Annotated in this window: 80 protein-coding genes, 1 pseudogene and 1 riboswitch (1 of these 82 cut by a window edge); of the genes and pseudogenes, 34 read left to right on the top strand and 47 right to left on the bottom strand. The window is 63.6% G+C overall.

Features of this window, described 5'->3' with window-relative positions; translation table 11 throughout:
* Positions 1-599: the 3' portion of a hypothetical protein gene (locus tag MHX66_RS04545; RefSeq protein WP_239200569.1), read on the top strand. Its footprint begins 22 nt before the window's first position; the window shows 599 of its 621 coding nt (coding positions 23-621); its start codon lies off the left edge, out of view; it ends in the stop codon at positions 597-599.
* Between the two features lie 7 nt (positions 600-606).
* Here MHX66_RS04545 and MHX66_RS04550 read toward each other — a convergent pair whose 3' ends face one another.
* From MHX66_RS04550 to MHX66_RS04560, 3 genes are all read right to left on the bottom strand, one after another.
* Positions 607-1,785: a glutamate--cysteine ligase gene (locus tag MHX66_RS04550; protein ID WP_239200571.1), complete on the bottom strand. Its 1,179-nt coding sequence runs from the start codon at positions 1,783-1,785 to the stop codon at positions 607-609.
* A gap of 50 nt (positions 1,786-1,835) precedes the next feature.
* A complete protein-coding gene (locus tag MHX66_RS04555; RefSeq protein WP_239200572.1) occupies positions 1,836-2,552 on the bottom strand; it encodes a LytR C-terminal domain-containing protein in 717 nt (238 codons plus the stop codon).
* A gap of 129 nt (positions 2,553-2,681) precedes the next feature.
* Positions 2,682-2,894, bottom strand: a complete 213-nt coding sequence (locus tag MHX66_RS04560) for a DUF3263 domain-containing protein (RefSeq protein WP_034987284.1) — start codon at positions 2,892-2,894, stop codon at positions 2,682-2,684.
* 25 nt (positions 2,895-2,919) lie between these two features.
* Here MHX66_RS04560 and MHX66_RS04565 point away from each other — a divergent pair, with 25 nt between their 5' ends.
* The 5 genes from MHX66_RS04565 to MHX66_RS04585 all read left to right on the top strand — a co-directional run bounded on the left by MHX66_RS04565 (position 2,920) and on the right by MHX66_RS04585 (position 7,595).
* A complete protein-coding gene (locus MHX66_RS04565) occupies positions 2,920-3,501 on the top strand; it encodes a peptide deformylase (RefSeq protein ID WP_035004751.1) in 582 nt (193 codons plus the stop codon).
* Positions 3,494-4,582: a GNAT family N-acetyltransferase gene (locus MHX66_RS04570; RefSeq protein WP_239200582.1), complete on the top strand. Its 1,089-nt coding sequence runs from the start codon at positions 3,494-3,496 to the stop codon at positions 4,580-4,582. The genes MHX66_RS04565 and MHX66_RS04570 overlap by 8 nt, the downstream gene beginning before the upstream one ends.
* Before the next feature lie 11 nt (positions 4,583-4,593).
* A complete protein-coding gene (locus MHX66_RS04575; RefSeq protein ID WP_239200585.1) occupies positions 4,594-5,394 on the top strand; it encodes an exodeoxyribonuclease III in 801 nt (266 codons plus the stop codon).
* 3 nt (positions 5,395-5,397) lie between these two features.
* Entirely contained in the window at positions 5,398-6,909 is a 1,512-nt protein-coding gene (gene cls, locus MHX66_RS04580; RefSeq protein ID WP_239200594.1) for a cardiolipin synthase, read from the top strand.
* Positions 6,910-7,052: 143 nt separating this feature from the next.
* Positions 7,053-7,595: a MarR family winged helix-turn-helix transcriptional regulator gene (locus tag MHX66_RS04585; protein ID WP_239200596.1), complete on the top strand. Its 543-nt coding sequence runs from the start codon at positions 7,053-7,055 to the stop codon at positions 7,593-7,595.
* Positions 7,596-7,688: 93 nt separating this feature from the next.
* Here the strand turns inward: MHX66_RS04585 and MHX66_RS04590 are convergent, their stop codons facing one another.
* Together MHX66_RS04590 and MHX66_RS04595 are read right to left on the bottom strand one after the other, a co-directional pair.
* Entirely contained in the window at positions 7,689-8,501 is an 813-nt protein-coding gene (locus MHX66_RS04590; protein ID WP_239200598.1) for an ABC transporter permease subunit, read from the bottom strand.
* Positions 8,501-9,661 (bottom strand): ATP-binding cassette domain-containing protein, encoded by a 1,161-nt coding sequence (locus MHX66_RS04595; RefSeq protein WP_239200600.1) that lies wholly within the window; start codon positions 9,659-9,661, stop codon positions 8,501-8,503. The genes MHX66_RS04590 and MHX66_RS04595 overlap by 1 nt, the downstream gene beginning before the upstream one ends.
* Positions 9,662-9,737: 76 nt before the next feature.
* On the opposite strand from MHX66_RS04595, the gene MHX66_RS04600 reads away from it, so the two are divergent.
* The 3 genes from MHX66_RS04600 to MHX66_RS04610 are packed head-to-tail and all read left to right on the top strand — an operon-like array spanning position 9,738 to position 14,840.
* A complete protein-coding gene (locus MHX66_RS04600; RefSeq protein WP_239200602.1) occupies positions 9,738-11,183 on the top strand; it encodes a hypothetical protein in 1,446 nt (481 codons plus the stop codon).
* Positions 11,183-12,268 carry a transporter substrate-binding domain-containing protein gene (locus MHX66_RS04605; protein ID WP_239200604.1) on the top strand — a complete coding sequence of 362 codons (1,086 nt, stop codon included), beginning with the start codon at positions 11,183-11,185 and terminating at the stop codon, positions 12,266-12,268. Before MHX66_RS04600 ends, MHX66_RS04605 begins: the two co-directional genes overlap by 1 nt.
* Complete coding sequence (locus MHX66_RS04610) at positions 12,258-14,840, top strand: serine/threonine protein kinase (protein WP_239200606.1); 2,583 nt, start codon at positions 12,258-12,260, stop codon at positions 14,838-14,840. The genes MHX66_RS04605 and MHX66_RS04610 overlap by 11 nt, the downstream gene beginning before the upstream one ends.
* A 370-nt stretch (positions 14,841-15,210) precedes the next feature.
* Here the strand turns inward: MHX66_RS04610 and MHX66_RS04615 are convergent, their stop codons facing one another.
* The 9 genes from MHX66_RS04615 to MHX66_RS04655 all read right to left on the bottom strand — a co-directional run bounded on the left by MHX66_RS04615 (position 15,211) and on the right by MHX66_RS04655 (position 25,188).
* A complete protein-coding gene (locus MHX66_RS04615) occupies positions 15,211-16,422 on the bottom strand; it encodes an acetate kinase (protein WP_239200608.1) in 1,212 nt (403 codons plus the stop codon).
* 124 nt (positions 16,423-16,546) lie between these two features.
* Positions 16,547-18,091, bottom strand: coding sequence for a phosphate acetyltransferase (pta, locus tag MHX66_RS04620; protein WP_370646272.1), 1,545 nt, complete (start codon positions 18,089-18,091; stop codon positions 16,547-16,549).
* Positions 18,092-18,193: 102 nt separating this feature from the next.
* Positions 18,194-19,207, bottom strand: coding sequence for a sulfite exporter TauE/SafE family protein (locus MHX66_RS04625; RefSeq protein ID WP_239200612.1), 1,014 nt, complete (start codon positions 19,205-19,207; stop codon positions 18,194-18,196).
* A 50-nt stretch (positions 19,208-19,257) separates the two neighbouring features.
* Positions 19,258-20,040: a sirohydrochlorin chelatase gene (locus tag MHX66_RS04630; protein ID WP_239200614.1), complete on the bottom strand. Its 783-nt coding sequence runs from the start codon at positions 20,038-20,040 to the stop codon at positions 19,258-19,260.
* A 1-nt stretch (position 20,041) separates the two neighbouring features.
* On the bottom strand, positions 20,042-21,301 hold the full coding sequence (locus MHX66_RS04635) for a sulfate adenylyltransferase subunit 1 (protein ID WP_239200616.1): 1,260 nt from the start codon (positions 21,299-21,301) through the stop codon (positions 20,042-20,044).
* Positions 21,301-22,215, bottom strand: a complete 915-nt coding sequence (cysD, locus tag MHX66_RS04640; protein ID WP_239200618.1) for a sulfate adenylyltransferase subunit CysD — start codon at positions 22,213-22,215, stop codon at positions 21,301-21,303. The genes MHX66_RS04635 and cysD overlap by 1 nt, the downstream gene beginning before the upstream one ends.
* Positions 22,212-23,012, bottom strand: coding sequence for a phosphoadenylyl-sulfate reductase (locus MHX66_RS04645; RefSeq protein ID WP_239200620.1), 801 nt, complete (start codon positions 23,010-23,012; stop codon positions 22,212-22,214). Before MHX66_RS04645 ends, cysD begins: the two co-directional genes overlap by 4 nt.
* Before the next feature lie 247 nt (positions 23,013-23,259).
* On the bottom strand, positions 23,260-23,469 hold the full coding sequence (locus MHX66_RS04650) for a hypothetical protein (protein ID WP_239200622.1): 210 nt from the start codon (positions 23,467-23,469) through the stop codon (positions 23,260-23,262).
* A gap of 3 nt (positions 23,470-23,472) precedes the next feature.
* Positions 23,473-25,188 (bottom strand): nitrite/sulfite reductase, encoded by a 1,716-nt coding sequence (locus MHX66_RS04655; protein ID WP_239200624.1) that lies wholly within the window; start codon positions 25,186-25,188, stop codon positions 23,473-23,475.
* A gap of 315 nt (positions 25,189-25,503) precedes the next feature.
* Between MHX66_RS04655 and MHX66_RS04660 the strand changes: the two genes are divergently transcribed.
* Both MHX66_RS04660 and MHX66_RS04665 read left to right on the top strand, forming a co-directional pair.
* Positions 25,504-26,925 (top strand): FAD-dependent oxidoreductase, encoded by a 1,422-nt coding sequence (locus MHX66_RS04660; protein WP_239200626.1) that lies wholly within the window; start codon positions 25,504-25,506, stop codon positions 26,923-26,925.
* Between the two features lie 44 nt (positions 26,926-26,969).
* Positions 26,970-27,542 (top strand): GNAT family N-acetyltransferase, encoded by a 573-nt coding sequence (locus MHX66_RS04665; protein WP_239200628.1) that lies wholly within the window; start codon positions 26,970-26,972, stop codon positions 27,540-27,542.
* On the opposite strand, the gene MHX66_RS04670 is transcribed toward MHX66_RS04665, so the two are convergent.
* Together MHX66_RS04670 and purT are read right to left on the bottom strand one after the other, a co-directional pair.
* A complete protein-coding gene (locus MHX66_RS04670; RefSeq protein WP_239200630.1) occupies positions 27,539-28,468 on the bottom strand; it encodes a rhodanese-related sulfurtransferase in 930 nt (309 codons plus the stop codon). The two genes, MHX66_RS04665 and MHX66_RS04670, sit on opposite strands and share 4 nt — an antisense overlap.
* Before the next feature lie 16 nt (positions 28,469-28,484).
* On the bottom strand, positions 28,485-29,720 hold the full coding sequence (gene purT, locus MHX66_RS04675; RefSeq protein WP_239200632.1) for a formate-dependent phosphoribosylglycinamide formyltransferase: 1,236 nt from the start codon (positions 29,718-29,720) through the stop codon (positions 28,485-28,487).
* Positions 29,721-29,846: 126 nt separating this feature from the next.
* On the opposite strand from purT, the gene MHX66_RS04680 reads away from it, so the two are divergent.
* Entirely contained in the window at positions 29,847-30,281 is a 435-nt protein-coding gene (locus MHX66_RS04680; RefSeq protein WP_239200634.1) for a Rieske (2Fe-2S) protein, read from the top strand.
* A 19-nt stretch (positions 30,282-30,300) separates the two neighbouring features.
* On the opposite strand, the gene MHX66_RS04685 is transcribed toward MHX66_RS04680, so the two are convergent.
* From MHX66_RS04685 to MHX66_RS04695, 3 genes are all read right to left on the bottom strand, one after another.
* Positions 30,301-31,515, bottom strand: coding sequence for an ATP-binding cassette domain-containing protein (locus MHX66_RS04685; RefSeq protein WP_239200636.1), 1,215 nt, complete (start codon positions 31,513-31,515; stop codon positions 30,301-30,303).
* A gap of 63 nt (positions 31,516-31,578) precedes the next feature.
* The gene (locus tag MHX66_RS04690) at positions 31,579-32,259 is read right to left on the bottom strand and encodes an energy-coupling factor transporter transmembrane protein EcfT (RefSeq protein ID WP_239200638.1); all 681 of its coding nucleotides are present in this window, start codon (positions 32,257-32,259) and stop codon (positions 31,579-31,581) included.
* Positions 32,256-33,062, bottom strand: a complete 807-nt coding sequence (locus MHX66_RS04695) for an ECF transporter S component (RefSeq protein WP_239200648.1) — start codon at positions 33,060-33,062, stop codon at positions 32,256-32,258. Before MHX66_RS04695 ends, MHX66_RS04690 begins: the two co-directional genes overlap by 4 nt.
* 448 nt (positions 33,063-33,510) lie before the next feature.
* On the opposite strand from MHX66_RS04695, the gene metE reads away from it, so the two are divergent.
* On the top strand, positions 33,511-35,829 hold the full coding sequence (gene metE, locus MHX66_RS04700; RefSeq protein ID WP_239200650.1) for a 5-methyltetrahydropteroyltriglutamate--homocysteine S-methyltransferase: 2,319 nt from the start codon (positions 33,511-33,513) through the stop codon (positions 35,827-35,829).
* 114 nt (positions 35,830-35,943) lie between these two features.
* Here metE and MHX66_RS04705 read toward each other — a convergent pair whose 3' ends face one another.
* Positions 35,944-37,104: a nucleoside hydrolase gene (locus tag MHX66_RS04705; protein ID WP_370646271.1), complete on the bottom strand. Its 1,161-nt coding sequence runs from the start codon at positions 37,102-37,104 to the stop codon at positions 35,944-35,946.
* Between the two features lie 43 nt (positions 37,105-37,147).
* On the opposite strand from MHX66_RS04705, the gene MHX66_RS04710 reads away from it, so the two are divergent.
* Entirely contained in the window at positions 37,148-37,858 is a 711-nt protein-coding gene (locus MHX66_RS04710; protein WP_255717188.1) for a TetR/AcrR family transcriptional regulator, read from the top strand.
* A 34-nt stretch (positions 37,859-37,892) separates the two neighbouring features.
* Here the strand turns inward: MHX66_RS04710 and MHX66_RS04715 are convergent, their stop codons facing one another.
* Complete coding sequence (locus MHX66_RS04715; RefSeq protein ID WP_239200659.1) at positions 37,893-38,702, bottom strand: histidine phosphatase family protein; 810 nt, start codon at positions 38,700-38,702, stop codon at positions 37,893-37,895.
* Between the two features lie 179 nt (positions 38,703-38,881).
* Here MHX66_RS04715 and MHX66_RS04720 point away from each other — a divergent pair, with 179 nt between their 5' ends.
* From MHX66_RS04720 to MHX66_RS04730, 3 genes are read left to right on the top strand one after another with little or no spacing between them, the layout of a single operon-like run.
* Positions 38,882-39,733: an SDR family oxidoreductase gene (locus MHX66_RS04720; protein ID WP_239200661.1), complete on the top strand. Its 852-nt coding sequence runs from the start codon at positions 38,882-38,884 to the stop codon at positions 39,731-39,733.
* Positions 39,734-39,774: 41 nt separating this feature from the next.
* The gene (locus MHX66_RS04725; protein ID WP_239200663.1) at positions 39,775-41,028 is read left to right on the top strand and encodes an acyl-CoA dehydrogenase family protein; all 1,254 of its coding nucleotides are present in this window, start codon (positions 39,775-39,777) and stop codon (positions 41,026-41,028) included.
* Positions 41,018-42,112, top strand: coding sequence for a phosphotransferase family protein (locus tag MHX66_RS04730; protein WP_239200665.1), 1,095 nt, complete (start codon positions 41,018-41,020; stop codon positions 42,110-42,112). Before MHX66_RS04725 ends, MHX66_RS04730 begins: the two co-directional genes overlap by 11 nt.
* A 13-nt stretch (positions 42,113-42,125) precedes the next feature.
* Here MHX66_RS04730 and MHX66_RS04735 read toward each other — a convergent pair whose 3' ends face one another.
* Positions 42,126-42,557: a pyridoxamine 5'-phosphate oxidase family protein gene (locus MHX66_RS04735; protein WP_005296999.1), complete on the bottom strand. Its 432-nt coding sequence runs from the start codon at positions 42,555-42,557 to the stop codon at positions 42,126-42,128.
* A 212-nt stretch (positions 42,558-42,769) separates the two neighbouring features.
* On the opposite strand from MHX66_RS04735, the gene nrdI reads away from it, so the two are divergent.
* Both nrdI and nrdF read left to right on the top strand, forming a co-directional pair.
* A complete protein-coding gene (gene nrdI / locus MHX66_RS04740; protein ID WP_239200667.1) occupies positions 42,770-43,213 on the top strand; it encodes a class Ib ribonucleoside-diphosphate reductase assembly flavoprotein NrdI in 444 nt (147 codons plus the stop codon).
* A 58-nt stretch (positions 43,214-43,271) separates the two neighbouring features.
* A complete protein-coding gene (nrdF, locus tag MHX66_RS04745) occupies positions 43,272-44,288 on the top strand; it encodes a class 1b ribonucleoside-diphosphate reductase subunit beta (RefSeq protein WP_239200676.1) in 1,017 nt (338 codons plus the stop codon).
* Positions 44,289-44,293: 5 nt separating this feature from the next.
* On the opposite strand, the gene MHX66_RS04750 is transcribed toward nrdF, so the two are convergent.
* A complete protein-coding gene (locus MHX66_RS04750) occupies positions 44,294-45,916 on the bottom strand; it encodes an AMP-binding protein (protein ID WP_239200678.1) in 1,623 nt (540 codons plus the stop codon).
* 154 nt (positions 45,917-46,070) lie between these two features.
* Between MHX66_RS04750 and MHX66_RS04755 the strand changes: the two genes are divergently transcribed.
* Entirely contained in the window at positions 46,071-47,873 is a 1,803-nt protein-coding gene (locus MHX66_RS04755) for a choline/carnitine O-acyltransferase (protein ID WP_239200680.1), read from the top strand.
* Here MHX66_RS04755 and MHX66_RS04760 read toward each other — a convergent pair.
* Positions 47,851-49,140 carry an adenylosuccinate synthase gene (locus tag MHX66_RS04760; protein ID WP_239200690.1) on the bottom strand — a complete coding sequence of 430 codons (1,290 nt, stop codon included), beginning with the start codon at positions 49,138-49,140 and terminating at the stop codon, positions 47,851-47,853. The two genes, MHX66_RS04755 and MHX66_RS04760, sit on opposite strands and share 23 nt — an antisense overlap.
* Before the next feature lie 198 nt (positions 49,141-49,338).
* Here MHX66_RS04760 and MHX66_RS04765 point away from each other — a divergent pair, with 198 nt between their 5' ends.
* Positions 49,339-50,223, top strand: a complete 885-nt coding sequence (locus MHX66_RS04765; RefSeq protein ID WP_239200709.1) for a hypothetical protein — start codon at positions 49,339-49,341, stop codon at positions 50,221-50,223.
* 39 nt (positions 50,224-50,262) lie between these two features.
* On the opposite strand, the gene MHX66_RS04770 is transcribed toward MHX66_RS04765, so the two are convergent.
* From MHX66_RS04770 to MHX66_RS04820, 11 genes are all read right to left on the bottom strand, one after another.
* Positions 50,263-51,843, bottom strand: coding sequence for a Rib/alpha-like domain-containing protein (locus tag MHX66_RS04770; protein WP_239200711.1), 1,581 nt, complete (start codon positions 51,841-51,843; stop codon positions 50,263-50,265).
* Between the two features lie 836 nt (positions 51,844-52,679).
* The gene (locus tag MHX66_RS04775) at positions 52,680-53,918 is read right to left on the bottom strand and encodes an aromatic acid exporter family protein (protein ID WP_239200712.1); all 1,239 of its coding nucleotides are present in this window, start codon (positions 53,916-53,918) and stop codon (positions 52,680-52,682) included.
* 10 nt (positions 53,919-53,928) lie between these two features.
* Positions 53,929-54,873: an endonuclease/exonuclease/phosphatase family protein gene (locus MHX66_RS04780; protein WP_239200714.1), complete on the bottom strand. Its 945-nt coding sequence runs from the start codon at positions 54,871-54,873 to the stop codon at positions 53,929-53,931.
* 17 nt (positions 54,874-54,890) lie between these two features.
* Positions 54,891-55,442, bottom strand: a complete 552-nt coding sequence (locus MHX66_RS04785) for a DUF3151 domain-containing protein (RefSeq protein ID WP_239200716.1) — start codon at positions 55,440-55,442, stop codon at positions 54,891-54,893.
* Positions 55,443-55,456: 14 nt separating this feature from the next.
* Positions 55,457-56,491 (bottom strand): class II fructose-bisphosphate aldolase, encoded by a 1,035-nt coding sequence (fbaA, locus tag MHX66_RS04790; protein WP_239200718.1) that lies wholly within the window; start codon positions 56,489-56,491, stop codon positions 55,457-55,459.
* Positions 56,492-56,656: 165 nt separating this feature from the next.
* Positions 56,657-58,006: a glycoside hydrolase family 76 protein gene (locus MHX66_RS04795; RefSeq protein ID WP_239200720.1), complete on the bottom strand. Its 1,350-nt coding sequence runs from the start codon at positions 58,004-58,006 to the stop codon at positions 56,657-56,659.
* A gap of 314 nt (positions 58,007-58,320) precedes the next feature.
* Positions 58,321-59,004: an RNA methyltransferase gene (locus MHX66_RS04800; protein ID WP_035009072.1), complete on the bottom strand. Its 684-nt coding sequence runs from the start codon at positions 59,002-59,004 to the stop codon at positions 58,321-58,323.
* A gap of 9 nt (positions 59,005-59,013) precedes the next feature.
* Positions 59,014-59,580, bottom strand: coding sequence for an orotate phosphoribosyltransferase (gene pyrE / locus MHX66_RS04805; RefSeq protein WP_239200722.1), 567 nt, complete (start codon positions 59,578-59,580; stop codon positions 59,014-59,016).
* A gap of 17 nt (positions 59,581-59,597) precedes the next feature.
* A complete protein-coding gene (locus MHX66_RS04810) occupies positions 59,598-61,331 on the bottom strand; it encodes a hypothetical protein (RefSeq protein WP_239200724.1) in 1,734 nt (577 codons plus the stop codon).
* A gap of 23 nt (positions 61,332-61,354) precedes the next feature.
* On the bottom strand, positions 61,355-61,738 hold the full coding sequence (gene gcvH, locus MHX66_RS04815) for a glycine cleavage system protein GcvH (RefSeq protein ID WP_239200726.1): 384 nt from the start codon (positions 61,736-61,738) through the stop codon (positions 61,355-61,357).
* A gap of 176 nt (positions 61,739-61,914) precedes the next feature.
* Positions 61,915-62,826, bottom strand: a complete 912-nt coding sequence (locus MHX66_RS04820) for a hypothetical protein (protein WP_239200728.1) — start codon at positions 62,824-62,826, stop codon at positions 61,915-61,917.
* A 241-nt stretch (positions 62,827-63,067) separates the two neighbouring features.
* Between MHX66_RS04820 and MHX66_RS04825 the strand changes: the two genes are divergently transcribed.
* On the top strand, positions 63,068-63,478 hold the full coding sequence (locus MHX66_RS04825; RefSeq protein ID WP_239200730.1) for a helix-turn-helix domain-containing protein: 411 nt from the start codon (positions 63,068-63,070) through the stop codon (positions 63,476-63,478).
* 122 nt (positions 63,479-63,600) lie between these two features.
* Here MHX66_RS04825 and gcvT read toward each other — a convergent pair whose 3' ends face one another.
* A complete protein-coding gene (gene gcvT, locus MHX66_RS04830) occupies positions 63,601-64,770 on the bottom strand; it encodes a glycine cleavage system aminomethyltransferase GcvT (protein WP_239200732.1) in 1,170 nt (389 codons plus the stop codon).
* Positions 64,771-64,818: 48 nt separating this feature from the next.
* Entirely contained in the window at positions 64,819-67,770 is a 2,952-nt protein-coding gene (gene gcvP / locus MHX66_RS04835; protein ID WP_239200734.1) for an aminomethyl-transferring glycine dehydrogenase, read from the bottom strand.
* A 49-nt stretch (positions 67,771-67,819) separates the two neighbouring features.
* Positions 67,820-67,929, bottom strand: a riboswitch (glycine riboswitch).
* A gap of 250 nt (positions 67,930-68,179) precedes the next feature.
* On the opposite strand from gcvP, the gene MHX66_RS04840 reads away from it, so the two are divergent.
* Positions 68,180-69,094, top strand: a complete 915-nt coding sequence (locus MHX66_RS04840) for an SDR family oxidoreductase (RefSeq protein WP_239200736.1) — start codon at positions 68,180-68,182, stop codon at positions 69,092-69,094.
* Between the two features lie 40 nt (positions 69,095-69,134).
* Here MHX66_RS04840 and MHX66_RS04845 read toward each other — a convergent pair whose 3' ends face one another.
* The 4 genes and pseudogenes from MHX66_RS04845 to MHX66_RS04860 all read right to left on the bottom strand — a co-directional run bounded on the left by MHX66_RS04845 (position 69,135) and on the right by MHX66_RS04860 (position 72,519).
* The gene (locus MHX66_RS04845) at positions 69,135-69,593 is read right to left on the bottom strand and encodes a hypothetical protein (RefSeq protein WP_239200738.1); all 459 of its coding nucleotides are present in this window, start codon (positions 69,591-69,593) and stop codon (positions 69,135-69,137) included.
* A gap of 16 nt (positions 69,594-69,609) precedes the next feature.
* A complete protein-coding gene (locus MHX66_RS04850; protein ID WP_239200740.1) occupies positions 69,610-70,209 on the bottom strand; it encodes a PTS glucose transporter subunit IIA in 600 nt (199 codons plus the stop codon).
* Positions 70,210-70,220: 11 nt separating this feature from the next.
* Positions 70,221-71,108: a sulfurtransferase gene (locus MHX66_RS04855; RefSeq protein WP_239200742.1), complete on the bottom strand. Its 888-nt coding sequence runs from the start codon at positions 71,106-71,108 to the stop codon at positions 70,221-70,223.
* A gap of 63 nt (positions 71,109-71,171) precedes the next feature.
* Positions 71,172-72,519 (bottom strand): annotated as a pseudogene (locus tag MHX66_RS04860) (sodium/glutamate symporter).
* Between the two features lie 282 nt (positions 72,520-72,801).
* On the opposite strand from MHX66_RS04860, the gene MHX66_RS04865 reads away from it, so the two are divergent.
* Positions 72,802-73,152, top strand: coding sequence for a DUF4333 domain-containing protein (locus MHX66_RS04865; protein ID WP_239200744.1), 351 nt, complete (start codon positions 72,802-72,804; stop codon positions 73,150-73,152).
* Between the two features lie 78 nt (positions 73,153-73,230).
* Here the strand turns inward: MHX66_RS04865 and MHX66_RS04870 are convergent, their stop codons facing one another.
* Positions 73,231-74,751, bottom strand: a complete 1,521-nt coding sequence (locus MHX66_RS04870) for an aldehyde dehydrogenase family protein (RefSeq protein WP_239200746.1) — start codon at positions 74,749-74,751, stop codon at positions 73,231-73,233.
* Between the two features lie 238 nt (positions 74,752-74,989).
* Positions 74,990-77,611 (bottom strand): ATP-dependent chaperone ClpB, encoded by a 2,622-nt coding sequence (gene clpB, locus MHX66_RS04875; protein WP_239200748.1) that lies wholly within the window; start codon positions 77,609-77,611, stop codon positions 74,990-74,992.
* Positions 77,612-77,885: 274 nt separating this feature from the next.
* Here clpB and dctP point away from each other — a divergent pair, with 274 nt between their 5' ends.
* The 5 genes from dctP to MHX66_RS04900 all read left to right on the top strand — a co-directional run bounded on the left by dctP (position 77,886) and on the right by MHX66_RS04900 (position 82,429).
* On the top strand, positions 77,886-79,091 hold the full coding sequence (dctP, locus tag MHX66_RS04880) for a TRAP transporter substrate-binding protein DctP (protein ID WP_239200750.1): 1,206 nt from the start codon (positions 77,886-77,888) through the stop codon (positions 79,089-79,091).
* Complete coding sequence (locus tag MHX66_RS04885; RefSeq protein WP_239200752.1) at positions 79,088-79,321, top strand: hypothetical protein; 234 nt, start codon at positions 79,088-79,090, stop codon at positions 79,319-79,321. The genes dctP and MHX66_RS04885 overlap by 4 nt, the downstream gene beginning before the upstream one ends.
* A gap of 9 nt (positions 79,322-79,330) precedes the next feature.
* Positions 79,331-79,705, top strand: coding sequence for a TRAP transporter small permease (locus tag MHX66_RS04890; RefSeq protein ID WP_255717206.1), 375 nt, complete (start codon positions 79,331-79,333; stop codon positions 79,703-79,705).
* A gap of 3 nt (positions 79,706-79,708) precedes the next feature.
* Positions 79,709-80,995 carry a TRAP transporter large permease gene (locus MHX66_RS04895; RefSeq protein WP_239200754.1) on the top strand — a complete coding sequence of 429 codons (1,287 nt, stop codon included), beginning with the start codon at positions 79,709-79,711 and terminating at the stop codon, positions 80,993-80,995.
* Positions 80,996-81,769: 774 nt separating this feature from the next.
* A complete protein-coding gene (locus MHX66_RS04900; RefSeq protein WP_239200756.1) occupies positions 81,770-82,429 on the top strand; it encodes a hypothetical protein in 660 nt (219 codons plus the stop codon).
* Between the two features lie 4 nt (positions 82,430-82,433).
* Here MHX66_RS04900 and MHX66_RS04905 read toward each other — a convergent pair whose 3' ends face one another.
* Positions 82,434-83,207: an IclR family transcriptional regulator gene (locus tag MHX66_RS04905; RefSeq protein WP_239200758.1), complete on the bottom strand. Its 774-nt coding sequence runs from the start codon at positions 83,205-83,207 to the stop codon at positions 82,434-82,436.
* A 153-nt stretch (positions 83,208-83,360) separates the two neighbouring features.
* Between MHX66_RS04905 and MHX66_RS04910 the strand changes: the two genes are divergently transcribed.
* From MHX66_RS04910 to MHX66_RS04920, 3 genes are all read left to right on the top strand, one after another.
* Entirely contained in the window at positions 83,361-84,527 is a 1,167-nt protein-coding gene (locus tag MHX66_RS04910; RefSeq protein WP_239200760.1) for an acyl-CoA dehydrogenase family protein, read from the top strand.
* A gap of 66 nt (positions 84,528-84,593) precedes the next feature.
* Positions 84,594-85,697 (top strand): CaiB/BaiF CoA-transferase family protein, encoded by a 1,104-nt coding sequence (locus MHX66_RS04915; protein ID WP_239200770.1) that lies wholly within the window; start codon positions 84,594-84,596, stop codon positions 85,695-85,697.
* 105 nt (positions 85,698-85,802) lie between these two features.
* Positions 85,803-86,975, top strand: coding sequence for an FAD-binding oxidoreductase (locus tag MHX66_RS04920; protein ID WP_239200772.1), 1,173 nt, complete (start codon positions 85,803-85,805; stop codon positions 86,973-86,975).
* Positions 86,976-86,994: 19 nt separating this feature from the next.
* Here the strand turns inward: MHX66_RS04920 and MHX66_RS04925 are convergent, their stop codons facing one another.
* Positions 86,995-87,921, bottom strand: coding sequence for a carbon-nitrogen hydrolase family protein (locus MHX66_RS04925; protein ID WP_239200774.1), 927 nt, complete (start codon positions 87,919-87,921; stop codon positions 86,995-86,997).
* A gap of 176 nt (positions 87,922-88,097) precedes the next feature.
* Here MHX66_RS04925 and MHX66_RS04930 point away from each other — a divergent pair, with 176 nt between their 5' ends.
* Both MHX66_RS04930 and MHX66_RS04935 read left to right on the top strand, forming a co-directional pair.
* A complete protein-coding gene (locus MHX66_RS04930; RefSeq protein WP_239200776.1) occupies positions 88,098-88,424 on the top strand; it encodes a hypothetical protein in 327 nt (108 codons plus the stop codon).
* On the top strand, positions 88,421-89,764 hold the full coding sequence (locus tag MHX66_RS04935) for an alpha/beta hydrolase (RefSeq protein WP_239200778.1): 1,344 nt from the start codon (positions 88,421-88,423) through the stop codon (positions 89,762-89,764). The genes MHX66_RS04930 and MHX66_RS04935 overlap by 4 nt, the downstream gene beginning before the upstream one ends.
* Positions 89,765-89,799: 35 nt before the next feature.
* On the opposite strand, the gene MHX66_RS04940 is transcribed toward MHX66_RS04935, so the two are convergent.
* Together MHX66_RS04940 and MHX66_RS04945 are read right to left on the bottom strand one after the other, a co-directional pair.
* A complete protein-coding gene (locus MHX66_RS04940) occupies positions 89,800-90,357 on the bottom strand; it encodes a methylated-DNA--[protein]-cysteine S-methyltransferase (RefSeq protein ID WP_239200780.1) in 558 nt (185 codons plus the stop codon).
* Entirely contained in the window at positions 90,357-91,775 is a 1,419-nt protein-coding gene (locus MHX66_RS04945) for a SulP family inorganic anion transporter (RefSeq protein WP_347934402.1), read from the bottom strand. Before MHX66_RS04945 ends, MHX66_RS04940 begins: the two co-directional genes overlap by 1 nt.
* Positions 91,776-91,980: the final 205 nt, after the last annotated feature.

The following is a 91,980-nucleotide window of genomic DNA, read 5'->3' on the forward strand; positions in this document are numbered from 1 at the left end:
CCACGACCTTGATCCGCTTCGCCAGCTCGGACCAGGACCTGGATCTAGACGCGCCTGTGTACACCCCGCTACCCAGCGGTCGCCGCTCCACCGCGAAGACTTACAGCGAGCCGGTGCACACCCGCATCGAGAAGCGCCGCAAGCGCACCCGCACCTTCGCGGAGGATCCATTCCGCGCCCGTTTCGGCCAGCGCCTGCCTGTGGGCATGCGCCAGGAAGCGCGTGGCATGGAGTGGAAGAAGTTCATCCGCACCTACGCGCCCGGCGCGATCCGCGTGGACTACCTGAAGGCCACCCGCCTCTCGCTGGGCCGCCACGACTTCGACATGCAGGTCAGCGGCCTGCGCGCCGATGGGCAGTCCACCCGCGTGGAAATCACCGCAATGGGCGCATCCTCGGCAATGTCGGAGACCCTGGCCGACCACGGCTTCCCCGTGGAGGTCGCAGAGTTCCACCAGTACGACATCTTCGAGGCCACCGTGACCTTCACCTACGCGGTGCACAAGTCCAAGCGCGTGTGGGCAGTCGGCTTCGGTGCGGACCGCGATACCTCCATCGCCAGCGCCCTGTGCAACGCGGCTGCCCGCCTGCACATCTAGCGCGAAGCTACAGCGACTTCCGCAGGGAATCGACCGTCAGGTCCACCGCGGCGATCCACGCCTCCGGCTGCGTGAAGCCGCCCTCTACCCCATCGTCCCCACGGGTGCGGGTGCCGGGCTCCGGCGCGGCACCGTGCTCACGGGCCGCGGCGCGCTGCAGCGCATAGTCTCCGCCACGGGCGATCAGCTTGCGCACATCCTGCAGCTCCGCTGCGCATCCCAGCTCCTCGGATAGCGGGGCGAGCCTATCCACCCAGGCGTCCAGCTCGTCGGTGACCAGTGCCTCGTTGGTCTCCCGGTCGGTAATGATCAGCGCGTCCAGGCCATAGCGGGCCGCGCGCCACTTGTTCTCCGCGACATGCCAGGGCTGCAGGGTCGGCAGCTCGTGGCCGGCGTCCAGGCGGCGCTCGAAGTACACCACCAGACAGTGGGTGTAGGCGGCGATGGCGGCGAGCTCCCACAGCTCCATCGTGGCGTCCGCAAAACGGGTTTCCACCGTGCCGTACTTGGTGGGGCGCACGTCGAAGTGCATGGAGCCGGTGTGGTTAATCACTCCCGATAAATCCTGGTCCCGGTTGAACTCTTCCCACTGCTCCCAGTTTTCAAACTGGTAAGGCATGCCCGCAGTCGGCAGCTGCTGGTACAGCAGGGTGCGGTTGGAGGAATAGCCAGTATCCAACCCCTCCCAGGCGGGCGAGCTGGCGGACATGGCCAGGATGTGCGGGTACTGCGTCATCAGCGCATTGATGATGGGCCACACCTTTTCCTTGGAGCCCACGCCCACGTGCACGTGAATTCCCCAGATCAGCATCTGGCGGCCCCAATACTGGGTGCGCTCGATGATCTCCTGGTAGCTCCCCTTTTCGCTGAGCTGCTGATCCCCCCAGTGCGCGAACGGGTGCGTGCCCGCGGAAAACAGGTTCACGCCGATGTCGTCCGCGCATTCCAGCAGCTGCTTCGCCTGCACGTGCAGGTCCTCGACTGCCTCCGGGATCGTGTCGTGCACGCTGGAGACCATTTCCACGGTGTTGGCCAGGAACTCGCGGACGACCTTGTGGCCAGGGTACACCTCGTCCATCCGCGCAATCAGTTCGGCGGCGCGCGGAACCAGGTCGCGGGTTTCGGGGTCGACGAGGGCGACTTCCCACTCAATACCGACGGAAGGTGCGGAACCCGGGAAGTCCATTGCGGCCCCTTAGAAGATATGTAGACAGAAGTTAAAAGAACGCTTTTACTCTAGCGGGGCATGTCATTTGTTGTCACAACCACGACACCCGCGGGGCGCTCCCCCTCCAGCATCTCTACGCCTTCGATGGCCCGGTCGGTAGCCTCGTCACGCTCACGCGCCTGGATCCCCAGGTCCTTGGCGAGCTGCTCGGCCAGCTGACGCTCGGCGTCATTACCCTTCGGGTAGAGCACCACAGACGTCGGGAAGACACCCGACTCGTCCGGCAGGTTGCCCACGCCGGTCTTGTTCCACTGCTGGTCGCGCATCTTGTTGACGACGTCGCCGGCGAGGCCGTTGATGGGACTGTTATTGATTACGGCTACGTAGGTATCTTCTTTATTGACGCCACCTTCCGCCGCTGCCGCATCACCATCGCGACGCTCGTCAGCGCGATCACCCTCCCGGTTTTCGCGCTCGTCTTCCGGCTTCGGCTTCTCGGAGTCCTCCGCGTCCGGGCGCTTGGGATCCTCAGCCTCAGAGGCGGAGGGCTTCTCACCCTGCTTAGCTTGCTCGCCCTGCTGGCCCTGCTGACCCTGCGTCTGCTGGGTCTGGCTGGCCTGCTCGGATTCATCGGAATCATTGCCGGACAGGGAGAATACGCCCCAGCCAATCAGCAGAACGGCTACGGCAATCAGGATCATGGCCAGGCCGCGCAGCGGGAGGCCGAGGTTCTCATTATCCGCGTCGTCGTCGAGTGCATGGCGTGGTCGATTCGGTTCAGTCACGTCACAAATTTTAACTTCTGCAACATTAGTAACAAGTCTGACACGCGCTGTGCTTCATTCTTCGTCACCGCGCTTCATTAGAGCTCTTTGCCATTAACCTTCATCCCCGCACTAAGTCAGCGCGCTGTATCAGAGATCTTCATCACGGCGGCGCAGTAGCATCCGCACCAGGACGGGGTCGAAGTCCAGGGCCTCCGGGCGCTCAATCAGACGGTTGAGCTGCTGGAAGTAGCGGACCGGATCCACCCCAAACTCGCCGCGGATGTGCTCATTCTTCGCGCTGGCATCCAGCCACCAGCGGCGCTCGAACTCCAAAATGGCGATCTCTCGGTCTGACAACATGGAACTAGATTCTAGACTGTCTGTTATGACCATCATGCCTATCGTCATCTGTGGCGACCCTGTACTGCACAACCCCACCACCAAGGTGGACCCCAGCGAGATCGCTGACCTCGCCCCGCTGATCGCGGATATGTACGAAACGCTCTCCGCTGCCAACGGCGTGGGCCTGGCCGCCAACCAGGTGGGCGTAAACAAGCGATTCTTCGTCTACGACTGCCCCGATACCGAGCGTGGCGAGATGCGCCGCGGCTGCGTGATCAACCCCGTCCTGGAGACCAGTGAAATCCCAGAGACCATGCCGGACGAGGAGGAAGACGAGGAAGGCTGCCTGTCCGTCCCCGGCTACTCCTTCCCCACCGGCCGCGCAGACTGGGCGCGGGTAACCGGCCTGGACGAAAACGGTGAAGAGGTCACCGTCGAGGGCACCGGCTTCTTCGCCCGCTGCCTGCAGCACGAGGTCGGCCACCTGGATGGCTTCCTGTACACCGACACCCTGATCGGCCGATGGAAGCGCAAGTCCAAGAAGGCCATCAAGGCCGAGGGCTGGGACCACGCAGGCAACACCTGGACCCCGGGCGTAGACGAGGACCCGTTCGGGCATGAATAAAGACACGACGTTCTCCGCCGCCCACGCAGGTGCGCGGCGCGTGGAGGGCTTCGGGTTCCCCATCAGCCGCCGCACCGACCCCGTGAGCATCCGCCCGGGAACGCGGGTGGTCGTGCGCTACCGCGTGTCGGGCGATGCTGCTTCCGGCCTCGGGGCGGGCAGCACCGTCACCGACGCGATCGGCGTGCTGCGCAGCATAAGTCCATTGCAGGTGGACGACCTGGTGATCGCCGACGAGGACGTTGTGGTGCTGAAGACCCTCAGTGCCAAGCCGGTGCGCAATAGCGACATCCGCGCCCTCGAGGCCGCCAAGGCCGCGGCCTTCCCCGGCATCGAAAACCAGATGATCGGCGGGTGGCTGGCGCGCGCGGGCGATGGAATCACCGAGCGCAGTAACTCCGCGGTGCCCATCGGCCCGAGCGCCGGACTGCAGGAGGTTCCGCTGGCGCAACTGGAGGAGTTCTACCGCTCCCACAACCTGCCCTGCCAGCTGATGATCCCCGACCGGATCGGCCGACCCGCCGAACACCTACCGGGCGAACGCGGCCCGGAGATCCTGGTGATGAGCAAGGAGCTCGGCGACTCGGCACAGCTCTCGGGGCAAGACTCGCCGCAGGCTTCGGCTCCGACTTTGGACGCGCCTCTGGACGACACGCTGGATCCGTCCCTGGCCGACACGCAGATCGAGCTGGCCGTCGACGAAACTCCGGATGCCGACTGGTTCTCCATGTACAAGTTCCGCGGCCAGCCCCTGCCGAAGAAGGCGCTGGATCTGCTGTGCCACCGCATCGGCGGCCAGCTGGGCTTCGCCCGCCTCACCGTCGACGGCCAACTCGCGGCCATCACCCGCGCCACCATCACCGACGGCTGGCTGGGATACTCCGCTGTGGCGGTGGCACCGGACTTTCGCCGCCGCGGCCTGGGCACCCTCCTGTGCCAGCACCTGCTCAGCTGGGGCGCGGACAACGGTGCCGAGCGCGCCTACCTGGACGTTATCGATTCCAACACCGCCGGCAAGGCGCTGTACCACAAGCTGGGATTCAGCGAACACCACCGCAGCCGCAGTCTGCGCACGCGCTAGAATGCTTAACCATGCGCATCGCCACCTGGAACATCAACTCCGTACGCACCCGCGAGGAGCGGGTGCGCGAGTTTCTGCAGCGCAGCGACGTGGACGTGCTGTGCCTGCAGGAGACCAAGTGCACGGACAAGCAGTTCCCCGACTTCACTGACACGGGCTACGAGCAGGCCCACTTCGGGCTGCACAGCTTCAACGGCGTGGCCATCCTGTCGCGCGTGGGCCTTGCGGACGTGCAAACCGACTTCGGCCAGCCTGGCTTCAACAAGGACCTGGATGCCGAACAGGCCTTGGAGGCGCGCGCAATAGGCGCAACCTGCGGCGGCGTGGAGGTATGGAGCCTGTACGTTCCGAACGGTCGCGAGATCGCGGACCCGCACTACTCCTACAAGCTGCGGTGGCTCGACGCCCTCGCGGCGTATGCGGCGGGTTCGGGCGTGGGGGCGTCCCAAAGAAAGAGCAGCGAGAAGCTGTGCCTGGTCGGCGACTACAACATCGCCCCGCGCGACGAGGACGTGTGGGATCGCAGCTTCTTCAACGGCCACACGCACGTGACTCCCAACGAACGCGCCCGGCTGCGCGCCCTGGAGGACGCGGGGATGACCGCCGCGACGGACCTGATCGCCGACGAATACACCTACTGGGACTACCAGGCCATACGCTTCCAGAAGGGCGAAGGCATGCGCATCGACCTGCAGTATGTCCGCGGAATCACACCCACCGCCGCGCGTGTGGACCGCGATGAGCGCAAGGGCAAGGGCGCCTCCGACCACGCGCCGGTGATCGTGGACTACACCATCGACGGTGAGGCCTAAAACATGCCCTTCCCCGACCTCCTCGGCCTGTTTAGCGAGTTCACGGACGATCTGCAGTGGTGGCAGGTCACGCTGGTCGTTCTGGACTACGCGCTGAAGATCTTTGCGCTGGGCTGGGTTCCTAAGGAACGACGCCCAACGTCCGCCATGGCCTGGCTACTCGCCATCTTCCTGATCCCCTTCATTGGCATCTTCCTATTCCTGCTGATGGGATCGCCAGCGATCAACCGGCGGCGCCACCGCATCCAGAACCAGGCGAACGAACTGATCCGCACGATGAGCGCCGACGAGCCTGACGTTCCCGAGGGCAGCGAGCTCAGCGACGAGCTACGTTCGCTGGTGCGACTCAACCGGGAGCTCACCGCACTGCCCGCCGTGAACGGCACCATGCAGGCCCTGCATTCGGACTACGAGGAATCGATCGCCGCGATGACCCGCGCGATCGACTCGGCCAAAGATTACGTGAACGTCGAAATTTACATCATGGCCTGGGACGATACGACCGAGCCCTTCTTCGAAGCACTCGGCCGGGCCGCGCAACGCGGAGTGACCGTGCGCGTGCTGTGGGACCACATCGGCGCGCACAAGTACAAGGGCAACAAGAAGCTGGGTAAGAGGCTGCAGGCCATGGGCGTGGACTGGCAGGTCATGCTGCCCCTGCAGCCGTTCAAGTGGCGCTTCCGCCGCCCCGATCTGCGCAACCACCGCAAGCTGGTGGTCGTGGACGGCCGGGTGGCCTTCATGGGCTCGCAGAACATGATCGAGGCCCCCTACCAGAAGCCGAAGAACCACAAGATCGGCCGCGAATGGGTGGACGTAATGGCGGAGCTCACCGGCCCGATCGTCAGCACCATCAACTCGGTGTTCGCCGTGGACTGGTTCACCGAAACCAACGAGGAACTGGACCTCATCAACCCCACCGATGCCAAGCAGTGGCTGGATACGCACGACCAAGATACCGGCGCGGACATCATGCAGATCGTGCCCTCCGGCCCCGGCTTCACCACGGAGCCGAACCTGCGTCTGTTTACCTCCATAGCGCACCACGCCAAGCACACGCTCAAGCTGATTAGCCCGTACTTCATCCCCGATGAGTCCCTCATGGAAGCCGTGACCACCGCCTGCTACCGCGGAGTTCGGGTGGAGCTGTACGTCTCCGAAAAGTCAGACCAGCCGATGGTGGGCCACGCGCAGGCCTCGTACTACTCGGAGCTGCTGAAAGCCGGGGTGCACATGTACCTGTACCCCTACCCGAAGGTCCTGCACTCTAAGTTCGCCATCGCCGACGGCGAAATAGCCGTGATGGGCAGCTCCAACATGGATATGCGCAGCTTCGGCCTGAACTACGAGATCTCGCTGATGGTCGGCAAGGGCGAGCTGCTGGATGCGCTGCGAGCCCTCACGGAGGAGTACCGGGAGCGCTCCGCCCTACTGACCGCCGAGCAGTGGAGCACCCGCCCGCTGTACAAGCAGTACGTGGATAACGTCGCCCGCCTGACGAGCGCGCTGCAGTAGTACTGCACTAACGCTGCAGTAAAGCGCCGTGTTGGCGAATTGATTGTTTTCATTATCGCCGATTAGTGCAATAGCACTTTTGCCGTCATATAGGGTGAATCACAAGTTACTTACATACGCACACCAAAAGAAAGTTTCGCCCGATGACCCCGTCACCCCAGAAGTCGCCGCAGACGCCTTCCCACCCCCCGGTACGCGGCCGCAAGGCACCCGAGATTCTGCCGGAGATCGACGTCGCAGAGATCGCCACGGCAGTATATGACTTTCTTTCCGCCACCCGCCGCCTGATGGAGCGGCCCAACCAGTCGCTGGAAATCTCCCAGTCGGAGATCGAGGTACTGCAATTTATCTCCCAGCACCCGGGCTGTGGTGTGTCGGATGTCGCCCGCCTGCGCTTCCTCCGCGCCTCTAACGTCTCGGCGACCGTGCGCCGCCTCATCAACGCGGGATTGATCCGCCGCCAGGCCAACCCAGAGGATAAGCGGGCCCAGGATCTTTATCTCACGGACGAGGGCGTGGACATGATGAACTCCATTACCGACGAGTGGGCGCTCATTATCACTAAGGCCACCGACCGGATGGACGCGCGCGACATCGCGAAACTGCGCCGCGGCGTGCCCGCCCTGCGGAACCTCTCCCTAGCTGCGGAGTCCCTCGTCGACGACCTGCAGCGCAACCCGGACTAGCCCCGGAAAACGCAAGCCATCCCCAAAGCTAAAAAGGCCCCACCTGGCATCTCAATGCCGGTGGGGCGAAGGGGCGTCACTAAGAAAAAGCGCTTAAGCGTCTCGCTTCTTCAGCATCACTACGCCGACGACAAAAAGCACCACACACCAGGCGGCGAAGTACAGAATCGAGCCGGTCTGACCCCACGGCGCCCCGTCGAGATCCCGCATGCCGGTGTAGGCCTCAGCGTTGGTGAACGGCATGTACGGTGGCAGCCAGTCGCGGACCTTCGGCACCAGCTGCACCAGTGTGCCCTCGATCACCAGGTTCCACAGCAGCATGATTGCGATGCCGCCGGCGGTGTTGCGCACCAGGTAACCCACGCCGATGGCGGCGGCGATGGTTAGCAGCAGGTACAGCTCAATGCGCCCGATCTGCTCCCACAGGCCATCGGCGCCGAGACCCACCTTGCCCAGCAGCTCTTCCTCCTCCAGCTTCCAGCCGAGCGACCAGCTGGCGAGAATCGTTCCTAGAACGTTGGAGATCAATGCGAGGATCGAGGCGATCACGCCGTAGACCAGAAACTTTGCGATAGGAACTTGCCAGCGCGTCGGAGTCGCCAGAAGAGTGGTCTTGCTGGTGTTCGCGCCGTATTCGGTGGTCACCAGCATCACGGCCTGGATCATCACGATCATCATACCGAAGGAAAGGAAGCCGCTAAGCCCCATGTCGGAACCGATGCCCGCCGCGACGGACATGTACAGCTCTGGGTCCTTTTTCGCTTCATCACTGGTCAGCAGCGAGCCGGTCATGGCGCCGTTTAGCAGCGCGAAGCCGAGCGAGAAGAACAGAATCAGCCCGGAGGTCCACCACAGGGCTTTGGTGCTGCGGATCTTAATAAGCTCCGATTTGATCAGGTTCACCATTACTTGTCCCCTTCCTTCTGCACGCGCACGGCGTTGCCGGTTGCCTCGCTGTTTTCCTTAGCGCTCTTTTCTTTATGACGCCCACCTGCGGACTCCGCCGCTTCCGGCACCACCTTGGGAGCGGCCTTTTCCGCGGCCTCGGGCTTGCCGGGCTTGGTCTCAGCCTCGGTCTTGCCGGGCTTGGCTGCCGCCTCGGTCTTGCCAGGCTTGGCCTCAGCCTTACCGGCCTCGAGCTTGTCGGACTCGACACTGGCGTGGTACTCCACGTGCTCCTGAGTCATGCGCAGGTATGCGTCCTCCAGGCTCGGGCGCTTCTCCGACAGCTCGCGCAGGCGCAGCCCGTAGCTATAAGCCAGGGCACCGATCCAGTCGCTTTCCTGTTGCGGGATGGTGAGCGTCGGGCGGCCGTCCAGATCCTTCCCCTCCTGGAACGCCACCGACTCCTCCGTCAGCGCGGCCTTCATCTCCGCGATGTGGTCGGTGCGCACGACGGTAGATACCTCGGAGGTGGACTTGATGAACTCGTGGGTGCTCTGGTTTGCCACCAGGCGCCCCTTACCGATGACGATCAGGTGGTCGGCGGTCTGTGCCATCTCGCTGAGCAGGTGCGAACTGATCAGCACGGTGCGCCCCTCTCGCGCCAGGGCCCGAACGAAATCGCGCACCCAGCGGATGCCCTCCGGGTCCAGGCCGTTGACGGGCTCGTCCAGGATCAGCACCTCCGGGTCGCCCAGCAACGCACAGGCCAGGCCCAGACGCTGCCCCATGCCCAGCGAGAACTTGCCGGCCTTGCGGCCCGCCACATCGCTCAGACCCACGATGCCCAGGACTTCATCCACGCGCTTTTTAGAGAATCCGTTGGCAGCGGCGACCCAGCGCAGGTGTGCCGCGGCGCTGCGGTTGGGGTGGACCCACTTGGCGTCCAGCAGCGTGCCGACCTTCTCCAGCGGGCGCTTGTACTCGGCATACGCCTTTCCATCGATACGGGCAGTTCCCTTGGTCGGCTCATCCAACCCCACGATCATTCGCATCGTGGTGGACTTGCCGGCACCGTTGGGTCCCAAGAACCCGGTGACGATTCCGGGTGAGACCTCAAAATTTAAATCGTTGACTACCGTGTTGCCTTTATAGGCTTTGGTTAGGGAACTGACCGTAATCATGCGTTCTAGTCTGCCACAATAAGGGGAGTTTAAGCAGACTTTGTGGGCACACAATTACTTAGGCTGTATATACTTTATGGCTATGCCCCCAGTGACTGCGTTCGAGGCAGACCGGTGGATGGACAGCGATGAGCACCCCACCGGTCGAGGCAGCTCGTTCAAGGGGTTTGTGAACCCGGCGCTCGAAGCCCCGCGCCGGTTCCTGAAGTTCGCCTCCACCTCCCCCGGCCTTCTCACCATCGTCTCGACAATCCTGGTTTTGGCCATTCTCGCCGCGGGCGGGGCAATGGTCTACAGCTCGCAGAACCGCCAAGCACAGCTGAATACATTGGTCAACCAAACGGAGCCGCTGTCGGATGCGGCGCAGGAACTCTTCAACTCCCTTTCCGTGGCTGACTCGGTGGCCACCACCAGCTTCCTGCGCAAATCCACCACCGACGCCGCCACACGGGACTACGACGCCGCAATGTCCAGCGCCTCGACGTCCATCATCCGCGCCACCAGCGGCATCGACGATATCGAGTCCCGGGAAATGGAACTGGTGCTGCAGATCCAGAACTCCATGCCGGACTACCTGAAGCTGATGTCCAACGCGCAGACGCACGACCGTATGCGCAACCCCGTCGGCGCCTCCTACCTGGCCCAGGCCTCCACGCTAATGCAGGAGACTATGCTGCCGGCCGCCCAGGAGCTCTACTCCCGCACCTCGGAGGAGGTCTCCACTCAGCAGGCGAAGCTCTCCGCTCCCCTGTGGTTCCCACTGTCCGGCATCGTGGCGGCGATCATCATGCTGGTGATAGCCCAGTTCTGGCTCGCGGCATTGACCAATAGGCGCCTCAACCTGGGATATGTGGCGGCTACTGGGCTTATGCTGTTCGCCCTCGTATGGGCGTCAATAAGCGCTGCCCTGACGTGGCACGCGGGTAACCAAGACGTGCAGGGCACCGTGCGACCGCTCGAGCAGCTCACGGCAGTGCGCATCTCGGTGCAGCAGTCGCGCACCCAGGAGGCGCTGGGGCTGATTCAGCGCGACTACGGCGAGGATCGCCAGCAGGAATTCTCGGATGCCATGGCGGACATCGACAGCAAGCTCGAAGGACTCCGCAGCCAGGTGAGCCAACCCGAGCGCATCGATACGGCCCGGGAAGCGCTGCGCTCGTGGGATGAATCGCACGCGAAGATGGTCTCCGAGCTGCAGAACGGCCGTTACACCGAGGCTCTGGCCGCGGCTTTGGATACGAAGGTCCCCGAAGAAAACAAGGACGGCAAAGACAAGACCGACATAGACGGCAGAGACGGCAAGGATGACCTGCTCGCCACCGGTGAGGATACGTCCGACTACACCGTCGTGGACAACGAAATGCAGGAGCTCATCAGCAGCACCCGCGAAGAACTGCGCGACATTCTGGTGGAGGGGCGCACCGCCGCCGGCCGCGTAACCAACCTCGTACTGGCCCTGACGGTTCTATCCGCACTGTGCGTGTTCTTCGGCACTAGGCCCCGACTGCAGGAGTTCCTCTAATGAGAAAACAAGCGTTCAAACCTGTAGTCGCCGCCCTATCCACCGCGGCAATCACCCTCACTTCGGGCTGTTCCACGGATAGTCCCCGTCTACCAGAATGGCCCTCCGTACAGCACAATGCCAGCGACGATCTACCCTACGGCGCGACGTATGTGCAACCTCACGAGGTCCCCAGCGACGGTGACGCCGCAGCGGATACCAACACAGACATCGACAACACCGGCGACGAAGAACCCTTTGGCTCCATTAAGCCAGACACCCGCGAGCCGAAGGAGCGCGTGCCGCAAATCATGCGCCGGGGTCGTCTGGTGGTGGGCGTGGCCCAGTCTCTGAACCGACTGGGTTTCCGCGACCCGGTCTCTGGCGACGTCGCGGGCTTCGAAGTGGACCTCGCACGGGAGATCGCACGAGACATTTTCGGTGACCCGAACAGAATCGAATTCCGCTACGTCGAAAGCCGCGAGCGCGCCGAGGCGCTGAAGAGCGGCGACGTGGACATTGTGGTGCGCACAATGTCGCCGACTCTTTCCCGCCAATCAAAGCTAGAGTTTTCCATCCCCTATCTGCAGGTTCACTCGCGCCTGCTGGTATTGAGCGACTCTCAGATCGAGAGCTTCGACGACCTGCACAACAAAACCGTGTGTGTGACTCGCGACTCGACCTCCGCGGTGCGCGTCAAGCAATACGACGTAGGGCGGCTGCTGCTGACGCAGGCGTGGACGGATTGCCTGATGGCCATGCAGCGCTTCCAGGCAGACGCGATCTACACGGATGACGCGATCCTCACCGGCCTGCGGGCCCAGGATCCCTACACGACCCTGGTGGCCGACGCGCCGGAGACCAGCTACTACTCGGTGGCTATCTCCCCGCCGAGATTCCCAAAGCATACGACCGGGCTGGTGATGCAAGTGAACTCCACCATGGAGAGGATCCAACGCGACGGAACATGGAGGAACCTCTACGGGACGTGGCTGGCGGACTACTTAGGGCCGGCGTCATCACTACCGATTAAGTACCGCACCGAGGAAGAAACGAAGGAACTCAACAAGATCCGGCGAAGGGTGGCGAACGGCGATGCAGAGTAACGACCGCGAGCTCAGCGCCAGCAGAGACAGCAGCGTTGACAGCGAACCGGAAGATCGCACCGAAGCCGTAAAGTTCGATCCCTTCGCCGACAGCGAACCGGAAGAGCACACCGAGGCCGTAGAATTCGACCCCTTCTCCGACAGCGAACCAGAAGAACGCACCGAAGCCGTAGAATTCGACCCCTTCGCCGACGACGAAGACACAGACGCGACGGTGCAGCACACCGAACCCGTGGGCAACCCGGCGAACGCCGTGGACTCCGGCGAGCGCTCGCGCATCGAAGCACTATCGACGTTCCGCAAGAGGCGCGGCACGTACCGCTCCGGCGCCTCCGTGGCCGACGGCATGGTCCAACTGCCGTTCATCCCGCCGACGAACCCGGAAGACGCAGTCATTGACCCCAGCGCGGCGATCGAGAAAGGCGTGGAAGCACCGACACTGAAGGCCGGCGACATCATTGCAGGCCAGTACGAGATCCTCGGCCCCATCGCGCACGGCGGTCTGGGCTGGGTGTACATCGCCATCGACCACAACGTCGCCGACCGCTACGTGGTGCTCAAGGGCATGATGGCCACGGAAAACGAGCAAGAGCGCGCGGTCGCGGAATCCGAGCGGGCATTCCTGGCGGACATCACGCACCCCGGAATCGTGAAGATTTTCAACTTCATCGACGACCCGCGCTCCCCCGGCGGCTTCATCGTGATGGAGTACGTCGGTGGGCCATCGCTGCGCGGGCAGCGGCGGAAGCTATCGGCCGGGGTGCTGGACCTGGACGTGGCGATTGGCTACATCCTGGAGATCCTGCCCGCACTGGACTACCTGCACTCCCGTGGCGTGGTCTACAACGACCTGAAGCCAGACAACATCCTGATCACCGAGGACCAGGTGAAGCTGATCGACCTGGGTGCGGTGACGGGCATCGGCGCGTTCGGGCACATCTTTGGAACCAAGGGCTTCCAGGCTCCGGAGATCGCCAAGACCGGACCGACCGTGGCCAGCGACATCTACACCGTCGGCCGCACCCTAGCCGCACTGATCGTGAACCTGCCGGTGGAAAACGGAGTGTATGCCCAGAGGCTGCCCACCCCGGACGAAGAGCCGCTGTTCCGCGAGTACTTGTCCCTGTACCGCCTGCTGCTGCGAGCCACGGACGAGGATCCGGAGGCGCGCTTTAGCTCCGCCACCGCCATGGCTAACCAGCTGATCGGCGTGCTGCGGGAGATCCTGGCCATCCGCGACGGCCGCCACTACCCGCACTTGTACACCCGGTTCACCGCGCAGCGTAGTACGTTCGGCACCAAGCACATTGTGTTCCGCACCGACCAGCTGGTCGACGGCGTGGTGCGCTCCGTGGAGATCTCCGTGCCGGAGGTTGTCAGCGCCCTGCCCACCCCGCTGGCCGATTCGCAGGACCCGGGGTACGGCCTGCTTTCCGCCACCAGCTTCACCGAGGCCGGGGACCTGCTGGATACCCTGCGCGCCGCTTATGCCCAGCCGGAGCTGAAGCACTCCGTGGAGATTCCGCTGACGATGGTGCGTGCGCTACTGGATGTGGGCCAGACGCGCGAAGCCCACGATCTGCTGGACGAGCTGAAGCCGCGGTTGGAGAAAGACTGGCGCTTCCAGTGGCACTCCGGGGTGGCGGCGCTGCTGACGGGACAGTTCGCGGAAGCGCAGAAGTTCTTCAACCGAGTGCTGTACATCCTGCCTGGTGAGCCCGCCCCGAAGTTGGCGCTCGCCGCCACCGACGAGTTGCTGCTGCAGCAACAGGGCGTGAACTCTACGAAGCTGCTGAGCGAGCACGTTTCCCGTGCCGCTTCCGCCCTGGCCTATGCGCAGAAATTGCCGGTTAAGGATTACACCGGGGTGCCCAGCTGGGAGCACATCACGCTGGATCCGGTTTCTCTGCGCTTCCACGCCATGCGCCTTTACGGGTTGGTGTGGGCCACGAACCAGTCCACTGTTTCCAGCGCGTTTGGCCTGGCCAGGCAGCTGCGCGCGGAGGGTATGGTCGATTCGGCGGTGGCTGCGTTGGACCGGCTTCCGCAGGCCTCGCGGCATAATCGTCTGGCACGGTTGACGTCTATTTTGTTGCTTATTTCTGACGCCAACAGCCTCACCGAGTCCCGCATCCGCCGTGCGGCTAGACGTTTGGAGACCCTGCCGACTAACGAGCCGCGCCTGCCGCAAGTTCGCATCGCAGTGCTGAGCGCGGGCCTGAATTGGCTGCGTGGCGCTAGCGATGGCCCGGACGGCGCGGCAGGGATTACCGGAGTTGGAACTGGTGACGCGGGTGTTGGCGCCGGCAGTGCTGGGGCCGACAGTGGCCGCGGCTCTCGCAAGTCCAAGGGCAAGCGCAAGCGCAGTGCCGTGAACAGGGCAAACGGAGGTTCTCAGGTCAAGCGGAAGGCAGCTGCGGCTCCCCTGTTCGACATGCAATTTACCGAGCGCGGCCTGCGCACCGGCTTGGAAGCGAGCCTGCGCCAACTGGCTCGCCAGGCTCCCTTCGCCCGGCACCGCTATGACCTGGTGGACATGGCAAACCAGATCCGCCCCCGCACCTGGTTCTAACTGCACCCCCGCACCCGGTTTTAGCTGCGCATATTGTCCAATTTGCGCCCAAACTGCTCGCCTGTCCCTCAGGTTCTAACTGCACACATTGTCCTATTTGCGCCCTAACGGCGCACCTAGCCGCAAGGCGCTCCCGCCCTTCACGCAGAAAATGTCGGAAAAGTTGCAAAACGTGGAGAGGCGAAATCAGACACCACTGAGCGCAAGTCCATGACCTGCACCTTTGCGTTACCGAAAATTACCACCATTAACAAATTGCAACTTTTCCGACATTTCAGCTCCAGCAGGGCAGCCAGAGCAACCCAGCGCTTAGGCAAACCCCTACTGCTGCTCGGCCAGGTCAGCCCGTCTCGGCGCGCCAGATCCGCCCCTACTGCTGCTCGGCCAGCTCCGTCGCCTGGCGCGCGATCGCCAGCTCCTCATTCGTCGGAACCACGAACACCTTCACCTTGGAATCGTCCGTAGAGATCTCCCGCGCGCCGACGATCCCCTCGGAGTTCTCATTCCGCGCCTCGTCAATCTCAATTCCGAAGTTCTGCAGGTCAACCATGGCATCGCGGCGCACCTGCACCGCGTTCTCGCCCACGCCCGCGGTGAACACAATCGCATCCACTCCACCCAGGATCAGCATGTAAGACCCAATGAAGCGGCGCAGTGCGTGGATGTACACGTCGTAAGCCAGCTGCGCATTTTCATCGCCGTCTTCGATCAAGGTCTTCAGCTCACGGAAGTCATTCACGCCAGCCATGCCCTTCAGACCGGACTCGCGGTTCAGCAGCTTATCCGCCTGGTCCACCGTCATCCCACCGGAGCGTGCCAGGTGGAAAATAATTCCTGGGTCAATGTCGCCGGAACGGGTGCCCATGACCAGGCCGGCGAGTGGCGTCAATCCCATCGTCGTATCAACAGCCACACCGCCACGAATCGCGGCGGCCGAGGCACCGTTACCCAGGTGCAGGGTGATCTGGTTGACCTTCTCGGCGGGCTTGCCCAGCAGGTCCGGCACCTTCGCGGAGACGTATTCGTGGCTGGTGCCGTGGAAGCCGTAGCGCCGGATGTTGTACTCGTCGGCGATGTCCTTCTTGATGGCATAGTTCGCCGCATGCTCCGGCAACGTGGAGAAGAACGCGGTATCGAACACGGCTACGTGCGGGACGTGTTCCAGCAGAGCGCGGGCATTTTCGATGCCGTCGATGTTGGCAGGGTTGTGCAGCGGCGCCAACGGGATGAGCTCCTTGAGCTGCTCGATCACCTCGTCGTCGATGAGCACGGGCTCTGTGAACGTCGCGCCACCGTGGACCACGCGGTGCCCTGCTGCTACCAGATCTAGGTCTTGGGGTCCGACGCCCAGTAGCGTCATCATGCCGAAGGCACGTTCTAGGCCAACAGAGTGGCTGAGGATAGGGCGATTGTCTTCCATCTTCGACGTTTCCGTCTGAATCTGGATGTGCCCCTTCTTTTCGCCGATTTTCTCGACAATACCGGAGACGAATGGGTCCGCCGTCGCGTTTGCTTCCGGGTCGAGGACTTGGAACTTGATGGAGCTGGAGCCCGAGTTGAGGACGAGTACGTACTTAGTCACTTTTCTTCTCTGTTCTTTTCTCTTCTTTTTTGATGCCGTTTGCCGCTCAGCCAGCGGGCTGGGTGGCTTCCGCTGGCAAATGCCGACGACCGCACGGTTCGCGCCACGGCCGCCAGCTTTTCGGCTAGTTGGCCTGGATCGCGGTGATCGCCACGGTGTTCACGATGTCCGGCACGGTCGCGCCACGCGAGAGGTCATTCACCGGCTTGTTCAGTCCTTGCAGGATCGGCCCCACGGCCAGTGCATCGGCGGTGCGTTGGACCGCCTTGTAGGTGATGTTTCCGCAGTTCAGATCCGGGAACACGAACACAGTTGCCTGCCCGGCAACGTCAGAGCCCGGCAGCTTCTTCTGGCCGACGGATTCCACCACTGCGGCGTCGAACTGCAGCGGCCCGTCGAGTGGCAGGTCCGGGTTGTTCTCCTGGGCCTTCTTCACGGCGGCGGCGACGGCCTCAACGTCCGCTCCCGCGCCGGAGGTGCCGGTGGAGTAGCTCAGCATCGCCACCTTCGGCTCGATGCCGAACTGTGCGGCGGTCTGCGCGGACACGGTGGCGATCTCCGCCAGCTGGTCGGGGGTGGGGTTCGGGTTCACGGCGCAGTCGCCGAATGCCCACAGCACGCCGTCCATGACCATCAGGAAGATGGAGCTAACCACCGACGCACCCGGCGCGGTCTTGATGATCTGGAACGAGGGCTTAATGGTGTGCGCGGTCGTGTGGGCCGCGCCGGAGACCATACCGTCGGCGATACCCTTGTGGACCATCATCGTCGCGTAGTAACTGATGTCCTGCATGGTCTCGCGCGCCTGCTCCAGAGTGATGCCCTTGTGCTTGCGCAGCTCGGCGAACTCGGCGGCGAACTCCTCCAGCTGGTTGCCCTCGCTCGGGTCGGTCAGCGTGGCGCCGGAAAGGTCCAGCCCCAGCTCCTTGGCGCGGCCAGCAATCTCGTCCGGGTTACCCAGAATGGTCAGCCGACATACCTTGGCGCGCAGCAGCTGGTCAGCAGCGGTGAGGATGCGGTCGTCGTCGCCTTCCGGCAGCACGATGTGTGCATCCTTCTCGCGGGCCTTGATCAGCAGGTTGCGCTCGAACAGCTCGGGGCCGATCACGGGCTCCTTCGCAGCGCTCGCCTGCGCGGCACTCCCAGCCCCGCCAGCCCCTGCACCAGCATCAGCCCCGCCGGCTGCTGCCTGCGCGATGCCTTCCAGCGCGATGTGGCGAATCGCCTGCCCCTCCGCCTCGACGGCATTAGCTGCGGCGGCAGCTGCGGAGGCGGTGGCGTCAATAAAAGAAATACCGGCGGGCTTGCGACCAGAGCGCACGAGCTGCCCGGAGGCCAACTGCAGCGCCGCGGCGTCGGCCGGGCTGCCCGCGAGCAGGTAGTGGGAGGCACCCGCGGCGGCGGCGAGGCGCGAGTCGAAGTTGATCTCGCCGGTGCCGAGCAGTACGGCGCCAGCACCGGCAGCGGCTCCGGCGCCGACTTTAGCGTCGTAGGCCGCGTCAAGGGCGGCGGCGAAGTCGGGCGCGGAGGGGCGGATGGTGTCGAAGATGTCGACTGCCTCTGCCTCCCCCAGGGCGTCCAAAATGTCGGAGCGGCGCGCGGCGGCGCTCGCTATTGGTGAAATGACAGCGTTCGTGCCAGTTCCTTGGGACGCGGTAGACGACGCGATAGACACAGCTCACATACCTTCCTCAATGGAGTTCCAGTTCACTTCCATTGTGCCTTGGTAGCCCCGTACTAGCGAGGCGCGCGGGGAAGGTTCGCCCTCGTCCTACCCCCTGGCGCGTTCTTTCTCGCGCTGTTGTACCTTCGTTCCCTCTTCTTCGTAGTGACGCCCACTTGTCCGGCCCGAGGTGGCTTCCGCATCGCATTCCGCGGTGGCCTGTTGGGAGTCTTCCGGTACATCGTCGCCGGTCAGGGAACGTTCCAGCAGGGAGCGCTTGCGCACGACGACGAGGGCCACGATGACGGCCAGACCGATCAAGATGACGGCGACCACGCCGAGGAAGCCGAAGTAGTTCACCAGGCGGCTGGAGTTCAGCAGCATCAGCAGGCCGCCGACCACGCCGCCAAGTACTTCTGGCTTCATAATAGTTACGATCCAAGCGGCGATCGGTGCGGCGATGGCGCCGCCGACCAGTAGGCCGACGACTGGCTGCCAGTTATCCGCCAGTTCCGACCCCATGCCGGTAACGAAGCCAGCGGTGGCGGAGATTGCGACCAAGAACTCAGCGGTGTTTACAGTGCCGATGATGCGGCGCGGCTCAGCCTTGCCCACACTCATGAGGGTGGAGGTGGTAACCGGCCCCCAGCCACCGCCACCGGAGGCATCCAGGAAGCCTCCGGCCAGGCCCAGGCCTGCCAGGCCGAATCGGGAGCGGCGGGTGGTGGATACCGGCTGGGTATCTTCGTTCTTCTTCCACGGCACGGCCACGCTGCGCACCAGCACGTAGGCGCCGAGGAGTACGAGCAGGGTGGACACAACTGGCTCGGCAGCCTCGGTGGAGAGGTTACTGAGCACGTAGGCGCCCGTAAACGAACCGATGGCACCCGGCACGCCGAGGGCCAGGACGGTCGGCCAGTGGACGTTCTTCAGCCGCCAGTGCGACAGGCCGGAGAACAGCGTGGTGCCGACCTCCGCCAAGTGAACGGCGGCGGAGGCGTGGGCGGGGCCCAGGCCGGAGAAAATCAGCAGAGTGGTTGCCGTGATGCCGAATGCCATGCCCAGCGCGCCGTCGACTAACTGGGCGACCACGCCGACGAGGGCAAAAATCAAGATCTTCATGAGGGGTTAGTCCTTGCTGTCTATGAGGGCTTCTGTGAGGGGTAGAGAGGCTAGTGCGCTTGTTGCAGGGCGCGACAGGCGCGGTTGATGACGACCGGGGCTACGGCGTCACCGAGGTGGCGCGTACACTTCCGGCCGTTTGGCATTCGGATCTTGGCCTTGTCCCATAGCAAGCCGGGGCTGACGAACAGCGGGACGGTGACGGTGCGTTCGTCTGCGAATTCCAGTAGCGCCTCCGTGTCGCAGCCCGGGTTGTCCCCGGTGGCGACGAAGGCGCGGGTGCTGCGCATGTTCAGGCGGGCACCAACGCGGCCGGCGAACTCGGCGACGACCTCGTTCGCGCCCGGCTGGCTGGAACCCACTGAGTACAGCGCGAGCTTGTCGACGCTGCTGTCCGCGGCGTTCGCGGCACCAGCGCTAGCGCTAGCGCTGTCCACGGCGACACTGCCAGCGAGGTACTGGGCCGTGAAGTCGGCGACCAGCTCCTCCATATCCGCGCCGGTTCCCAACCCGTCAGTGAGGTGGAGGGTCAGGCCGGCGGACGAGGTGGCGTCAATAGACTCAACGGCCTCGGCAATCGCGGCAGGAACGTCGAAGCGAGCGTGAAAAGCCTGCGTGAACAGCAAAGGAACCACCACCGCCTCCGTGTAGCCCGCTGCGACGACGCGGTGGGCGACCGTCGTGAGGGTGGCGGGGTGGAAGTCCAGGAAGGCGGCGAAGGCCGGCAGCCCAGTGCTCTCGGAAATGCGCTCGGCGATCTCGAAGACCACCTGGTCCGCCTGCGGGTGGCGGGATCCGTGCGCCAAGCAGATGATGGGTGCCGGCCGGGTCATGTTAGTTCACCAGACCTGCGGTCAGGGTGTCGCCACTACCGGGGTTGATCAGCAGCAGCGAACCAACGCGACCACCACGGCGGTAGGTTTCTACGGGCAGCGGCTCGGCCACCGTCACGCGCACCTCCGCGATGTCGTTGAGAGCCAGCTCGTCGGCGCTACCGTGGGCAATTTCCTCCTCGCTGCGGTTCTGGCCGGAGATGTCCACGCGACGGATAACCTCGTCCACCCGACCGCGCACCAGCGCGGTGCCGTAACGCACCAGCACATTGCTGCGCAGGCGCACCGGGGTCTCGGAAAGGTGGAAGACCGTCGCAGTGAAAGACTGCTGCGGCTCCGGCAGGTCCGGGGCGGCGATGATGTCCCCGCGGGACAGGTCGATGTCGCGGTCCAGGCGCAGGGAGACGGACTCGCCGCGGGTGGCGGTCTGCTGCTCCCCTGCCGGGCCGTCGATGCCCTCGATGATCGCCTCGCGGCCATCGGCCAGCACCTTATCGCCGACGGATACCTTGCCCGCGGTGATGCGGCCTGCATAGCCGCGGTAGTCGGTGGCGTGGTCGCGGATGACGATCTGGATCGGGAAGCGCAGGCCGCGCTCTACATCGGCGATGTTCTTCGCCGGCTCGGTGGTCTCCAGGATCTCCAGCACGGACGGGCCCGTGTACCAGGGAGTGTTCTGGCTGCGCTCGACGACATTGTCGCCTAGCAGCGCGGAGGTCGGGATCCCGTCGACATGCGCCAGGCCCAGCTCAGAGACCAGCGCATCCACGTCGGCCTTCACATCGTTGAAGACCTGCTCGCTGAAATCTACCGCGTCGATCTTGTTGACGGCCACGATAACGTGGGAGATCTTCATCATCGCAGCCACGGTCAGGTGGCGACGGGTCTGCTCGATCACGCCGTTGCGGGCGTCAACCAGAACAATGACGAGCTCCGAGGTGGACAGGCCCGTGACGGTGTTGCGCGTGTACTGCACGTGCCCCGGGGTGTCGGCCAGGATGAAGCTGCGCTTGTCGGTGGCGAAGTAACGGTAGGCCACATCGATGGTGATGCCCTGTTCGCGCTCGGCGCGCAGGCCATCGACCAGCAGCGACAGGTCCGGGTTCTCCAGGCCCTTGGCGTTGGAGACGCGCTCTACGGACTCGTACTGGTCGGCCAGGATGGACTTCGTATCGTGCAGCAGGCGGCCCACAAAGGTGGACTTGCCGTCGTCGACGGAGCCGGCGGTGCACAGGCGGAGGGTCGGCAGGTTGGTGGACATCAGAAGTAACCTTCCTTCTTGCGATCCTCCATGGAGGACTCACTGAGCTTGTCGTCGGCACGGGTGGCGCCGCGCTCGGTGGTGGTGGACTGGCGGATTTCGTCGATCACGTCCTCGATGGTCGTGGCGGTGGAAAGGACGGCGCCGGTGCAGCTCATGTCGCCGACGGTGCGGTAGCGCACGGTCTTCTCGACCAGCTCCTCACCCTCCTTCGGGCCACCCCACTCGCCCGGGGTCAGCCACATGCCGTTGCGGTTGAATACCTCGCGCTGGTGGGAGTAGTAAATCGCCGGGACCTCGACGTTGCGGTCGCGGATGTAGTCCCACACGTCGGCCTCGGTCCAGTTGGAGATCGGGAACACGCGGATGTTCTCGCCCACTTGGTGGCGGCCGTTGTACAGGCCCCACAGCTCGGGGCGCTGGCGGCGCGGGTTCCAGCCGCCGAAGCTATCGCGCACGGAGAACACGCGTTCCTTGGCGCGGGCCTTCTCCTCGTCGCGGCGGGCGCCGCCCAGCACCGCGTCGTAGCCGCGGTGCTGAATGGTCTCCACCAGCGGCACGGTCTGCAGCGGGTTGCGGGTGCCGTCCGGGCGTTCCTGGATAGCACCGCTGTCGATCCAGTCCTGGACGGCAGCGACGTGCAGGGTCACCTTCGGGTCCGCGGCGATCTTGTCGCGGAACTGGATGACCTCCGGGAAGTTGTGGCCGGTATCCACGTGCACCAGCTCGAAGGGAACCGGTGCGGGGTGGAAGGCGCGCTTCGCTAGCTCCAGGACCACGACGGAATCCTTGCCGCCGGAAAACAGCAGCGCGGGGCGGTCGAACTGGCCTGCTACTTCGCGCAGGATCTCGATTGCTTCCGCCTCGAGGCTCGCCAGGTGCGGCGAGAGGGCGGTGGTGTTTTCATTGCTCATGTGTGAAGTCCGCATTCTGTCTTGTTGGAGCCGGCCCAGCGGCCGGATCGGGGGTCCTGTCCTTCGGCAACCGGCAGGGTGCAGGTTTCGCAGCCGATCGACGGGTAACCCTGCTTGGTCAGGGGGTTGATGATCAGGTCGTGGTCGTTGATGTACGCCTCCACGTCCTCGTCGCTCCAGGCGACGATGGGGTTGATCTTCAGCCGGCCGGTGCGGTCCACGTCCAGCACCGGGGTGTTGGCGCGCAGGGCGTTATCCACGCGACGCACACCGGTGATCCAGGCGTTGAAGGGGTTCAGCATCCGCGCCAGCGGCTCGACCTTGCGCATACGGCAGCAGGCGGTGTTGTCGCGGGAGTACAGGCGCGGGCCGTAGACCTTGTCCTGCTCTTCGCGACCAAGGACCGGAGTGATGTTTTCCAGCGGCAGGTTGTAGCGCTGCTGGACCTTGTCGCGGGTCTCGAGCGTTTCGGCGAAGTGGTAGCCGGTGTCCAGGAAGACCAGCTCCGCGCGGTCTTCCTCCAGGCGGCCTTCTGCCAGCTCAGCCAGCACGGTGTCCTGCATGGACATGGTCACGGCAACCTTGCCAGGTACGTGCTCGGCTACCCATTCCATGATCTCTTCGGCACTGGCGCCCTCTAGCTTGTCGTTCCACTCGGCGACGAGCTGCTCGTTGGCTGCTCGCTCCTCGTCGCTCAGCGGCGTGGTCTTGGTTGGCGCGCCCTGCGGACTCTCGGCTGGGTCTCGGAAGTCATCCGAATTCCCGCCGAGCAGGCCGGTCGCATCTACCAGGCTCATGAGCTCCTCTTCTCGGGGGTTGATGGTTGATTTGTCGAAGTGTGCTTCTCAAGAACTCGGGGAAACTCTTGGCTATTCCCTAGACAGACCGATCGGTCTGTTATGGCTTTCACCACAATAGACCAATCTGTCCATTCCTACAACCGGGTTCAAGATTCTTTGTGACGCCCCCACCGTCGCGAACCACCCAAAGGCCACGAATGGCCCCTTAAGGGGTGGGGGCGAAGGGGCGTCAATAAAAGGTCAGTTACAACAGCTGTCCGTGGAACTTGACGGAGAAAACCCGCATACACTCCCGGCACTGCCAGGCGTTGTCGGTCTCCACATCCGGGAACAGGTTCTGGGACATGCAGTAGGGGCAGTTGTTCACCGTCGCGCGGCGGGCATTCGGGTGCCCCACACGGCCGCCGACCTGCTCGTTCACGCTCGGCAGAGAGTCTTTATCCGGAACACTCATCGGCTACACCAGCAGTTCGTCGTCGGCGCGGACAACCCAATCGCGGAACTCCTCGCCCTCGGTGCGGTGGGACTTGAAGTTCTCCACCACGCGCACCACATAGTCGCCCAGATCCTTGGAGTAGACCTGATTTCCGCGCACCTTCTTGCCGAAGTGCGGCTCCAGGCCGATGGTTCCGCCGAGGTGCACCTGGAAGCCCTCCACGCGCTCCCCCTCGTCGGTGGTGAGGATCTTGCCGGACAGACCGATATCCGCCACCTGGGTGCGCGCACAGGAGTTCGGGCAGCCATTGAGGCTGATCTTCAGCGGCACGTCGAGGTCGCCCAGGCGATCCTCCAGCTCGTCCACCAGCGCGATGGCACGCTGCTTGGTGACGACGTGCGCGAGCTTGCAGAACTCCAAGCCGGTGCAGGAGATGATGTCGCGGCGGAAGGCCGAAGGCTTGGCGGAAAGACCGAGCTCCTCCAGGTCCGCAGCGAGGGCCTCCGCGGCCTCGCGCTCCAGGTCCAGGAACAGAAGCTCCTTATCCGGGGTGGTGCGGATGTTGGTAGTGCCGTGCTTTTCCGCGAGATCGGCCAGCTGCTGCAGCTGCTTGCCGTCGGTGTGGCCGACGGTGGGCTTTACGCCCAGGTAGAAGCGGCCATCCTTCTGCTCGTGCAGGCCGACGTGGTCGCGGTAGCCCGGGTACTCCTCCGGCTCGGAGCCATCCAGCAGCGGGCGCTTGAGGTACTCGTTTTCCAGAACCTCGCGGAACTTCTCCACACCCCAGTCGGCTACCAGGAACTTCAGGCGGGCGCGGTTGCGCATGCGGCGGTAGCCGTAGTCGCGGAAGATGCGGACCACACCGGCCCAGACCTCCGGCACCTCGTCGATCGGCACCCAAATGCCCAGGCGCTGGGCGAGCATCGGATTAGTGGACAGGCCACCGCCGACCCAGACGTCGAAGCCGGGACCGTGCTCCGGGTGCTCGGAGCCAATGAAGGCGAGGTCCTGGATCTCGTGGGTGACGTCCTGACGGGCGTGGCCGGAGATCGCGGACTTGAACTTGCGCGGCAGGTTTCCAAACTCGGGGTCGGGCAGCAACTCCTTCTTGATCTTCTCGATAGCCGGGCGGCCGTCGATGATTTCATCCTTGGCGATGCCTGCGACCGGGGAACCGAGGATCACGCGCGGCACGTCGCCACAGCCAAAGAAGGAATCCAGGCCGACCTTCGCCAGCTCGTCCCAGATGGTCGGGACGTCTTCGATGCGGATCCAGTGCAGCTGCACGTTCTGGCGGTCGGTGAAGTCGGCGGTGTTGCGCGCGTACTTCTCAGAGATCTCGCCAATGGTGCGCAGACCGGCGGAGCTGACCACACCGCCGTCCAGACGGATGCGCATCATGAAGTAGTTGTCCTGCAGTTCCGCATTGGTCAGGGTCGAGGTCTTTTCGCCGTCGAGCCCCTGCTTGCGCTGGGTGTACATGCCGACCCACTTGAAGCGCGGGGCGAGGTCCTCCGCGGGGATCGAGTCGAAGCCCTCCTTGGAGTAGATGTCGCGGATGCGCTGCATCACGCTGATTCCGGGGTCTTCCTGCTTGACCCGCTCGTCGTCGTTGAGCGGCTCGCGGCCGTCCACAGCCCACTGCCCCTGGGGCTTGCGCTGCTTCTTGCGACGTGGGCGCGCTGGCTTATTTTCAGCGGTCGGTCCGGTGGTGCCGGTGGTCGTTCCGGTGGTCATGGTGCCTCAAATTCCATCTAGACTGATCTGTCTGTCTACATTGTCCGGTTCAGCCTAGATGGGATCCGACACAAATTCAAGCGAAATGTTGATTTTTCTAGACAGAGTTGTCTATAGTTCGGGGAGTTACCCGCAGTGACCCGATTTAGCGACCCTGCGTGGATTTTCGCTACATTAGAATGTGTAAATTCATGAGCAGCTCGAACGCTTCATGCGGTTCACGCGGAGCAGCAACAAAACGCACCGCGCGAGCTCAACACCGCGGTTTACCCAATAACCGAAATACAACCCGAACAAGAAGGATTTGCACCTGACATGCCCGAAAATCGCCCACTTCGCATTGCAGTCATCGGCTCCGGCCCGGCAGGCATCTACGCCTCCGACGCGCTGACGAAGTCTGAGGCCGACGTCAGCGTCGACATTTACGAGCGCATGCCGGCCCCCTTCGGCCTGATCCGCTACGGAGTTGCCCCCGACCACCCGCGCATTAAGGGCATCATCAAGTCCCTCCACAAAGTGATGGACAAGCCCGAGATCCGCCTGTTCGGCAACATTAACGTCGGCAAGGACGTCACCGTTGACGAGCTCAAGCAGTTCTACGATGCGGTTATCTACGCCACGGGCGCTACCGACGACCGCCCGCTGAACATCCCCGGCGGCGAGCACACCATCGGCGCCGGCGAGTTCGTCGGCTTCTACGATGCCAACCCGTACTTCGAGGACAAGTGGGATCTGTCCGCGGACTCCGTCGCCGTCGTCGGCGTAGGCAACGTCGGCCTGGACGTCGCCCGCGTGCTGGCCAAGACCGGCGAGGAGCTGAAGGTCACCGAGATCCCGGACAACGTTTACGACTCCCTGAAGGAGAACCAGGCCAAGGAGATCCACGTCTTCGGTCGCCGTGGCCCCGCGCAGGCTAAGTTCACCCCGCTGGAGCTGAAGGAGCTCAACGATTCCGACACGATCGAGATCGTTATCGACCCGGAGGACATCCAGTACGACGAGGGTTCCGAGGAGGCCCGCCGCGCGTCCAAGATTCAGGACATGGTCTGCACCCGCCTGGAGCAGTACGCCATCGCCGACCCGAAGGGTGCTCCTCACAAGCTGTACATCCACTTCTTTGAGTCCCCGGTTGAGGTTAAAACTGACGCCGAAGGCCGCGTGACCGCATTCGTCACCGAACGAACCGAGCTCAACGGCGATGGCTCTGTCTCTGGCACCGGCAAGCTCACCGAGTGGCCGGTCGGCGCGGTCTACCGCGCCGTGGGCTACAAGTCCGACGAGCAGCCGGGCCTGCCATGGGATGAGCGTCAGAACGTGCTGCCGAACGTCGGTGGCCGCGTGCTGACCGAGGGGCCGACCGCCGATGGCATCGCGGGCGTTCCGGGTTCCGCTGACCCGGAGGCCGAGAAGCGCGAGCGCCTGTCCGGTGTGTACACCACCGGCTGGGTCCGCCGCGGCCCGGTCGGCCTGATCGGCAACACGAAGGGTGACGCCAACGAGGCCGTCGCCAACCTGCTGGAGGATGCCGCCAACGGCATCGGCTTTAACCCGAAGAAGCCGGATCTGGAGGCCGTCGAGGCTTTCCTCGAGGAGAAGGGCATCGCCCACACCACATGGGAGGGCTGGTACAGCCTGGATAAGCACGAGCGCGAGCTCGGCGAGGCCGAGGGCCGCGAGCGCAAGAAGGTGCGCGAGTGGGACGAGATGCTGCACCACTCCCAGGGCAAGAACGTCTAAGTACGGACTCTCTGCAAAGACACTAGGCAAGGACACCGAAGACTGTGGCCAACACCCCCTCCCCCGCCGCCAGCTCAGCCTCTGGCGCCGCCGAGTTCCCGGATGTTCACTTCACCGGGCGCGCGCTGCTAGCGATGCCCGCCCAGCAGCTGCACCCGTTGTACAAGCTGCGCGTGGACGTGTTCGTCCACGAGCAGCAGACTCCCTTCGCGGAGATCGATGACATCGACCCGCATCCGAACACCCACCACGTGCTGGCCTACATTCACCCAGGCAGCGGCCCGGAGTATCCCTTCGGCCAGCCGGATCCGGGCTCTCCCCTGCGTCTGGTCGGCACTGCGCGCGTGTACGGCAAGCCGGAGGATCAGCACATCGGCCGCATGTGTGTGGCTAAGGACGTGCGCGGGCGTGGCATCGCCACCCAGATCATGGAGCAGGCCTTGGAGGTCTGCAAGGGTCGCGCCGCCGCGCTTGACCCGACCACCCAGGTCGCCCGTGTTTCCCTGAACTCCCAGGAGCAGGCGCAGGACTTCTACGCGAAGTTCGGCTTCCAGCCGGTCGGCGAGCCTTTCGACGAGGAGGGCATCCCCCACGTCACCATGGAGCTGGAGCTCTAGCTCGCCATCTCCGCTGCGACCTCGGCGCACTCCTTGCGCCCGCACGTGGCACTCTCCGGGTCAGCGGCGCACTCCTCGCACAGCAGGATCTGCTCGCGGCACTGCTCGTTCACGCAGTTGTGGAAGTCGTTGGTCGCGTGCCCACACGCCCGGCAGCGGCCCAGCGTAGCGGCGTCATCACTAAACTCCATGTGCATGCGCCCGTCGAAAACATACAAGGAACCCTCCCAAAGCCCCTTGTCCCCGTACCTTTCGCCGTAGCGGACGATGCCGCCGTCGATCTGGTAGACCTCCTCGAACCCGCGGTTCTTCATCAGCGAGCTCAAGATTTCACAGCGAATGCCGCCCGTGCAGTACGTGACCACCGGCTTGTCTTTCAGGTCGTCGTACTTGCCGGATTCGATCTCCCCGATGAAGTCGTGGGTGGTGCGCACATCCGGCACGATGGCGTTTTTGAACTTGCCGATCTCCGCCTCCATGGCGTTGCGCCCGTCGAAGAAGACAACCTCGTCGCCGCGCTCCTCTACCAGCTTGTTCACTTCCTCCGGCTTCAGGTGCACGCCGCCGCCGATCACGCCGTTTTCGTCCACCTTCAGCTCGTCCGGGGCGCCGAAGGCCACGATCTCGTCACGCACCTTCACGGACAGGCGCGGGAAGTCGTCCGCCGAGCCCGCGGACCACTTGAATTCCATCTTCTTGAAGCCGGGGAATTCGCGGGTACGGCGCACGTACTGCTTGCAGCTGGCCAGCGAGCCGCCGACGGTGCCGTTGATGCCGTGCTTGCTGATGAGGATGCGCCCCTTCAGCTCCAGCTGTTCGCATAGCGCACGCTGCCACAGCATCACCGCGGTCGGGTCGTCGATCGGGGTGAAGCAGTAGTACAGCAGGATTCGGGTTTCGTTGAGGTCGGTTGCGCTATGTCCCATACCTCGGATTTTAGGGCTACTGCCCGTCTTCTGCGAAAACCGTCGGCCGCACCTCGATGTACCCGGCGGCCTCTTCGGCGCGCTGTCGGGCCTGGTCCGTGTCCTCGGCGGTGGCCACTGCCACTCCCATTCGCCGCCGCGCGAGTGCCCGGGGCTTGCCGAATAGGTAGACGTTGGTTTCTTCCACTGCCATTGCCTTATTGACGCCCGCGTATTCAATATCGCCGTCGTATTTATCCTCGCAGCGGATAACGGCGGAGGCTCCCGGGGAGATCAGCGTGGTATCGATCGGCAGCCCAAGGATCGCGCGTGCGTGCAGGTCGAATTCAGAGAACCGCTGGGTGCCGAGGGTGACCATGCCAGTATCGTGCGGGCGGGGGCTGACCTCGGAGAAGTAGACGTCGTCGCCCTTGACGAACAGTTCCACGCCGTACACTCCGCGGCCTCCCAGGGCGGTGGCGATGCGGGCGGCGATGCTGCGGGCGGTGTCCAGAGCATCCTCGGACATGTGCGCGGGCTGCCAGGACTCCACGTAGTCGCCGCGGTCCTGACGGTGGCCGATGGGCTCGCAGAACCAGGTGGCCTCCCGGTCGGTGGCGGGGTCGATGGAGCGTACGGCCAGGATGGTGACTTCGTAGTCGAAGGGGATGTACTGCTCGACCATGACGCGCTGGACGTTGGTGCGGGAGTGCTTGAGGGCTGCGTTCCAAGCGGCCTCCAGTTCGTCGACTCCTCCGACGTAGCTTTGGCCTGCGCCGGAGCTACTCATGACGGGCTTGACCACGCACGGGTAGCCGATTTCCTCGGCGGCGCGGGCGAGTTCGTCGGCGGTGGAGGCGAAGCGGAAGGTGCTGTTAGGCAGGCCCAGCTTGTCGTGGGCGAAGGTGCGGATGCCTTCGCGGTTCATGGTCAGGCGGTTGGCCAGGGCGGTCGGCACGACGGAAGCCACTTCATTGGCCTCGATCTCCTGCAGCACGTCGGCGGGGATCGTCTCCGAATCCGGCACGACGAGCTGCGGGCTGACCTCGCGGACCAGCTGGCGGATGGCATCCCCGTCGTGGATGTCCAGCACGTGAGCCTTGTTGGCCACGAGGTGCGCGGGTGCGCCGACGTAGCGGTCCGCGGCATGCACCTCCACGCCCAGGCGTTGCAGGGCGATGGCGAGCTCCCGCCCCAACTCGCTGGCTCCGAGCAGGAGGACCTTGAGGGAGGAGGGAGTCAGTGGAGTACCAATTGCCTCGGGAATGTACATAGTCTTTCACCTTACTTATGCCCACATATTTACGCTGCCAGCCCCGCCCATCCCGCATGCCAGCCCCGCCCAGCCTCGCCGCGCGCGAGCTTGTAGCCCGTGCGGCCTGATGGAATGATCGGTTTTATGAGTGCAATGCAGCCGAATCCCCAGCGCCATAGCTCCCTGCCCTGTTCCCGCCGCTCGTTCCTGCACGGCGTAGCCGTAGCCACCGCAGCCACCGCTTCCGGTGCCCTGCTGGCTGCCTGCGCCAGCGAGGAAGTTGTGGCGAAGGCCGATGCCGCGGATCTGGAGGTCGGCGGCGCGACGATTCTGGACGGCTGGGTGCTCTCCCGCCCCGGCGAGGACGAGTACAAGGCGTTTTCCACCTCTTGCCCGCACGCTGGTGGCACCATCAACTCCATTGAGAAGTCCGGAGACGTAACCGTGGCGGTCTGCCCGAAGCACATGTCCAAGTTCGACGTCGCCACCGGCGATGTGCTGGAAGGCCCCTCCCGCGACCCGATGGTTCCGGCAAAGAAGGTCGAGCGTAACGGCGACTCGATCGAGATCTCGGACTAGTTCGCCGCGCCCGGCGGGGCTAGCCCGCCATATCAATCCGCAGATCGCTGACCTGCGACGCAAAGCGCGCGTCGTGGCAGGTCCACAGCACCGTCGGCGCGCTTTGCGTGTGCCGCGCGCCCTGCCTGCCCGGCGCGCCCGCGCCACCAGGCTCGCCCGGCGCGCCAGAGCCGCCCCGCCCGATCAACCGCGCATATTCTCCATCCGCGTAGCGGTGCATCAGCTCCGCCAGCTCGCGGTAGCCCAGCACGTCCAGCCCCACGGTCGGCTCGTCCAGCATCACCAGATCCGCGCCGCGCACCATCGCCGCCGCGACCAGTACGATCCGCCGCTTCGCCGCCGGCACGTCCAGCGGATGGGTGTGCGCCCACTTGCCCAACCTGGCGAAGTCAATGGCCGCTGCGGCCAGCTCCTCGCCCGCTCCCACGGCCAGCTCCTCGGCCACGGTACGGCAGGTCACCGCCTGATCCATCTGCGTGGGCGCCCACCCCTTCAGCCCCTCCGCGCGCAGCGTCCCCCGATACTTCAGCAACCCCAGCGCGCCCAGGAACAGGGTCGTCTTGCCGCACCCGTTCGGCCCGGCCAGGTGCACCACCCGACCTGCAGGGACCTCCAGGTTTATGGGTCCGACGCCACCCCGGCGGAAAACCACATCCCGCGCCAGCAGGGCCGTCCGGGTGCTCCCCTGCTCGGTGATCTCCGGGGCCACCGACTCGGCTGCGGGTTTCGGCGCGGGGGAATCGGTCAGGGTGCCGTCGGCCAGCAGGCGCTGGTGCGAGGGGGCGTCATCACTTAAGGGCGAACCCGCACGATCGTAAACGGTGACGGGTCCCGGAAAGTCCGCGATGGTGCGGCGCAGGGTGTCGACGGCGGCGGCGTCCAGGCCATCGAGGGGGCAGTCGAGCACCAGCGCTTCGGGACGGGCCAGCAGCGCGGCGGCGATGGCCACGCGGCGGGTCTGGCCGGTGGACAGGGTGGCGGGATTCTGCTCGGCCTGGCCGTCCAACCCCCACAGTCGCAGGGCGGCCTCCACGCGCTGCTGCATCTCGGCGCGCGGCACCCCGCGTTGCTCCATGGGGAACGCGAGCTCTTCGGCGACCGTGTTGCGCAGCAGGGAGATGTGCGCGCTGGCCTCGTTGCCAACCCATGCCGCGCCCGTCTTTTCTGCGTGCGCCCAGGCATGTTCGGATAGTCCGACGCCACTATCTCCCCAAATGAAGGTACTCAAAGGCATTGTTCGCGCGGGATCTTTCTGGTCGTTCGCTAGTGCTTGCGTTTACTGGTGCCCATAGCCCAGCTAGTGCACTGCCCACCAGCATCCCACCACCAGGGCGGCGATGGCCAGCAGGCGCACGGCCCAGTCCAGGCCCGTATCCGGGACGGGACGCAGTACGGTACGCGGACCGAGCTCGCCGATGCCTGTGCGCTGCAGCGGGCGGGCGCGGGTGGCAGCATCGTCCACCATGCCGACGATCAGCGGCAGGATCATGCGGCACTTCGCCCCCAAGGTGGAAACGTCCACGCCGCGGGAGGCGCGGACCTGTTGGATTGTCAGCCAGCGGGCGCGGGCCAGCGGCAGCAGCCGGGCCGTCGCGCCGACGACGTACACCAGCTTGGCGGGCAGGCGCGGCTGGACGGTGCGCATCAGCTGGTCGAGGTTTACGAAGCTGCCGATGGTCAGGCCGATGGTGGTAGCGGCCAGGAAACGGCTACCCAGGGAGAGAGCGACCTGCAGGCCGTCGCGGGTGATGATCCACCAGCCGGGCTCCTGGCCGAAGGGGGCGTACATCAGACCAAATCCGATGAAGGCCGGTAGGCCTAAGAGATTGGCTGCCAGGAAGGGACGACGGGGCGTCGAGAAGAAAAGAGCCACAAGGGCGCAGAGACCCCACGCGATAGCGCTCACGGCGAGGCTATCGGCGACGAGGACGAAGATCACCCCGCTGGCGGCGAGGGTGAGGTAGGTCAGTGGGTTCATGCGGCCTTGTCTGCTGCAGCGGTGTTGTCGGCAGCAGTGTTGCCATCCTTGCCCGCCGGCGCGAAGGTGCGGAGCGTGCGCTGCGGCAGGGCGCGGATGACCAGGTAAATGATGGTGAACACGATCAGCTTATCGAGCGGGTCGGAGGTCCAGGACTGCAGGAAGACGGCCGTCATCGGCTCGAAGCCCAACGTCCGGTAAGCAGTGACCAACAGACCCGTGCCCGTGCCTGCAGTGCCGCCGAAGATGAAGGAGGCGATCGGCGCGGAGAGCAGAGCCGTCAGGAAGCCAATGAGCAACGCGGACAAGCCGATTCTCCAATACGCACCCGTCCACCACTTGCCCAGCAGGCCGGCGCAGACGCCGACGAAGGCGTAGGCCGCAGCGAACCCCACGACGGTCGGGTTGAACGTGCCCCACACCAGGGCGGACAGCACGCCGGTGACTAAGCCCGCCCACGGGCCGGCCAGGGCACCGACCAGCACGGTGCCGATGGAATCCAGGTACAGCGGCAGGGGCAGGCCCATGTTGCCGATGATGTGGCCGAGGATCACGTTGATAGCCAGGGCAACCGGCAACAGCGCGAGGGTGCGCACGGGCAGGCGCGGGATCACGGCGATCAGCGCGAGGATGGCAGGGACGACGAAGCCGACCAGGGCGATGGTGGAACTCTTGGAGTCCGCGAGGGACTCGTAGTTGGAGTCGCTGGGTTGCCAGATGACGAGGGTCAGCCAGGTGGCGACGATGATGATCGCGGCTAGACCGAGCAGTACATAAGTGGCTTTTTGTGACAGGGGGCGCATGGGGTGGAACCTCAATTTTCGCTAGCTTTCGCACCGGCCGGCGCGGGCTGGGCGCAACGTCTATGTCACCTCGACGTTCCACCCGCGCATCACCCCGCGTGGCCAGTGGTTTTGATGTTGGTTAAATGCTTACAGCCTGCGGACCCGATGCACAAATCGCAGGGCTTTCGGCGGGGCGGCTCGGTGGGTTTTCGGATACGGGGGGCGGGGGTTCTGGAACCCCGATCTAAGTGACCTAGTTGACAGACTAAGCTGTCTATTCTTAAATGGTTGAGCAAGCGACCCACGCACCGGCGAAGGCAATGCCTCGCCACTTGTGTGCGCCTTCTGGAGCCCCGGGAAAGGCGCACCCGCGCGGGAACCGCACTGGCAAGAATTCCATACAGCTTTACAGCTAGACACAGCCCCGCCCGGCGGGGTCGATAGGAAAAGGAAGACAGGAAAGACAATGACTTTCAACGCAACCGTCGCCGGGGTGCCGCGCATCGGACCCGACCGCGAGCTAAAGAAGGCTCTCGAGGGCTACTGGCGCGATAGCTCCACCGGCCGCAACCTGGCTACCACCGCAACTCGCCTGGTCAACAACTACACCGACGAGCTGCTGGCCGCTGGCCTGGATTCCGCAGCCTTCTCTGGCCGCTCCTTCTACGACGCAGTGCTGGACACCACCGCCCTGCTGGGCCTGCTGCCCGAGCGCGTCGCCGACATCGCGGATCACGACAACGACGGCCTGCCGCGCTTCATCGACCGCTACTTCGCCGCCGCCCGCGGCACCAAGGAGCTGCCGGCCTCCGCAATGACGAAGTGGTTCGACACTAACTACCACTACATCGTCCCGGAGCTGGCCAAGGACTCCCGCGTAGAGCTGGACGATTCCGCATTTCTCGAGGACATCCGCGACCAGGTCACCCGCGCAGGCGAGGCCGTTCGCCCCGTGCTGGTTGGCCCGCTGACGTACCTGGCACTGTCCCGCACCGTCGATGGTTCTGATGCCTTCGCTCACCTCGAGGAAATTTTTGACGCCTACTCCCGCCTACTCAAGCGCATCGCGGACCGCGGCGTGAAGTGGGTACAGTTCGACGAGCCGATCCTGGTCACCGACTTCGCTTACGCTGATGCAGCCGCCAACGAGGATCTGCTGAAGCGCACCCGCGCTGGCTACGAGAAGCTGGTTGAGGCTGCGGGCGCTGGCGATGAGGGCGTCAACCTCCTTATCCAGACCTACTTCGGCGACGGCAACGCAGCCATCGAGCTGCTGAGCGGCTCCGGTGTGGCTGCCTTCGGCGTGGACCTGGTCACCGGTGGCGCTGCTGCCGCCGAACTGCCTGCCTGGACCGGCAAGGAGCTGCTGGCTGCTGGTGTTGTGGATGGCCACAACGTCTGGCGCACCGACTTGGACGCAGCGCTGAAGACCCTGCAGGGTCTGAAGGAGCGCGGCCCGGTTGCCGTCTCCACGAGCTGCTCCCTGCTGCACGTGCCTTACTCCCTGCAGCGCGAGCAGAACCTGAACGCCGAGGTGAAGAAGTGGCTGGCCTTCGGCTCCGAGAAGATCCGCGAGGTCGCTGCCCTGTCCCGCACCCTGCGCGGCGAGCAGACCGAGGCCGACAAGCAGCTGTTCGCCGAGACCCGTGAGGCCATCGAGGACCGCAAGAACTCCACCCTGACCCACAACGCCGCCGTGCGCGAGCGCCAGGATGCCGTGACCGACGCCGACCGTCGCCGCGACTCCATCGAGGCCCGCCGCGAGGCACAGAAGGCAGAGCTGAACCTGCCGCCGCTGCCGACCACCACCATCGGCTCCTTCCCGCAGACGACGGAGATCCGCCAGGCGCGTGCGAAGCACCGCAAGGGCGAGATCGACGACGCAGCCTACACCCAGGCGATGAAGGACGAGGTCGCGGACGTTATCAAGCGCCAGGAAGAGCTGGGCCTGGACGTGCTGGTGCACGGCGAGCCGGAGCGTAACGACATGGTGCAGTACTTTTCCGAGCAGCTGGACGGCTACCTGTCCACCGAGCACGCTTGGGTGCAGTCCTACGGCTCCCGCTGCGTGCGTCCGCCGATCATCTTCGGTGACGTTTCCCGCCCGCACGCCATGACCGTCGACTGGTACAAGGTTGCAGCCGACCTGACCGACAAGCCGGTCAAGGGCATGCTGACCGGCCCGGTGACCATGCTGGCTTGGTCCTTCGTGCGTGACGATCAGCCGCTGGGCGAGACCGCCGACCAGGTTGCGCTGGCTCTGCGCGACGAGATCGACGACCTGATCGCCGCTGGCGCCCGCGTGGTGCAGGTGGACGAGCCCGCCATCCGCGAGCTGCTGCCGCTGCGCAAGGAGCAGCAGCCGGACTACCTGAAGTGGGCCGTTGGCTCCTTCCGCCTGGCTACCTCCGGCGCGGAGAACAAGGTGCAGATCCACACCCACATGTGCTACTCCGAGTTCAACGAGCTGATCGACACGGTCTCCAACCTGGACGCCGACGTGACCTCCATCGAGGCCGCCCGCAACGGCATGCAGGTTCTGGCTGCGCTGAAGGACGAGGGCTACGAGCTGGGCGTTGGCCCGGGCGTGTGGGACATTCACTCCCCGCGCGTGCCGAAGCAGCAGGAGGTCGATGACCTGCTGTCCGCCGCCCTGGATTCCGTGGATCCCTCCTTGCTGTGGGTTAACCCGGACTGTGGCCTGAAGACCCGTGGCTGGGAAGAGACCACTGCCTCCCTGGAGGTTCTGGTGGCTGCCGCTAAGAAGGCTCGCGAGCGCGTCTAGTTACGTCTAACGCCCCGCAGGCTGACCACTTCAGCTACCTGGCCACTGGTTAGCTGCGCCGCGTCGGAGACTTTTCGAAGTCCCGGCGCGGTGCTTTTGCTTTTCCAAGCCAATTCAGCCCCCCTCCGGCTCCAAACGCCGTCCGCACACCACCCGCTCGAATTCTGCGAAAACATCGGCCGGGTCCAGGGACTCGAGAATCCGGGCATTCGCCGGGCGATCCCAGTACGCGCCGCGCGCCTCTGCTCCCCCACTGGTCACAGCACCTTCACTGGCGGAAACCTCCGCAACTCGGTCAGCCACGGTAGTGCCGCGCATGAGGGAAGAGTCGGCTTCGACGTCCACGGTGGCGTCATAAAAAGAACAAGGAACGCGCCGCAACATCACCATGGCCGCGGCGAGGTCGTGGATCTGCGCACAATAGCCCACGCCGACCGACTGGTGGAATTCGAAGTAGAAGCGGAGGGCGTCGCCGAGGAGGGTCGCCAATTCTGGGCGCGTGGGGCGCAGCGCTTGCTGCCACCTGCGCAAACGTTCGGGATAGAGCAGGACTTGCTCGGTGACGTTAAGCGGGCAGATCGTCGGCAGCGGGCGGGTGGAGGCGGGAGCATCGGCGGACGCAGGAGTGATGGCGGGAGCGGCGAAAACTTCCTTCAGCGCGTGGGGGTCGACCCAGGCATTCCACTCCGCCGTCGGCGTGGTGTTGCCAGGGTAGTTAAAGGCACCGGTCATCAGGGCTATCTCGGCTCCAGCCGCGCCACCTCTAGCCGTGCCACCCCCTGCCTCGCTTTCCCAATTGCCGGCCAAAACCTCCGGCGCATGCCGCAACGCCCAGGCAAGGTTCGTAGCCGGACCAGCAATCAGAATGTGCGACGCCCCACGCCACGCATCCACCGCTGCCCGCGCACTCTCAGCTGCGCCTGTCACAACCCCCTTATCCAGAGGTAAATAATAACCTAAACCTTTTTCTCCGTGCGTTTCCGGAGTAGTCGTCAATGGAACCTTCAGTGGCGCCCGTGCCCCCGCCACCGCGGGCACCTCCGCCGCCCCAGCCAGCCGCAGAACCTCCGCGGAATTCACCGCCGCCTGCCGCACGGTCGTATTCCCCGCGCTGGTCGTGACCGCTAAATCAATCTCCCCGGCGGAATGCAGACCAGCCAGATAGATCAGCGCCAGACTGTCGTCAATCCCCGTATCTACATCCGCAACAACGCGCGGTTTTTCTGTTTTCGCCGAGTTTAAATCTTGACTCATCGAAGTCCGAAAATCTTTCATTATTGTTTAGTTAATAGGGTTTAAGTCTTATACAATGAAGCCTATGGCCCACGACAATGGAAGCTCGCTAGAAGCTTCAAATAATTACCCACGTGGCACCGCAGCTACTCACTCAAAAGAATCACTCTCTCCAAAAGCTGCGGCCCGTCGCGCAGATATCCTAGATGCCGCCCGCAAGGTGTTCACCACCGATGGTTACCACCACACTAAGCTGACGAAGATTGCGGAGGTGGCCGGCTGTTCTGTCGGCACCCTATACACGTATTTCGAGGACCGCCAGGACCTCCTCATGAACGTGCTAGCCAGCGTCGAGGAAGATCTGAACCCCACGCTCGACGATAGCTTGCTAAGTATTGATGACGCCCGCGCTACGGTGATCCACAGCAACCGTGAGTTCGTGCGCTTCTACGCGAACAACGCAGGGGCTATGAACCTGGTTGCGCAATCTTCCCAGTTCAGCCCGGAACTCGCGGATCGACAGATGCAGATCGCTAAGCAGATGGTTGGCCGCAACCGCCGGATGCTGGAGGCGATGATTGCTAAAAGCATGATTCCGCCGCTGGAGGATGTGGAGTACACCGCTGCCGCTATTGCTGCGATGTTCACCCGCTTCTGCCATGCCACTTTTATTCAGGGCTTCTACGAGGTCACCGATGAAAACCGTGACGAGATTGTGGAGCGCACGATCAAGACTCTGAGCCTCATGACTTTCCGCATGGTCGGCATGGAGGACACGAAGCCCGGGGAGCTCTAAGGCAAACCCGGAAGCCCCTTAGGCGGAGCCATCTTTAGCGGTAGCGGCGCAACGGGCGGCCGCCCGATGCATCCGGAGTGTCCAGGTGCGCGTGTTCGTTGAAGCTCAGCAGCTGAGCCTTACCCGCACTCCGGACACTAAACACGCTCACTGAAGCAGTGAAGATGTTGTTGATCAGCCGCGTCCAGTCGGCGCCGATGAGCTCAGCCGCGCACATGGAGATCGGCCCGCCAGAGGTAACCACCACGACTGGTTGATCGCCTGCGGCAAGCGAGGTGGCGTCCAAAAAACCTTGCCTGACCTGCGCGGCGAAAGAGTCGAATGCAGGGGTGGAGCGCCACTCGCGCAGGGCGGCGTCGATGGCACGGCCGAGCAAACGGTTGTGCTCCTTCATTCCCCCGGGGGTATCGCACGCGGCTTCGTAGGCTCGGCGGATCTCCGCAAGCTTGTCCGGGTGCGCGCGGAAGTAGGGGGCCAGCACGTCGTCGGAGCTAAACTCGCGCCACTGCTCCACGGTGCGAATGTCCTGCGGTTCCAGACCCGCGGCCTCCAGCTCCGCACGAACACCTTCGGCCGTGCTGAGCTGCCGACCGAGCGGTCCGGACAAAACCACTGGCCGCGCTGCCCCCTCGCCCGTGGCGCTCTCCCGCGCTGCACTCCCGCGAGCACCCCGGCCTGCCCCACCAATGCGCGCGGCCAAGCTGCGCCCGGTCGCCGCGGCCTGCTCGTGCCCGAGGGGTGTCAGGCGGTCGTAGGTTTCCTCCATGGCGCCGTCTGCGACATCGCTGGTGTGCAGGCCCCCAGAGTTCGCCTGCCCATGGCGAACCAGGTACAAAATCCCCATTTTCTAGAACTCCAAACTTTTCTAAGCCTCAGGCCAGTCTCCCTCACTTACACCCGAATTTCTTTAGTTTTGCGATCCTTCAGTTTTGCAGCCCGCCACCTGCTTATGATGCGAGTCACAACTCAATCCCAACATCCCTACTCAAATCCCGTACCCAACACCTGCTAAGGACCCCTTGAATGAGTAAATACGACTACGCCGGGCTGACCGCCATCGTCACCGGCGGCACCCGAGGCATCGGGCACGCCACCGCACTACAGCTCGCAGCCAGTGGCGCGAACGTGGTCATCACCGGCCGCAAGCCAGAGACCGTCGTCCCTGCCGCCGAGGAACTGCAGGCAGCCGCCCGAGAGCAAAACCCGGACGCGGGTCGCGTGATCGGCATCGCCGCCCACGTTGCGGACCCGGAGGCAGCGAAGAAGGCCTGCACCCAAGCGGTCGAGGAATTCGGTCGTCTAGATGTACTCATCAACAACGCGGGCACGAACCCCGCCTTCGGCCCCGTGCACAAGCAGTCCGCGGAAATCATGACGAAGGTTTTCCAGATCAACACCATCGGGCCAGTCATCTGGACCAGTGCCGCCATCGCGGCAGGCCTCGGTAAGGCTGCCGGCACTGACACCGCTGACCGCGGCCCCGCCGGCGCGGTCGTGAACGTCTCCAGCATCGGTGCCCTGTCCATGGAGGACTACATCGGCGTGTACAACGCCTCCAAGGCTGCCCTGCTGCACCTGACCAAGCAGATGGCCCGCGAACTGGCGCCACGCATCCGCGTAAACAGCATCTCCCCCGGCGTGGTCCGCACCAAGCTCTCGGAGGCGCTGTGGAAGGAGAACGAAGACTCCACCTCCACCCTGATCCCCGCTGGCCGCATCGGCGAGCCAGAGGACATCGCCGATGCCATCGCCTTCCTGGCGGCACCCACCAGCTCCTGGCTCACCGGTGAGAACCTCGTGGTCGACGGCGGAATGCTCGTGGGCAACAAAACCATTGACGTGACTGCCCCCCGGAAATACCAGCGCTCAGGATAAGCCCTCTGACGGACAATCTGGCGTCGAAAGGTAAGAAAACAGTGGACTTCCAGCACAGCGAACGGTCCTTGGAATACCAAGGCAAGCTCACCGAATTCATGGACGAGTGCATCTACCCAGCCGAAGCCGTGTACGAGCAGCAGATGCGCGAATCCGGCGACCCGCACCACTTCCCCGCCATCCTCGACGAGCTGAAGGCCGAGGCGAAGAAGCGCGGCCTGTGGAACCTCTTCCACCCTCACCTCGGAGCTGGAGGCACTGGTGGCGCTGACGGCACAGGTGCCGACAGCAACCGCCCCGGCCTGACCAATGCCGAATACGCGCCCCTGGCGGAGATCATGGGCCGGTCCATGCACCTGGCCCCCGAGGCCTGCAACTGCAACGCACCTGATACCGGCAACATGGAGGTCTTCGAGCTCTACGGCACCGACGAGCACCGGGAAAAGTACTTAGAGCCCCTGCTCAGCGGCGAAATCCGCTCGGCGTTTGCCATGACGGAGCCGGGCGTGGCTTCCAGCGATGCCACCAACGTGCGCATGAGCATGGAGCGCACCGACGGCGGCTACGTGCTCAACGGCCGCAAGTGGTTCACCTCCAACGGCATGCACCCGCACCTGAAGGTGATGATCGTGATGGGCAAGACCAGCCCGGATGCGGAGGTCCACCGCCAGCAGTCCATGCTCGCCGTCCCCGCGGACGCGCCTGGTGTGACGATCGTTCGCAACCTGCCGGTGTTCGGCTACCACGACCGCGAAGGCCACGCGGAGGTCCACTTCAAGGATGTCTTCGTGCCGGATAAGGACATCCTCGGCGGCGAGGGCATGGGCTTTAAGATCTCCCAGGATCGCCTGGGGCCGGGCCGCATCCACCACTGCATGCGCGCCATCGGAATGGCCGAGCGCGCCCTGGAGCTCATGTGCACCCGCGCCATGTCCCGCACCGCTTTCGGCAAGCCTTTGGCCAACCGCGACAACATCCGCGACCAGATCGCCCAGGCTCGCATCGACATCGAGCAAGCTCGCCTGCTGACCATGAAGGCCGCCTGGATGATGGACACGGTGGGTAACAAGGCCGCCCGCCAGGAGATCGCCGCCATCAAGGTGGCCGCCCCAGCGATGGCGCTGCGGATCGTTGACCAGGCTATTCAGGTGCACGGCGGGGAGGGCGTCACCGACGACACTCCCCTGGCCGCCATGTGGGCGGGCCTGCGCACCCTGCGCTTGGCCGACGGCCCGGATGAGGTGCACCGCATGACCATCGCCCGAGCAGAATTGAGGAAGTATCGTGACAACTAACTCTGGTCGTTCCGGCGCCGCGGGCGCCCCTAGCCCTTTTTCTGACGCCCACCTGGCCAGCTGGCTGCACGACGTAGCCGGACTGGAAGGCGGCGCGGACGGAATCTCCCTGCAGCGCATCGGCGCGGGGCAATCGAACCTGACGTACCTAGCCACGGATTCCCAGGGCAAGCGCGTGGTTGTGCGCCGTCCACCCCTGGGCACGCTGACCGCCAGCGCCCACGACGTTGTCCGCGAGGGCAAGATCATGGCAGCCCTGGAGAATACGGATGTGCCGGTGCCGAAGATCTTCGGCAGCTCGATGGACTGGGAGGAAAACCACGAAGAGCAGGTAGCCGACGTGCCGGTGATCGCCATGTCCGCCATCGACGGGGTGACCGTCAACTCCATGAAGGTTGCGGACAGCATCACGCCCGAGGTGCGCGGCAAGATCGCCGACGGGCTGATCGACTCGATGGCGGCGATCCACAGCGTGGATCTGAAGTCGGTTGGTTTGGACGACTTGGCGTCCCACAAGCCCTACGCCCCACGGCAGCTACGGCGCTGGACGGGCCAGTGGGATAAGACAAAAACCCGCGAGCTGCCGGCGCTAGACGAACTGACGCAGCTGCTGGTGGCGAAGATCCCGGAGCAGGACGAGACCGTGCTCGTCCACGGCGACCTGCACATCGGCAACATCATTGCGGACCCGGATACCGGGAAGATCAACGCGGTGGTGGATTGGGAGCTGACGACGCTCGGCGACCCGCTGTCGGACATCGGCTCCCTGATGGCGTATTGGCCGGTGAAGAACGGCCTGCAACTGCCTGGCTTCGAGGCCGCACTGGCTGACGGCTTCCCCAGCCCGGAGGCACTGGCGGAACGCTACCTGCAGAAGGCAGGGAAAGATTCCGACCGCGACCGCCAGGCGCTGGCCTACTGGCACGTGCTGGGGCTGTGGAAGGTCGCCATCATCGTGGAGGGCGTGGTGCGCCGTGTGATGAATAACCCCTCCAACCAGGCCATTTCCGGCGCCCCAACGCAGGAGATGGTGGAGTGGATCGTTAACCAGGCGGAGGTTACGGCCCGCGAATACGGGCTGTAGCCGCAACACTCCCCTAGTCCACCATCAGGGACTCATCATCGCTGGCCAACAACCGGCCAGCATTCTTGCCGAGCATGAGGGTGTAGATCTGCTCAATGTGGATCAGCACCGCCATCTTCGGTGGGTTGTGCCCCTTTTCCTCGGCGAACTTCACCGCCGCGTCCCACACCGGCCCTTCGTGGAACAGTTCTGCTGGACCGATAAACCGGTACCCGTCTAGCTCTGCCCAATCCACGACCGCCACAGCGGCCTTTGAACCGGCCCGCAGGTTTTCCAGGTGTTGCCGGCCGGTGTTTTCGTTATAGATCAACGTTTCGTCATCCCACACGCGCAAGCTGCGTTTCGGACCAATGTCCGGCAGTAGCGTTTCACCATCGGTGACAGTTGCCAGGTAGGGCAGCTGTGCATCGATCATGTCTTTCATTTCTTGGGTTAGCTTCGCCACGAGCTCTTTCCTTTCTTCTCTCTGGCGTATTCCGCGCTACGCAGCCGCGTGCGCGGTGTGAACTTGGATACATCAGGCACCCTACACAAAAGTTCAATACATTGTTGTTGTAAAGTTCGGGTCATTGAACTTTTGGAAGCTAGTTTCATGGATATTCACCCCAATGACCAACCAGCCCCGACTAGCAACAAGCTGTAAAGGACCTCTCCCCAATGCAACAGACCACGGTCACGCAGCCACGCATTGTCTACTTCTCCTCTACCTCCGAAAACACCCGCCGATTCGTCGACAAGCTGGACATTCCCGCCCGCCGCATCCCCCTGCGGCGTAAGGAACCGGAGCTCATCGTCGACGAGCCCTATGTGCTCATCACCCCGACTTATGGCGGAGGCGACCCGCGGAAAGCGGTGCCCAGGCAAGTCATCACCTTCCTCAACAATCCACATAACCGCTCTCTCATCAGGGGTGTGATCACCAGCGGAAACAGGAACTTCAGCACAGCCTACTGCTGCGCCGGACCAACCATCGCCGCCAAGTGCCGAGTACCGGAGCTCTATCGCTTTGAGTTGCTCGGCACGGCCCGCGATGTTGCCCGCGTTCGGGAAGGCATCCGGGAGTTCTGGGATCGGACTGGCGGAGAGATGTGGCGTCCATAAGACAGAGCAATAAGACACAAGCAAAAAGACACGATCGAGAAGAATCAGAAAGGAAACAATGAGCTACCTCACGCGCTCCCAAACCCCACCCCAATGGCCGCACAACCCCGCCCGGCCACTGCGGCCGGTGAATTGGAACCGGCTGGACGACCAGAAGGACCTGGAGATCTGGCAGCGGCTGACCAGCAACTTCTGGCTGCCGGAGAAAGTACCGCTGTCCAACGACCTGCCCACCTGGAACGCACTGACGGACGCAGAACGCGAGCTGACCACCAAGGTATTCACCGGGCTCACGCTGCTGGATACCGTGCAGGCGACCGTTGGCGAGATCAGCCAGATCCCGGATGCCCGCACCGAACACGAACAAGCGGTCTACGCAAACATCGCCTTTATGCAGGCCGTTCACGCGCGCAGCTACAGCAGTGTATTCAGCACAATGTGCAGCAGCGAGGAAATCAACGCCGCGTACACCTGGGCCATCGGCAACCCAGCCCTGCAGCGCCGAGCGACGGCAGTGATGCAGCACTACTACGGGGACGACCCACTCAAGCGGAAGGTCGCCGCCACGCTGCTGTCCTCCCTGCTGCTGTACGCCGGGTTCTACCTACCGCTGTGGTTTAGCTGCCGTGGCACGCTGATGAATACAGCCGACATGATCCGGCTGATCCTGCGGGACAAGGCCGTCCACGGGTACTACTCGGGATACAAATTCCAGCGAGGGCTGGAGGCCCACCCGGAGCGCTCGGCGGAACTCGAGGAGTTCACGTTCGCGCTAGTGGAGGAACTTCTGGAGCTGGAGAAGGAGTATTCCGGAGACCTGTACGGCGGGACCCTACCCGAAGAGAAATCGCTGATCGACGGCGTGATGGCCTTCGTGCACTACAACGCGGATAAGGCGCTGATGAATCTGGGGTATCCACCGCAATACGAAGAAGAAGCGGCAAAAACGGAGCCGGAGATCATCGCCGCCCTGGCGCCGGATTCCAACGAAACACACGACTTCTTTAGCGGCTCCGGATCCTCCTACGTGATCGGGCGGGCGGAATCAACGGAGGAGGATGACTGGGATTTCTAGCGCCGCTAGACCTTAGCCGCCACGGGCACGTTCTTCAGATCCTTGCGCAGGATCTTGCCCGTGCTGGACTTCGGGATCGCGTCGATGAACTCGACCATGCGGATCTTCTTGTACGGAGTCACGCGCTCGGCAACCCACTCCATGAGCGCCTCTGCGCTCACGGCCGGGTCGTTCGGGTCCACTCCCTGCTGCAGCACCAGGAATGCACGCGGCAGCTCTTCGCCGTCCGATTCGCGCAGGTAACCGACCACGGCTGCGTCGGCGATGGCCTCGTGGGTCATCAACAGCGCTTCCAGCTCGGCCGGGGCGACCTGGTAGCCCTTGTACTTGATCAGTTCCTTCATGCGGTCGACCACGTAGGCGTTGCCCAGGTGGTCTAGGTTCGCGATGTCGCCGGTGCGCAGCCATCCGTCAGGAGTGATGGTGTTGGCGGTGGCTTCCTCGTTGTTGAGGTAACCGAGCATGACCTGCGGGCCGCGCACCCACATTTCACCTTCGGAGGAACGCTCGCCCTCGTTCGCAGGCGGGTGGATCTCCTCGAGGTCTTCTGTCGTGATGTCCACGATCTTCACCTCCGTGTTGGAGACCGGCAGGCCGATGGAATCCAGTGGCGTAACTCCGACGTCGCTCACGCTGGTGACGGGGCTGGTTTCCGTCATGCCGAAGCCCTGCAGGATGCGCACGCCCAGGCGGTTAGCTACGGCGTCTGCGAGTTGTGCGTCCAGAGCCGCCGCGCCGGAAAGAACCGTCTCCAGGGTGCCGATGTCGAACTTGTCCACCAGCGGGTGCTTGGCCAGCGCCACGGCGATCGGCGGGGCGATGAAGGTAAACGTGATGCTGTGCTTCTGGTGCGCTGCCAGGAACTTCTCCAGGTCGAAGCTGGGCATGGTCACCACGTGGGCGCGCATGTACAGGCAGGAGTTCAGTAGGACGTTCATGCCGTAGATGTGGAAGAACGGCAGCACGCACATCACCACGGAGTCGCGGTCCAGGCCGTTGGGACCGAGCCGCACGCCGATCTGCAGGATGTTCGCCACGAGGTTGCGGTGGCTCAGACGCACGCCCTTCGGCACACCCGTGGTGCCCGACGAGTACGGCAGCACCGCCACGTGAGTCGCCGGGTCGATACTAACCTCCGGCGCGGGTCGACCCTCCCCCACCAGCGCCTTTAAGCCGGTTGCTTCGTCGGTGAGGTCGATGATGTTGCCCGGGTCGATCCCTGCCTCTTCTGCACCTTGGACGCCCGCTTCTCCCAGCAGCTTGGTCGTCAGTACAAACGTCGCACCTGAGTCCTTAAGCTGTTTTGCCACGTCGTGAGCGTTCAGCAGTGACCCCAAGGTAGTGACAGTTGCCCCGGCGCGGAGAATTCCATGGAAGGCGACCGCGAAGGCGAGGCTGTTCGGGCAGTGCAGCCCGACGACTACGCCTGGCTTAACTCCGCGGTCGGCCAGTGCGCCCGCGAAGGCGTCAATAAGAGCCTTGAGTTCCCCGTACGTAGTTTGCGATCCCGTGGCGTCGTCTGTGATGGCGATGCGGCCGAGGTCTTCTTCCGCGATGTTGCCGAAAAGTACGTCGTAGATTGTGCTGTTCGGGATGTCGATTTCCTGCTGTGGGCTCTGGATCGGCATGGTTTCACTCCTCGTAACCGGGACTGCGTTTGAAAATTTAAGACAAACCTTAAGCGAGTGACGTGCATCACGTTGCCGAACAAGTATTTTCCTTTTAAAAATATTCGGATCTTTCCGGCGTTCACCCCCGTAGCTCCTCAGTAGACTCGAGGTCATGCAGGACAATCGTGCCCACCTCAAGCCCCTCCCCGTACCACCGCTAGATGCCACGCTGCCCGCGCTCCGCCATGCGGTCTCTGCCGTCGCGGATGCCGATATGCTGGCCGCCACGGAGCGAGCCATCGAGGACTTCCAAGCCAACCAGGGCCCCGCCCTGCAGTCCGCTCTGGAGGCCTTCGCCGCCGACTGCGACGCCACGAACAGCAGCTGGCTGGCAGACCGTTGGCTCCGCGATTACCTGACCGTTCGCACGCCGCTACAGACCACCTCCAACGTGGGCTTCCAGATCAACCTGCGCACGGAATCTACTGGGTTGGATCGTGCCGTGGACATCCTGCGCGCCCTGGCGCTGGTGCACCTGAAGCAGGCAGATGGTTCGATGCCAGAGGAGATCGACGGCCGCGGCAATCCGCTGGACGCCAACCAATGGCGCTGCTTCAACGGTGCGCTGCGCATCCCCCGCCCGGACTGCGACGAAGTCACCTTCAGCGAGCTCGGCACCGCATCCCGCAGCATCGGCGTGATCGTGGATGGCCACGTGTTCGACCTGCGTATCACGGACGAGCAGAGTCGCCTGGCTACTCGGGAGCAGCTGCGCGCCACCCTGGAGGCGCTGCACACTGGTTCTACGGCCGCCAGCACCGGCGAGACTGCCGCGCCCGCCCTGGACGCTCGCCTTTCCTACCTCGGCTCGAAGGAACTGGCCGAGCTCCCGCTCCCCGCAGAAACACAAACCACCCTGCGCGATCAACTTTTCGCACTGCACCTAATTGACGATGCGCAGGCCACCGAGGCCGACCTGCTGCGCGACCTCACCTTCGCCCCCGGCCACGCCTGGGTGTACAAGCCGCTGACGTATGAGATCAACCTGGCCAGCGACTTTGCGGCCATGCACGTGGAGCATTCGACGGTCGATGGAGCCACGCTCGTGGAGGCGGTGCGTCGGGTGCAGGAGGCTGTGGATAATGACGCCCCTACGGCCCCAAGCGCCGACGCGGATACCAGCTCAACCGATGCCGCCCCGCTGGAGCTATCCCCGGTTGCACCTGCCGAAGGTGCCAACGCTGCGCCTGCCGCACCCACCGCACCAGCCGCCTCCATTCCCACCGGCGACGAATACGCCGTAGAAATCATCGAGGTGCCGAAGCTGTCGAAGGAGGAGCTGCCTTTCAAGTTCAGTGCCGATGCGATGAGCCAGCTGATTCTATCCATCGCTCAGCAGCTGACCTTCGGCCGCATCCGCGCGGTGTACGAGGCCGTGGATATGCGCGAGTACAAGGCCGGCCGCACGGAATGCCTGCGTGCCGTCACCCCAGAGGCCGTGGCCTTCGCCAAGCAGCTCGTCGCCGGCGAGCCGACCGTCGAGACCCTGCAGGCCACCCTAAATGCGCACCGCAACTGGGTGATTGGCTGCAAGACTGGCCGTGGCATCGACCGCCACCTGTGGGCGCTATCTTTCACATCGGAGAAGCAGTCCGGCGCTCCGCTGGCGCTGCTGACGGATCCGGGCGTCCAAGTCGCCCGCACGGACTTCCTGTCCACCACGTCGATCGGCAGCGACGCGCACATCATCCGCTACGTTTTCGCCCCCACCATCCCCAATGGTTTCGGCGTGAACTACACGCCGAAGGCCACCAGCATCGAGTACTGCCTGACCTTCAACCGCGACAAGGCGGAGCAGCCGGAGCAGTTCCAGGCCAACCTCACCCGCGCAGCGGAGCTGCTGGCCGACTTCCTGCGCACGCTCTATCGCAGCGGTAAACTAGCGCAGTGCCCTAGCTCTCCGCGACGTCGTTGATGACGATCGTCTGGTCGCGGCCCGGGCCCACGCCGATGTAGGAGATCCGGCAGCCGGACAGCTCCTCGAGGCGCTTGACGTAATCCTGCGCCTTCTCAGGCAGCTCCTCGAAGGTCTTGCAATCGGTGATGTCCTCGTCCCACGCGGGCATGGTCTCGTAGATCGGAGTGGCGTGGTGGAACTCGGTCTGCGTCATCGGCATCTCGTCGTGGCGCACACCATCCACGTCGTAGGCCACGCAGATCGGGATCTCACCGATGCCGGTCAGCACGTCCAGCTTCGTCAGGAAGTAGTCGGTGAAGCCATTCACGCGGGAGGCGTAGCGGGCGATCACGGAGTCGTACCAGCCGCAGCGGCGCTTGCGCCCGGTGTTCACACCAACTTCGCCGCCGGTGATCTGCAGGAACTCGCCCCACTTGTCGAACAGCTCCGTCGGGAACGGACCGGCACCCACGCGGGTGGTGTAGGCCTTGATGATACCCAACGATGCGGTAATGCGCGTCGGCCCAATGCCCGTGCCCACGCACGCGCCGCCGGTGGTGGGGTTAGAGGAGGTCACGAAGGGATACGTGCCGTGGTCCACGTCCAGCATCGTGGCTTGGCCGCCCTCCATCAACACAGACTTACCGGCGTCAAGAGCTTGGTTCAGCTCCGTCGTCGCATCGATCAGCATCGGCTTGAGGCGATCGGCGTAGGAGAGGAAGTATTCCACAACCTCGTCCACGTCCACGGCGCGGCGATTGTAGATCTTCACGAGGATCTGGTTCTTCTGGTCCAGTGCGGATTCGATCTTCTGGCGCAGGATGGATTCGTCCAGCAGGTCCTGGGCACGGATGCCCACGCGGGAGACCTTGTCTGCGTAGGTCGGGCCGATTCCGCGGCCGGTGGTGCCGATGGCGCGCTTGCCCAGGAAGCGCTCGGCCACGCGGTCGATGGCCACGTGGTAGGGCGCCACCAGCTGCGCGTTGGCGGAAACGCGCAGGCGGGAGGCGTTTGCGCCGCGAGCTTCCAGCCCGTCGATCTCCTCGAACAGCGCCTCCAGGTTCACCACGCAGCCGTTGCCGATGATGGGCGTGGCGTTCTCGGAAAGCACACCCGCGGGAAGCAGCTTGAGCTCGTACTTTTCGCCGCCGACGACGACGGTGTGGCCGGCGTTGTTGCCGCCGTTGGGCTTGACTACGTAGTCGACCTTCCCACCCAGAATGTCGGTAGCTTTGCCCTTACCTTCGTCGCCCCACTGGGCGCCTACGACGATGATCGCTGCCATGGAAACTAAAACACGTCCTCTGCGTTGGTACTTCTGTACTCATGGGTGTAGCCCCGCTCCAAGCATCTGCTGCATCTACTGTGGCTTCAGTAGCTTCGTCTGCCTGATAGAGATCGAGTAGAGATCGGGCGGGGCGCCTAGACGTTTCTCCATTCTAGTACCTCGTCGGTGCTTGTGGCACAGCTATGGTGGGTTTCTATGTTGTTTATGTTGCGTTGCGATGTTCCCGCCAGCGATCGGCTGCGCGATCCCGTGTTGCCGGGCGAGACCGTGGAGTGCCTCGATCTGTCCGCCGTGCCGAAGCGCAAGGAGCTGCGCTTCTTGGATGATCTGGAGCGGTTCGTGGTGGGTTCCACCCCGTCTTTGGAGGAGATGATGCAGCGCCCCGATGCTCCCCACTTGGGCGCCCCGCAGCCGGATCCGCACGAGGTCAGCGAGCGTGTGCGCGTGATCGTGCAGGGTAGCGATGCTGCCCTGGCCGCCGTGGTTTCCAAGTTGATGCGCATTGATGCACTGTGGGTCGAGGTCGGTTTTATCCCTTCTGGCTCTTCGACGGTTGCTCTTTCGTGGGGTCTGGACGCCACCTTCTCCCCCGCCCAGCACCTCACCTTCGCGCTGGCTTCCCCGGCTGTGCCGACTCCGGTGATCCGCGACGACCACGGCGTGGTGACGTTGGGTGCGGCGGAGGTCACTGGGCCGGTTAGCGCGGCTGGCAAGGCTGGCTCGGCAGGCGAGTCCGAGGAGGCGGCGGAGATGATCGGCGAGGTGATCGTCGATTCCGAGGTCCTGTACGAGCAGAACAAGGCCGGTACCAGTGATTGCAACAATGGCGTGCGATTGGTTCCAACGCCGGATGCTCCGGGGTTGGCTGCGGTGCAGCGTCCGCCGTTGCCCCGTAAAGGTTGGTTTGGGCGCATAAAGAAGCCCCGCAGTACCGTCTCTCCGACGGTGCTGCGGGGGCGGGCCTTACAGGCCGGTGGGGTGGATCTGGCGGTCACCCGTGATGGGATGCGCCATCCCCGCCCGCTGAAGTCGGTGACGTTTTACCGCCACCTGCGGGATGGGCAGTTCGTGCGCAATTAAGCTCGCCCGCAGTTAGCGGACGTAGCCGTGGTCGCGGGCTCAGTTGTACATTCCGAACAGTCCTGCGCCGATAGCAATCGTTCCGAACAGGGCGGCGAGGAACGTACCGAATGGGCTGGAACCGGTGATGCTGCTGGAGCCACTCGAGCCACTCGAACCGTTGCTAGAGCCGCTCAGAGATCCGAACAATCCGCTGCCGGAACCGGTGCTGCCGGTGTTGTCATTCTGCTTGTCTTGCTTCTTGATGGTCACCTTCAGCGTCGTGGTAGTGGTCGATCCATCCGGGTAGGTGATGACGACCGGGACATCGTAGTCGCCCGGATCGACATCCTTAGCCGGCTTCAGAGTGACGGTGCCATCCTCGTTGACGGTGGCCCACTCCGGGGCGCCTTCACCAAGCGCGAACTCCGCATCGTCAGCCACATCAGCCGGCGGAGCGACGGTGGTTTCGCTACCCTGCTTCACGTCGGCATCAGGGTAGGTCGGATTGTACTTCTCGTTGGCAGGCTTCACGGAGACGGTGACGTTCACGGTCGTGTCGTCAGCCGAGTTATCCGGGTAGGTGACCTTCACCGGAGCGGTGTACTCCTTGGCCTCAACCTCCTCGCCCGGCTTGGCGGTTACGGTGCCGTCCGGGTTGACGGTGATCCACGACGGTACACCTTCGCCAGCTTCGAAGGTCGCGCCCTCAGCCACATCAGTCGGAGCCGGAGCGGTCACTTCGTCGCCCTGTTTCACCGTCACGTCCGAATAGGTCGGATCGTGGATTTCGTTGATGGCGCGCTCAGTGACCGTAACCTTCAACTCAGCCTTATCCGTAGTTCCATCGGGGTAGGTGACGGTAACCGGGACCGTGTAATCCTTCGCATCAACCTCGCCGCCCGGGTTCAGCTGGACAACGCCCTTCTCATCAATGGATGCCCAATCCGGAGCCCCCTCAGCCAAGGCAAACTTGGTGCCGTCCGGCAAGCCTTCGATGGCAGGAGTCTTTGCGGTGCGGTTGGCCTGCACGGTGATGCTGCCAAACTCCGGGGAGTATATCTGGTTGTCCGGCTTCTTGGTGACGGTCACCTTGGCTGTTGCTTCGTCGGTGGACTTATCTGGGTAGGTCACGACGACCGGAACGGTGTAATCCTTGGGCTCGGTCTCCCGGGTGGGCTTTGCCTCGATGGAGCCGTCCTCCTTAACGGTGACCCACTCCGGCGCGCCCTCGCCAGCGGCGACCTTCGTCCCCTCCGGCAGCCCCTCCGGGACAGCAATGGTGGCGGTACCTTCTTGCTCGACAGTGGTCTCGCCGAATTGCGGATCGTGCTGCTCCGCGAGGGACTTCTCCTTCTCCTTTACCGTCACGTTTACAACGGCGTTGTCAGCAGAAGAGTCCGGGTAGGTGACGACGACTGGAACCTCGTAGTCTCCGGATTCCACATCCAGCCCAGGCTTAACGGTGACGGTGCCATTCTCAGCGACAGTTGCCCACTCCGGAGCTTTACCCTTCTTGGCGTAGGTGGTGCCCGCCGGAGCCTGCGCAGCATTCTTCGCGGTAGCGGTATCCGTCTGCTTAACCTCGATGTCTTTGTATTCAGGCTCGAGAACGTCTGCGTACGGCCTAACCTCGGTCACGCCTAGTTGCTTGTACTCCTCCGTTAGGCAGGTAGCACGAATACCGATCCCGTGTTTCCTAATGAAACCTTGTACTTCCCCGGCAACCCCCTCTGCGAAAAACATGTTGTTGGCATTAATTCGCTCAGAAGCATCACGCTTTTGGTACACCTGAGGAGATTGAATTTCGACCTTGCCCGAACCGTTTGACTTCATCTTCAGCTTAAGGGGCTCGAAGTCAAGGAAGAGGGTGTTTCCATCCCTTCGTGGCTTCATCATGTTCTTAACCGTCAGAACGCCCTTATTCAGGGTCACATTCGAAGGGGGATCGACCAGCTCAACATTCCCGGTCACCGCGAAACGAACTGTATTTGCCTTATCAAGGCGGGGTTCTCCTTGAGCTTTGTGCAGTAGCTCATGAGTTACTGACAAGGAATCCATCTCAATTACAGCTTCGAAAACCTCTCCAGAGGCAACTTGCCCAGGCATTGACGCTTTCAGATTGATGTCAAAATCTCTGTCCTCAATGAAGCCAGTTCCAACGATCGGAATCGTATTATTTGGCCCTCCCAAACCAAACAACGTGCACTTCACCGACAGGTTGGTGCTCTGCGTCTTGTTAGCCGTGGCCGCCTGAGCCGTTACTGGGGAGAACGGGGAGTTAGGGACAGCCGTGGCGGTCAGGACCAGACTGGCGGCAGCCGCAACAGCAGTCATGGTGCGGCGGGAGCGGAGAAACATCATAAGAGATACCTCAAAGTAGAGCGAGACGACGTTAAGTCGTTGCGGGGAACAATCCCCCAACTTCTTTAAGAATCTACTATCGGCTCTCTTAGAGTTCCACTCGTAGCCCCCGCCTATTCCTCCAGGTCGTCCCACACCTCCGGCGGCTGCCATGGCCTATCCACCGTCGGCCGCAGAAACGCCATAGCCGACTCACGCGAATAGCCGCAGACCTGCAGGGCGTCAACAATAATCGAGCGGCACTGCGCCAACACCACCGTGCCCGACAAGCCCGTACCATCCGCGATGGCCAGGTCCGCCTCCGCGGCGAGTTTTTGCAGGGCGCGGACGATCTCCGGGATCTCCACCGCCTCATCACGGGTACCGCGCGTACCACCCTCGGCGAACAATGCGCCCAGCTGTCCCAGCTCATTAGAGATCCCGCGCATCAACTCGGTCATTTCCTCCGGCGGCTCGATCTCATCCAGCATCATGATCTCCGCCCGCCGCGCCAGCACGCGCGTATTGCGCATCACGTTATCCACAGGCACCAGGATGCGGTTCATCGACTTCGCATGCCGCCGGGCCGTCCAATAAATCGGCGAGACAGCCACGACCTCTGACCCGCCGCCCACGTTCGTCAGCAGGGCATTCACGTAGGTCTGAGTGCCGCGGGCGATCTCCAGGGCCTTGGTGATTTTCGCCGCGTCGCGCTCCTCCATCCCCTGCGCCACATCGTCCAGCACCAGCGAAGCCTTCGAGATCAGCGTGGAGACCTCCCGCCTAGCCGGGCGCAGCGGGGAGTTCGGCACCAGCGCCAGCACCAAAATGCCGATCACACCACCGATCAGCGCGTCGATCATACGGTCCCACGAACCAGAAGACCCCGGCGGCAGGATCGTCGCCACCAGCACCGCGGAACTGGCGGCCTGGAAAGCCACCGATACCGACTTATCCACGAACGTCGCCACCAGGATGGCGAACAGCACCACTACGGAGACCTGCCAATAACCGCTACCGATGTTGCTGATCACCAGGTCGCCGATGCCCACGCCCACAGAAGCGCCCAGCACCAGCTCGAAGCCACGCCGCAAGCGCTTTCCGGCGCTCACACCAAGGCTCAGCACCGCCGCGATGGGCGCAAAGAAGGCCTGCTTGTGATCGAAAATCTGTTCCGCGATGAGCAGCGCCAGCCCCGCACCGATGGCGCACTGGATGGCGAAGACGACCCCCTCCCGCACACGGATCGCACCCTGCACCGGCGCGATGCGGCGCAGGTTTCGGGCTGCGGCGCGCACTCCGGGGCGCAGGCGGTTGGCCGGCTCGCCCCACATTTCTTTAGCGGTCCGGGGCCGCGGTTGTGGTTCTGCCATGCCCGCCAGTTTAGGTGGTTACGTCCGCCCACACCGCCAGATGGTCAGTCCCTAGAATCCGCTTCGTGCCACCACCCAGGCACTCGCCAGTGGTCATGATGTGGTCCAGCCGAATCACCGGGAACACCGCCGGCCACGTTGGAGTATGCGCCAGGTGCCCTGTGCAGTCGCTGAGCTCGAAGTCGCGGTAGCGCGGGTGGCTGCGTGTTGCGTTGAAGTCCCCGGCCAGCACCAGGTGGCGCCGGGAGTTCGCCCACTCGCTGAGGTTCGCCAGGTCGCGCTCCCACGCCGGGCGGTCGTCCTTCGCCGGCGCCACTGCATGCACGCCCACGAACTCGCGGTTGCCGCCCAGCGGCGCATTCACGCGCGGGGTCTGGAAGCGAGTGAGCCCACGGACCATGTTGCCGTGCGCCCCTGTTTTTTCTTTAAATGACGCCGACACGAGCGCCACAACATTATCCGCCCGATCGTTGCCAGGCCGCGGCGGGGTCATAGGAAGATAGCCGGTCTTGTCCGCCACGCTGGCGACTTCCTCCGCATTAGTCTCCAGGAGGAAAACCACGTCCGGTTTGAGCTCGTCGATCACACGCGCAATCCGCTTATCGTCGGCCTTGCCCCAGTAGGTGTTCAGGGAAAATACGCGGGTGGGGTTGGTGGCGTCCGAAAAATTGGGCGCCGGTATACGCGGGACGATCAAGACCGCCAGCAGGGCCAGCACCGCGCACAGGGCGGCGCGACGCACCGAGTGGAGGATGCCGATGCCCGCTGCGGCGAGCACACCGGCAACCCACGCGCTGGCCTGCATTTCGGCCACGAAAGGCCAGCCGGCGGTGGGGTTTGCGGGCCAGAGGATACTGGACATCCAGAAGATCGCCACGACCAGGGTGGCGATACAAAGGTTTCGGTTCACCCCGTGGTGCGGCGCCGGCAGAGAGAAAGAACGGCGTTGGTTCATTTCCGTTCAGGCACGGGTTAGCCCTCGACGGGCGGGGTGGCGCCGGGTTCGGTGATTGGCTTGGGCTCGGCCTTCTTGCCGGAGCCGTCCAGTCCCAGGGCTGGGGCTGCCGCCGGGTCGCAGTCGTGTAGCAGGTTCAGGCAGCGCACGACCTCATCGTCCTCGCCGAGGGCGCGGGCGGTCTGCACCAGCGCGCCGATGGCGCGCAGCACACCCTGGTTCGGCTCGTGGTTCCACGGGACCGGGCCGGTGCCGCGCCAACCATTGCCACGCAGGGCATCCAAGCCGCGGTGGTAGCCGGTGCGGGCGCAAGCGTAGGCCTGCACGGGCTGACCTTCGGCCAGCAGCACCTCGGCCAGGGCGGCCCATGCGCCGGAATCCTTCAGGTTCTCCGATACCGCGGCCTCCAGCGACTCGCGCGACTGCGCGGCACCGGCACCGGCACCGGCCGCACCCGCACCACCGGCAGCACCCTCCGCTGGAATGGAGCTTGCCAGCTCCTGCGGCAGGCGCACCTCCGGGTGCTCCGCGCCGAAGAGGTCTCGACTGTGACGAATCTGTTCTGTCATCGTGCTAACGGAACCTACTTAGCAACGGAAGTGCCAGCGGAGTGCAGGTCGTTGCAGGCCTCCACCACGCGGACGGACATGGCCTCCTCAGCCTGCTTCAGGTAGGAGCGCGGGTCATAAACCTTCTTGTTGCCGACCTCGCCGTCGATCTTCAGCACACCGTCGAAGTTGGTGAACATGTGGCGGGCAACCGGGTTGGTGAAGGCGTACTGGGTGTCCGTATCCACGTTCATCTTGATCACGCCGTAACGCAGGGCCTCCTCGATCTTCTCCTTCTCGGAGCCGGAGCCACCGTGGAAGACGAAGTCGAACGGGTTGGAGCCCTCAGAAAGTCCCAGCTTCTTCTCTGCAACCTTTTGCCCCATGTCCAGAACCTCCGGGCGCAGCTTCACGTTGCCCGGCTTGTATACGCCGTGGACGTTGCCGAAGGTAGCGGCCAGCAGGTAGCGGCCGTGCTCGCCGGTGCCCAGAGCATCGACGGTCTTAGCGAAGTCCTCTTCGGTGGTGTACAGGTTAGCGCCGGCCTTGGCCTCCACGCCGTCTTCCTCGCCACCGACAACACCGATCTCCACCTCGAGGATGATGTTGGCCTTCTGCGCGTCAGCCAGCAGCCCCTTGGCGATCTCCAGGTTCTCGTCGATCGGGATAGCGGAGCCGTCCCACATGTGGGACTGGAACAGCGGGTTCTCGCCAGCCTCCACGCGCTTGCGAGAGATCTCCATCAGCGGGCGGACGTACTCGTCCAGAACTTCCTTCTGGCAGTGGTCAGTGTGCAGAGCAACGTTCACGCCATAGTGCTTAGCAGCCTGGTGAGCAAACGCAGCCAGGGCCTCCGCACCTGCAACCATGTTCTTCACGGCCAGACCGGAACCGAACTGGGCACCACCGGTGGAGAACTGGATGATGCCGTCGGACTCCGCATCCGCAAAGCCCTTCAGAGCAGCATTGATGGTCTCGGAAGAGGTGCAGTTAATCGCGGGGTATGCGAAGCCGTTCTCCTTCGCATTGTCCAGCATGTCGCGGTAGACGTCGGGGGTTGCAATAGGCATTTCGATGCTCCTTCAATTCCTCGGAATAGGGCAGGTAAGTCTCCGCCCACAATTATGCCCACAAATTCAACGCCGTGCAGTCACTCCGGCGAGCACTCCCCCTTATGCCCACGCACCCTCGTTGCACGCTGCCCGTCTCTTGCTACTCGCCCCACCACTCGAGCGTCACTGCGCTGCGATGGTACGCGCCGCCGCCTCCATCAGCATCCACCCGGAAAGCTGCACGGACAGATCCCGCTCCGCAATATCGGAACTCGCCACCGCCCCCGCAATCGTCGCGCCAACCAAACCACCGGCCTGCGGCATCGTCGCATCCTTCGACCAGTCGGCAGAGAACACCGGCAGCCCATCAACCTCCAGCCGGAAACGCCACACCTGTTCGGCTGTCGCCAACACAATCCGCCGGGCTATGGCCACGGCCTCCGTGCCGTGCCGACCTGGCGTCGGCAAGCACTCAACAACAAGAGAAAGATAACGCGCAAGAATGCCATTAAACAGTCCGCCGTCACCACCCGCAGTGCGAGCATTGAGCGCACCATCGCGGTCGGCAAGATGCACCTCGATCGCGCGGAGCAGGCCATGGATGCGGGTTATTTCTTTGACGCCCACATCTGAAACCGTGCGATCCTCCACCCCAGCCGCACGCCTGCGCGCGAGGGCGAGCTCCACGCATGCGCCGAGCATCACGCCCTGACAATACGGATGCACCGCCGTGACGGGCTCCGGGCCGGCCATCCGCATGTGGATACCGTCCATGACCAGGCCGTCTTCGTTAATGAGGTTGTCGAAGGTCCAGTTGATCAGGCGCTCCGCCGTCTCTATATCGCCATTGCGGGCGGCCAGGATGGCGGCGGGGCCGTTGGTGGGGACGTTGTAGAAAGTCTCCTGCGTGCGCCACGGCAGCACACCTGTGAGGCTATCCACGCCCTCGAAAATGTTCTCCACCAGGGGTTCCAGCTCGCGGGGCGTGCCAAGTTTTGCCTGGATCTTCGGGGTGTTCGCCACCCGCTGCAGGGCCAGGGCCAGCCACGCTTTGTCGTCGTAGTAGTGGTTGGCGGTCAGGGGGCGAAGGTTGCGGATGCGCATGGCGCGGAGGTGGCGGCGGATGGCAAAAATCCGGGAGTGGGTGGGGCGGCGGATGGCGGCATCGATGAGGTTGTCGATGTAATGAGCTTGCCACCAGTAGTGCCAGCGGACGAACATCCGGTCGCGAGTGGTCGGCGGCCAGGCGATAACCCCCAGCGTGGTGCGCGGGATGCCCCAGAGGCGGCTGGCGTGGCGCTCGTGAACCGCCTGATAGGAGAGGTCCGCGCGGTGATCCCAGCGCTCGATGAGCTCCTGGTTGGGGTTGGGGGCTTCTGCTGGCGAGGCTTCGGCGACCTCAGCTTGCCCGGCCCGTCCGGCAGACTCAGCCCGCTCAGCCGCCCCCTCCGCAAATTCCTGCGGCGCCACAGAAATGTCTCCTACCTGCGACGACTTGCTACCCTGCTTCTTTTTGCCGGGAAGATTAAACACTCTGCACACCTCACTCGGTTGTAGCGCTCTGCAGAACAGTCTAGCCCTCCCCCGGAATCCCGCCGCCCAGCAGTCAAATGTCGCAAAACTTGCAATTTGTTAATGCAGATAATTTCCACTTATGTAAACTTGCAGTTCAGAGCGTTTTTGCAACTCGGAGCCCAGTCCCCGATTTCACGAATTACCACTTTTCCGACACTTACGGGAAACACAGCCCGCAGAGCAGCAAAACCGAGCCCCACCTGCCAGGCCCATGACATCCCCACCCTCCAGGCCTGGGGACACCTCAACTACCAGGCCTGGGGCATCCCCAACTACCAGGCCTGGGACAGGTCCGCATGCTGGCGGATCCACGCATGCATCGCAATCCCCGCCGCCACACCAGCGTTAATGGACCGAGTCGAACCAAACTGAGCAATAGAGACCGTCATCCGCGCAGCATCCTGCGCCTCCTGGGTCACACCCGGCCCTTCCTGGCCAAACAGCAGCAGGCACCGCTCCGGCAGCTCCGCGGTTTCCAGAGGCACGCACCCCGGGGTGTTATCCACCGCCACCACAACTAGCCCTTCCCGGGCGGCGAATTCCAGCACCTCCCCCACCGTCGCATGGTGCTGTAAGTGCTGGTAACGGTCGGTGACCATCGCCCCGCGTCGGTTCCAGCGCCGCCGCCCAACAATGTGCACGGTATCCACCGCGAAGGCATTCGCAGTGCGCACGACGGTGCCAATGTTCGAGTCGTTTTCGAAGTTCTCAATGGCAATGTGCAGCGCATGCCGACGGGTATCAATATCCGCTATGATCGCGGACTGCTTCCAGTACCGGTAAGCATCCACCACGTTGCGCGTATCCCCGGCATCCAGCAGCTCGGGGTCGAAGCGCGGATCCGTCGGGCGGGGCTGGTCGGGGTGTTCTTCTTCCCAGCTGCGCACCCCTCGGGGGTGCTCCAGCCACTCCGTCGGTCCGGGTTTATCGTGTGATTCGGGGGAGGTGGGCGTCATCAAAAATACCTAGGAAAGCCCCAGGTCGGACAGGCCCAGCAGCGAGCGGTACTCGACTCCCTCGGCCTCAATAACATCCTTAGCGCCAGTCGCGCGATCCACGACGGTGGCCACGCCAACGACGGTTGCACCAGCCTCGCGAGCGGCAGCGACAGCAGTCAGCGGGGAGTTGCCCGTGGTGGTCGTGTCCTCGACGATAAGCACCCGCTTGCCCTCAATGTCCGGGCCTTCGATGCGGCGCTGCATGCCGTGCTTCTTGGCTTCCTTGCGCACGACGAAGGCGTCGATGGTGCGCCCGGCAGCCTCGCCAGCGCCAGCCGACTCCGCGTGCATGATCGCCGTCGCCACCGGGTCCGCGCCCAGGGTCAGTCCGCCGACGTGCGCGTAGTCCCAGTCGGAGGTCAGCTCGCGCAGCAGCTCGCCAATCAGCGGAGATGCCTCGTGGTGCAGGGTCGCGCGGCGCAGGTCGACGTAGTAGTCGGCCTCCTTGCCGGAGGACAGGGTCACGCGCCCGTGCACCACTGCCAGCTCCTTGACGAGCTCGGCGAGGCGCTGCTTCTTGGCTTCATCGATCATTGCGGTTGCTCCTTTTGTTATTGCTGGTCGTCTTCGACGACCTCGCCGTCGACGGTTTCGTACTCGATCGGTTCGATGGGTTCAGGGCGGCCGTGGCGTGCCTCTGGCGCGCGATGACGCCCACCGCTCCGCCGACGCTGCGTCACAGGAGACAGGCGCACTGCAGTGGACTTGGTCTCCTCAAACTCCTCGAAAATAGTGGCCTCTTCCGCCTCGACGCGGATGACCTGCGCATATTGCGAGTTGTGCGAGCTCATGTGCTCGGGATCCTCGCCCAGGCGCGGGATGCCTCCGTCGCGGCGACGTCGCCGTCCCGCGTGGAGGTCGTCATCCTCCGCGGGGTCGTCGTAGTCCCCCACGGCGAAGCTTTCGAAGCTATCCGGGTCTCCGCCTTCCCAGCGTGTGTGCGTGCGAGAGGGGAAGGTCACCGGCTCGGCGGGGCGGGTGATGTCGGGCCGCTCCAGGTTCGGCACTTCCGCGTGCGCGGCGGCTTCTTCGGTGCGGACAGTGTTGTCTTGCGCGGGGTTGAACTCTGCGGCGGCTGAGGCTGTGCCGTCGCTACCTTCGGCATTAGTATCGGCAGCGTCATCGGGCACGGCCCGCAGGTGTGCTGCGCGGCGGGAGCAGGCCTCGGCGGCTTGTTCCTCGATCTCCTCCTGGTTCACCGGGTCGGCGGTGTACACCTGCAGCGGACCGCCCGGCAGGGGACGCAACTGGTCGGCAGACAGCATCTCCAACGGCGCGCTGGTCTGCGCCGGGGGCAGCACCATCGCTGCATCCACCAGGGAGCGCAGCCGCGGCAGAATCTTCTGCCACACGTGGAAGTCGAGCTTGCGGGAGATCCGCACGACCGTCCAGTTCTGTCCCCACGCAACGTCGCGCGCGACCTGCGAAAGCGCAGCCAGGGAGTCCTCCACGCGAGCGTCCAGCATGCGGTCCAGCGCGCGGACGTCGGTGGTGTACGCGGCGAACGGAGGCTGGTCCAGCAAGTCGGTGCGGCGCATGCCAGCGGGCTGGGCAGCATCGACGGAATACAGTACTTGAACTGGTGATTCTTCCACTCGGCGCATGGCCATCAGAGTGGATGATCCCACGTCTCCGATGTGCACCTGGTGCCCGTCGACGAAGCCGCTGACAACCTCGCGCAGCGTCGGCACCCCGCGCCGCTGATCCCCCAGGACGGTGATGGGCCAGTCGCGCGCGACTTCGCTGTCTTCCTTCGTGTACTCGAAGCCGTTGTCGGCCGCCCATTGGCGACGCCGCCTGCGGGGAAAACCGAAAGCCGCCATTGCTGACGCGGGCCCGGACGCAGGCGCAGCCGCAGGCGTGGGGGTAACGGCGCTTTCCTCCCCCTCTGCAGGCTCATCGTCGGGCCAATCCTCCGATGGTTCCTCTGCCCAATCCTCTGCGGGGCTTTCACCTAGTCCATCGCCTGCACTATCGGCCTGGTACTCGTCCGCGTCATCCTCGTAGTCGGAGTCTTCGCCGGACTCATAATCATCCCCGGACCACGAGTCGAACTGCGGGCCATCCCATCCTGCGGACCATTCTTCGTCGTCCGCCTCGGACCACTCGCCGTCCTCCTCCGATTCAGACCACTCGTAGTCCTCATCCGAGGACCAGTCCGCGGCTCCGTCAGCGTTCCCCCCGCCATACTCGTCGGTTCCGTTGGCCGCGTCGCGATCTTTTGCGCGCAGCAGTAACCACACGGCAAGGCCCAACAGGGCCAAGCCGAGGATTAACGCGAGCATGGAACCGACCATAGGGTCTTGTATTACTCGTTAGCCGCCAGGTAAGCCTCAGCGTCCATCAGCTCGCCAGCTTCGGTCACCTTGACCTCGTACAGCCAGCCCTCGCCGTAGGGGTCCTCGTTGACCAGCCCAGCGTTGTCCTCCAGCTCCTCGTTCACGGCCACGATCTCGCCGGAGACCGGTGCGTAGATGTCGGAAACGGACTTGGTGGACTCAACCTCGCCGAAAGCCTCGCCGGCCTCGACCTCGGAGCCAACCTCCGGCAGCTCGACGAACACGATGTCGCCCAGTGCCTCAGCAGCGATGTGGGTAATACCCACGCGCACGGTCTCTCCCTCCACCACGGCGGAGGTGTTAACCCACTCGTGCTCCTCGGAGTACAGGAAATCGGTTGGCAGTGCGGACATGTGTGTTGGCTCCTTAGCGTAGTTAGCTTCGCAGGTGGGCACTCGGTTGAATCCGCTGGTCAGAGGCCAGCTGCGACGGCCGAGCGCCTAGTCAGAAAACTTTGACTCACCTGGGTACCTTACACGAATGACGCGAGCTCTAAGCCACCCTAGTTTTTGCACCCGTGCCCCAGTAGTTACCTCCACACGAGCACCTGGCGGCCACGGATACCTGGAGTTGCCAGTCGCTCCCATGCCCGTAGGTATTCCAGTTCAGCGTCGTAGGTACGATCCACGCGTGGAATCAATGCCCCGTCGTTAACGAGGTCCACCAGATGCGCGAGCGCATCGGGGTCGGAGTGGACGTGGACGGATCGCGAAGTGATTGCGCGCGGTGCATCCACCGGGAAAGCAGGTAGCACGCCGACGTAGTTGCCGTTATCCGCAATAACCGGCAGGACCACATCGGGGATAGTGGCAGCATCGAGCACCGCACCTACCTGAAAGCCACTACTTATGAGGTGCTCGAGAGAAGTGACAAGGTGCGCACCGCGCTTTTCCACGAACTGACGGTCTTCTTCCCTAGCTAGGCCGTAAACGCGACCCCACTTTCCCGAGGCCTTAGCCAGCTCGAGAGCGTAACCTCCAACGGCGCCCGCTGCACCGGTGATGAGGAGATCCCGGCTTGCTGGCTCATCCAGCAATTCCAAAAACTGCAAAGCCGTGAGGCCATTGAGTGGGATCGTTGCTGCGTCGACGAAAGAAATGTTGTCGGGCATCAGGGCTAGCTGGTCCGCGTTGACGTTGATGTACTGGGAATGCGCAGCCAGCGGGCTACCAATATTGGGAGTTAAGCCGATGACTTTGGAACCCGGGAGAATCGAAGAGGGTGTGGACTCGGCAACTACTCCGGAAAATTCCCAGCCCAATCCGAAATCACCCTGAAGACCAAATGCCGCCCTGCCGTCTGCAGATGGGGACAACGCATCGACAGGATTGACGGTGGAGGCGAAAACCTGAACGAGTATCTCGTTCTGTGCAGGGCGTGGAATATCACGGTCGACCAGCTGTGGTTCAGGGGTGCTTGGGACAGAGATGATTGCCTTCATGGGGAATTTCCTTTCTATAGCGGGGTGTACACACGCCACGTGCGCACACGAATCGGCACACGCCATCTCGAAAAACGAAACCGACCTATACAGTCGAATTTCTTCGCGGCGGACAAACTCACCATATGATTGCTACTCTCTTTTGGTAAGTACTTACTTCAAAGTCGGGTCCGCACCCGCTAGTAGGTTTCCTGTTCACGCCACTCAAATGGCCTGAAGACAATCTCCGGAGGATCCCCCAATGGCCACCCAGAGTGCTTCTCAGCGCCGAAAAAACCGCAAAATTGAATACAACATATTCATGAAAGACTGCCCCAGCCGCAAACTTTTGGACAAGATCGGTAGTAAATGGGTAACTCTCGTGCTCACCACCTTGAGCGGTCGCACTTTGCGGTATTCCCAGATCAGGGAAGAGATCGCGGGAATCAGCGAGAAGATGCTAACGCAAACTCTGCGCAACCTCGAACGCGATGGACTTGCTCTGCGAGAAGTCACCGCCTCCATTCCCCCACGGGTGGATTACCGCCTCACTCCCCTTGGTGAGTCATTGGTAACCCCTATCATGGCCTTGCGTTCCTGGGCCGAAAAGAACATGGGCGCTATCGAAGCCGCCCAGCAACGCTACGACGCTGAAGAGGCCGGCACCGTCTAAAGAAGTCGGGTTGAGAAAGCCCACCGTCCTCCACGCTGTTACACGATCCGCAACGGTCACCTGAAGCTGCCGGTGCTAGCTGCTTCAGATGTGCGAACCACTATTGCTCGAGACGCTGGCTGTTACTTCTCGCGGGAGTAAAAGGGCAGCGCTACGACCTTGTATTCGAAGCGCTTGCCGCGGATGTCTACCTCCACGGTCGCACCTTCGGCGGCCGCGCCGGAGGACACTGCGGACTTCGCAACGTACGCCAGCGCCACCGGGTGGCCCAGCGTCGGCGACAACGCACCGGAGGTCACGGCACCGATGGCCTTCTCGCCCTCTCCTGCGAACACCTCGTATCCCCCACGGGCAGCGCGGCGGCCTTCGCCCGCCAGCCCGATAAGCACCTGCTGGGTCCCCTTTTCCTTGGCGGAGACGATGGCGTCACGACCAACGAAAGAGTCCTTCGACTTCGTCGCCGCAAGAATGCCCAGACCAGCGTCTACCGGGGTGAGCTTCAGCGACAGCTCGTTGCCGTACAGCGGCATGCCGGCCTCCAGGCGCAGAGTGTCGCGGCAGGCCAGGCCACACGGCAGGCCACCCAACTGCGCAGCCTGGTCCATAGCCTTGGTCCACACGGTCTCCGCGCCGTCGTTAGCCACGATCAGCTCGAAACCATCCTCACCGGTGTAGCCGGTGCGGGCCACCAGCACGGGCTGTCCTGCGGCAACGCCCTGGAATGCGGCGTAGTAGCCCAGGCCCTCGATGGCCTCGGCAACGGTCTCGCCCGCGCCGGATGCCTCGGGGGCGTCCACCACGTTCTCCACGATCTCCAGCATCGCCTCTGCGGCCTTCGGGCCCTGCACGGCGATCATTGAGGTCTCGTCAGACTCGTTGTTAACCTCCACGTCAAAGCCCTCGGTGCGGCCCTGCAGTGCGGAAACCACGTTGTCCACGTTGCCCGCGTTCGGCACGATCAGGAACTCGTTCTCGCCCAGGCGGTAGGTGATCAGGTCGTCGATGATGCCGCCGGATTCGGTGCAGATCATCGAGTACTTCGCCTTGCCGACCTTCACTGCCGACAGCTTGGAAATCAGCGCGTGGTCCAGGAACTCCGCCGCCTGCGGGCCGGTCACGCGAACCTCACCCATGTGGGAGAGGTCGAATACGCCCACGGCATTGCGTACAGCGTGGTGCTCGTCCAGCTCACTGCTGTACTTCAGAGGCATGTCCCAGCCGCCGAAGTCGGTAAATCGCGCGCCCAACTTCTCGTGCACCAGGTGCAGCGCGGTCTTCTTAAGTTCGGTCATGTCTTGTTCTCCTTCTTCTCTTTGTGACGCCCTTAGCCCCAGCGGACCCTAGTCCTCGTTAATTGCGAAGTCTTCCAGGGGCGGGCAGGTGCACACGAGATTGCGGTCGCCATAGGCGTTGTCGATACGACGCACGGGGGTGAAGTACTTGGTGTGTCGCAGGCTGGCCACCGGGTATGCGGCCTTGGCGCGACTGAAGTGACCACCAGATACGGCTTCCTCGAAGTCGTCCCGCACAACAGAATAGGCGGTGAACGGCGCGTGGCGCAGAACGGACTGCTCGGCGGTGACCTTGCCGTCAATCACTTCCTGGATCTCCCCGTGGATGGTGATCATCGCTTCGATGAAGCGGTCCAGCTCTGCCTTGTCCTCCGACTCGGTGGGCTCCATCATCAGGGTGCCGGCGACCGGGAAGGCCAGGGTCGGGGCGTGGAAGCCGAAGTCCATCAGTCGCTTGGAGACATCCTCGGCGGTGATGCCGGAGGCCTTCGTGAGTTCACGCAGGTCCAGGATGCACTCGTGGGCGACCAGGCCGGTGTCGCCCTTGTACAGCGTCGGGTAGTAGTCCTCCAGCTTGCGGGAAACGTAGTTGGCGTTCACCAGGGCCATGCGGGAGGCCTCAGTCAGCCCCTCGTCACCCATCTGGGCGATGTAGGACCAGGTGATCGGCAGCACGCCAGCGGAGCCGTACTGCGCGCCGGAGACCGGCTGGCCGGTCTGCAGTGCAGCATCGCCATCGATAACGTCGGCGTTCGGGTCAGTGGGCAGGAACGGGATCAGGTGCTCTGCCACGCACACCGGGCCAACGCCCGGGCCGCCACCGCCGTGCGGGATGGTGAAGGTCTTGTGCAGGTTCAGGTGAGACACGTCGCCGCCGAACTCGCCCGGCTGGGCCAGGCCGACCAGGGCGTTCAGGTTAGCGCCGTCGACGTACACCTGGCCGCCGGCATCGTGAACCTTCTGGCAGACGTCGCGCACCTGCTCCTCGAACACACCGTGGGTGGAGGGGTAGGTCAGCATGATGGCGGCGGTCTGCTCGCCGTACTTCTCCAGCTTGGCCTCCAAGTCCGGCACGTCAATGGAGCCGTCCTCGGCGTTCTTCACAGCCACGACCTTCAGGCCCGCCAGAGCCGCAGAGGCCGCGTTGGTGCCGTGCGCGGAGGCCGGGATCAGAACGATGTCGCGCTGATCATCGCCGCGGGACTGGTGGTAGCGGTGGATCGCCAACAGGCCGGCAAACTCACCCTGGGAGCCCGCGTTCGGCTGGACGGAAACCTTGGCATAGCCGGTGATCTTCGCCAGGCGCTCCTCCAGGTCCTCGATGAGCTCCAGCCAGCCCTGCGCCTGCTCGGCCGGGACGTGCGGGTGGATGCCAGCGAAGCCAGGCCAGGTGATCGGTTCCATGGAGGAAGCCGCGTTCAGCTTCATGGTGCAGGAACCCAGCGGGATCATCGTGCGATCCAGCGCCAGGTCGCGGTCGGCCAGCTTGCGCATGTAGCGCATCATCTGGGTCTCGGAAGTGATGGCGGTGAAGATCGGGTGGGTCAGGATCTCCTCATCAGCGGCGCGCAGCACGCCGGCCTCGCCCAGCGGGCCGGCGGTGACGTCGAAGCCCGCGGAGTTGACCTCACCGGCGCGGGAGCCCAGCACCTCGATCAGCTTGGCGATGTCCTCATCCGTGGTGGACTCGCCGACAGAGATTCCGACGAAGGAATCGTTAACCTGGCGCAGGTTGTAGTCTGCCTCGGCTGCTGCGCGCAGAGCCGTGGGGGCGTCACCAAGAGAAGAACCAGACACGTCAACGGTGACGGTGTCGAAGAAGGTATCGTGCGCCAGCGTCAGGCCAGCCTCGGACAGGGCAACGGCCAGCGCGGTCGCGCGGGCGTGCACGCCCTCGGCGATAGCGCGCAGACCAGCCGGGCCGTGCCAGACCGCGTAGAAACCGGCGACGACGGCCAGCAGAGCCTGGGCGGTACAGATGTTACTGGTGGCCTTGTCGCGGCGAATGTGCTGCTCACGGGTCTGCAGGGCCAGGCGGTAGGCCGGGGTGCCCTCGGCATCCACGGACACGCCCACGATGCGGCCCGGCAGCTTACGCTGCAGAGCCTCGGTGCAGGAGATGAAGCCTGCGTGCGGGCCGCCGAAGAACAGCGGCACGCCGAAGCGCTGGGCGGAGCCGACGGCGATGTCCGCGCCCTGGGAGCCCGGGGAGGTAACCAGAACCTGAGCCAGCAGGTCACAAGCGACCGTCACCAGGGCGCCGGTCTCCTTCGCCGCGGAGATCAGGCCGGACAGGTCGCGCACGCGGCCGGTAGAGCCGGGGTTGGAAAGCACCACGCCGACGAGGTTCTCGCGACCCTCGAACGCCGCGGCAGCATCTTCGCCGTCCAGGTCCACAACCTCCACCGGAATGCCCGCAGCCTCGGCGCGCGCCAGGGTCACGGTGATGGACTGCTGGTGCAGGGAGGAATCCAACAGCACCACGCCGCCCTTCTTGGCGGCCTTCGCGTTGCCGCGAGCCATCAGCTGCACGGCCTCGGCCACAGCGGTGGCCTCGTCCAGCAGCGAAGCGCCAGCCACCGGCAGGCCGGTCAGATCCTGCACCATCGTCTGGAAGTTCAGCAGGGCTTCGAGGCGACCCTGGGAGATCTCCGGCTGGTAGGGGGTGTAGGCGGTGTACCAGCCCGGGTTTTCCACCACGTTGCGGCGGATCACGGCCGGGGTGATCGTGTCGAAGTAACCATTGCCGATCAGCTGCTGCTTCTGCACGTTCTTGTCAGCGTAAGCACGCAGGGCGGCCAGGGTATCCGTCTCGTCCAGCGCCTCCGGCAGGCCGATCGGGCCAGCCTGGCGGATGGACTTCGGAAGGGCATCGTCGGCCAGCGCGACGGAAGATTCATAGCCCAGGTAATCGAGGATCTCCTGGGTATCGGCCTGGTTCGGGCCGATGTGGCGCTGAACGAAGGGGGCTGAGTTACGGCGAGTAGCTGCAGAAGACATGGCTTTATAGGGACTTTCCGGTCGTAAGTGCACGGTCGTTAAAAGGAGCCCTCCCCACTCTGTCGCTTGTGCCTGAGAGCTTCACCCGGTCTACCCGGCTTTTCTCCTTCGGCGCCCGCGTGCACACGACTGCGCGCAGGTCTTTCCAGAGTTGCCTCACTGTGACGGTACTTGGGGCCTGAGAGTGTCCCGGGGAGGAATTGCTCCGTCGGCGGCCGGCGCGTGACGAGCGCCGAGCCTCTCCCACCACAGCTAAAAGCGGCAAAAACGTATGCAGTTTTCTCCCACATCATAGCCGTAGTGCGACGGATCACTAAAGAATCCCGCAGAATCCCGCCAGCGCGAATCCTGCCTGCGAAAAATCCCATTCCGTCCGCACGCCCCCGCCCCAGCAGTCAAAATAATGAGCATGGCAAAACTTTCTAGCATTCTCCCCTTCCCCTCCCGCCCGCTCCCCGCCGTCAAAGGCGGAGTGGCCATAGTCACCGGCGCCTCCTCCGGCATCGGCCGCGCAACCGTAGCCGCCCTCGCGGAGCTCAAGAACGCCGCAACTACCGGCGGCCCAAGCAGCGCCAGCGCCGCCGCGGGAACTTACGTCCCCGACCGCATCATCGGCACCAGCCGCAACCCCGACAACATCACCGACCCCGTCGACGGGGTGGAATACCTCCCCCTCGACCTCGAAGACCCCGCCAGCATCGACGAGTTCGCCACCCGCGCCCTCGCCCTCGGCCCGCCGACCGCACTGGTCAACAACGCGGGCGAAAGCCAATCGGGACCGCTGGAGGAGCTCCCCGACGATGCCCTGCACCGTCTGTTTGAGATCAACGTTCTGGGACAAGTAGGCGTCACAAAGAGAATCCTTCCGACAATGCGACAACAAGGGGCCGGGCGCATCGTGATGGTCGGCTCCATGCTGGGCAGCTTCCCGCTGGCCTACCGCAGCAGCTACGTCGCCTCGAAGGCCGCGATCAAGGGATTCGCCTTCGCCGCCCGGCGCGAGGTCCAGCCCTTCGGCGTGGGCATATCCGTGGTGGAACCCGGCTCCATCAACACCGGGCTTTCCACGCGGCGTACGAAGTACGTGGACTTGCAGGGACCCTACGGCGCGGAGTTCACCACCATGCTGACGAACCTGGATAACAACGAGGCCAACGGCATCTCCGCCGAGCGCGTAGCCGAGGAAATTTTGAAACCCATCACCGCCACCCGCCCCAAGCCGCTGTACGCGACCGGCTCGATGGCGCCGGTGGTCTTCCCGCTCTCGCGCGTGCTGCCGACCGCGACGATGCACTGGCTGATCAACCGGAAGCATGGGCTATAGACGCACGCCGACCAGCCAGCCCCGGTATCCCCGGCGCCAATTAAGTCCGGAAGCTCTTGTCCCAGACGTCCTCCACGGGCTCGTCGTCACGCAGGAAAAGCTCATCGTCGACGTCGCGACCCCGGCGGGTAGACCAATCGTCCCACGGCGCGGCGAACAGCGCCAACACCGCCGCACCGACGATCCCCATGATCATCAGCATCCCCGCAACAACAACCAGCCACAACTGCGAATTCACATAAAAAACCATCGCCAGCAGCGCCGTCCCGACCAGCCCGATGCTGCTCATCAGCGTGTACAGGCGGTTCACGGGGTGCCGCCGGTGCCCATAACTATTGCGCTGCGTGGCCACCAGCGGCCACACCTGAAGCACAGCCAGCACCACAAAATAAACCCCGGCGATGCTCTGCAGCTGCTGCGGTGTGAAAATCTCCACCACCCGCGACAGCGCCAGAATCATGCCGACCACCGACATGATGCTGAAGATCCTCCGCGTCATTGCCCACGCACCCCCTTTACACCCAGAACAGGTTGTCGCCGCCCATCACAGGCTCGCCGGAGAACACGTCTAGCTTTATTTCTGACGCCCTCATCTGCAACCCCAACACCATCACCACCGGATCGAACCCCATCCGGCCCAACTCCCGGGGAGCGTACGTGCACACGGGAGTTCCCTGACGCACCAGGTCGCCCTCCTGGACGTGCACGTCGAATCCCTGGCCGTTAAGTCGCCCAGTATCCACCCCCAACTGCATGAAGATCGACGGCTGGTCGGCCAGCATCTCCGCGTGAAAGTCGTCGGCGTGGGCGCCGGGCTCCTGGGGCAAGCCTCCAGGCGCGGGCTGCGTCTGGATCACAAACATGTTCGGCGCCACGCGCTTCATCACTCCCCCGATGGGCGCGAGGATCTGCACAACCTCCACGCCCGCATCGGGGATCACTGCCACACCGGCGCCGATGGTGCCGGTGGCGAGGATCGGGTCGGGGACGGAATCGAGGCTAACGGCTGTCCCCGCCAGCGGGGTCACAACGGAAAACTTCGCAGAGGAGTTCTGCGCAGCCACTTCGCGCTGCTGGCCAGGCCTACGGGGATCCAGGGAGAAGTTGGGATCCATACTCCCGCAGTTTAGTCGCGCTCAATGGGGCGCGAGGCGGAAGCGGACCATTGAGACCAACCTCCCACAAAGTTCTTCGCGCCCGGCAGGCCCGCGTACTCCATCGCAGCGATAAACAGCGAGGAGTGCAGACCAGAGCCGGAGTACACGCACACGTCGTCACCGCTGGTCACACCATTATCGGCGAGGATCTGCCGGATCTCCTCCGGAGTTTTCACGCGGCCGCTGGCGCTGCTGTCGCGCTCGCTGTGGTTGTTGAAGAGCTCCTTGACCGGAATGTTGATCGCCCCGGGGATGCGGCCCGCCTGGTGGTCGAAGCGTTCCTTTCTGCCGGAATAGCGGGAGGGCTCGCGGGCATCCACCAGGATGCGCTCCTCGCGCCACTGCTCCACTTCCTCGAGGTCGAGGGTCGGCATGCTGCCCGGGCGGACCTCTACGTCGCCGCGGCCGCGCAGTGCCCCGATACCGCCGGCAACGTCGCCGCCCGCGGCCTCCCAAGACTTAGTACCGCCGTCCAGGATGCGGACATTCTGCACACCAGCCCAACGGAAAATGAACCATGCGCGAGCCGCATAGAGGTTGGCGCCGGCGTCATAAATATAAACAGGGCGACCATCCGTAATGCCCCAATCGTCGAAGCTTTTCTGCAGGCGCTCCGGCTCGGGTAGGGGGTTGCGCCCCTTGCGGCGGGACGGGATAGAAGCCAGATGCATCAGGGGGTTACAGAACATGGCACCGGGGATGTGCTGCCCCACGTATGCCTCCCAGGCGCTGTTTTCGGTGCGCGCCCAGTGCGAGTCGATCACGGTCATGCGTTCGCCCCGCTGGAAAGCCTCCAGCATCTCCTCACCGGAGACGAAGGGGCTGGCGGGCTGCTGTTGGGCAGAAGAGTTGCTCATAGTTGCTTAGTGTAGAACCTCGCGCCCGCCGATGTTGCGCACGCGCGACCACCGCGGCGCACGCTATCCCGCCGCGGCCGCCTTGCCGGAGCGTTTCCCCTTGCCCGGGCGTTTGCCTGTTCTCTCTGGGAACCAGCCCCGCACTGCAGCGAAGATAATAATGCCCACCGCGGCGACTGTCGCTATACCTCCGATACCCCAGGTAAGACCGGCTATCACCGCGATCGGGGCGAGGATGTTCATGCCAATTTCGATCGGTGCATAGCCCACGTAGGCAATGCCGTACTCGTTCATCGTGCCGGACTTCAAATCCGGGTCCACAATCTTCAGCAGCGCAATACCGGTAGCCACAGCAGCGGTGGCCCAGCCCCAGCCGAAAATGCCACGCTCCAGCCACTCATCGCCGAAGAACACCGGCGCAATAACGAAGAAGAACAGGCAGCAGTACGCAATGCCCAGCACGAACAGGATCGCCAGCGGAACCAGGTAGCTCGCCACCGCGTCCGGCTTAATGGAGGCGATACCGAAGGCGATCATGAAGTCCGTCGACGCGCCCGAGATCGACTTCACCGTCTGCTGGTCCAGGTACTTCGGCCGCTTGATGACGTGCAGGAAGACCTTGCCACCAATGCCCACCACGAAGGCCAGGGCAAACAGCGGCACCGATACTGCCGGGAAGAAGTGGCCGATGATCTGCTGCGCAATGTAGGCGAACATCACGGTCACGGCAATGAAGCCGGCGTGCAGGGCCAGCGGCTCAATCGACGATGGGTTCGTGGTGGCCTTACCAATGGAGGGCTGCTTAGCTTCGTCCTCGATCTGGCCCGAGCGCAGCTCCCACGGCAGCTCCTCCGGCAGGGTGGAGGTTCGACCGGTGCGGATACCCCAATTCGCGAAGATAATTCCACCAATGATCGCGGCCAGCGTGCCGACGGTCGCTGAGGTGAAGCCCCAAGGACATGGCGGCCTCCGCACCAATATCCCCAAACGCGCCACCAACGGCCGCGGCAGTGCCGAACCCACCGACGAAACCGACAGGCAGCATCATGCCGAACCACTCTGGAGTATCGAAAACCGGTGCGAAAACCAGCAGGCCAAGCAGCATAAAGATGCCCCACTGGCCGAGGAACATGGAGGTGGAAAAGCCCCACATGTTCTTCGCCTTCGAGGCATCGTTGGAGGCGAAAGTCATGCTGTACGGCATGGAGGCGAACACCACGGCGATCAGCAGAGTGGAGTAATCGCCCAGTACGCCGGAGAACGGCAGCAGGCCCAGCACCTCCGGCCCGAAGAGCAGCGCGAGCAGACCCGCGGTGATCGGCGCGGGGATCAGCAGGTTGCGGAACCATTCGAAGTGGCGCCTCATGAACGTGCCGATGATCAGCAATACCGAAATTATGCCGACATCCATCAGCAGGTCAAAGACCGTAAAGTCGATGGAGGCTCCCTCTTCTATTCTCTATTTACTCTCTTTGTGCTGTGTGCGCTCCGTTGCTCTGGGTATTTTATCGCACCTTCTTATTGACACCTGCGTTTCCCGGACAAACATACTCAGCATCGGTTAAGTTCAAACTGTGCAGCGTACTGCACGCTGGGGAACATTTCGCCAAGGGGCGACATTCCATACCCCGGATGCCTAATGAGGCATTTCAGCACGCCACCAGCCACGAACGAGAGAAAGAGACTGCCCCACATGAAGAACATCCGCACTTCCGCTGACTCCGTCCGCCTCTCCCAGCGCATCGGCGCCGCTTTTCTGACCGGCGCGCTGGCCATCACCGGCCTGAGCGCTTGCTCCCTACTCGGCGGAAGAGAGGTCGCCCAGGAAGACGTGGAGAAGGGCATCTCCGATTCCCTGGAGGAGGAGGTTGGCCGCAAGCCAGAGCGTATTGAATGCCCCAGCGGCCTGAAGGCGGAAGAGGGCGCGAAGATTGAGTGCAAGCTGCACGATTCCGGTGAGACATACAGCGTAGACGTCACCGCAGACACTGTGGATGGGGACAACGTCCACTACAACGTCGAGGTCGCTGACCAGCCAGAATAGTCCCCTAAACACGCCACACCCCGGCCTTATGCGCTGACAACGAGCGCAGTGGAGGCCGGGGTGGCGTCAATTAAAGAACTAGAACAGTCCCGAAGGCTCATCCGAGTAGGACCACAGCAGGTTCTTGGTCTGCTGGTAGTGCGCGAGCATCATCAAGTGGGTCTCACGGCCCAAACCGGACTTCTTGTAGCCCCCGAAAGCCGCGTGAGCTGGGTAATTGTGGTAGTTATTCACCCACACGCGGCCCGATTGAATCGCGCGGCCAGCCTTGTATGCAGTGGTGCCGTTGCGGGACCATACGCCCGCTCCCAGACCGTACTCCGTGTCGTTGGCGATGCGCATGGCCTCGTCGAAGTCCTTAAAGGTAGTCACGGCCAGGACCGGGCCGAAGATCTCCTCCTGGAATAGGCGCATGTCGTTGGTGCCCTTAAAAATGGTGGGCTCGATGTAGAAACCGCCGCTGCGGCCCGAGATCTCGTTTACACCGCCACCGCACAGCACCTGCGCACCCTCCTCGGGGCCGGACTGCAGGTAGCCGGTGATCTTATCCATCTGCTCCTGGGATGCCTGCGCGCCCATCATGACGTCCGTGTCCAGTGGGTTTCCGACGTTGATGGACTTCACACGCTCGATGGCCAGGGCCAGGAAATCTTCGGCGATATCCTCCTGCACCAGGGCTCGGGACGGGCAGGTGCAGATCTCACCCTGGTTCAGCGCGAACATGGCCAGGCCCTCAACGCACTTTTCCCGGAACTTGTCGTTCTGGTCCATGATGTCGCTGAAGAACACCGACGGGGACTTGCCGCCGAGCTCCAGGGTGACGGGGATGAGCTTCTCCGCGACCGCCTTGTTAATGATCTTGCCGACTTCCGTGGAGCCAGTGAACGCGATCTTGTCGATACGGTCAGAGGCGGTGAGCGCGGTGCCCGCCTCTGTACCCAGGCCGTTGACAATGTTCAGCACGCCTTCCGGAACGATGTCCTGGATGAGTTCTGCGAATAGCAGGATGCTGGCCGGGGTTTGCTCGGCGGGCTTCAGCACGATGGCGTTACCAGCGGCCATGGCGGGGGCTAGCTTCCACGCAGCCATCAGCAGCGGGAAGTTCCAGGGGATGATCTGCCCGACCACGCCAAGTGGCTCGTTGAAGTGGTAGGCGATGAGGTCTTCGCTGATCTGGGAGGTGCGGTCCTCCTGGGCGCGGAGAGCACCTGCGTAGTAGCGGAAGTGGTCGACCGCGAGCGGGAGGTCGGCGGCGAGGGTTTCACGCACCGCCTTGCCGTTATCCCAAGTCTCAGCGACGGCCATCATCTCTAGGTTCTCTTCCAGGCGGTCGGCGATCTTCAATAGGACGGCGGCGCGATCCTGTACGGAAGTCTTACCCCAGCCGGGTTGAGCCTTCTCTGCCGCGTCGATTGCCTTCTCAATGTCCGCTTCCTTCGAGCGCGGAACCTGGCAGAACACCTCGCCGTTGATGGGCGAAACGTTGTCCATGTACTCGCCATCGACAGGCGGCACCCACTGGCCACCGATGAAATTATCGTAGCGCTCCTTGAAATTGACGAGGCTACCTTCAGTACCAGGATCAGCGTAGACGGTCATGTGAGTACTCCTTTGAGTCGAGGTCGGGTGTGCACAAGGGTGGCCACGCTAGGCGCACCACCCCCAGTCACCATGTGGTGCACCTCACACTCTAGTTTTCTGAGCAAACATTGTCACCCTCCGTGCCGTCACCCCCACGCCCTAGCGCCCACTCAAAGCAGACCAAAACGCCCCACCCGGAACAGGTGGGGCGTTTATGCCGCTCAGAGAAGCTTTTAACCGTCAGAGCCGTCAGACATTAGTCCTCATCTTCAACGGCGCCCAGGGAGGTGATGACCAGCCCCGGAGCATCAACCACGCCAGCACTGTCAGCGCCAGCACCAGCACTGCCACTGCGGTCAATGTCCACGCGCACCGTGTCGCCATCGCGCACCTCGCCAGCCAGCAGCTTCTTGGCCAGCTGGTCGCCGATCGCCTTCTGGATCAGTCGGCGTAGCGGCCGGGCGCCGTAGGCAGGATCGTAGCCGTGCTCGGCCAGCCACGACTGGGCGTCATCAGTAACATCCAGGATCAAACGACGGGCCGCAAGGCGCTCCGCCAAATCGCCAACCTGGATAGACACGATGGACTTCAGCTGCTCGGCAGACAGCGGGTCGAAGATCAGCACGTCGTCCAGTCGGTTGATGAACTCCGGCTTGAAGGCGCGCTTCACCGCCTCCATGACCTCCTCGTCCGTGCCGCCGGCACCGAGGTTAGAGGTCAGGATCAGGATCGTGTTGCGGAAGTCCACGGTCCGGCCCTGGCCATCGGTCAGGCGACCCTCGTCCAGCACCTGCAGCAGCACGTCGAACACGTCCGGGTGAGCCTTCTCCACCTCGTCGAACAGCACCACCGTGTACGGGCGGCGCCGGACAGCTTCGGTCAGCTGACCACCGGCGTCGTAACCGACGTATCCCGGAGGGGCACCGACCAGGCGGGCGACGGAGTGCTTCTCGCCGTACTCCGACATGTCGATGCGCACCATGGCGGTCTCGTCGTCGAAGAGGAAGTCGGCCAGAGCCTTCGCCAGCTCCGTCTTGCCCACGCCCGTCGGGCCTAGGAACAGGAAGGAACCAGTCGGGCGGTTCGGGTCCGCCACGCCGGCGCGCGCACGGCGCACCGCATCCGACACGGCATCGACTGCACGGTGCTGGCCAACCACGCGGCCGCCCAGCACGAGCTCCATGTTCAGCAGCTTCTCGGTCTCGCCCTGCAGCATCTTGCCCGCGGGCACGCCGGTCCAGGCGGAAACCACGTCGGCGATAGTATCCGGCGTGACCTCCTCGGTCAGCATCATGCCTTCCTGCTGCTCGGCCACGGTCTCCTCAGCCTCGGCCAGCTTCTTCTCCACGTCCGGGATGCGCCCGTAGCGCAGCTCGGCGACCTTGGCGAAGTCGCCCTCGCGCTCGGCGATCTCAGACTCGCGGCGCAGGTTATCCAGCTCTTCCTTCAGCTCGCGCAGGCTGTCGATGCTGCCCTTCTCGTTCTCCCAGCGGGCAGTCAGGCCGGCCAGCCTTTCCTTCTCGTCGGCCAGCTCGCTGCGCAGGCGCTCGAGACGATCCTTCGAGGCAGCGTCGGTCTCCTTCTCCAGCGCCATCTCCTCAATCTCGAGGCGGCGAACCACGCGCTCCACATTGTCGATCTCCTCGGGGCGCGAGTCGATCTCCATGCGCAGCCTAGAAGCAGCCTCGTCGACCAGGTCGATGGCCTTATCCGGCAGGAAGCGGCTGGTGATGTAACGATCCGACAGGGTCGCGGCCGCCACCAGCGCGGAGTCCTGGATACGCACGCCGTGGTGCACCTCGTAGCGCTCTTTCAGGCCACGCAGAATACCGATGGTGTCCTCCGTCGTCGGCTCGCCGACATAAACCTGCTGGAAGCGGCGCTCCAGCGCGGCATCCTTTTCGATGTACTTGCGGTATTCGTCCAGAGTGGTCGCGCCGACCAGTCGCAGTTCGCCACGAGCCAGCAGCGGCTTGATCATGTTTCCGGCGTCCATGGCGGAATCGCCGCCCGCACCGGCACCGACGATGGTGTGCAGCTCGTCGATGAAGGTGATGACCTCGCCCTCGGCCTCCTTAATCTCGTCCAGCACAGCCTTCAGCCGCTCCTCGAATTCGCCGCGGTATTTCGCGCCGGCGACCATGGAGCCCAGGTCCAGGCTGATTAGCTTCTTGCCGCGCAGGGACTCGGGCACATCGCCAGCGACGATGCGGCGGGCCAGGCCTTCGACGATTGCGGTTTTACCGACGCCAGGCTCGCCAATGAGCACAGGGTTGTTCTTCGTGCGACGGGAGAGCACCTGGACGACTCGCCGGATCTCCTGGTCACGTCCGATCACGGGGTCGATCTTGCCTTCGCGGGCGCGTGCAGTCAGGTCGGTGGAGTACTTCTCCAGTGCCTGGAACTGGCCTTCCGGCTCCTCGGTGGTGACCTTCCGGTTGCCGCGAACGGATTCGAAAGCACCGCGGATGGCCTCGAAGGTGGCACCTGCCTCGTGCATCACCTTGGCTGCGTCGGAGTTGCCCTTGGCAATACCGGCCAGCAGAACCTCGGTGGAAACATAAGTATCGCCCAGCTGTTCTGCCAGCTCCTGGGCGGCGGTCAGTGCGTTCAGCGCGTCGCGGTTGAACTGCGGATTTGCCATCTCGCTACCGGTGGCCTGCGGGTATCCAGCGACCAGGTTCTTGGCCTTTGCCGCGATTGTCTGCGGCTCCACGCCTGCAGCCTGCAGCACGGGCAGGGCGATGGAATCTTCCTGCTCCAGCAGCGCAACGAGCAGGTGCGCCGGTCGGATGTCCGGGTTGCCCTTGGCGGAGGCATCCTGGAGTGCAGCCTGCATTGCAGACTGGGTCATTGTGGTGGGGTTGAAGCTCGTCATTTCTACATCTACCTCCTACGGCTTCATGCCGGTCGCGGTTGCACGCTCCCGACTTTACTTGAGTACACCTGACTCAACCACCACAACCTTGAGTCTATTCCACTCAATTTACGTATATGAGTGTGATTTACCCCACAAGTTCACCCCCGATCTACTTTTCTCGACGAAAACTATCGCCTTTCGCGCGCTTTGAAGGTTAGATGAAACTTATCCAAATCGGGAACAGATTACCTATATCCGTAACAAGTATCCGTAACGAGAGGGTGAAGGGACCATGCTACGACTCCACAAAAAGAAAGCGCCCCCGCACCACAGCACGCCGCACCAAAGCACGCCGCGAAGCCGGCGCACCCGCCCCAGCCGCCGGGTCGCCTCCGCCGTCGCCGCAATCGCCATGACGGCCGCCCTACCCGGCGCGCTCACCGCCTGCTCCAGCTCCCCCGCTGAGCCTTACGCCCCCGGCAGCACCGCGGAGCTAAAGATGGCGGATAGCTACTCGCTCACCCACCCCGTCGGCACGGGCGGCACTCAGCCCTTCCTCGACCAGCTGGAAAAAGACTCTTCCGTGGACGTCGAGTACTACGCCTCCGGGCAGATGGGCAAGCAGGCCGACATCCCCTCCGTCGTACGCAGTGGCGTGGTCGACATGGCGGTCATCTCCCCCTCCTACGTCAGCTCCAGCTTCCCGCTCAGCAGCGTGGGCGACCTTCCGGGGTTCAGCTCTGATGCATGCGTGACCGCCTACGCACTTCGCGACCTGGTGAAGCCAGGGGGCGTCCTCTATGAAGAAGAGCTCGAGCCCATGAAATTCATGCCGCTCTGGACCGGCTCTATCCCAGGCTACGAGGCCATGACGGCCGGCCAGGATCCGTCGCATCCTAACAACTTCCAGGGCGCGGTGCTCCGCTCCACCGGCGGCGCCCTGGACCGCGTGATCGACGAGATCGGCGCCGCCGGCGTGAGCATGCCCATCGGCGACATGTACGAGGCAATGGCGCGCGGCACCGTCGAAGGCACGCTCGCCAGCCCGATCTCCATCACCCCCTACGGGCTGGAGGACGTGGTCCACGCCAGCACCTATGGCGCCCAGCAGGGCAACTTCACCTTCTTCTACGGCATCAACCTGGATACCTGGAACCGACTGAACGACCAGCAAAAGAAGGCGCTGACCGATGCGGCGGACAAGTCCCAGCAGTCCGTCTGCGAAGAACTCAACGCAGCGCGCGAAGACTCCGTGCAGAAGATGAAGGATGCCGGCGTGCGCTTCTACGACGTCACCGACGGCGAAACGGCCAAGGAGTGGGAGAACATCTCCCAGCCCGTCCTGGACAAGTGGATCGAAGTCGCCGAATCCAAGGGGCACCCCGCCCAGCGGGTCGTGGACGACTTCGAGGACGCGCTGAAGCGCCATGCGGATCGCGCGGGTGCGGGCGTCACCGACCCGAAGACCCGAGCGGAAGCAAAGAAGGAGCAATCATGACCAGCAGCAACTTTATCCGCGTCGGTCACCACGGCACCGCCGATCGCAGCACATACGGCTACCACACCGAGGACCACCCGGGCTTCGACAAGATCCAAAACGCGGTCTCCGCAGTGTGCGCCTGGATCGCCGGCGTGGCCATCCTCGGGCTGGCGCTGGTCACTTTGGCCGAGATCGTAGCGCGCGAGTTCTTCGGCGCTCCCCTGGGCTGGAACATCTCCGTCACCTAGCGCTACCTGCTGCCGATCACCGCGTTCTTCGGGCTGGTCACCACGTACCGCACGGGCACGCACATCGCCGTGGAATCGCTGTTCAGCAAGTTCGCGCCCAAAGTGCAGAAGACCATTCTGCTACTGATCCACCTGGCCGTTGTCATCTCCATGATCTTCGTCTTCATCGGCGGGTGGAACGAAACCTACATGGCGTTCTCCCTGGGCCACGCCACTCTGCCCGGCATGGCTGACCTGGCCACTCCCGACTGGACCTACCGCGTGATCGTGCCCATCGCCGCCGCCCTGTGCGCCTTCGTCGCCGCGCTGGACTTTGTGCGCGAACTGATCACCCCGTGGGATCGCCCATACACCGACTACGACCCCGGCGAGGAAGAGGTTTAAACCATGCTTGCGCTTACTATCGTTGTGCTGCTGGTCGTGCTGATCACCCTGCGCGTCCCCGTCAGCTTCGCCATCTTCGGCACGGCCACGATCGGCCTGATCGCCCTCGGCGGAGTCGAGCTGGCCATCGCCACCATGGAAACCTCACCGTTCGCGGCCGTGCGTTCCAACTCTTTGTCCGCCGTGCCGCTGTTCATCCTGATGGCGCAGCTGTTGCTGATGTCTGGTCTTTTGGATTCTGTTTTTGACGCCGCCAAGGCGCTCGTCGGCCGCATCCCCGGAGGCACCGCCATCGCCTCCATCGGCGCAGGCACCGCGTTCGCAGCTGTCTCGGGATCGTCCACCGCCGCTGCGGCCACGTTGGCGCAGACCTCCTCTACCCGCATGATCGAGGAGGGCTACCACAAGGGCACCGCCACCGGCCTGGTGGCAGTGGTCGGCACGCTGGCGGCGATGATCCCACCGTCGATCATCCTGGTTTTCTACGCGATCACCGCGGAGGCTCCCGTGGGCGACGTGTTGGTCACGGGCTTCTTCCCCGGCCTGGTTGTCGCTATGGGCCTGGTGCTGGTGATGTACATCGGCTTCCTGAAGGACCGCTCCCGCGCCCCGCAGGGCGAGTCGGTTCCTTTCAAGGAAAAGGGAATGCAGCTGCTGAAGTCTTCCCCGCTGCTGCTGATTTTCCTGGCGGTGGTCGGATCCATCTTCACCGGCATCGCCACACCCACGGAGGCCGCCGCGCTGGGCGTACTGGCCGCGCTAATCCTGGTGATCGCGAAAGGCCGCTGGGATACCAAGAAGTTCGGCGAAACCGTGCTGGAGACGGTGAAGACCACCGGCATGATCTTCGCCATCATCATGTCCGCGCACGTGCTGGGGCACTTCCTCACCGAAACGCGCGTCACCCCGAAGCTGGTCAGCGCCATCGGCGAGTCTTCCCTGCACCCGCTGGTCGTCATGGTGCTGATCGGCGCGGTGTACCTGATCCTGGGCTTCTTCATGGACCAGATCGCCATCATCGCCCTGACCGTGCCAGTGACCCTGCCTATCGTCGAAGCGCTGGGTTACGATCCCGTCTGGTTCGGCATCTTCATCGTGCTGCTGGCGGAGACCGGAATGGTCACCCCGCCCATGGGCCTGAACGTATTCGTCGTCTCGAAGGCCGTACGTATCAACCCCATGATCGTGTTCAAGGGAGCATTCCCCTATGTCGTGATCATGCTGGTTATCGCCCTGGCCTTCCTGCTGTGGCCCCAGCTGGTGTTGTGGGTGCCGGAGTTAGCCGCTTAACGGTTCCAGCGGGCGCTGTGGTGTCTTAAAACCTCAATAATCCGATCCGCGTCGCGCGCGATCTGCTCGGTCGAGGCAATGACGGACACCGAGGCCACCGCCACCTCCTAAAGAATCGCCCACTCCGCCGATGTCTCGCATACAATAGTCGCACATAAGCATTAGCCCACATCGGCACAGAGCTTGTGATCACGTTCGCCATCGGTGCCGAGCGATTTCTCAGCCCAGTCGCCCCATCCCGCGAGGATTACAAATGAAGAAAACAATAGCCTGCTTGTTAAGCTTTCTATGCACCATGACGATATTCCCCCCTTCTGCACAGGCCAAAGCATCTGAAGCCAGCATCATTACGCCGTCTGCAGCAGATGTCAGTAGCTCCACAGAGCAAAAGCAAGTCACCACATACGGCATTTTTCCCAAGCCTTTCAGATTCGAATCTCGTTCCGATTGGCCTCACATCTCTTCCTCTCGAGGCGCCAGAGCAGCTAGCGTCCATGGATGGTGGAACCAGATTTCCGGCCCAGCGAGAACTGCCACCGTCCGCATCGAACTATGGGCAAAAGGCCCCCGTGATCGTTGGTTCCGAAAAGTAGGAGTCGGCACCAAACACGCAATTCCCGGAGGAGGCGGTCGAGGAAACAGAGCCACTGCGCGCGCTGTATGCAAGAATCACGACCGAACAATTTTCCGGGGCGATGTAGACGTGGACATCAATAACTATCCTGATCCCCCGGGAATTCGCCGTGGATACGAAGTGCCACTACCTTGCGGAGTGTGATCCATATGTACAAAGATCGCTACATTATCCTGCAAGCATCCACCTTCACCGAAGAGAAAGTGGATCCCGACCTCTTTTTCGACCGTTTTCGCTGGGCCGAATTATCCCTGGGTTTTTCCTACACCGGCGATTCCGACGGAAAGGTAATCCCTCTTAGCCTTTGGGAAATTAATGATGCTACCCACGACACTATTGAAGATCTGCAGACTATTCGCGCACACTTAACCGTGCGATCGAAAGAGGATCGCTTCCCTCTTCGCCCGTTATTTGCCGTGTGGGACTCCGCATTGCCAAGTTCCGCGCTCTCAGCTCTCCACTCCATCAGTATGAGCGCGATTTCCGACTTCGGCATACCTTCAGTTTCCGATATCGAAGCTATCTCCGCTTGCGAGCGAAGCGTCAACGCATATGAACAGGACGAACCTTGGGCCAGCTCCGTCAAATCGCTCGAACAGACCATCTCTCGTCACCACATGAAGCAACGAGGGAAGATCACCGCATTCTCCGGTGGAAAAGAGGTTTCCAAGGAGGTGTACTACGCGGAAAGCTTTCGCCCCGCACTAATCTCCAGCGCCTTTGAAACCATCTTGCACGCCCTCCCCCAGGGAGAGGACTGGCGAATCACCGCCACTTCTTCAACGACGAACTCAGCTTAAGCTGCTAACGGTTCCAGCGGGCACTGTGGCGTCTTAAAACCTCAATAATCCGATCCGCGTCGCGCGCGATCTGCTCGGTCGAGGCAATGACGGACACCGAGGCCACCGCCACCCCCTGGTTCTCGACACGCACGGCCACACCATCCGCACCGTTCAAAGCCACGCCGGGGGCCACGCATTCGCCGGTCGCGCGCATGTCTGGGTACCAGCGCTGGAACTTATTGATGGTCTCCTGCGAGCTCTCGGACGCCGCCAGAATCCCCCACACTTGCTCGTGCCCCAGCCCGGAGAGGATCGCCCATCCCGCCGACGTCTCGAGCGGCGGGCGCTGCAGCCGGTTTTGCGCCAGGTACTCGAACTCGGGATCCGACAGCGCATAGTCGAGGTAGTAGACATTATCGCCTACCAATGACGCCAACACGGCGATATAGCCTGTCTCTTCCACCACGTCTTCCAGCATCTCGTGGGTGACCTGATCCACAGGGCGGCTACCGGCGAGGGTGCTCAGCAGATACGGGGCCAGCCCCAGCCGGAAGGCTTTATCCCGTTCCTCCAGGTAGCCGGCCGCGACCAGGCCATTCACCAGGGATTGGGTGGAACTTACCGGCGCGCCGATGGCCTTGGAAATATCCGTGAGCCCGCGCGGCTGCGGGTTGCGCGCCACGAACTCCAGGATGTCCGCAATACGGTCTACGGTGCGGTGGTGGGACCTACCGGGCTGCTGGTCGATGGGAAAGGGGAACCGCGGCGCGGACTCTGGGTGGGGCGCGTCGGGCATTGGGGGGGTTCCTTTCGGCTTGGGGCGGCGGCTGACTACGACGATGTTAGAGGAAATTTTCGCAAAAGCCTTTCGGAACGAAACAACTTCCCCTACACTCAATGGTACGCAAATCAGTATATCACTACCTATATACGTAAGGAACTTACTGGCATGACTACCTCCCCGCTCGACCTCACCTCCTTCAACAGCCTGCTCTCCGACGAAGAGCGCATGCTGCAAGAAGCCATGGCGGACTTCGCCAACAAATCCCTCAAGCCCAACGTGCAAGAGTGGTTCGAAAACGGCACCCTGCCCGCCAAGGAGCTCGGCCCGCAGTTCGGACAGCTCGGCGCACTGGGTATGCACCTGGAAGGCTACGAGTGCCCCGGCGCCTCCGCCGTCGCCTACGGCCTGGCCTGCATGGAGATCGAGGCCGTGGATTCCGGCCTGCGCTCCTTCGTTTCCGTCCAGGGCTCCCTGGCCATGTTCGCCATTCACCACTGGGGCTCCGAGGAGCAGAAGGAAAAATACCTGCCGAAGATGGCCGCCGGTGAATACCTGGGTTGCTTCGGCCTGACGGAGCCCGATGCCGGCTCCGACCCGGCGTCCATGAAGACTCGCGCAACCCGCGACGGCGACGAATGGGTCCTCAACGGCACCAAGATGTGGATCACCAACTCCCCCGTCGCTGACGTGGCCGTCGTTTGGGCTCGCACGGAGGATGGCTTCGCTGGCTTCATCCTGGAAAAGGGCATGGAGGGCTTCACCGCCCCGGAGATCCACAAGAAGCTTTCGCTGCGCGCCTCCATCACCGGCGAGATCGTGTTGGATAACTGCCGCGTGCCGGATTCCCAGCGCCTGCCGAAGATCGACACCCTCCGCGGCCCGCTGACCTGCCTGAACGAAGCCCGCTACGGCATCATCTGGGGTGCCCTGGGCGCTGCCCGCGACAGCCTGGAAACCGCCATCGAGTACACCGAGACCCGCGAGGTATTCGGCAAGTCCCTGTCCAGTTACCAGCTCACCCAGGCGAAGCTGGCCAACATGTCCGTCGAGCTCAACAAGTCCGTCCTGCTAGCCCTGCAGCTCGGTCGCCTGAAGGATAAGGGCGAGCTCGCCCCGCACCAGGTCTCCGTCGGCAAGCTGAACTCCACCCGCGTGGCCCTGGAGATCGCCCGTGAGTGCCGCACCCTGCTGGGTGCTTCCGGCATCACCCTGGAGTACTCGCCGCTGCGCCACGCCAACAACCTAGAGTCCGTGCTGACCTACGAGGGCACCGCCGAGATGCACCAGCTGATCATCGGCCAGGCTCTCACCGGCAAGGGCGCATTCCGCTAGGCCAAACTTCCCCAGCCCCCACTCCTCCCCCAACCCTTCCAACCTTCCCCAACCAGAAAGGAACCTATGGGTCCCCTCGAAGGTATCGTCGTGGCCGATTTCTCCCGCGTCCTCGCCGGCCCCTACGCGACCATGATGCTGGCGGACATGGGCGCGCAGGTCATCAAGATCGAGCGTCCGGGTGTCGGCGACGACACTCGCTCGTGGGCGCCCCCCGTCAACGCGCAGGGCATGTCCACCTATTTCGCCGGAGTAAACCGCAACAAGAAGTCCGTGGAGATCGACCTCTCCACCGACGAGGGCCGCGAGCAGGCCCGCCGCATCGCCGCGGAAGCCGACATCCTGGTGGAGAATTTCCGCCCCGGCACGATGGAGCGCATGGGGCTGGACTACGAAACGCTCCGCCAGCACAACGAGGGCCTGATCTACGCCTCCCTCTCCGGCTTCGGCTCCGGCAAGGGCGCGGACATCGGCGGCTACGACCTGATGGTGCAGGCCGTCGGCGGCCTCATGTCCATCAACGGCGAGGAGGGCCACCCCGTCAAGGTCGGCGTGGCGCTGGTGGATGTCCTCACCGGCCTGCACATGGGCATGGGCATCCTCGCCGCCTTGCATTCCCGCACATCCTCCGGCAAGGGCCAGCACATCGAGATCAACCTGCTGCACACCCTGCTGTCCTCCCTGGCCAACCAGGCCAGCGCGTTCGTCGGCGCGGGCGTCATCGGCAAAGCGATGGGCAACACTCACCCTTCCATCGCCCCCTACCAGGTCTTTAAGACGCAGGAGGGCGACCTCGCCATCGCCGCGGGCAACGACTCGCTGTACCACCGGACCTGTCGGGTGCTGGGGCTCGAGGAGTTTATTGATGACGCCCGCTTCGCCACCAACAGCGACCGTGTCGCTCACCGTGCCGAGTTGGCGGAGATCATCGAAGGTGCGTTGTCTAAGTCCGGCGCCCAGGAGTGGTTCCAGAAACTGCGCGCCGCCGGGGTTCCCGCCGGCCCGGTGAACAACATCAAGCAGGCCTTCGAGTTCGCAGAATCCTTAGGCCTGGATCCCATCGTCGAGGTCGAGGGCATGCGCAGCGTCCGCAACCCGATCAACTTCTCCGATACCCCAATCGAGTACCACACTGCCCCGCAACAGCTCGGCAATCCTGCTTTCCAATAGGGGAGTTCCAATTCACAGGTTCGGGTGCGACAATGAGGAGCAACCAATCGGCCCCTCACCCGGTTGCCTCAGCCCGCCCCTGTAGAACAAGGAGACTTCGAGTCCGTGGCACGCCACTCTTCGTCCGACGAATACACCTTCGCAGAGCTGCTCGCGCTCGTCGAAGAACACCGCCACGATCTGGTCCAGCTCACTCGCGCGAAGTTGCACGCGATGGATCTCAAGCCCATGCCCGTGCACTTTCCACACGTCGCGGGCGCCGAGTACACCAACCCCACCCCGGATTTCGCCCAGACGATGGAACTGGACGAGGCCTATCTGGACCGCACCATCCGCTTCGTCCTGCGGGGCATCACCCACGGCGGCGAGTTCGCCACCGACCAAGCCGAGTTCTTGGTCGCTACCGGCCGGGATTTCCGAAAGTTCGGCGTGGGTTCTCAGCATTATGAGGCGCTAGAGTCCGCGTTGGTGGAGGCTGTTGGGGAGCATATTGGCGTCACAAAAAAGCTCAGCAACACAATCAACCTCGGATGTAGCCTGCTTGCCTACGGTGCACTCGAGGACGAGGAGGCCGGCCTGCCTGCGACCTCGGCCGCGCAGGTGCTCGAGGTGCTTCATCCTTCTGACGCCATCGCCGTGATCCGCACGCAGATGGATCCGCCGTTGCCGTATTGGTCCGGCCAGCATGTGGAGGTCCGCACTCCGCATACTCCGCAGCTGTGGCGGGCGCTTTCCCCGGCGATTCCTTTCAACGAGGACGGTCTGGTGGAGTTTCACGTCCGCGCCGTCGGGCCGTTTTCGCGTGCGATCGTGGAGGGCTCCCAGCCCGGCGAGCAGTGGGTGGTAGCCAATCCATATGGCGACCTACAGATTTCGGGCGAGAAGCCGGTGGTGATGGTGGCTGGTTCCACGGGTCTGGCGCCGGTGCGGGCGATCCTGCTGGACCTCATCCAGTCAGAGGAGCGCCCGCCGATGGTGCAGCTGTTCTTCGGCGCGCAGAACCCGGACGAGCTCTACGAGTGGAAGGGCCTAGTGGGCTTCGAGGATGCCTTCGATTGGTTGGATTTGTACCTGGTGGTGCAGGAGGATACGCCCGCTCCGGAGGGCTTCGAGGCCTACACCGCCCGCGGCCTGGTGGGGGATGTGGCCGCCGAGCGCGGTTCGTGGCGCGATGCCGAGGTGCTGATCACGGGTGGTCCGGAGATGAAGCGCCACACCGTGGAGGCTTTCCTCCGCGCTGGTGCGAACCGCGAGCAGCTGCGTTTCGACGTGCCCTAGCTGCTATGGCGTGGCCTAGCTACTTCAGCTGCTGAGCTTCCTCCACGTCGCCGACCAGATCGACCCCCACGCCGAGCTCACGGTCGGTGCGGTGGCCTTCCAGTACGGGCAGGTTCTTGCGAACCTTGTCCACGTAGTTCGGGTCAATGTCGATGGTCAGCACCTGGGCTGCGTAGCCGGTCTCCGCCAGCCGGGCGCCGTTCGGTCCAATCGCCACAGAGTGGCCGATGCCGGTGGGACCATCCGCAGTACCGTAGCGCTCTGGCGAGCCCGGGCGCGCCATACCCGCGGCGATCAGGTAGCTGGCGGAATCCAGCGCGCGGGCCGCGGTGAGCTCGCGCCACTGCTCCAGCTTGCCCGGACCATCAGCCCAGCTAGAAGGCACAACCATCACCTTCGCGCCCGCGGCAGCCATAGCCACGAAGTGGCCGGGGAAGCGGATGTCGTAGCAGGTGGCCAGGCCCACGCCCACGCCACCGACGTCGATGACTACCCGGCGCTTACCCGGCTTGACGGTATCGGACTCGCGGTAGCCGAAGGCATCGTAGGTATGAATCTTGTCGTAGTGCGTCACGTAGTCCAGCCCGGCGACCAGCAGGGTGTTGTTCACACGGCGGAACTGGTTGGCCTCCGGGGAGTCGCTGGGCTGTTCCTCCACCAGCTGCCCACTCGGGGTGCGGTAGACCGTGTCGGCCGGGGTGAACATGCCGACGACGGCGGTGGTGCCGTGCTTCTTGGCCGTGTCGATAATCGCCTGGGCAAACGGCCCATCCAGCGGTTGGGCGACGGTATCCAGCCGCCCGCTATCGAAGGGGAACATGGCCGCCTCGGGGAAAACGACCAGGTCGGCACCGTTTGCCGCGCCGGACGCGATGTACTTCAGGATGCGAGCCAGGTTGGCTTCCACGTCCGGTTCGGCCTTCATCTGGATGACAGCGATACGCATACAGTCCACCCTAGCGACATTGCCGACATCGCGCCCCCTTTTCATAAGGGCATATCGCTGGCCCTGTGGATAAAGCTGAGTTATCCACAGCCCCGAAGAATTTTTCTTTTTTGACGCCCCTAGCCTCCCTACACTCACTCCCAGAAAGCAGGTCGCGATCTCCAGGGGGTAAGCACGTGAACTATTCGACGATGGGATTTTTGGACTATTTGGACACGATGGCGCTGGATACAGCAGCAGTCCACGGGCGCTGCGAGGTGATTAACGAGGACGGAATGCAGTGTGCCTCAGCTGGCTATTCGGTGGCCAACGCATCCGCACCGGACATTCCGGGCGGCGCCACCACGCGGGCCATCGATACGGCCGCCGACCGGCTCCACGCGGCCTTCACGGGGTTCGGCCGCCAGCTGTCGAACATGGGCCGCACCATCGGCGTGTATGCCGACAACGTAAACACCGCCGACACCGACGGCTCCGATGCCTTCGCGGGGGCCGGCCGATGATCAGTTCAGCAACCAGCACAGTCACCGTAGACGCCCTAAAGGCCGCAAACGTAGAGGCCCTGCGCTCCGCCGCCGACCTCTTCACCCGCAATGGCGACAAGACATCCCGCCACGCTGCGAACGCCCGGGAGCAGGCCAAGTGGGGCGCGGACTGGTCCGGCCAGGCCGCGGACGCCGCCGGCCACGCCACCGATTCTGCCGCGAACCAGCTGGATACCGCCGGTTTCAGTAGCAGCACCATCGGCCAGCTGGCAGGCACCCACGCCGACGTTCTGGGCCCCACCCGGTCTGTGGTGCGCATGACCGTGGGGCTGGCCCGAGGAGCATTGATGTCGGTGCACCAGGACGGGGAGGTTTCCGCCCGCCACCTGGCCTTGATCCCCGGCATTGGCGAGGCCGCGCAGAACCTGGCGCTGGTGCTGACCAATATTCTGCGCGGGGCTCTCCAGCTGGCCAGTGTGCTGGATCGGGTGTCCGGCACCGCAATCTCCGCGATCAGTGGCACGGTCGCGCCACCCCGAAGTGATGTTGGGGTCGGTGAGGTCGAGGGGGCGTCTTCAATAAAGGGTCCCCAGAACCTGCCTCCGGTGCAGAGGGTGGATACGCAGCACGGGCCGGTGGTGACCGTCGGTGATGTCGAGGGCGCCGACGAGGTGATTACGCTGGTCAGCGGCGTGGGGTCGAGCAATGCGGACGCGCTGTCACGCACCGAGGCGTGGGCGCGGGCGACGGCTGTGGATGCCGCGGCGCACGGCAGGAACGTGGCGGTGGTGGCATGGCATGGCTACTCGGCTCCGGGGGATCTGCCCGGCGCGATCTCCCGGGCGCCAGCGCAGGAGGGCGCCACCGCGCTGCGAGAGCACCAGCGCCAGCTACGTGAGCGGAACCCTCACGCAAAGCTGCAGGTGGTGGGCTATAGCTACGGTTCGGTCGTGGTCGGGGAGGCCGCGGCTAAAGGCAGCGAGGGACTCACCGCCGACGAGGTACGCTTCTGGGGCAGCCCCGGCGTACACGCACAGCACGCCGAGGATCTGAAGCTGATTGCACCGCCGGATGAGTCGCCGGATGGGCACAGTAGCCACGGCCAGGTCATCAACGAGCACGTGCCCGGCGACATGATCCGGCTGACCACCACCCCGGGGTTTGGGGTGCACGGCAAGGATCCCGCTTCGCCAGACTTTGCCCCTAACTCCGGCGCTTCAGGATCCGGCGCTTCAGACTCCAACAGCTGGAGCAGCTACGGCTGGGGCCGAATCCTGGACCTCTACCTCATGAGCCGCGGGGAGACCGACGCCCACAGTTCCTACATGTGGTCCCCGGAGGTGAATGTGCGAAACTAACGCGCGAAGTTGCCGCGCGCAATTAACGCGCAAAATCAGAGAGCGCGCTCCATCTCCAGCAGCGCCCTCTTGGTCTCCGTGCCACCCCGGTACTCGCCGAGGCTCCCGTCGCTGCGGATAACCCGGTGGCAGGGGTACAGAATCGGCAGCGGGTTGCGTGCGCACGCCGAGGCGGCGGCACGCACGGCCCGTGGATTGCCCGCCAGAGCCGCCAGCTGGGCATATGTAATGGTCTCCCCGTACGGGATCTGCGCCAGGGCCTGTGTCGCCCGGCGCCGGAAGGGAGTAGTCACGCCACCGAGGTCAACGGGCACGGTGAAGTCCCGCCGCTCCCCCGCGAGGTACTCCCCCAGCTGCCTCACAGCCTCCTCCAGGTGCTGAGCGGCCGCACCCTCGGCAGGTGGCAATTCTCGCCCCTGCCACTCAGCCGCGCCACTGCCCTGCCGTAAGTGTGCAAACTCTATGGCCACCAAGCCCCGCTCCGTGGCCAGCGCCAACAGCTCACTTCTGGGGAAGACCTCAGACTTCAGGGCATCAAACTTCAGCACTACCCCGCCTACCCCGGTCTGTTCCTGACCTGTCAGATCTGCCACTAGCCTTCGCCACCCAGCTCGCCCGTCAGGCGCGTATGGAAGGCCGAGGAGAACTCGTTCATCCCCACAAACTCTACCGTCTTTCCACGCTGCCGGTACTTGTTCTCAATGGTGTCCAGCGCAGCCACCGAAGAAGCGTCCCAAATGTTGGACTTCGAGAAATCAATAACAACCCGATCTGGGTCCTGCGCGTACTCAAACTGCGTGGTGAGGTCGTTGCTAGATGCAAACAGCAGCTGTCCCTCGACCGTGTAGCGAACCAAAGCGGCGGCGTCATCAACCTCGCGACGCACATCAATCAGGTGAGCCACGCGGCGCACGAACATCACACTGGCCATCATCACGCCTACCACCACGCCGATCGCCAGGTTGTGGGTGGCCACAACCACCACAACGATGAGCACCATCACGAAGGTTTCGCTCTTCGGCATCCGCTTCAACGTCGACGGCTTAATCGAGTGCCAGTCGAAAGTGCCCACAGAAACCATCACCATCACCGCAACCAGCGCCGCCATCGGAATGATCGCCACAATGTCCCCCAGCACCAGCAGCAGGAAGAGCAAGAAAACGCCCGCCATGAAGGTAGAAATGCGAGTCCTCGCGCCCGACGCCTTCACGTTGATCATCGTCTGGCCGATCATCGCGCAACCGCCCATTCCACCGAACAGGCCGGAAGCAATGTTTGCTATACCCTGACCGAAGCTCTCGCGGGTCTTGTTGGAGTGGGTATCGGTGATCTCGTCCACCAGCTTCGCCGTCATCAGAGACTCCATCAGCCCCACCAGCGCCATCGCGAAAGCTACGGGCGCGATGATCTGCAGCGTCTCCCACGTCCACGGCACCTGGGGGATGAACAGCTCCGGCAGGTTGCGTGGCAGCTCACCCTTGTCGCCCACCGTCGGCACGGAAATGGAACAGGCCACCACCAGCACCGTGACGACCACGATGGAAACCAGCGGCGCCGGAATGGCCGTAGTTAACTTCGGGAAGAACACCAGCAGCAAGATCCCCAGCGCCACCAGCGGGTAGACCAGCCAAGGCACATCAATGAGCTCCGGGATCTGCGCCGAAAAGATAAGAATTGCCAGGGAGTTTACGAACCCGACCATCACGCTCCGCGGGATGAAACGCATCAGCTTCGCCACCCCCAGCACCGCCAGCACGATTTGGAACACGCCCGCCAACAGCACGGTGGCGATCAGGTAGTCCATGCCGTAGTTCCGGGCAATCGGCGCGACCACCAGCGCCACTGCACCCGTCGCTGCGGAGATCATCGCCGGGCGCCCGCCGACAAAGGCAATAGTTACCGCCATGATGAAAGCCGAGAAAAGCCCTACCTTCGGATCCACGCCCGCGATAACCGCAAAAGAGATCGCCTCCGGGATCAGCGCCAGCCCCACCACCAGCCCGGCGAGCATCTCCCGAACCAAGATCCGCGGGGTCGTCAGCGCAACCTTCACCGACGGGTCCGGCCGATAACGCTCCGGATCTTCTTTGCTCCCTATTACTGCAGCCGACAAACCAAGCACCCCTCTTAATCACGTCAGAACAATCATTGTTATACCGGCTGCGCTTTCCGCCCCGCCAGCCCAGCTCTGCCAATCCAACCCACCCCCCCCCAAC

Source organism: Corynebacterium sp. ACRPH (assembly GCF_022347285.1).
Lineage (GTDB): Bacteria > Actinomycetota > Actinomycetes > Mycobacteriales > Mycobacteriaceae > Corynebacterium.

Excerpts from the sequence above, each read along its gene's own strand:
- MHX66_RS04550 (WP_239200571.1), bottom strand. The coding sequence starts at position 1,785 with ATGGACTTCCCGGGTTCCGCACCTTCCGTCGGTATTGAGTGGGAAGTC.
- MHX66_RS04560 (WP_034987284.1), bottom strand. The coding sequence starts at position 2,894 with ATGTTGTCAGACCGAGAGATCGCCATTTTGGAGTTCGAGCGCCGCTGG.
- MHX66_RS04565 (WP_035004751.1), top strand. The coding sequence starts at position 2,920 with ATGACCATCATGCCTATCGTCATCTGTGGCGACCCTGTACTGCACAAC.
- MHX66_RS04570 (WP_239200582.1), top strand. The coding sequence starts at position 3,494 with ATGAATAAAGACACGACGTTCTCCGCCGCCCACGCAGGTGCGCGGCGC.
- MHX66_RS04575 (WP_239200585.1), top strand. The coding sequence starts at position 4,594 with ATGCGCATCGCCACCTGGAACATCAACTCCGTACGCACCCGCGAGGAG.
- cls (WP_239200594.1), top strand. The coding sequence starts at position 5,398 with ATGCCCTTCCCCGACCTCCTCGGCCTGTTTAGCGAGTTCACGGACGAT.
- MHX66_RS04585 (WP_239200596.1), top strand. The coding sequence starts at position 7,053 with ATGACCCCGTCACCCCAGAAGTCGCCGCAGACGCCTTCCCACCCCCCG.
- MHX66_RS04590 (WP_239200598.1), bottom strand. The coding sequence starts at position 8,501 with ATGGTGAACCTGATCAAATCGGAGCTTATTAAGATCCGCAGCACCAAA.
- MHX66_RS04595 (WP_239200600.1), bottom strand. The coding sequence starts at position 9,661 with ATGATTACGGTCAGTTCCCTAACCAAAGCCTATAAAGGCAACACGGTA.
- MHX66_RS04600 (WP_239200602.1), top strand. The coding sequence starts at position 9,738 with ATGGCTATGCCCCCAGTGACTGCGTTCGAGGCAGACCGGTGGATGGAC.
- MHX66_RS04605 (WP_239200604.1), top strand. The coding sequence starts at position 11,183 with ATGAGAAAACAAGCGTTCAAACCTGTAGTCGCCGCCCTATCCACCGCG.
- MHX66_RS04610 (WP_239200606.1), top strand. The coding sequence starts at position 12,258 with ATGCAGAGTAACGACCGCGAGCTCAGCGCCAGCAGAGACAGCAGCGTT.
- MHX66_RS04625 (WP_239200612.1), bottom strand. The coding sequence starts at position 19,207 with ATGAAGATCTTGATTTTTGCCCTCGTCGGCGTGGTCGCCCAGTTAGTC.
- MHX66_RS04630 (WP_239200614.1), bottom strand. The coding sequence starts at position 20,040 with ATGACCCGGCCGGCACCCATCATCTGCTTGGCGCACGGATCCCGCCAC.
- MHX66_RS04635 (WP_239200616.1), bottom strand. The coding sequence starts at position 21,301 with ATGTCCACCAACCTGCCGACCCTCCGCCTGTGCACCGCCGGCTCCGTC.
- cysD (WP_239200618.1), bottom strand. The coding sequence starts at position 22,215 with ATGAGCAATGAAAACACCACCGCCCTCTCGCCGCACCTGGCGAGCCTC.
- MHX66_RS04645 (WP_239200620.1), bottom strand. The coding sequence starts at position 23,012 with ATGAGCCTGGTAGATGCGACCGGCCTGCTCGGCGGGAATTCGGATGAC.
- MHX66_RS04650 (WP_239200622.1), bottom strand. The coding sequence starts at position 23,469 with ATGAGTGTTCCGGATAAAGACTCTCTGCCGAGCGTGAACGAGCAGGTC.
- MHX66_RS04655 (WP_239200624.1), bottom strand. The coding sequence starts at position 25,188 with ATGACCACCGGAACGACCACCGGCACCACCGGACCGACCGCTGAAAAT.
- MHX66_RS04660 (WP_239200626.1), top strand. The coding sequence starts at position 25,504 with ATGCCCGAAAATCGCCCACTTCGCATTGCAGTCATCGGCTCCGGCCCG.
- MHX66_RS04670 (WP_239200630.1), bottom strand. The coding sequence starts at position 28,468 with ATGGGACATAGCGCAACCGACCTCAACGAAACCCGAATCCTGCTGTAC.
- purT (WP_239200632.1), bottom strand. The coding sequence starts at position 29,720 with ATGTACATTCCCGAGGCAATTGGTACTCCACTGACTCCCTCCTCCCTC.
- MHX66_RS04680 (WP_239200634.1), top strand. The coding sequence starts at position 29,847 with ATGAGTGCAATGCAGCCGAATCCCCAGCGCCATAGCTCCCTGCCCTGT.
- MHX66_RS04685 (WP_239200636.1), bottom strand. The coding sequence starts at position 31,515 with ATGCCTTTGAGTACCTTCATTTGGGGAGATAGTGGCGTCGGACTATCC.
- MHX66_RS04690 (WP_239200638.1), bottom strand. The coding sequence starts at position 32,259 with ATGAACCCACTGACCTACCTCACCCTCGCCGCCAGCGGGGTGATCTTC.
- MHX66_RS04695 (WP_239200648.1), bottom strand. The coding sequence starts at position 33,062 with ATGCGCCCCCTGTCACAAAAAGCCACTTATGTACTGCTCGGTCTAGCC.
- metE (WP_239200650.1), top strand. The coding sequence starts at position 33,511 with ATGACTTTCAACGCAACCGTCGCCGGGGTGCCGCGCATCGGACCCGAC.
- MHX66_RS04705 (WP_370646271.1), bottom strand. The coding sequence starts at position 37,104 with ATGAAAGATTTTCGGACTTCGATGAGTCAAGATTTAAACTCGGCGAAA.
- MHX66_RS04710 (WP_255717188.1), top strand. The coding sequence starts at position 37,148 with ATGGCCCACGACAATGGAAGCTCGCTAGAAGCTTCAAATAATTACCCA.
- MHX66_RS04715 (WP_239200659.1), bottom strand. The coding sequence starts at position 38,702 with ATGGGGATTTTGTACCTGGTTCGCCATGGGCAGGCGAACTCTGGGGGC.
- MHX66_RS04720 (WP_239200661.1), top strand. The coding sequence starts at position 38,882 with ATGAGTAAATACGACTACGCCGGGCTGACCGCCATCGTCACCGGCGGC.
- nrdI (WP_239200667.1), top strand. The coding sequence starts at position 42,770 with ATGCAACAGACCACGGTCACGCAGCCACGCATTGTCTACTTCTCCTCT.
- nrdF (WP_239200676.1), top strand. The coding sequence starts at position 43,272 with ATGAGCTACCTCACGCGCTCCCAAACCCCACCCCAATGGCCGCACAAC.
- MHX66_RS04750 (WP_239200678.1), bottom strand. The coding sequence starts at position 45,916 with ATGCCGATCCAGAGCCCACAGCAGGAAATCGACATCCCGAACAGCACA.
- MHX66_RS04755 (WP_239200680.1), top strand. The coding sequence starts at position 46,071 with ATGCAGGACAATCGTGCCCACCTCAAGCCCCTCCCCGTACCACCGCTA.
- MHX66_RS04760 (WP_239200690.1), bottom strand. The coding sequence starts at position 49,140 with ATGGCAGCGATCATCGTCGTAGGCGCCCAGTGGGGCGACGAAGGTAAG.
- MHX66_RS04765 (WP_239200709.1), top strand. The coding sequence starts at position 49,339 with ATGTTGTTTATGTTGCGTTGCGATGTTCCCGCCAGCGATCGGCTGCGC.
- MHX66_RS04775 (WP_239200712.1), bottom strand. The coding sequence starts at position 53,918 with ATGGCAGAACCACAACCGCGGCCCCGGACCGCTAAAGAAATGTGGGGC.
- MHX66_RS04780 (WP_239200714.1), bottom strand. The coding sequence starts at position 54,873 with ATGAACCAACGCCGTTCTTTCTCTCTGCCGGCGCCGCACCACGGGGTG.
- MHX66_RS04785 (WP_239200716.1), bottom strand. The coding sequence starts at position 55,442 with ATGACAGAACAGATTCGTCACAGTCGAGACCTCTTCGGCGCGGAGCAC.
- fbaA (WP_239200718.1), bottom strand. The coding sequence starts at position 56,491 with ATGCCTATTGCAACCCCCGACGTCTACCGCGACATGCTGGACAATGCG.
- MHX66_RS04800 (WP_035009072.1), bottom strand. The coding sequence starts at position 59,004 with ATGACGCCCACCTCCCCCGAATCACACGATAAACCCGGACCGACGGAG.
- pyrE (WP_239200722.1), bottom strand. The coding sequence starts at position 59,580 with ATGATCGATGAAGCCAAGAAGCAGCGCCTCGCCGAGCTCGTCAAGGAG.
- MHX66_RS04810 (WP_239200724.1), bottom strand. The coding sequence starts at position 61,331 with ATGCTCGCGTTAATCCTCGGCTTGGCCCTGTTGGGCCTTGCCGTGTGG.
- gcvH (WP_239200726.1), bottom strand. The coding sequence starts at position 61,738 with ATGTCCGCACTGCCAACCGATTTCCTGTACTCCGAGGAGCACGAGTGG.
- MHX66_RS04820 (WP_239200728.1), bottom strand. The coding sequence starts at position 62,826 with ATGAAGGCAATCATCTCTGTCCCAAGCACCCCTGAACCACAGCTGGTC.
- MHX66_RS04825 (WP_239200730.1), top strand. The coding sequence starts at position 63,068 with ATGGCCACCCAGAGTGCTTCTCAGCGCCGAAAAAACCGCAAAATTGAA.
- gcvT (WP_239200732.1), bottom strand. The coding sequence starts at position 64,770 with ATGACCGAACTTAAGAAGACCGCGCTGCACCTGGTGCACGAGAAGTTG.
- gcvP (WP_239200734.1), bottom strand. The coding sequence starts at position 67,770 with ATGTCTTCTGCAGCTACTCGCCGTAACTCAGCCCCCTTCGTTCAGCGC.
- MHX66_RS04840 (WP_239200736.1), top strand. The coding sequence starts at position 68,180 with ATGGCAAAACTTTCTAGCATTCTCCCCTTCCCCTCCCGCCCGCTCCCC.
- MHX66_RS04845 (WP_239200738.1), bottom strand. The coding sequence starts at position 69,593 with ATGACGCGGAGGATCTTCAGCATCATGTCGGTGGTCGGCATGATTCTG.
- MHX66_RS04850 (WP_239200740.1), bottom strand. The coding sequence starts at position 70,209 with ATGGATCCCAACTTCTCCCTGGATCCCCGTAGGCCTGGCCAGCAGCGC.
- MHX66_RS04855 (WP_239200742.1), bottom strand. The coding sequence starts at position 71,108 with ATGAGCAACTCTTCTGCCCAACAGCAGCCCGCCAGCCCCTTCGTCTCC.
- MHX66_RS04865 (WP_239200744.1), top strand. The coding sequence starts at position 72,802 with ATGAAGAACATCCGCACTTCCGCTGACTCCGTCCGCCTCTCCCAGCGC.
- MHX66_RS04870 (WP_239200746.1), bottom strand. The coding sequence starts at position 74,751 with ATGACCGTCTACGCTGATCCTGGTACTGAAGGTAGCCTCGTCAATTTC.
- clpB (WP_239200748.1), bottom strand. The coding sequence starts at position 77,611 with ATGACGAGCTTCAACCCCACCACAATGACCCAGTCTGCAATGCAGGCT.
- dctP (WP_239200750.1), top strand. The coding sequence starts at position 77,886 with ATGCTACGACTCCACAAAAAGAAAGCGCCCCCGCACCACAGCACGCCG.
- MHX66_RS04885 (WP_239200752.1), top strand. The coding sequence starts at position 79,088 with ATGACCAGCAGCAACTTTATCCGCGTCGGTCACCACGGCACCGCCGAT.
- MHX66_RS04895 (WP_239200754.1), top strand. The coding sequence starts at position 79,709 with ATGCTTGCGCTTACTATCGTTGTGCTGCTGGTCGTGCTGATCACCCTG.
- MHX66_RS04905 (WP_239200758.1), bottom strand. The coding sequence starts at position 83,207 with ATGCCCGACGCGCCCCACCCAGAGTCCGCGCCGCGGTTCCCCTTTCCC.
- MHX66_RS04910 (WP_239200760.1), top strand. The coding sequence starts at position 83,361 with ATGACTACCTCCCCGCTCGACCTCACCTCCTTCAACAGCCTGCTCTCC.
- MHX66_RS04915 (WP_239200770.1), top strand. The coding sequence starts at position 84,594 with ATGGGTCCCCTCGAAGGTATCGTCGTGGCCGATTTCTCCCGCGTCCTC.
- MHX66_RS04925 (WP_239200774.1), bottom strand. The coding sequence starts at position 87,921 with ATGCGTATCGCTGTCATCCAGATGAAGGCCGAACCGGACGTGGAAGCC.
- MHX66_RS04935 (WP_239200778.1), top strand. The coding sequence starts at position 88,421 with ATGATCAGTTCAGCAACCAGCACAGTCACCGTAGACGCCCTAAAGGCC.
- MHX66_RS04945 (WP_347934402.1), bottom strand. The coding sequence starts at position 91,775 with ATGCTCGCCGGGCTGGTGGTGGGGCTGGCGCTGATCCCGGAGGCGATC.